The sequence below is a fragment of the Janthinobacterium sp. NKUCC06_STL genome (assembly GCF_019345455.1).
Classification (GTDB): Bacteria; Pseudomonadota; Gammaproteobacteria; order Burkholderiales; family Burkholderiaceae_D; genus Janthinobacterium; species Janthinobacterium rivuli.
Genome location: NZ_JAHKQY010000001.1, coordinates 1 through 113998, shown reverse-complemented (window position 1 = coordinate 113998; position 113998 = coordinate 1). Strand labels below are relative to the sequence as shown.

The following is a 113998-nucleotide window of genomic DNA, read 5'->3' as shown; positions in this document are numbered from 1 at the left end:
TCGACCTGGATCCGGGCAAGGGCGTGGCCTGGCCCGCCATCCGCGAGGCGGCCGTGCTGCTGCGCGCCTTTCTGACGGAGCTGGGCTTGCCCGCCTGGCTGAAAACCAGCGGCGGCAAGGGCTTGCACGTGGTCGTGCCGATCCGGCCCAAGCACGATTGGGATACGGTCAAAGCGTTTTCGCAAGCCATCGTGGCGCACATGGCGCAGCTCATTCCGCAGCGCTTCGTTTTGAAAAGCGGGCCGAGCAACCGCGTCGGCAAGATTTTCATCGATTATTTGCGCAATGGCCGGGGCGCGACCACCGTATGCGCGTGGTCGGCCCGCACGCGTTCGGGGCTGGGCATTTCTGTCCCGCTGGCCTGGGAAGAGCTCGACGAACTGACGGCGGGCGACCAGTGGAATGTGGGCAATGTCCACAGCCGTCTCGATGTTGGCAACACACCGTGGGATGGCTATGCGCGCAGCGCGAAAGGACTCGACTCTGCCATGAAAAAGCTGGCTTTTACTCCTCCGGCTTGAACGGCAGGACGGCGCGCGCCAGTTGCAGCGCTTCCTCAATGGCCGCGTTGAGCAGGGTGATCTCGACGGGTTTGGTCAGGTAGCGGAAAAAGCCCGCAGCCAGGCCATGCCGGATATCGCCCTTCATGGCATTGGCCGTCAGGGCGATGACGGGGATGTGCGCGGTGCGCGCATCGTTGCGCAGGATGCGTTGTGCCTGGTTGCCATTCATGCCGGGCAAGTTGATATCCATCAGGATGACATCGGGGCGGCGCTCCAGCGCCAGCGCGATGCCCTGGCGGGCGTCGGTGGCCGAGATCATGCGCAGGTGGGGCAGGAAGCTGACGATGTCTTCCACCAGCCGCAGGCTGGCCGGATTGTCTTCCACGTACAGCAGCAGTGCCTGCCCGCCGTCCTCGTCCCCGGCGTCGCCGGCGGGCTCGGGCAGGTATTCCGCTTCCGTCTGCCCGGCGGGCGGCGCGGTCATGGTATCGAGTTCGATCCAGAACACGCTGCCCACGCCGACGCAGCTGTGCACGCCCATGTTGCCGCCCATCAGCTCGACCAGGCGCTGGGTGACGACCAGGCCGATGCCCGTGCCTTCCTCGCTGCCCGCCTCCTGTCCCAGGCGGTTAAACGGCTGGAACAGTTCCGCCATCTGCGCCTCGTCCAGTCCCTTGCCCGTGTCGCGGATGGCGATGCGCACGCGTTGCGGCCCGGGCTGCGAAATTTCCAGTTCCACCTTGCCGGCAGGGCGGTTGTACTTGATGGCGTTTGATAGCAGGTTCAGCAGCACTTGCTTGAGGCGCGTATGGTCGGCCCTGAGCGTCAGCGGCTCGCAGGCGGGAAAGACGAGGAGGATCTGGCGCTGCTGCGCCTGCTCTTCCACCATCACGCGCACTTCCTCGATCAGCGCGGGCAGCGTCACCGCTTCCATCGACAGGCTCAGGCTGCCTGATTCGATTTTTGCCAGGTCGAGGATTTCATTGATCAGAGTAAGCAGGTGGCGGCCCGAGGTGACGATGTTTTGCACGAAGGCGCGCTTTTGCTGCACGGTCGCGGGCAGGGCTTCGTTGGCCAGCAGCTGGGCAAAGCCGAGGATGGCGTTCAGCGGCGTGCGCAGTTCATGCGACATGCTGGTGAGAAAGCGGTCCTTCGCCTGGCTGGCCCGCTCGAGTTCGATTTTCTGTTCGTTGAGCGTGCGCTCGATGCGCTTGCGCTCCGTGATGTCGCGGATGGCCGACGAGACCAGCACGCCTTCGTCCGTTTCCAGCGGCGACAGGCTGATTTCGACGGGAAACTCGGTGCCATCGCGGCGCAAACCGTACAGTTCCAAGCCCGCGCCCATGGAGCGGGCGCGCGGCGCCGCGGAAAAGGACTGGCGGTGGTGCGGATGGTCGTGTGCATAGCGGGCCGGGATCAGCACTTCCACATTGCGCCCTAGCAACTCCGCGCGCGAGTAGCCGAACAGGCGTTCCGTCTGCGAATTGACGAGCACGATCTCGCCATCGCCGTTGACGATGACGATGGCGTCCGGCGCCGATTCGAGCAGGCCGCGGAACTTCTGCTCGGCCCGGCGGCGGTCGCTGACGTCGCGGATGGCGCTGATGACGAAGGTGCCGATCTCCGTCTGGATCGGCGACAGGCTGATTTCGACGGGGAACTCGACGTTGTCCTTGCGCAAGCCCAGCAATTCCAGGTCGGCGCCCATGGTGCGCGTGCGCGGCTGGTCGAAATAGCGCGAGCGGTGCGCCACGTGCGAATGGCGCAGGCGTTGCGGCAGCAGGCTATCGATTTGCCTGCCGCTCAATTCGCCCTCCGCATAGCCGAACAGGCGCTGCGCCTGCTGGTTGGCCAGCACGATGGCGCCCGTGGCATTGACCATGATGACGCTGTCCGGCGTCGATTCGAACAGCACGCGGTAGCGCACGTCGACGAACTGGGCGTCGCGCGCCGCCTTCAGCACGGTCGTGTCCTTCATGGTGGAAATCAGGTAGCGGGGACCGTCCGCCGCCACGTGGGCGACCTGGCAAGCCACGTCGACATAGATGAGTTCACCGTCCTTGCGTCGCCGCAGCGATTCGCGGTCGTAGCTGCCGTGCAGGGTCAGCTGCTCGTCGATCAGCGGGTCTGCCTCGGCCTGTCCTGGCAGCGAGATCAGTTCCCACAGCTGGTGGCCCAGCGCTTCGTCGCTGGCATAGCCGAAAATGCGCTGCGCCCCGGCCGTCCAGCGCACGACGGCATGCTCTTCGTTCGTGATGACAACGCCGCCAGGGGCGCCGTTGAGGATCAGCTGATCTAACTCGGCATCCATTTTTTCCCGCACGCATGACAGGGCTTGCCGGGCGGCAGGCCTGTGCATAACGTAGCGAGAAGCTTGATCAAAGTCAATTCATTTATATGATGCAAGGTTCTCCTGGCTGCGAAGCGTGCTTCAGGCCGCCTTGCGTCTGGCGGGCGCCGGTTTGCGCACGGTGGATGCGGCTTTACGCTTGCGGGGCGCGGCGGCCGGCGCTTTCTTGCCCAGGCTTTGTTGCAGCAGGGCCACCAGGTCGATGACGTTGCTGCCTTGCTCTTCTGCCGGTTCGGGCGCGGGTGGCGTGATGGTCTTGGTCTGTTTGGCCTTGATTTTTTTCTTGACCAGCGCCAGCACGTCTTCGCGGTAGCTGTCGTGGTATTGCCCGGGTTCCCACGCCTCGCTCATGCCTTCCACCAGCGACAGGGCCATCTTGAGTTCCTTGTCGGAAATGCCGGCCGCTTTCAGGCTGCTGTCAGGCAAGTCCAGGTCATCCGTCGGACGGAGCTCATCGGCGTAGCGCAGGGTATTGAGCACGATGGCGTCACCCACGCACACGAGTGCGCACAAATGCTGCTTGGTGCGCATGACCACGCTGGCGATCCCCACTTTATTCGCCTTGCGCAATGTTTCGCGCAGCAAGGCATAGACCTTTTCGCCGCCCTTGGCGGGCAGCAAATAATACGGGTGCTCGTAAAAGGTCAGCGGCACCTCAAGCGCATCGACAAAGGCCAATATGTCGATGGTTTGCGTGGCCTTCACATTGGCTTGCCGTAAATCTTCCTCGGACAGCACCACGTACTCGTCCGTCTTGTATTCATAGCCCTTGATGATGTCGTCCCACTCGACTTCCTTGCCCGTCTGCTTGTTGTAGCGCTTGTAGCCGATGGGGGCGAAGTCGCGCCGATCCAGCATGGACAAGTCCAGTTCATGGTCGAGGCTGGCGGAAATCAGCTCGACGGGGATGTGCACGAGGCCGAAGCTGATGGCGCCTTTCCACAGTGCGCGCGCCATCGCTTATTCCCCCACGCTGCCGGTGACGGGCAGGACGATGCCGCTGATGTAGCTGGAACAGGCGGGCGAGGCCAGGAAGACGTAGGCAGGCGACAGTTCTTCCGGCTGGGCCGGACGGCGCATGTCCGTGTCCGCGCCGAATTTCTGGATGTCCTCGGGAGACTTGTCGGCCGGGTTGAGCGGCGTCCAGACGGGACCGGGCGCGATGGCGTTGACGCGGATGCCTTTGTCGAGCAGGTTGCCGGCCAGCGCCATGGTAAACGCATGGATGGCGCCCTTGGTGGTGGAATAGTCGAGCAAGTGCTTCGAGCCTTGCAAGCCCGTCACGGAGCCCGTATTGATGATGGAGGCGCCGCGCTGCAAATGGGGCAGCACGGCCTTGGCCATGTGAAAGTAGCCGTAGACATTGGTTTTCATGGTGAGGTCGAAGCGCTCCTCGCTCAGGTCGAGCAAGGATTCGGCATGTTCCTGGAAGGCGGCGTTGTTGACCAGTACGTCGATGTGCGTGAATTTATCGAGCACCTGGCTGACGGCGTCCTGGCAAAAGCCCTGGTCGCGCACGTCGCCGGCAATCAAGAGGCAGCTCTGGCCTTCCGCTTCCACATAACGCTTGGTTTCGTGGGCGTCCGCGTGTTCGTTCAGGTAAATGATGGCGACATCGGCCCCTTCGCGCGCGTACAGCACGGCCACGGCGCGGCCGATGCCGGAATCGCCGCCCGTGATGATGGCCACCATGCCGGCCAGCTTGCCGCTGCCGCAATAGTCGGGCGCCAGGAAGCGTGGTTGCAACTGCATCTGCCCTTCGATGCCTGGCTTGTCCAGATGCTGGGCGGGCAGGGGCGGGGCAGGCTGGCTGCGGTGGCCCGTCTGCACGGGCTGCTGGCTTTTCTGCTCGGCGGGTTTGGCGGTATCACGTTGATCCTGCTCTTGCTGGATGCTGCGCTGCAAGTTACCGGCGGACTGGTCCTTGTTCTCGTTCATGCTGGCCTCCCTGGAAACGAAGGTTCAGTATCGACGCGGCATGCGCATCAAACGGTGCGCTTGCTAACAGAGTGGCGCAAACGGATGCAAAGTTATATGATGATTGACATAAATATGGGAGGGCAGCATGAAGGTAAGTAGGGAACAGGCGGCGCTGAACCGCGAGCGCATTGTGGAGGTGGCGGCCAGATTATTCCGCGAAAAGGGCTATGACGGCATCGGCGTGGCCGACCTGATGAAGAACGCGGGCCTCACGCATGGCGGCTTCTATGGCCATTTCGCGTCCAAGGAAGACTTGATGATCGAGGCGTGCCAGCATGCCCTGGAGAAATCGCTGGAAGGCTGGCGGGCGAAGATCGCGCGCGACCCGCAGCAGGCGCTGCCCGCCATCGTCGGCAGCTATCTGACCACCCGGCACCGCGACCAGCCCGGCGGCGGCTGCCCGGCGGCGGCCATGGGCGTCGACGTGGCGCGCATGTCGCCCGGCGCGCGTCCCGCGTTTACGAAGGCGACGCGGCAGCAGTTCGCGCTGCTGGAAGGTTTGCTGCCCGAGGGGACACCGGAAGAGCGGCGCCAGCAGGCCATTTCGACGTTTGCCGCCATGGTAGGCGCCATGGTGCTGGCCCGTTCCGTCGATGACGAAGCCCTGTCGGCGGAAATCCTCGACGCTGTGAAGGCGCAATTGCTGCCAGACTGATCACTCCCCCCCTGTCAGCCGGCCGCGTCGCATGATAGGCTTCGGTTTTCAGATTTTGGGATCATCCATGCTGCTCTGGCTCAGGCAATACCGGCGTCCTCTGTTGGCCGGAGACATTACTGCCGGTATCGTCGTCGCCATGATGATGGTGCCGCAAGGCATGGCTTATGCCCTGGTGGCGGGCTTGCCGCCCGTGGTGGGCATCTACGCCAGCATCCTGCCGCCCGTGCTGTACGCCTTGTTCGGCAGCAGCATGACGCAATCGGTGGGCCCGATGGCCATCGTTTCCCTGATGACGGCCGCCGCCCTGGCGCCGCTGGCCGACCCCGGTTCCTCCCTGTATATCGTGCTGGCCGCCCAGCTGGCCTTCATCAGCGGCCTCGTCCTGCTGCTGTGCGGCGTGCTGCGCCTGGGTTTCATGGCCAGTTTTTTGTCGCGTCCCGTGATCAGCGGTTTCAGCAATGGCGCCGCGATCCTGATCATCTGGGGCCAGATCACGCCGCTCCTGGGCGCGACGCTTCCCCACTGGCATACGCCCAGCCTCGTGCTGGGACTCTCCGGCCTGCTGTTCCTGTGGCTGGCCAAGCGCTATCTGTCGCGCCTGCTGCAGCGCTGCGGTTTGAACCAGGTGGCGGCCGACGTGGGCGCGCGCCTGGCGCCGATGGCGCTGGTGCTGGCCGGCATCGCGTTGGTCGCCTATGGCGGCCTGGAAGCGATGGGCGTGCAGACGACGGGCCACGTGCCCAGCGGCTTGCCCGGCCTGAACCTGGCCACCTCGAGCGCCCATTGGCGCACCTTGCTGTCGCCGGCGCTGCTGATCGCCTTCATCATCTTCCTGATGAGCATGTCCGCCGCCCAGACCCTGGCGCAAAAACGGGGAGAAAAGCTGCATACGAACCGCGAACTGCTGGGCCTGGGCGCGGCCAATGTGGCCAGCGCGCTGTCGGGCGGCTTCCCCGTCACGGGCTCCATTTCGCGCTCGGCCGTCAATTTCCAGGCGGGCGCCAACACCCCCTTGGCCAGCATCATCACGGCTGGGTTACTGGCGCTGGCGCTGGTGGCGCCCACGGGCTGGCTGGCCCTGCTGCCGCTGCCCGTGCTGGCGGCTACCATCATCTTTGCCGTGTCCAGCCTGCTGGACTGGGATACCTTAAAACTGTCTTGGCGCTACGACCGCAGCGATGCGCTGGCGCTGCTGGCGACCACGGCCGGCGTGCTGGTGCTGGGCGTGGAAGCGGGCGTCGTGATCGGCGTGCTGTTGTCGATGGGCACCCTGATCTGGCGCGCCAGCCGCCCGCATATCGCCGTGCTGGGGCGTATCCCGAATAGCGAGCACTTCCGCAACGTGGAGCGCTATGAAGCGCAAACCCTGCCCGAGGTCTTGCTGCTGCGCATCGATGCGGGCTTGTTCTTCGGCAACGTCGAAGCCGTCACGGAAAGGGTGGAAGACGAGTTGCGGGGCCACCCGACGGCGCGCCACCTGGTGCTGGTGCTGTCGGCCGTCAACCAGATCGACAGCACGGCCTTGCTGGGCTTGATCGAACTCAACAGCACGCTGAGCAAGCGCAGCATCAGCCTGAACCTGGCCGAAGTGAAGGGCCCCGTGATGGACCGCCTGCGCCAGAGCAGCCTGCTGCACGACCTCAGCGGCAAGCTGTATCTGAGCACGGCGCTGGCCATGGATGACTTGAACGGAGAAAAAGCATGACGATGGAACTGAATCTGCATGGCGAGCCACGTGTGGTCGATAGCGTGCCCGCGCTGGAGCAGACGCTGCTGGACGCGCGTGCGCTGGCCCAGTGCGAACTGTGGCTGACCTTGGCCACGGATGCCGAGCAGGGTCCAGCCCTGTGCATGCTGCGCAATGGCGGTAATGCCTGGCTGATGTATCTGTCGGGACAGGACGAGCTGAGCTTTCACTCCTTGGGCGACGAGGAGGAAACGGGGGAATGCAGCTACCTGCTGTCCAATGGCCAGGTGGATGTGTATCCGGAAGCGTGGTGCGTGGATGTGGAACAATGCCAGCAGGCTTTCATCGCATTCTTCAAGACAGGCGGCGCGCGGCCGGCCGGCATTGCGTGGGAAGCGGATTGAGATGCTGCAAACCACGCAAACCATCATCGCCGAGATCGACAAGGATTTGCTGGCCGCGCTGGACGCCAGGGCAGGTTTGCTCACGCTGCGCGCCATCTTGCTGCGCTACAAGGCCAGCGGCGTGACGGCGGACCAGGTGGCCGCCTTGCTGCAGGAATTGCGCCCAGCCACGCAGGAGGGGCCGCTGGAAGACGTGATACTGGATGCCCTCGACATGGTGACGGGCTGGTGTACGCCGCAGCTGCGGGTATGGGACGGGGTAGGGGAAAACCGTGCATCCTGAAAAGTTCAAGCAGGTGATGGGCCTGCTGTCCGGCGAACGCCATGCGTACTTTGTGCGCAAGGTGGCCGATACGCAAGAAGTGTGGGGCTTGTATCATGCAGGCTGGGCCACGGCGCAAGCCCATGGCTACGTCGCCATCCCATTCTGGCCGGAAGCCGCATTTGCGCAAGCGTGCGCCAGCGGCGACTGGGAACATTTCCAGCCACGCGCCATCGCGCTTGGTGATTTCCTGAGCAAGTGGCTGCCTGGCATGGCAAGCAATGGCCAGCTGGCTTCCGTGTTTCCCGTGCCGCAAGGCGGTGCCAGCATCGCGGCACCGGCTGATTTACTGAGAGATATGCGACATGAGTCAGAGCAATATGAATGAGGGCAAGGAACGCCTCGACGCCTGGTACGACGGCTCGGCCATCTGCCTGATCGCCGTCGGCGCGCAGGGCGACCCGCTGGACCTGGGCGACGACGAAGTGCGCGCCCTGATCGCGAAGCTGCAGCAATGCCTGGCCGAGTCCGAAGCTGCGGCTACAAAAGATTGACGGCTCAGGCGGCCTCCAGCGCCTTTTCCATCGCCACGCTGGCCAGGCTGATGCCGCTGGGGTGCGCATACGCTTCCTCGCGCAAGGCCGTAAAGCCGGCCGCCGCGTAAAACGGCACGGCGTTCAGCGACGCGGACAGGTGCAGGCGCGCAATGCCGCGCCTGCGCGCCAGGTCTTCCAGCGCCGCCAGCAGGCGCTTGCCGATGCCGAGTCCCGCGCGCGCGGGATCCACAAAGACAGCGTCTACTTCATGTTTATCTACATCCAGCATGGCGTAGCCGGCAATGGCCTCGCCCTGCATCGCCACGATGCCGCCACCCGCAGCCAGCATGGCGGCATACGCTGGCGGTACAGGCGAGGCCGTCCACACAGTAATTTGCTCCGGCGCATAATGCGTGGCGCAACCGACGCGCACGGCCACCGTGCGCAAGGCCCACAGGGCGTCGATGTCAAGGGGCAGGGCGGGGCGCAGGATGATGGGCATGGAAGCTTTCCGGGCAAAAGGATCATGCTAGCGCAATGGCCGGCATGGCGCCAGCATGAGCTGATCCAGCTGTCACTGCGCCGGCTTGTCGGGATCGATATAGTACGAACCCGGCGGCGCACCCGGCACTTTCACCCGGAACTTCAAGCCGGACAGCAGCTTGTCCCACAAGGCGATGGCCTCTTCGTCGGTCAGTGACGCGGCTTCGGCGGCGCCGACCATGTTGTGGGCGACTTTGGTGTACATCTTGACTTCCAGCACAGACGGATTTGCGATGTCTTTCGGCTTGCCTACCAATGCCCATTCAAAATCATGGACACCATCGGTACGCCGTATCAGCGACTCTTCGCCTTTCCAGTGTTGAACAGTGCGCTTGCCTTCGCGCAGCAAGGTGCGCTTGGGATAGTTATTGCCTTGCATTTTTTTTGCGTCTTGTATGCGATTGAGTAGTGATAATTCCCCACGCAACCTTGATTCAAATTCTGCCGGCGGGTAGTCGCCGTATGCATCCTTATTTGAGCTGATGGAGAAAGTAACATCTGGCAAGCTGGGTAAATAAATACCTACGTCGTCTATTTCTTGATATTTATACTGATTTTCACTTATGAATCCATGCTCTACGCAAAGGCCTGGCGTGACAGGAATTTCTTCAGTAGCACGCAAACGCAGATTTTTTGCTTGAAGGAATTGTCTTTCCGCTGTTGCTCTTTCGGTGTCGCCATTATCTACTGCGTCGCCTATGGCAAATATGAAATCCCCTTTGTTGATTAAGGTTCGATAAATTATGAAATTGTCTTCTTTGGCTGATTTGCTATTGTAGTATCGCAGTTGCCAACTGTTTTCTATTGGGCCATTTCCATTATAAATAATTTCAGGGGAAATATTCAAAGATCGTATTTTTTTTAGGTCAATCTCTGCTTGGTATTTTAAGGATTCAGGTCCTCCTTTAAATAGTTCAACTTCAGAATTTCCGATTATTAACTCTGCCTCGTTTGGTAGATTTAATAAATATCTTCCAAAGCAAAGTTTTTTTGTTTTTTGAAATAAATTTTCTATTTTTTTTATTGGTGTTGTGCTTGTATGCATTTTATTTTCCTCATGTTTTTTACTCGGCATTGTTTCATTTGCCATTGTTTTTGATGTTAGTGCAATTATTGCAATAATGAGAATTTTTTTATAATTTAGCATGATCATTTCCATTCTGCTTTTTTGGCAATCTGCACAATTGAATAGAGCATAGATGCCAGGACATGTGGATGAGAGTAGCTATTTTGATGTTCATATCCATTTTCAGATTTAGCGCCATGGGAAAATTTTTCCCCAGGTATGTGTTTTGCTGAGCGATCCGATGGGACAGTTTCATCGCCAGTAGAATTTGGTGGTTGTAATTTCAGTTTCAAAACACGTGTTCCTGCTTGTACAGTAAGGTTGCCTTTTGCATCGTCAGTCAATAGCTGCCATTTATTTGGTGATGGTATAATTTTTTCTAGGTCGGATGAGTTTTTAATTTCCAAACCCTCGGTAACTTTGAAAGTGATTTCCCCATAGCTTAAGAATTCTTTTGAGGCGCAATAGCTTGCATATGTATTCGGATGAAATATTTGTTCTATTTCTTTTAATAATTCTGATGCATCTTTCAATCGTCGCATGACATTGTTGATACCTCCCCCTTTTTTTGGCGGAATATTTGCAGGGTTCACCCAGGAAGGATTTATCATCCTCCACCAAGCATTTGCAGGTTGTAAGTAGATACTTTCCACCGCACTATCCTTACCTCGTGGCCAGCTCCAAAGTAATTTATCTGTTGCATCAACAACCTTGATCCATTCTTGACCATATGCCATGCTTGGCAACATTTCTAATGGTGCAGGTGCATTTGCGAGAATTGCGGTGGCGTGTTCACCATCAATGCCAAGAATTTTGGCTTCGAGAGTATTAATTGGGCCACTCTTTTCCTTAAAACCGAAACGCATGCGTTTGTATGCACTGGCGGCTCCTAAGGTAGGCATCACATTATGATATATTCCAAGTATTTTTACACTTGTATCATTAAGCATATTTCCATATCTAGGATGCATTAAGGCTCGGGCGAGCAGACCTCCCATGCTATGTGTGACGAGAATGACCTCACTGCATTTGAAGCCGCATTTTTGATAGCCTATTACTATGCCACGTATGCGTTTGGCAATAACAATAGCGGTAATGGCATTGCTCTGCAGAAAGTTGTATCCTAACGCATGAACCGGATACCAGCATGGGGAAATTTTTAGCATGTCCGAAGTGTTAATTGGTGCTCCGGATGAACCGCCAAATTCTTTTGGATCTTTTATAAGAAGCTTGGCCACAGACGGATAGGCTTGTTGGCCATATGAATATCTGCCAGTGGATTGATCGGACGGGTCAATTTTCCAGTGAGGTAAAACTTGCCCTTTTTTTGTTATATTATTCATGAAAAATTCTGTTTTTTGAAGCATTTCGCCATACGCGCCGGCGAAAAGAACTTCGCTCCATCCACGCCACCGTGCAATATGTGCTGGCGTTTCACGTATTTCACGGGGAATGAATTTTCCAGCTATACCAGGTTTCTGAATTGCATCTACCTGAGCATTTTTTTTAGAACTAACAGAAATCAATGGGGGAACACCAAGAAAATCGTCAGGAACGTTGTTATGACGGGCGTCAGATCCTTTGGTTACGTCTCCACCAGGGAAAAAGCGTTCATTTTCGATAGAATATTGATAGTACTCAACTTCAGTTTCATTTGGATCAAAGACCAATTGTCGATCTCTGGGGGATGCTCCCCTAAACCAACCACCTAAACCACTACCGGTTGCAACCGCCAAATTACCAGATTTGTCGATCATGTCATCTGGCCTCCATGATCTGTTATCCGGTCGCTTCAGATCGTCTTGACGTTGTTTTGTCATTCTTAAATTGCTACCCATAACGCCGGGTAAAAATATAATCGGTATGATTTTTCTGGGCGGAATCGTGACGTCATGACGAATCGTATCTTCTATTTCCGTCATATGAACGGTGTATTCAGCCCACCCGCCGACAGTTTGCCGAAACTCGCCTTGGTGATTGCCATGTTCATTCAAATCGTTATCGTCACTCATGGCAATTCTCCTTTGTAACGTATCGTATAACTGTCCATACCATCTCCCTTTTGTAATGGCGTCAGCCCGTCAGCGCCGCTTTTTTCGCTAATAATGTTGCCGTCGTCACGTATGAGTTCAAAGGCGATATCGGGTGCAGGTTTCCCGTCCACTTCCAGCAAGCGGACGGCCTGATCAAAACGGGTTACGGGCCTCTCATTGAATTCCTGCGATACGCTCTTCGGGGCCAATGTTTCCAGGTTGCCGTTGAAGAGCACAGGGGAAGAGGTGAAGAATTGCACCTTGTCGCTGATTTCCAGCATGTGGTTGGCGCCGTGCAGGCGTATGCCTTTCTTGCCCTTGATGTTGACCCAGTCCGCTTCGCTGATCAGTGACAGCACTTTCTGAGCGAGGATTTCCACTTCGTCGCTGTGCGCCTGGATGGATACCTTGCCGCTGGCGGCGATCAGTTTCATGCCGGCCTTGTGCACGAACAGGCTGAAGGTGTTGGCGATGCTGGCAAACATGCTGTCGCCGCTGGCGAGTGAAATATGCTTGCTGCTGCTGAGCGCCACATGCTCGCTGGCGGCCAGGTGCATGGACTGGGCCGTGCTCAGCTCGATGCCTGCCGGGCTCGCCAGCAGCAGATGCGCTTCGGACAGCTCGGGAAAATCGCCGCCGGCGCCCTTGATCGCGGCGTTTTGCCGCTGGATGGACTCGGCGACGGCGCCCTGTTGTGCTGCGCTGTCCTGCGCACCCGCGTCAACTGCCATGCCGGCCAAGCCTTGCTGCAGCTGGCGTGCCTGCGCCAGGCGGGCCTGTGTTTCGTCGAGCTGCTTGACTGATCCCGTTCCTGTTGATGTTTCTGTGGTGATCAGCATGCCTTTGGCTGCGCGCAAGGCGCCCCAGGCGTTGCTGGCCAATTCAAAGCCCACGCCGCGCGCTTCCTTGCGGCCGGCGTTGTCGTCGATGCGGGTGATGTTGCCCAATGACAGACGACTATCCTGGTGCTCGCTGCGCAGCTGCGCCTGGATCGCGCCCTTGGTATCGTCGAGCACGAGATGGTTGGCGCTGCGGGCGCCCAGCTCGCGGCTGCGCAAGCCGGACAGGGCGCGCTGCTGCGGCAGCTGCCAAGGCGGCGGATTGGCGCTGTTGTAGACCACGCCGATGACGATGGGATGGTCGATATTGCCGTCCTGGAATTGCACGACGACTTCCTGGCCCACGCGCGGCAAGGCGATCTGTCCCATTTGCGGACCCGCCATCGGCATCATGACTCTTATCCATGGCGAGCTGCGCTCATCGAATGCACCCAGGCGGTCCCAGTGAAATTGCAGGCGGATGCGTCCCAGTGCATCGGTATGGATTTCCTCTCCGGCAGGCCCGACCACCAGCGCCGTCTGCACCCCGGCAACCACGCACGGCGTGCTGTTATAGCCGCGTCCCGGGCGCCAGCGGATGTCCCGGCGCACACACACCAGTTTGTTCGCATAGTGCGAGGGCGCGCTGGGGCCAATCTGATAATTATTGCTGGCGCTATGCTCGGCTGACAAAATCAGGTACTCGCGTTCCGCGATGCTGTCCGGGCGCTCCTGGCCAGGCTGATAGCGTTTTTCCTCGGCGCTGAAATGGCCATCGAGCCGGAAACAAAGGCCGGGCTGCGCGCCACGGTGATTGCCTGCCGCCTCGAAATACTGGCGCAAATGGTCGCTTTCTTCCATGCGGCGCTGTGCCAGAGACTCCCCATCATCGACATTCTTATAACCATAGGCGCCCGTGTTTTCGTACAGTTCGTGGGCAAATACATCACCCTGGCGATTCAGGGAGTAGCCGCTGGCAAGGCGTGGCTGGGGATTTTTATAGTCGAAACTGGCCAAGGTGAGCTGCCCGGAGCCGATCCGGCGCACGGCTTGCCATTGTTGCAAGCCATCGTCTTCCATGGAGCTCGACTCGGAGTGGAAGCGCATGGCGCCGTCGCCGGCCGCCGTGGCGACCATGTCAGCCAGGGTGGTATTGTCCGCGAGCCACAGCGTATGGCCATCGGCGCGGTGTTCGTACCAGTAATGCCAGCCCAGCGCCTCCCAGCGCCGGTGCAGGTGGTTGTAGTCGGTTTCATTGTGCTGATTGGCGCAGGTGATTTGCGGGTCGTCGCCGTGGATGCTGGTTTTCCAGTCGCGCTGTTCGTAGTGGGCAAAGGTCGTTTCGGTCAGCTGCATCACGCTTTGGCCATGAAAGGACACATTGTCCTGGCGCAGCCGGGCGAAGGCCAGCCATGGTTGCAGCACCATGCGGTACCACGCGAAGCCGCCGTCGGCGCGCAGCAGGCAAAACTCGCCCACATAGCCGTTAAAGTGGCGCAACGTGCCATCGTCGCGCACCATGGAAATGGTCGCCATGCGGCCCAGCATGGACTTGAGCGCGATGTGCGCATCATCGGACAGCAGTTCGGCCTCGAAACGGAAGTCGCGCGACACCTCTTCCGTGCCGCTCAGCGAATTGACCAGCAGGATGGCGCCACCTGGTCCATCTGCATGGGGGAAGTCGATTTTCAGCAGGCGCCGTTCTTGCGCGGCGAGGTCGAAAGCCGACAGTGCCGCCTGGATGCTTGCATGCATGGCCTGCCTCCGTTAAAGCGATGTGATCAGATGAGCGCCACAGGCGGTGGCATCGCCGTCATAGGCGTAGGGCTTGCCCATGTGTTTTGCGCCGGCGCCATCGGGCGTGATGGCAAAGCTGCCCTTGCACTTGGGGCAGAACGTGGTGTCATCGGCCAGCGCCGCCGTCTTCCCCATCACGGTAGTGCCGGATGATGCGCTGGTGACCTTGCCGCCGTGATCGGTTGCGTCTCCAAGCCGGATGACGCCGCGTCCCGCATGTTTCATGCTTGCCTCGCTTTCCATGGATGAACTGCTCAAGCCAGCTGCAGCAGATAACGCACTTCCGCGCCGCGGACCTTGTTTTGTGCTGTCTGCAAGAACGTCGTCCAGCCCAGGCGCCGTCTTTCTGACGGGTTGGCGCTCAGGAGCAGGGGGGTAATACATGGCGGACTCAGTATCAGCCGCACTTCATATTGCAAGTCCGGTACGCCAAACAGCGCCAGCATCTTTGCCAGCGCCGCCGCGCCTGCGCTGCGCGGCAGGAAGCGTTGCAGGCCAGCGGGATCGAGCGGGCCGATATGCAGGCAGACGCGCATGTCCTGGCGCCACAGCCGCAGGCCAAGCGTTGCGCCGCGCGCCAGGGTAAAGTTGACGCTGCCGAGCAGGCTGCGGCGGTTTCTTTCCAGATAGTCCCAGCCACCGACAAATTGCTGCACGGTGACGGGGACGCCGCAGTATTCGGCCAGCACGGGCCCAATCGCCTGCGCGGAGACGGGGCGGCAGCGCAGCAGACCCGCGTACCAGGCCGCGACGTCCTGCGTCACGGCATCAGCTTCACCGCCCGGCGGCAGCGCCGCGCGCCGCACGCCGGCCAGCGCCATCAGCAAGGGCAGTTGTACATCCGTGGCCTGGGTCTGCAGCGTGGATTCCAGTCGATACTTTTCCCACGCCTGGTAATACAGCGTGAGCATGCGGTGCGAAAAGATATCGAGAAAGGCCGAGACGCCGGCGTCTTTGCTCGACAAGCGGTAGGCGGCGATGCGCTCCGAGTGGTGCAAGGGCAAGGTGCCGCCGACGCCCAGAAAACGCATGAACGTGGGTATCAGGGTCAGCTGTTCATTCTCGTTGAGCGAGAGCTGTTCGATTTCACTGGCGGGAAAACTCAGCGACAAGCTGTTCTTGAAGCGCAACACCTGGCCGAAGGCTTGCACATGGGATACGTTCTGACTACGTAGCCAGCACAGCAGGATACGCACCGCCTGCACGAACTGGTAGCGGTAGGGCTCGGTCAGCAAGTGCTGCATTACACCAGATTCTGCAGGCCGCTTCTTGGTTTGCATCGGATCAGCTCCTCTCCGCTTTGCCCTGACAGCACCACCAGTTCGATGAAACTGTTGATTTGCACATACAGCCCAAGGAAGTGATCGATCACCTGCACAAACAGGTGCATGCTGGTACCGACGAACGCCTCCTCGTCAAGCGTGATGCGCACTTCCACGCCATGCGCCAGCGAGGTGCCGCGCTTGTGCCGCAGCCATGTCGTGGTCGGCGAATGCGCCAGCGCGACGATGCCGCCGATCTGGCGTTGCGAGCTTGCCGATTGAGACTGGTCATACAGCGTCAGCATTTCGCGCAGCGCCGGCAGACCATCCTGGACCAGCGCGTGATGATTCAGCGTCAGGTGCGAAATCAGGCGCCAGTGCAGGCCCGCGCCCTGTGAAAAGCGCCGCGGCTGGCTGGGGCGTCGCAGCATGTGCAGTGCGGGTCCGCCGCCGCACGGTTGCAAGTCTCCTTGCGGCTGGCCGTATTTGAGCGATAGCGGAAGGTCACGGTTGCTGCACGTCAGCGACAGCGACAAGCTGGCTTTTTCGTTGATCAAGGGATTGAAGTCGCTGTCGACCAGCGTGATTTTCTTTTCGTGGCCAGGACTGTTGATGGCCAAAGCCATGTCGTGGCGCACGACCCAGTAGTGTCCTTGTTGCGCCGTACCTTCGCCATGGCGCAGGCTGTACAGTGGGCGAAATTCGGTCAGCGTGCTTTCGCCTCCCCGTTGGCGCAGCAAACGCACCGCATCGACAGTGACGACTTCGTAGCCATGGGCATGGGTAGCATGGGCCAGCACGGAGTAGTCGGTTTTCTGCTGGGTGACGGCGATCGGCACGCCTTCCTGGCGGAAGAGATTGACGGCAGGACTGCAGCCCAGCCTCAAGTTGTCGCTGGAAATGCTGGACAGCATGCGCGCAGCAGCGCAATCGGGACGCAAACCGGCCATGCACAGATGCAGGGTAAAGCGCTGGCAACCAGGCGGCAGGGCCGCACTCAGCGCCGCGATATCGATGTCGAAGAAATTGAATTTTTCCGGATACGCAAAATATTCGCTCAGGATGCGGTAGGCCGGCTGCGAGCGGGCACCGAACGGTATCAAGGCATCCGTGTCGGCGAAGCCGACGGGCGTCAACGGCACGGCGGGTAACGCCATCCATTGCACCGCGTCGATGGACACAAAAGCGCAGACTGCATGCAGGAACAAGGCATCGCGCAAGGCGGCGGAAAAAGAAGCCTCGCCATCGATGAAGACGCGCAGTGACGCGGGCGCCGCGTCGAGATGCCGGATGCCAATGTTCAGCGAGGAACTGGCTGATGCGGGCAGGCGCACGCCTGGCGGCGGCTTGATCATCGCATCGAAAACCGTGCTTTCCAGTACCGATGCGCCTGTCGTCATGGCGTAGACCGTCTGGAAGCGGCAGCGCACGCCGCGCACAGGCGTGGCGTCCATTTCGCTGCCGGCCGGCAGGTGCGCTACACCCGTTCCAGCCGCTGGGGCGCACTGGTGCACGATGGTGCACGATGGAAATGGACGCAGATAATGCGGGAACAGGGCTTCGAACAGGGCTTCGGTAAATTGCGGATAGTCGTCATCGAGCCGTTTCGAGATGCGTGCCGCCAGCATGGCCACCGATTCGATCAAGTGTTCGATGTGCGGATCTTCGCAAGACTCGCCGGACATGTGCAATTTGCCGGCGATTCTCGGATAGCGTTCGGCAAACTCACGGCAATGTCGCCGCAGCATCACCAGCTCGCGTTCGAAATACGGCAGCAAGTCCTCCATCTCTCTTTTCCTGTGTTTTGGCGGCGGAATGGCCAGTATCCGAGCGTTTGCTCCAAGGTAAATTGCGTTTGCGCAATAATTGAGCAGGGTTGCTGCGCAACATCAAGGACTTTCAAGCTGGCAACATCAGACTGGCAAGGCAGCATGATTCCAACGGTCAATATGGAGAACGCCATGACATTGCCATCCAAATTACTGTGGTCCGAGGGGCTGGCCATCGGCCCCCAGCAATTCCAGCAGCTGGACCGCTACCATGAAGCGCGCCTGCAACGTCTGGCCTCACTCATCAATCCACATTTATGGGGCGTGCATGGTGTCAGCTGGAATGCGGATGCACTGGCCAACAATAGCCTGCGGGCGGACGCCATGTCGCTCGTCTTTCAGGATGGCGAACTGTTTGACGCGCCGCTTGGCGATGTCTTGCCCGGTGCGGTTGACCTGTCCAAGCTGCCTTCCAGCGAACATAGTTTTACGTTTTATGCCGCGCTGCCCGCGCTGCAGGCACACGGCGGCAATGTGAGCGCTGCCGGCGCGCGCTATGTCCAGGCCGATATCGAAACCCCGGATCTGTACAGCGAGGCAGTCAGCATCGATGTGGCTTACCTGAAGAAACGCGTGTATCTGCTGTCGCAACTGGATCCCCTGAACGATTACCTTGCCATTCCGGTGATCCGTTTGTATCGCGCCGGCAATGGCGGCTTTGAAATCGATGCCTCCTTCATTGCGCCGGGCCTGAGCGTCAGCGCCGAGCCTTCGCTGCAGAAAATGCTCGAGTCGCTGATTGACCGCATGGGCGCGAAAATCGAGGCGCTGTACAGCCGCCATCGTCAGCCGGGCAAAAATACGGTGGAATTTCATGGCGGGGATGTTTCTTCGTTCTGGATGCTCAACACCTTGAGCACGGCCAGCGCCACGCTCAGTCATTGCGCCAGTTACCGGTACCACCACCCCGTATATTTGTTTGAAAAATTGATGGCATTGGCTGGTGGCTTGATGACGTTTTCGAAAAAATACACATTGAACGACTTGCCGGCGTATTGTCACGACGACGCGGCTCCCGGTTTCGGCAAGCTCGATGGCATCATTCGCGACCTGATCGATACGGTGCTGCTGTCGCGTTACTTCCCGATTGCATTGTCCAACGACACGCAACAGAACACCCACTATCACGGCTTGCTCGATGCCAAGCGGATTGACCGCCAGACCGAACTCTGTCTTGCTGTCAACGCCGATATGCCGGCGCTGGAACTGGTTGCCACGGTGCCGTTGCAGTTCAAAATATCCTCTCCGGACAATATCGAACTATTGCTTGGCCGGGCACTTCCGGGGGCCGAGTTGCGCCATATGGCCCAGGTTCCTTCAGAAGTGCCGGTGCGGCCCAATACGTATTACTTTTCGATCGACAACAAAGGCAGTATTTATGACAGCATGATCAAGGCCCAGGCGATTGCGATTTATGTGCCATCCGGGATAAAAGGGCTGAAGCTGGAACTGTTCGGTATCAGTGGCGCCGCCGCGCAATGATGGTGGGTGTTGCGAGCGGGTTTCTTGTCAAAAGATTGCCCTAAGCAATAGACTTGCCCCTGCAGTTGACGTTATCATGTTTTTGTAAGTGTCGGTGGCTGAGCAGTCGGCGCCTGGTTGAAACATGGTGACAGCGAGAGTAAGCATGGGCATGGCGAATGATGCGTGATGTGCCTGGCGGCGGGATGGGCAGGGCAGCGGTGCGCCGCTGTGGCCGCGCATTGCTGCTGGCGTTGTGTGTTGCCGCGGCCCCTGCCGCCGTGCCGGCTGCGACGCCGGCCACTGCGGCGCCGCACCAGGGGCAACGCGTGCTGTTTCTCAACGCTTACGATTACGGCCGCGCCGGCGTGGAATCGTACACGCGCACCTATGTGGCCGCCATGGCCGCCGCGGGCTTGGCCAGCGAAGACATCATGGTCGAGCACCTGAACCTGAACACCCAGGGCGACCCGGCGCTGCGCAACGAGATGCGGGATTTGTTGCTTTTAAGATACACGCAGATGATGGGGCGCAAGGCCGACCTGATCATCGCCATGCAGCAGCCGGCGCTCGATTTTTTGCTGTCCGACCTGGCGCCGCTGGCGCGCGGCGTGCCTGTGCTGGCGATTAACACCTCTGGCAAGGCTTTGCCGGCCGGCAGCCCGCTGGCCATCTGGCAGCAAAAGGCAAACGTCGATTTTCCCGGTACCCTGGCGCAAGCGATGGCGCTGTTCCCGGAAACGAAAACCATCGTCATGGCCGTCGGCGCCAGCGAGGCCGACCAGGCCTTGAAGCGCGGCATGCAGCAGGCGGCGCAGGCGTGGCAGGGCAAGGTGGCCATGCGCTATCTCGATGACCTGACCCTGGAGCAGATGCGCGTGGCCGTGGCGCACCTGCCCGCCGATACGCTGCTGGTGGCGGGTAACGTCAACCGCGACGTGGACGGCGCCATCGCCACGCCGGTGCAGTTTGCCGGTGAACTGGCGCGGCTGGCGAATGTGCCCGCCTTCGGCATGTACAACACGAACGTGGGAAAAGGCATCATCGGCGGCTCCATCCTGCACATCGAAGGCGCCGCGCAGCAGGTGGCGCAGATGTCGCTGGCCGTGTTGGCCGGCAAGGCGCCTGCCGCGCCGGGCGCCTTGCTGCCACCCGTCCGGCCGGTGCCCATGTATGACTGGGAACAGCTGCAGCGCTGGGATGCGGACTTCAGCCGGCTGCCGCCGCAGACCCTGTTCTTCAACCGCCCGCCGCAGCTGTGGCACGAACACCGCGTCGCCGTGCTGTCGGTTGGCGCCGTGTTTCTCGCCATGGCGTGCATGCTGAGCGCCCTGCTGCTGCAGCGCCGCCGCCTGCGCCGCGCCGAGAGCGACGCGCGCGAAAGCGAGCAGCGCTTCCGCATTCTCGTCGAACATGCGCCCGAAGCCATCGTCGTGTACGACCTGGACCTGGACCGCTTCATCGATGCCAACAGCAGCGCGCAGCGCATGCTGGGCATGTCGCGCGAAGCGCTGCTGGCGCGTGGACCGTTCGACCTGTACACGGGCGAGCAGCCCGATGGCCTGCCGCTGGGACTGATGATGGAAGAGCATCTGCGCCGCGCCATGCTCGGTGAACCGATCCTCGTTGAACGCAATGTGCGGCGTGCCGACGGCAGCATCTTCCCCTGCGAAGTGCGGCTGGTGCGCTTGCCGATGGAAGGGCGGCGCCTGGTGCGCAGCGGCATCGTCGACATTTCCGAGCGCAAGCACAGCGAGCAGGAGCTGCTCGGCTACCGCGACCACCTGGAAGAACTGGTGCAGCAGCGCACGGCGGCTCTGTCGGTGGCCGTCACCGAGGCCGAATCGGCGAACCGCGCAAAAAGCGTTTTCCTCGCCAACATGAGCCACGAATTGCGCACGCCCTTGAATTCCGTGATCGGCTTTTCGCAGATGATGGCCGATTCGAGCAGCATGTTCGAGGAAGAAAAGCATAACCTGGCCATCATCAACCGCGCCGGCCACCATTTGCTGACCTTGATCAACGATATCCTGGAATTGTCGAAAATCGAGGCGGGCCGCATGCAGCTGCAGGCGGGTCCCGTCGACTTGAACGGCTTGCTCGACGAGGTGCTCGAAATGGTGCGCATGCGCTCCGGCGATCAGGGCATCGCGCTGCGGATCGAACGTTCCGGCGTGCCGCCGCTGGTGCGCCTCGATGGCGCCAAGCTGCGCCAGGTGCTGCTCAATTTGCTGTCGAACGCGCTCAAGTTCATCGAGCAGGGCAGCGTGACCTTGTCGCTGGCGTGCCAGGCGGACGGCGACGGGCAAGTGGCGCTGGCGTTTGCCGTGCGCGATACGGGCAGCGGCATCGCGCAAGACGACCTGGAACGCATCTTTGAACCGTTCGTGCAGGCCGACAGCGCCGTGGCGCAGGCCGGCACGGGACTGGGGCTGACCATTTCGCGCGAATTCGTGCGCCTGATGGGCGGCGAGCTGCGCGTCGAATCGACCCTGGGGACGGGCTCCGTGTTCCACTTCGACTTGCGCGCGCCCTGCGTGCAATGCCCTGCCGCCGCGCCGCTGGCGCCGGGCCGCGTGGCGCGCCTGCCGCCGGGCCAGCGCGGGCGCACGGTGCTGCTGGTCGACGATGACGACAACTGCCGCAAGCTGCTGGCCGGCTTGCTGGCGCCGCTGGGCTTCCAGCTGCAGGAAGCGGCGGGTGGCGTGCAGGCGCAAGCCATGCTGGCGGCGCAGCGCTACGACATCGTGCTCAGCGACTGGCGCATGCCGGACATGGACGGCCTGGCGCTGACGCGCTGGCTGCGCGCGCAGCCGGCGCTGGTGCAGCCGCGCCTGGTGATCATGACCGCTTCCGCCTTCGAGGAAGAAAAGCAGGAGGCGCTGGCGGCCGGCGCCGACGGCTTCCTGCGCAAGCCGATCGAGCAGGAACACCTGTTCGCCATACTGGAGCAGCAACTGGGCGTGCGCTTCCAGCGCACCGGCGCCATGCCGCCGCGCGTGCCGTCCGTCGCCTTTGACCTGCAGCACTCGCTGGGTCAGCTGGGCGCGGACGAGCGTCAGGCGCTGCTCGAATCCGTGCAAGCCCTCGACTTGCGGCGCAGCGCCATCGTGCTGGCCGGCGTGGCGACCAGCCTGCCGCAGCTGGCCGCGCATGTCGGCGCCATGCTGGAACAGCATCAGTATCAGCCGCTGTGCGCCTTGCTGGCGCAGCTGGCCAGTGAGCCGCAGGGCGAAGACGCATGACGATGCAGGCATTCAGAGTCGCGCGCCTGGGCGGCGTGTCCATCGTGCTGGCCGTCAGCGTGGCCTTGACCTTCGTCGTCACCGCGCTGCTGCTGGTCTTTGCCGTGCTGTTTTACCAGTCAGAACGCGAGCAGCGCTGGCAGCAGCTGCATCGCAGCCTGGCCGTGAGCGCGGACCAGCTGGCCGTGGCCATCGAACTGCCCTTGTGGAATCTCGATGAAAAGCAGATGCAGGCCATCATGCGCAGCATGCTGGGCAAGCGCGACCTGGTGGCCAGTTCCCTGACGCCGGGCATCGGCAAGGAAGCGCTGGTCCTGCGCCGCACCGCGAGCGGCGCCATCGACAGCTTTTCCTCGCTGTCCGCCGAACCGGGCTGGCTGGTACAGCGGCGCCCCGTGACGATGGGCGGACAAGTCATCGGCAGCGTGGCCGTGTATGCGACGCCGGCCCTGCTGCACGCGCAGCTGCGGCAGCGCGCGCTGGGCATCGGCGCCATGATCGTGGCGCTCGACGTGATCCTGGTGGCCAGCATCTGGCTGCTCATGTGGTGTCTGATGCTCAAGCCCCTGAAGGCGATCGGCCAGTATGCGGCCGGCGTCCAGGCGGGGCAGGGCGAAGCATTCGGCACGCCGCCGAAAGCGTGGTTCCTGGGCGAACTGCGCACCTTGTACCGCTCCATCCGCGACATGGTGGCGCTGCTCGACAGCCGCTACCGCGCCTTGCAGCGCAGCGAGGAGCGCGTGCAGATGGCCACCGGCGCGGCCAGCATCGGCATCTGGGACTGGAACGTCATCAACGATGCCTTGCAGTGGGATGAACAGATGTACGCGCAGTTCAAGGCCGATGCCGACAGCACGGTGGCGCCGGCGGCGATCTGGCGCGCGGCGCTGGTGCCGGACGACGTGCCGGCCGCGAAAGAGGCCCTGCGCGCCGCGCTGGACGCCGGCCAGGCCTTCACGCACGAGTACCGCATCCTGTGGCCCGATGGCGCCATCCGCTACATCAAGGCCGACGCCGTGATCTTCCGCGACGGGCGGGGCCAGCCCATGCGCCTGGTGGGCTCGAACTACGACATCACGGCGCACCGCGAGGCCGAACTGGAACTGCTGCGTCACCGGCATCACCTGGAAGAACTGGTGGCCGAGCGCACGAGCGCCCTGTCGGTGGCCGTCAGCCAGGCGCAGGCGGCGAACCGCGCCAAGAGCACCTTCCTGGCGAACATGAGCCATGAGCTGCGCACGCCCTTGAATTCCGTGATCGGCTTTTCGCGCCTGATGGCCGCCTCGCCCAACATGCAGGACGATGAAAAGCGCAACCTGGCCATCATCCACCGCTCCGGCAATCATTTGCTCACCCTGATCAATGAAATCCTCGACCTGTCGAAGGGCGAGGCGGGGCGCCTGCACGCGCAGACGGCCGTGGTGGCGCTGGCGCCCCTGCTGCAGGAAGTGATGGACATGCTGGGCATGCGCGCCGAGCAGCAGGGGCTGGCCCTGCGCCTCGATTGCGCGGGCTTGCCGGCGGCCGTGGTGCTCGACGCGACGCGCTTGCGCCAGGTGCTGTTGAATTTGATGTCGAACGCCGTCAAGTTCGCCGGCGGCGGCGAGGTCGCCTTGCGCGTGCGCGGCGAGCGGCGCGATGGCGGGCTATGGATGCTGTCGTTCGCCGTCAGCGACACGGGCATCGGCATCGCCCCGGAAGACCAGCAGCGCATTTTCGAGCCCTTCGTGCAGGCCGACAGCGCGGGACCGAAGGATGGCACGGGTCTGGGCCTGGCCATCTCGCGCGAATTCGTGCAATTGATGAAAGGCGAACTGACGGTCGAATCGATGCCGGGGCAGGGCGCCACCTTCCGTTTCAGCATACCCGCGCAGGCGGCCGAGGCGCCCGTGCAGGTGTCCGTGCCGTTGCCAGTGGCGCCGGCGCCCGAGGCGCCGCCGGTACTGCGGGCGCAAGACTTGCTGCTGCTGGCCGGGGAAGAGCGCGCGGCCTTGCTGGTGGCGCTGCGCGAATTGAACCTGGCCAGGGTGGCGCTGCTGCTGGGCGCCTTGCCGCCGGTGGCGGCGCCCGTGCTGGCGCCGCTGCAAGCCATGCTTGACCAGCATCAGTACCGCCAGCTGTGCGACTTGCTGGAGAGTGAGGGCGCGCTGGCGCCCGCTTGAAAAGTGTGGGCTGACAACATCGGATTCGCTGAAAAGACGGACTAAGTGGCGCCGATGGATGGTGCTAAATTGCAATAAAGATTATGATGATAGTACGTAGTTCATCGCAAAGAAATGTCTTGTCCAGCGCGGCAGCCGACCGCCGCGCCTCATCCAAAGCTGAGAGAACTGCTACATGCACCGCGATTTTTCGGAAGTGAACTCTAAGGGCGAAGTACTGATCGTTGAAGATACGCCGGCTTCACTGAAACTGTTGAGCGATTTGCTGGGCGGCGCCGGTTATGCCGTGCGCCAGGCGCCAAACGGCGAACTGGCCCTGTGGACGGCCCAGGCGCGTCCGCCGGAGCTGATCCTGCTCGACGTGCGCATGCCGGGCCTCGACGGCTTTGAAGTGTGTCGCCGCCTGAAAGAGATACCGTCGCTGCGCCAGGTGCCGGTGATCTTCCTGTCGGCCCAGTACGATACGGACGACAAGGTGCGCGGCTTCGCGCTGGGCGCCGTCGATTTCATCGCCAAGCCCTTCCAGGCCGAGGAAATCCTGGCCCGCACCGACGCCCACGTGCGCCTGGCGCGCGCGCAGCTGCAGCTGGCGCAGGAACGCGCCAACCTGGAACGCAGGGTGGCCGAACGCACGGCCGAACTGGAGCAGGTGGCCAGCACCCTGGCGCGCGAAGTGCAGATCCGCCGCGCCAATGAAGAATTGCTGCGCCTGTCGGGCCAGGTCTTCGAAGCGACCCAGGACGCCATCCTGATCACCGATGCGGCCGGCGTCATCGTCACGGCCAATCCCGCTTTTACCCGCATCACCGGCTACGCGGCGCAGGAAGTGGTGGGCACGGACATCATGCGCCTGCACGCCGAATACACGGGCGAAGCGGTGCTGCTGGCCCTGCGCCAGGGCTTGCGCAGCAGCGGCTGCTGGTCGGGCGAGGTGCAGACGCGGCGCAAGAGCGGCGACACCTATCCCTGCCTGCTCAGCGTCTCCACCGTGCACGGCCCCGACGGCGCCGTCGTCAACTACATCGGCGTCTTCCTCGACATCAGCGAGCGCAAGGCCGAGCAGCATCTGATCGATTTCCTCTCCTACCACGACGCGCTGACCGGTTTGCCGAACCGCGTGCTGCTGCGCGAGCGCTTTGAACAGGCGCGCGCGAACGCGCAGCGCGACGGCCAGCAGGTGGTGCTGATGTGCCTCGACCTGGACCGCTTCAAGAACATCAACGATTCGCACGGCCAGGCCGTGGGCGACAAGGCGCTGCAAGTGGTGGCGCGTTTCCTGTCCGGCTGCGTGCGCGAGGGCGACACGGTGGTGCGCCAGGGCGGCGACGAATTCCAGATCCTGCTGCAGGACGACGCCCTGCTGGGGCGCACCCTGGGCCTGGCGCAAACCATCCTGGCCGGCTTGCGCGAAGAGCTCAGCGTCGATGGCGAGCGCCTGGCGCTGACGACCAGCATCGGCATCGCCATGTGTCCGGCCGACGGCGACAGCCTCGACGACGTGCTGCGCCACGCCGATACGGCCCTGGTGCGCGCCAAGGAAATGGGGCGCGACCATTACGCCTTCTTCACGGAGCGCATGGGCAGCGATATCCGCGCCCGGCTGGCGATGCAGCAGCAGCTGCGCGGCGCCATCGGCCGCGATGAATTCGAAGTGCACTACCAGCCGCAGATGTGCTTGCGCACGGGCGCCTTGCTGGGCGCGGAAGCCCTGCTGCGCTGGGATAATCCGGTGCTGGGCAAGGTGCCGCCGGGCCTGTTCATCGCGCTGGCCGAGGAATACGGCTTGATCACGGCCATCGGCGAATGGGTGCTCGAAAGCGTGTGCGCGCAAATCCGCGCCTGGCACGACGCGGGCCTGGGCAGCGTCAAGGTGGCCGTCAACCTGTCCGGCAAGCAGTTCGCGCAGGACCGCACGGTGCCTTTCGTCGAGGCGGCCTTGCGCAAATACGGCATCGCGCCCGCCTGCCTCGGCATCGAGATCACGGAAAGCACGGTGATGGGCGACCCGGACAAGGCCGTGGCGGCCCTCACGCGCCTGAAGGATATCGGCGTGGGCATTTCGCTCGACGACTTCGGCACCGGCTATTCCAGCCTCGGCTACCTGAAGCGTTTTCCCATCGACGTGCTGAAGATCGACAAATCCTTCGTCGACGACGTCACCACCAGCAGCAGCGATGCGGCCATCGCCCGTTCCGTCATCTCGCTGGCGCACAACCTCGACATGCGCGTCATCGCCGAAGGCGTGGAAACGCGCGCACAGGTCGACTTCCTGACGGAACACGGCTGCGATGAAATGCAGGGCTATTACTTCAGCCGCCCCCTGGCCGCCGAAGCCTTCACGGCCCTGCTGCGTGAACGGCGTACGCTGGCCGTGGCGTAAGAGACAGGCACTGCGGTGCGGCCGATGCACCATGCCGGTGCGTCCGCTGCAGCGCGGTGCATGATTCTCACTTTTCCTTCCCTTGACGCTGGCATATATCCTGCTTAGGTAATCGCTTATTTACGCGATTGCCCCGCATGCCAGATAGCACCCTTCCAGTCACGCCTTTATCAGCCAGCGCCCACGGCGCCTGGCAGGCGCATTTGCGCCTGGGCTTTGCGCTGCACGATGGCGTCAGCCGCCTCGTCGAGCGCACGCACAGCGGCCCCCTGCGCGTACAAAAGCCCCTGTATCCGGAAGGCGACGCCGTCTGCCACGCCATCATCATCCATCCACCGGGCGGCGTGGTGGGCGGCGACCAGTTGGCCGTCGACGCCACGCTGGGCGAGGGCGCGCGCGCCTTGCTCACGTCGCCGGGCGCCGCCAAATGGTACCGCGCCAACGGCCATGTCTCGGGCCAGCACATCGTGCTGCGCGCCGGTAGCGGCGCCGCCATCGAGTGGCTGCCGCAGGAAAGCATCTTCTTCGACCAGGCCTGCGTGCGCCTGCGCCACGAGGTGGAGCTGGCGCCGGACGCCAGCTACATCGGCTGCGACATCGTCTGCCTGGGCCGCAGCGCCTCGGGCGAAATTTTCAATACGGGCAGCATCAGCCAGCAGGTGCGGATCCGCCGCGGCGGCAAGCTGCTGTGGTGGGAGCAGGGCGTGCTGGCGGCCGGCGGCGCGCTGATGGCCAGCCCGCTGGGCCTGGGGGGACACACCGTGTGCGCCACCCTGATCGCCATCGGCACACCCATTTCTGCCGCCGTGCTGGCGGCCGTGCGCGAGATCGCCGTGCCGGCCGGCGCCGCGTTTGGCGCCACGCACATGAAGTCACTGGTGGTGGTGCGCCTGCTGTGCGGCGACAGCGAGGCGGCACGCCGCGTCATGCTGGCCGCCTGGCAGCTGCTGCGCCCCGCCATGCTGGGACGCGACGCCGTCGTGCCCCGCATCTGGAACACTTGAACAGGAAAGAAGCACAAGGAAAAACATGGACCTGACTCCCCGCGAAAAAGACAAGCTGCTCATTTTTACGGCTGCATTGCTGGCCGAACGGCGCCTGGCGCGCGGCTTGAAGTTGAACTATCCGGAAGCGGTGGCCCTGATCAGCGCGGCCATCATGGAAGGCGCGCGCGATGGCAAGTCGGTGGCGCAGCTGATGTCGGACGGGACAAAAATTCTGTCGCGCGCCGACGTCATGGACGGCATCGCCGAGATGATCCCCGACATTCAGGTGGAAGCGACCTTCCCCGATGGCAGCAAGCTGGTGACCGTGCACCACCCGATACCGTAGTCTTTTGAGAAGGAGCCCCTCATGACCCCAGGCGAATACCAATTGGAAGAAGGCGAAATCAGCTTGAATGCCGGGCGCGCCACGGCCACCGTGGTGGTGGCCAACCGGGGCGACCGGCCGATCCAGGTCGGCTCGCACTTCCACTTTTTTGAAGTCAATCCGGCGCTGGCCTTCGAGCGCTGGCGCGCCTACGGCATGCGCTTGAACATCACGGCCGGCACCGCCGTGCGCTTCGAGCCGGGCCAGCAGCGCACGGTGGAACTGGTGGCGCTGGCGGGCGAGCGCAAGGTTTTCGGCTTCAATGGCGCAGTGATGGGCGAACTGCAAGACACTCCACCGGGAAAGGATTGAGATGGCCAGCATTCCCCGCAGCGCGTATGCCGAAATGTTCGGCCCTACCAAGGGCGACCGCATCCGCCTGGCCGACACGGAATTGTTCATCGAGATCGAGCATGACTATGCGATCTACGGCGAAGAAGTGAAATTCGGCGGCGGCAAGGTGATCCGCGACGGCATGGGCCAGTCGCAGCGCTGTGCGGCCGAAGTGATGGACACCGTCATCACGAATGCCGTCATCCTCGACCACTGGGGCATCGTCAAAGCCGACATCGGCTTGAAAAATGGCCTGATCTTCGGCATCGGCAAGGCGGGCAATCCGGATATCCAGCCCGGCGTGACCCTGGCCATCGGCGGCGCCACGGAAATCATCGCCGGCGAAGGCTTGATCGTCACGGCGGGCGGCGTCGACACCCACATTCACTTCATTTGCCCGCAGCAGATCGAGGAAGCGCTGATGAGCGGCGTGACCACCATGCTGGGCGGTGGCACGGGACCGGCCGTGGGCACGGCCGCCACCACCTGTACGCCGGGGCCATGGCATCTGCACGCCATGCTGGCGGCGGCCGACGCCTTCCCGATGAACCTGGGCTTCATGGGCAAGGGGAATGTCAGCCTGCCGTTGCCGCTGGAAGAGCAGGTGCGCGCGGGCGCCATCGGCCTGAAACTGCACGAGGACTGGGGCAGCACGCCGGCCGCCATCGACAATTGCCTGTCGGTGGCCGACCGCATGGATATCCAGGTGGCGCTGCACAGCGATACGCTCAACGAAGGCGGTTTTCTCGAACACACGCTGGCCGCCTTCAAGGACCGCACCATCCACACCTTTCACACGGAAGGGGCGGGCGGCGGCCATGCGCCCGACATCATCGCCGCCGTGGGGCAGGCCAACGTGCTGCCTTCGTCGACCAATCCCACACGCCCGTTTACCGTCAACACGCTTGACGAACACCTGGACATGCTGATGGTATGCCACCACCTGGATCCGGCGATTGCCGAAGACGTGGCGTTTGCCGAGTCGCGCATCCGCCGCGAAACCATCGCCGCGGAAGATATTTTGCATGACATCGGCGCCATCTCGATGATGTCGTCCGACTCGCAAGCCATGGGCAGAGTCGGCGAAGTGATCATGCGCACCTGGCAGACGGCGCACAAGATGAAGGTGCAGCGGGGACCGCTGGCGCCCGACACGGCGCGCAGCGACAATTTCCGCGCCAAGCGCTACATCGCCAAGTACACGATCAACCCGGCCATTACGCATGGCATTTCGCACGTGGTCGGGTCCATCGAGGCGGGCAAGATCGCCGACATCGTGCTGTGGAAGCCGGCCTTTTTCGGCGTCAAGCCGTCGATGATTTTAAAGGGCGGCATGATCGCGGCCGCGCAGATGGGCGACCCGAACGCGTCGATTCCCACGCCGCAGCCCGTGCATTACCGCATGATGTTCGGCGCCTTCGGCGGCGGCCTGAAAAAGTCGTTTACTTTTGTGTCGCAGGCGGCCTACGACCTCGATATCGGCCATCAGCTCAAACTGAATAAATCCGTCATCGCCGTGAAGAACATGCGCGGCTTGCGCAAGCACGACATGATCCACAACAGCGCCACGCCGCACATGGAAGTGGACCCGGAAACCTACGCCGTGCGCGCCGACGGCCAGCTGCTCGTGTGCGAAGCGGCCGCCGTGCTGCCGATGGCGCAGCGCTATTTTCTATTTTAAGCGGGAGACAAGCATGCTGACTTTGCATACCAAACTGGGAGCGGACGATGACCGCGCGCCCTTCGCGCAACTCGTGCTGCCTTACGACCAGCGCGAAAAATGCCGGCTGCGCGCCGTGCTGACAAATGGCGACGACGTGGCCGTGTTCACCGTGCGCGGCACGGTGCTGCGCGACGGCGAGCGCATGACGGGGCCGGATGGCCAGGTGGTGCGGATCGTCGCCGCGCGCGAACCGACCTATCTGGTGCGCTGCGAGGATGCGCATACCCTGCTGCGCTGCGCTTTTCACTTGGGGAACCGCCACACGCAGGCGCAGGTGGGCGACGGCTTTTTGCGCATCCGCAAGGACGTGGTACTGAAGGAGATGCTGGAAGGCTTGCAGGCGAGCGTGACGGAAGAAAGCGCGCCGTTCGAGCCGGAGGCGGGCGCGTATGGCGGCGGCCATGGCCACCACGATGGCCACGGCCAGCACTTGCTGGCGCCCGTGCCGCTGCGGCAGAAAATCCACCGTCCCGGCGATGTGCCAGGCGCTGCATGATGCAGGCGTCGGCCCTGCTGCACCTGCTGCAGTTCGCCAGTCCGGCCTTGCCGATCGGCGCCTACAGTTATTCGCAGGGTCTGGAAGCGGCGCTCGAATCCGGCCTGGTGAGCGACGCGGCCACGGCGCGTAGCTGGATCGCCGAGCATCTGACGCAGGTGGTGGCGCGCTGGGAAGCACCGCTGTGCTGGCGGCTGATGCAGGCATTCGAGGAACAGGATCTGTGCGCCGTGCAGCGCTGGAGCGAGCGTTTCATCGCCTCGCGCGACACGGCGGAATTTCGTGCCGAAACCATCCAGATGGGATATTCACTGACCAAATTGCTGGCCGAGCTGGGCGTGGCCGATGGCGTGCTGATCGACATGCTGCAGGGCCAGCCCGAAGTTGCCCTGCCGACCGCGTATGCCTGCGCCGTGGCGGCGCTGGCGATTCCCCGCGAAGAGGCGCTGCTGGCCATGCTGTTCGCCTGGGCGGAAAACCAGGTGCTCGTCTGCGTGAAATCCGTGCCGCTGGGGCAGGTGGCGGGCCAGCGTTTGCTGCTGTCGCTGCGTCCGGATCTGGAGGCGGCGGCCCTGACGGCGCAAACATTACCAGACGACGAGATGGGCAACTGGGCGCCCGGCCTGTCGCTGCTGTCGATGCGCCACGAAGTGCAGTACAGCCGCCTGTACCGTTCCTGAACACAACAACGAGAGACCATACTATGACTTCGATCACTTCCAATCCTCTGCGCGTGGGCATCGGCGGGCCCGTCGGCTCGGGCAAGACGGCCCTGTGCGAAATGCTGTGCAAGGGCATGCGCGAACGCTACGACATGGCCGTCATCACGAATGACATCTATACCAAGGAAGACATGGAAATCCTGCTGCGCGCCGATGCCTTGCCGGCCGAGCGCCTGATGGGCGTGGAAACGGGCGGCTGTCCGCACACGGCGATTCGCGAAGACGCGTCGATCAACCTGGAAGCGATCGCGCGCATGCAGGCGGATTTTCCCAACCTTGATTTGATCCTCGTCGAATCGGGCGGAGACAATTTGGCCGCCACCTTCAGCCCGGAATTGTCGGATCTGACGATTTACGTGATCGACGTGGCCGGTGGCGAAAAAATCCCGCGCAAGGGCGGGCCCGGCATCACGCGCTCCGACTTGTTGATCATTAACAAGACGGACCTGGCGCCATACGTGGGCGCCAACCTGGACATCATGGCGCAGGACGCCAAACGCATGCGCGGCGAACGCCCCTTCGTATTTACCAACTTGCGCAGCGGCGACGGCGTGCAGGTCGTCATCGATTTTATCCGTGAGCAAGGTTTGCTCGATCAACTAGGCAAGGAGCTGCAATGACTGCAAGACTGATGAAGAAAACAGCCGCCGTGGCGGTGCTGTGCCTGCTGGCTTTACCGGCCATGGCCCACCCCGGCCATGGCGAGAGCGCCGGCTTCCTGGCCGGTTTCGCCCATCCGTTCACGGGTATCGACCATTTGCTGGCCATGCTGGGCGTGGGCATCTGGGGCGGCCAGCAGCGTCGCAGTCTGGGCCAGAGCGCCACGTTTCTCGGCATGATGCTGCTTGGCGCGCTGGCCGGCATGGTCGGATTGACGCTGCCCGGGCTGGAAACGGGCATCGCCGCCACGGTGGCGCTGGTGGGGCTGGCCATCGCGCTGGCGCTGGCCTTGCCGAACTGGCTCGGCATGGGACTGGTGGGCCTGTTCGCCTTGGCACATGGCAATGCGCATGGCCAGGAATTGCCGGCCGCCTCGGCCGCCTGCGGCTTCATGCTGGCTTCGGCTATTCTGCTGGTCGCGGGACGGTTCACCGGCCAGGTACTGGCCGAGCGCATGCTGCGCGTGGCCGGCGTGGCCTTGACGGCCGCCGGCGTGGTGTTGATGGGACTTGCTTAATCGTTTAAGCGCCGGGGCGCTTGTCGGACAGCACGATGGGCGCCGCCTTTTCCGGGTGCAAGCCCTGATGGCCCGCATACACGGCGGCAATGGCGGCCATGTCGGCGTCCTTGTCGCCAGTCAGATATAAATGGTCGACGACGCCCAGCACCTTGTTCGGGTAGTCGATGTAGACCAGCAACAGCGGCACCTTGGCGGCCACGGCCAGGTGATAAAAGCCGCTTTTCCAGTTCGGACGGTAGCTGCGCGTCGCTTCCGGCGTGATGGCCAGCCAGTACCAGTCGGCGGCCAGCATGCGTTCCGCCTGGCGCTGGATCGTGCCGCTGGTGGTGCTGCGGTCGACGGGTTCGCCGCCCAGATAGCGCAGCACCTTGCCCATGGGGCCGCGGAACAGGGTATCCTTGGCCAGCCAGCGGAAGGGCAGGGACAGCGCCCATTTACCGAACAGGCCCACCATGAAATCCCAGTTGGACGTGTGCGGGTAGACGACGGCGATGCCGCGCGGCCCCGGCAGGGGGCGAAAGCGCAGGCGCCAGCCGAACAGCTGCAGCACGCGCAGCGCGCAGCGCTGGCGCCAGGTCGGCAAGTCGCCCGCTTGTACAAATAAATCGTCCATTGATACCCTTCAGTGACACTGTTCTTGATCGGATGGCGCTGGTGGCCATTTTCCTTGAAGCAAAATTCTGCGCAGGCATTCTATACGGGGCTGGCGATGGCGACAAGCAGCCGAGGCCGCTATTCATGCGGTGTCGGGGCGCTTGCTACCGCTATTTTAACGATGCTTGACCTCTGTGTCGGGCACTAAATGCGCACGATGTGGTCAAAACTTGATGCAGTGTTGATCCACTCGACAGGGAGCCATGGCATGAAAAACAGTATCGACGAGGTCAATGGGGAGAAGGTGCGAACGGACAAAGTGATGGCCGAGCTCGTTGAGCGGGGCGTTGCTTTCCATCACGCCCTGGGACGGACGGTGGCGACGGCCTATTTGCGCGAGCACGCGGTGCCGGTCGAAGTGATACGCCGTGTCTTCAGCAGCGTGCAGGCGCGCCGTCCGGCCCGGCCGGCACGGCGCCGATGGCGTTGAACTGAAGATAGGGGAACGGCGGCGTACATAAGGCCGAATAAAGTGAGGCGGCGGGCGCCGCGATCATCACGCAGTTAATGCGTTGGTATCGTTGCGCCCGCCGCCAGGGAGATGGGCAGCGCGGTGCCGCCCAAGGGGCTTGCAGGATGCCGTTCAGCTTGCCGTTCAGGCTGCTTAAGCCTGTGCCGCCAGTGCCGGGTAGTCCGTGTAGCCGCTCGCATCGGGTGCGTACAGGGTGTCCGGGTTCAGCGGATTCAAGGGCGCGTCGCTGTGCAGGCGTACAGGCAGGTCCGGGTTGGCGATGAACCACAGGCCAAAGGCCACGGCATCGGCTTCGCCTTTGGCCAGCAGGGTTGCGGCCGCTGTCTTGTCCATTTTTTCATTGGCAATGTAGACGCCGCCGAATTCCTGTTTCAGGTACGGGCCCAGGCGGTCTTCGCCCAGGGCTTCACGGGCGCAGATGAAGGCGATGCCGCGCTTGCCCAGTTCGCGGGCCACGTAGCCGAAGGTGGCGTGCGGGTCGGAATCGCCCATATCGTGCGCATCGCGGCGCGGCGCCAGGTGCATGCCGACCTTGTCCGCGCCCCATACTTCGATGCACGCGTCCGTCACTTCCAGCATCAAACGGGCGCGGTTTGCTATCGAGCCGCCGTAGTTGTCGGTGCGCAAGTTGGTGCTGTCTTGCAGGAACTGGTCGAGCAGATAGCCATTCGCGCCGTGGATTTCCACGCCGTCGAAACCGGCTTTTTTCGCATTTTCCGCGCCAAGGCGGTAGGCCGCGACGATGCCGGGAATCTCTTCCGTGTCCAGCGCGCGCGGCGTGACGAATTCCTGTTTCGGGCGCAGCAGGCTCACATGACCGGCAGGCTTGACGGCGCTGGGCGCGACGGGCAAGTCGCCATCGAGGAAGACGGGCGCGGAAATGCGGCCCACATGCCACAGTTGCAGCACGATCAGGCCGCCCGCGTCATGCACGGCCTCGGTGATGTGTTTCCAGCCTTCCACCTGTTCCTCGGACCAGATGCCCGGCGTGTCGGCGTAGCCCACGCCTTGCGGCGTGACGGCCGTCGCTTCCGAGATGATCATGCCGGCCGAAGCGCGCTGCGTGTAGTACTCGGCCATCAGGGCGTTGGGTACGCGGCCCGGATTGCCGGCGCGCGAACGCGTCAGCGGCGCCATGATGATGCGGTTTTTCAGTTGCAGGCTACCGATGGTGATGGGGTCGAATAAAGTTGCCATGATGGTTGTCTTTCCTGTCTAGAGTGCCGCGCGCGGCGATGTGGATGCTGTTACAAACCTTGCTGCATGTGGTCGAGAAAGGCCTGGATAGTGTCTTCATTGCGGCTGAAGAAGCTCCATTGGCCCACCTTGGTGGCTGAAATCAGGCCCGCCTTCTGCAGGCTGGCCAGGTGTGCCGACACCGTCGATTGCGACAGGTTCAGGCGGCGGTCGATCAGGCCGGCGCACACGCCCAGGTGCAGCGGGTGGTCCTGCTCCTGGAAATACTGTTCCGGCTCCTTCAGCCATTGCAAAATCTGCCGGCGCACCGGATTGGCCAGCGCCTTGTGGATGGCGTCGATATCCATGTTGTTTCTCCTCAATACACAATTCGCTTTTCAGCGATGTATATATCGTTTTTCCAAAATTCTAATATCGTGATTCTACGATATAAATGAAAAGCGTGCCGGCGGCGCGCGTTGTTGAAGGGTTCAGGCGGGAAGGGGGTTGCGCTGGAGCACGGCCGGGCCTGTCAACACGATGCGCACCAGGTCCACCTGGCGCTGGGCGCCGGCCTTGGCGGTGGCGCTCTTGATTTGCGTGCGCGCCGTGTGGATGGAAATGCGCTGGCGTTCGGCGTATTCCTGCAGGGAGTAGCCGTTGACGAGCGCTTCCGTCAGGCGTGCCTCGGCCACCGTCATGCCATAGAAATTGCGCAGGGTGGCGGCCAGGGAGGTGATCAAGTCGCTGCTGTCGCTGAGGAAGACGGCGATGGCGCTGGCCGAGCCAAACGGGCTGTGCCAAGAGGGCAGGGGCGTGACGCGCAGGCGCAGCTGTTCGCCCGTCAAGCCGTTCAGGTTGAGTACGCCGCCGGGGCCGCCTGCCGCCGTCGTGCCCGTTTGAGCCGCCTCGTGCAGCATGCGCCGCAGCGCGCCGTTGTCCGCTTCGCGCGGGCAATACAGGGGCGCGCCTTCGCGCAGTTGCAGCAAGCGCGTCGAAGCCGTCATGGCCAGCGCCCGTTCGTTGGCGTACAGCAATTGCGACGTGGCGTCGAGCAACAGCACGCCAAACGGCAGCAATTCCAGCACCTGGGTGGAGCTCTGGGACAGCACTTCCAGCCGGCGCAGCTTGCGCTGCAGGGCAAAGGCCGTCTGCAGGTGCGGCATCAGGCTGCGGATCAGCGCCAGCTCGCCCGCCTCGTAGGCGCCCGCCTGTTCGCGGCGCACCACGGTGACGTTGGTGGAGCGCTCGGCGCGCAATTCGACGATGGCTGCCGCCGTATAAAAGATGTCTTGCGGGCGCAGCCAGTCCGCCCAGTACTCGGTTTTCTTCAGGCAATGGTCGGGAAACAGCATGGAACCGGTGACGACGGCGCCTTCGCGGTGCAGGGTGGCGTCTTCCAGCCACACATTGCGCGCGCCGTAATAGCTGGCAAAGCTGGCCATGGCGTCCGATTCGAAGCCATACGTGGCGGACAGGCCGCTGCCCGGCAGCTGGACGTCGACCGATCGGTTGCTGAAATCATTGGCCCAGATCAAACCCGCGTGCGATTTCAGTTGTTGCGCGAAGGCGGCGAGGAATTGCGACCAGGCGCCATGCTGCGTGGCCGCTTCGTAGATCAGGGTAATCAGCGCCTGGCTGGCGACGGCGAGCGATGGCGTCATGGGCAATCCTCATGCGGCAAGCGGTGGACAAGACATATCTCGGGCGGCCTTGGCCTCGGCCGCCCGACTTCCCTAGCGCGATTCCAGCCAGCTTTTGCCGCCGGAGGTGCACGTGCTGAGGCTGGCGTACTGGCTGATATAGCTATAGCCGCTGCCGCAGCCGCCTTCGCCGGATTTGACGGGGCCGTAGCAAGCGCCTTCATAGCTGAGCTTACCATTGACGCTGGTGCTTTTGACACAGAAATTGTAATTGCTGGCCGTGGTGTTGTTGGGCAAGGTGGGGCCATTGTTTTGCCCGCAACCGAGGTCCTTGCTTACGGAGCGCGCATAGTCGACCATTTTCTGGTACGTGCCGCTGTAGTAGGCATCGGCCTTGGCTTTGTCTCCCTGCTTGCAGGCGGCCACGAGGCTATCGTACCCCGAGTCTGCCTGGGCATAGTTGCCCGATACCTGGATGCCGCAGGCGCTGGCCTGTTTGCGTTCCGTATCGCTGATCAGATTGCTGTACTGGCAAGTGGACGAAGTGCCGCCGCTGGCACTGGTGGAGCCGCTGCCCGAGCTGGTGCCGTCGCTGCCGCCGCCACCGCAGGCGGACAGCATGAGGCAGCCGAGCAGAGTGGCGGCAAAGGTGGTTGGATGTGCTTGCATGATTTCCCCTGTGGACTGTGACTTGCCACCATGTGTCTGGTGGTATCTTTTTTATTGCTACAAGGAATTGTATCGGGCATGTTTTTTGGAAACATCACCCATTTGGGGTATGCGCAGGCGGCACGGAGCGGAGCGGGGCGAGGCAGGGCGGCCGGCTGGCCGCCCCGGCAGGGATCAGGCGAAGTGGAACAGCAGCAAGGCGATGACGGCAGGCACGGTTTGCAGGTAGAGGATGCGCATCATGACGGTGGCCGCGCCCCACACGCCGGCCACGGCGATGCACGCCAGGCCGAACACGGTGAACGCATAAGCGATGGCCGCGTCCGGGTGAAAAAAGCCCAGCGCCAGCGCCGCGACGAGAAAACCGTTGTAGCAACCCTGGTTCGACATGGCGGGACGCACGATCTCCGCCTTTTCCTTCGACAGGCCAAACACCTTGCGTCCGCGCGCATCGAACAAGACGGTTTCCAGTAGCACGATGTAGACGTGCAGCAGCAGGATAAGGGCGGTAAGGATTTGGGCCAGAAGTAGCATCGTTGTTCCCGAGAGTGAGTGGATGCGGCAATTATGCTGCCAAGTGCATGTTTTTTGGCAACTTTCGATTAGAGCGATGGCACTAGCGCAAAGTGTGCTTGGGGCAAGATTTTTCACCCAATGGTATACTTTTCCCTTTGCTCCTGTGGGGACGACCCCGCTCGATGTGGGGGCTGTATGGTGGGGACGACCCTGCCGCCTCGGGAGAAAAGTATGGCGTGGATCATTCTGGTATTGGCGGGCTTGCTGGAAATCGGCTGGGCCATCGGCCTCAAATACAGTGCCGGCTTTACCCGCCTCGTGCCATCTGTGCTGACGGCCGTTTCCATGCTGGGCAGCGTGGTGATGCTGGGCCTGGCCTTGCGCACCTTGCCGCTGGGCACGGCCTACGCCATCTGGACGGGCATCGGTACTGTCGGCACGGCCATCTTCGGCATCATGGTGCTGGGCGAACCGGCCAGCGCCGCGCGCATCGCCTGCATCGCGCTGATCGTGTCCGGTATCCTGGGCTTGAAATTGCTCAGCCCACAATAAAGGATGCCAGCATGAGTCTTGCCATGACGTATTTCTACCTGGCCATCGCCATCATCGCCGAAGTGATCGCCACCAGCGCCTTGAAGGCGTCCGAGGGTTTTAGCCGCTTGTGGCCCAGCGTCATCACCGTGGTTGGCTACAGCATCGCCTTCTGGTGTTTGTCCTTGACCTTGAAGGTCATTCCTACCGGCATCGTGTATGCCATCTGGTCCGGCGTGGGCATCGTGCTCATTTCCGCCGTCGGCTGGTTCTGGTTCAAGCAAAGCCTCGACACGCCGGCCTTGATCGGCCTGGGGCTGATCATTGCCGGCGTGCTCGTGATTAACCTGTTTTCAAAATCCGTTGGTCACTGATCAAAAGCTGCTGGCCACCCGCGCCAGGTAATACCACTCGGCATTGGCTTGCGCGTTGACGTCCGGGAATAGGATATAGGCGTCAAATTCGGCCGTCACGGGCGTGCCATCCGCGCGCACGCCGATCTGCTCGCCCTGTTTGACCTTGTCAAAGCTGGACCAGGTCTTGATGAAGCGGTCGCCCGCATCGAGCTTGTCGTGCACGACGACCATGTTCAGCGCTTCCATGTCGGTATCGGCGATGGGTTCCGGCTGCGGCGCGTCAATGAAACCGAGGAAGGCGAGGGTGTTCATGATGGCGCTGTAGGCCACATCCGGCGCGGTCGGATCCGCGTGCTGGCCGCATTCCAGGGTCAGGGCATAGCCGCCCGTCGAGCGCATGTATTCCGTCGTGCCCACGCCATAGCGCAACACCATGCCGACCTGGTCGCTGCTGCCCAGGCGGCGCTGCACGCCGGCGCCATACGTTTGCAGCCAGCCATCGACGAAGCGGCGTACGCCCAGGCGGCGCGCCAGCGCGCGTTCCTTGTCTTCGTGCTTGAACGGTTGCAGCGGGCCATCGTTATTGCGCGGGCCCACCATGACGAAAGGCTGGCTGTCGGCATTGAACGAGTGCAAGTCGAGCAGCACGTCGTGCTGGCCCAGCAGCGGGCACAGCCAGTTGGCGATGCGGTCTTCGAAATCCTGTGGATTGTCGTTCGGGAACAGGTTGCGGTTCAGGTTGCGGTCGCCGCTGCGCACGCCCTTGGCGTAAGCGAGCGGGTTGGTGATGGGCACGAAGGTGACGCTGCCGGCCACGATGGAGAGGGCGCCGCTGTCGAGTTCAGCCATCACGCGTTGAATACCCTTGGTGCCGCAGGTTTCATTGCCGTGCACGGCGCCGGTGACGATCAGGCGCGGGCCGCTGCCCTGGCCCGTGTAGTTGATGGACTTGAAGTGGAGTGCGCTGCTCATGCTGGACATATCCTATGCTGTTGCGGGAAGGGAAAGCGGGGTCGGCATATTTTAGCGGGATTCGCCGTGGACGCCTGTAAAAATGTGGCCATGGCAGCGTGTGGCGTGGCATGATCGGCGCCACCGTTGTTTTCCCTTGCCGAGATCCATGTCGTCCTCTTCACCTTCTTCCCGCCTGTATGGCCTCGATACCTTGCGCGCGCTGGCCATCGTGCTTGTCTTCATGAACCATTATTTGCTGTTCGTCAGCGAGGGCGGGGCATTTGGTTTCTGGGGAGAAATCGGCTGGGTAGGCGTGGACCTGTTCTTTGCCCTCAGCGGCTATCTGATCGGCAACCAGATCTTTGCGGCACTGCGCAGCGAGCATGGCTTTTCCTTGCCGCGTTTCTATGCGCGGCGCTTCCTGCGCACCTTGCCCAGTTTTTATGCCGTGCTGGCCCTGTATTACCTGTGGCCCGCGTTTCGCGGCGATAGCGCGCTATTGCCTCTGTGGAAATTCCTGACCTTTACGCAAAACATCAACCTGACGCCGGGCACGGCGTTTTCGCATGCCTGGTCGTTGTGTGTGGAAGAGCAGTTCTACGTGCTGCTGCCGGCCGTGGCGCTGCTGATCGCCGCTTGCCGTAGATCTCTGCTGTGGGCTTGGCTGGCCGTGGTCGCCAGCTTTATCGTCGGCATGCTGGTGCGCGCTTATCTGTGGGATGAATATGTGCACCTGCCGCGCGGCGGCCTCGGTTATTACAAGTACATCTACTATGCCTCGTGGTGCCGCTTCGACGAATTGGTGGCGGGCGTGGCGCTGGCGCTGCTGAAAAACTACCACCCCATCGCCTGGACGCGCCTCACGTCATACGGCAACCGCAGCTTGCTGGCGGGAATCGCTGGCACGGCGATGATGTTTTATGTGTTTCTCACCGATCACTATGGCTATGGGGTAACGGTGTTCGGCTATCCGGCCCTGGCGGCCAGTTTTACTTTATTGCTGATCGCGGCGCTCAGTCCCACCAGCATCTTGTATCAACTGCGCGTGCCGGGCGCGGCCAGCCTGGCCCTGTGGTCGTATGCGATTTATTTGCTGCACAAGCAGTTGTGCATCCTGCTGCGTCCGATCTTGCAGGATAGGGGTTACGGGCCGGACAGCGTGCCGGCGATCCTCGTGATGATTACTCTCAGCATTGCCACGGGCTGGCTTTTATATGCATTGGTGGAAACGCCATTCATGCGCCTGCGGGCGCGCTACGTTCCCGCCAATCATGTTTGATCTACATATCGATGACGTCCAGTCCACGCGGCGTGCCGACCAGTAACTCCAGGATCGCATGCACGCGCAGATTCGTGTCTTCGTGCTCCGTGTTATAGATCAGGGCGCGCAGGCCGGGCACGGCTTCCGTGATGTGGTCGCTGGCGTAGGCGTTGATCAATAACAAGACCAGGTCGGTGGCGCCCGCGCCGGGCTGGCGCCGCAGCCGGTCGTGGATCACGTTCAGCAGCGCGCGCTGCATGCGTGGCGTGGGATTGGTGATGTAGGCGAAGACGCTCGGCGTGTTGGCGATGGCCGCGCAGATGCGCCGTTCGATTTCGTCGGGCTTTACGTCGGAGGCGATATCGAAATACGCGGCTTCCCAGCGCGTGCGTGCGTAGGGATGATTGGGCGGGAAGGAGTCGGCCGTTTCAAAACCGCAGATGCGGCTCAGGGTTTTCAGCCAGGCTAATATAGTGGAGTTCATGTCGCGATTCTAGCGGCATTCAAGGCGCTGCGGGCTCCCTCTATATAAAGGGAGCTGACGCCCGGAGAACTGATTAAAGTTTCCTGTAAAACAGCCCTTGTCATTCTTGGAAAGCCTCTCTATAATGCTGGTCTTCGGGGCGGTTAGTTCAGCTGGTTAGAATACTTGGTCGACATCCAAGGGGTCGGGGATTCGAATTCCTCACCGCCCACCAGAATTTGGCAGTAAATGGTTTTAAAGGCGATTGCTGATGCAGTAATCGATAAAAAAGTTTTACGGGCGGTTAGTTCAGCTGGTTAGAATACTTGGTCGACATCCAAGGGGTCGGGGATTCGAATTCCTCACCGCCCACCAGAATGCAGTTAGAGAGAAAGGGTAAACCGGTTATGACACCGCGAACTACTACCAAGCTTTGGGAGTGACGCTAGTCGAATGGGTTTCCTTTGTCTCAAGAAAGTGAAAAACGCGGCTAGTCCGCGTTTTTTTGCGTCTGCGTTTTCCTTTCAGTTTTTCAGTCCACACCACATTGCAGTTTTACCTGGCGCCAGCGCCGATATGGAGATCAATATGCTTACAATCCGACTTCCCGATGGTTCCGCCCGTCAATTCGACGGCCCGGTCACCGTGGCCCAGGTTGCGGCCAATATTGGTACCGGCCTGGCCAAGGCTGCCCTGGCCGGCAAGGTCGACGGCAAGCTGGTCGACACCTCCTATCTGATCGAGCAAGACGCCGAACTGGCGATTGTGACGGACAAGGACGCCGATGGTCTGGAAGTGATTCGCCACTCGACGGCCCACTTGCTGGCGTATGCCGTCAAGGAATTGTTCCCGGATGCGCAAGTGACCATCGGTCCCGTGATCGACAACGGCTTCTACTATGACTTCGCCTACAAGCGTCCGTTCACGCCGGAAGATTTGACGGCGATCGAAAAGAAAATGGCGGAACTGGCCAAGAAGGACGAGCAAGTCACGCGCAAGGTGGTCGCGCGCGACGAAGCCATCGAGTACTTCAAGGGTATCGGCGAAGCGTACAAGGCTGAACTGATCGGCTCGATTCCGGCCGACCAGGAAGTGTCGCTGTATTCCGAAGGCAAGTTCACGGACTTGTGCCGCGGACCCCACGTGCCATCGACGGGCAAGCTGAAAGTGTTCAAGCTGATGAAGCTGGCTGGCGCCTACTGGCGCGGCGACTCGAAAAACGAGATGCTGCAGCGTATCTATGGTACGGCCTGGGCCAAGAAGGAAGATCAGGAACTGTACCTGCACAACCTGGAAGAGGCGGAAAAGCGCGATCACCGCAAATTGGGCAAGCAGCTCGATTTCTTCCATTTCCAGGAAGAAGCGCCGGGCTTGATTTTCTGGCACCCGAAAGGCTGGTCGATCTGGCAGCAGGTCGAGCAATACATGCGTAATGTGTACCAGGTCAACGGTTACCAGGAAGTCAAGGCGCCGCAAATTCTCGACCGTGGCCTGTGGGAAAAAACCGGTCACTGGGATAATTACCGTGAAAACATGTTCATCACGGAATCGGAAAACCGCGCCTATGCGCTCAAGCCGATGAATTGCCCTGGCCATATCCAGATTTTCAACAATGGCATGCGCAGCTACCGCGACTTGCCACTGCGCTACGGCGAGTTCGGCCAATGCCACCGCAATGAGCCGTCGGGCGCCTTGCACGGCATGATGCGCGTGCGCGGCTTTACGCAGGATGATGGCCACATTTTCTGCCTGGAAGAACAGATCGCCGGCGAAGTGACGGCCTTCCACCAGCAAGCGATGGATGTGTACACGGCTTTCGGCTTCACGAATATCGATGTGAAACTGGCTTTGCGCCCCGATAACCGCATCGGCACGGAAGAGTCGTGGGATTTCGCCGAGGAATCGTTGCGTTCGGCCCTGCGCGCTTGCGGCGTGGAATGGACGGAATTGCCGGGCGAGGGCGCGTTTTACGGTCCGAAGATCGAGTATCACCTGAAGGATAGCCTGGGTCGCGCATGGCAAGTGGGTACCGTGCAGATCGACCCGTCAATGCCGGGCCGCCTGGGTGCGGAATACGTGGCCGTGGACAACACGCGCCAGGTGCCGATCATGCTGCACCGCGCGATCGTCGGTTCGCTGGAACGTTTTATCGGCATCCTGATCGAACACTATGCGGGCGCCATGCCGTTGTGGTTGTCGCCGGTGCAAGTGTCGGTGTTGAATATTTCCGACGCTCAAGCCGACTATGTACAGGAAGTTACAACAAAACTGCGCAAAGCGGGGCTGCGTGTACAGGCTGATTTGCGTAACGAGAAGATTACCTATAAAATACGTGAACATTCCGTACAAAAATTGCCTTACATCTTAGTAATTGGCGACAAAGAGCGGGATGCGAATACAGTGGCCGTGCGGGCGCGGGGCAATGTCGATCTGGGCGTCATGTCCGTCGATGCCCTGATTGAGCGACTCAAACATGAAGTCGACACCAAGGCCTGACGAGGAAACTCGCTGCACGACCGTCTTACAAGATTTTTAAAGGAAATTACAATAGCTACTGACAAGTCACATCGCATCAATGGCGAAATCACTGCCCCTGAAATGCGTTTAAGCGGGGTCGATAACGAGCCACTCGGTATCGTAAGTTTGGCTGAAGCCTTCCGCCTGGCGGAAGAGGCAAACGTCGACCTGGTGGAAATTGCGCCTACCGCGCAGCCACCGGTGTGCCGTTTGATGGACTACGGCAAATTTAAGTATTCGGAGCAAAAGAAAGCTCACGAAGCCAAATTGAAGCAAAAGATCATCCTCGTGAAGGAAGTCAAATTCCGTCCGGGGACTGATGATGGTGACTACAATATCAAGTTGCGTAATCTCATCAAGTTCCTCGAAGATGGCGATAAAACCAAGATCACCTTGCGTTTCCGCGGTCGTGAGATGGCGCATCAGGATATTGGCTTCCGTATGCTGGAACGTCTGAAAGCCGATCTGGAGCCGTATGGCCAGGTCGAGCAGTTCCCGAAGATGGAAGGCCGCCAAATGATCATGGTTCTTTCGCCTAAGAAGAAGAAGTAAGCTACAATAGCGTTTTACTGTGGATCGACGTGGTTTGTGCCAGCATTGGTACGACACCAGATTCCAGGCAGAATTTGCGCGGCCCTGACAGCAATGTCCGGGCCGCGCGAACTGTAGCGGACTCGCATCCGCTGCACAGCATGTGAAAGCAGGCATCTAAGCGCAGCGTCGTGTTGCCACCTGCAATCCTGTTATAAATGGAGCTGTCCGTAAGAGGACAGATTGCTATGCCTAAAATGAAGACCAAAAGCTCTGCGAAAAAACGTTTTCGCGTGCGTCCGGGTGGTACTGTTAAATGTGGTCATGCGTTCAAACGCCACATCTTGACCAAGAAAACCACCAAGCTGAAACGCGCTCTGCGCGGTACCACCAATGTCGCTGCGTCTGACGTGAAATCCGTCTACCGCATGATGCCGACTGCTTAATCTCACACTCAATATAAGGAGTTACTATGCCTAGAGTAAAACGTGGGGTTACAGCTCGTGCCCGTCATAAAAAGATTCTTGTTCAAGCTAAAGGCTACCGTGGTCGCCGCAGCCGTGTATACCGTGTTGCCAAGCAAGCAGTTATGCGCGCTGGCCAATACGCTTACCGCGATCGCCGCAACAAGAAACGCGTTTTCCGCCGCCTGTGGATCGCTCGTATCAACGCCGCTTCCCGTGAGCATGGCGTAACGTACAGCGTATTCATGAACGGCTTGAAAAAAGCAAATATCGAACTGGACCGTAAAGTCCTGGCCGATATGGCTGTGATGGACAAGCCAGCATTCGCTGCGATTGTCAACGCAGTTAAAGCAAAAATCGCTGCGTAAGCATCGGTGATTGCACAACGTCATCCGTAGGGTGACGTTATAAAGAGCGGGGCAGGGGTTTTAACACCTTATGCCCCGTTTCCGTTTTTGATTGTTGGGTTCTAGATTACTAAATCCAGGATTGATTTCCAAAACAGGAAAAGCCGCATGAACTCCCTAGAAGAACTCGTCGTCTCGGCCCAGGCTGACTTTATCGCCGCCGCAGACGCTGCCGCACTTGAAAACGCCAAAGCCCGTTACCTGGGCAAGACTGGCCAGATTACTGAAATGATGAAGGGCCTGGGCAAGCTGGACCCGGACGCGCGCAAGGCGCAAGGCGCCCTGATCAACGCCGTCAAAGTGCAGATCGAAGACGCGCTGACGGCGCGCCGTGATGCGCTGGCCGATGCCCAGATGCAAGGCCGTCTGAACGCCGAAGCGATCGACGTGACCCTGCCAGGCCGTGGCCGCATGCCCGGCGGCATCCATCCCGTGATGCGCACGTGGGAACGTGTCGAGGAAATCTTCCGTTCCATCGGTTTCGACGTGGCCGACGGCCCCGAAATCGAAAACGACTGGACCAACTTCACGGCGCTCAACAGCCCGGAAAACCACCCAGCCCGTTCCATGCAAGACACCTTCTACATCGATGGCAATGACACCGATGGCAAGCCCTTGCTGCTGCGTACGCACACGAGCCCGATGCAGGTGCGCTATGCACGCACGCACACGCCGCCGATCAAGGTCATCGCGCCGGGCCGTACCTACCGCGTCGACAGCGACGCCACCCATTCGCCGATGTTCCATCAGGTCGAAGGCCTGTGGATCGCCGAAGACATCAGCTTTGCCGACCTGAAGGGCGTGTACCTGAATTTCGTCAAGGCTTTCTTCGAGACGGACGATTTGCAGGTGCGCTTCCGCCCGTCGTACTTCCCGTTCACGGAACCGTCGGCCGAGATCGACATCGCCTTTGGCTCCGGCCCCTTGAAAGGCCGCTGGCTGGAAGTGTCGGGCGCCGGCCAGGTGCATCCGACCGTGGTGAAAAACTTCGGCCTCGATCCCGAGAAATTCATCGGTTTTGCTTTCGGCTCCGGCCTGGAACGCTTGACGATGCTGCGCTACGGCATCAACGACCTGCGCCTGTTTTATGAAGGCGACTTGCGTTTCCTGAAGCAGTTCAACTAAGCATTGTTCCGTTTGATTCATGGCGCTTGAGCGCCTGTGCGCTCGCGCTGTGAGCTTTGACCCTTTGAAGGCTTGATTATGCAATTTTCCGAAAACTGGCTCCGTACCATGGTCGATCCGAAGATGACTTCGGACGAACTGGCCCATCTGCTGACCATGTCCGGTCTCGAAGTCGAGGACGTCGATCCTGTCGCCCCGCCGTTCTCGAACGTGGTGGTGGGCCTGGTCCTGGAGATGGAAAAACATCCGAATGCGGACCGCCTGAATGTATGCCAGGTCGATGTCGGCACGGGCACCATGCTCAACATCGTTTGCGGCGCGCCGAACGTGCGTCCTGGCTTGAAAGTCGTCTGCGCGATGGCGGGCGCCGTGCTGCCGCCTGGCGCCGATGGCAAGCCGTTTGAAATCAAGGTGGGCCAGCTGCGCGGCGTCGAGTCGCAAGGCATGCTGTGCTCCGCGCGCGAATTGAAATTATCGGAAGAAAACGCCGGCCTGATGGAATTGCCGGACGACGCGCCAATCGGCCAGAATTTCCGCGATTACTTTGCGCTCAACGACTTGAAATTCACCATCAAGTTGACGCCGAACAAGGCGGACTGCCTGTCCGTGCTGGGTGTCGCGCGTGAAGTGTCGGCCTTGACGGGCGTGCCCCTGAACGTGCCGCAATTCCGTACCGTGCCGGTTTCCAGCGATGAAATCCTGCCCGTGAAAGTCAGCGCGCCGGACCTGTGCGGCCGTTTCACGGGCCGCGTCATCCGCGGCTTGAACGCCAAGGCAGCCACGCCGGACTGGATGAAGCAGCGCCTCGAGCGCAGCGGCCAGCGTCCGCTGTCGGCCCTGGTCGATATCTCGAACTATGTCATGCTGGAACTGGGCCGTCCTAGCCACGTGTTTGACCTGGCCAAGATCCACGGCAGCCTCGACGTGCGTTGGGGCAAGGCGGGCGAATCCGTCAAGCTGTTGAATGGCAACACCATCGCCGTCGACGAGTGGCTCGGCGTCATTGCCGACGAGCAGGAAATCGAATCACTGGCCGGTATCATGGGCGGCGACGCCAGTTCGGTGTCGGACGATACGGATAGCATCTACCTGGAAGCGGCATTCTGGTGGCCAAACGCGATTCAAGGCCGCGCGCGCCGTCTGAATTTCTCGACCGATGCGGCGCACCGCTTCGAGCGCGGCGTCGATTTCGCCACCAACGTTGAGCACATCGAGCGCATTACCGCGCTGATCGTGGAAATCTGCGGCACGCCAGCAACCACCGTCGGCCCCGTCGACGACCACGTGGTGAACCTGCCGCAACGCCAGCCCGTATCGATGCGCACGGCGCGCGCGCAAAAAGTCATCGGCGTGCCGCTCAATGATGAGTTGATCGCCGACATCTTCACGCGCCTGGCCCTGCCATTCACTTTGCTTGATGGCGTGTTTTCCGTGACGTCGCCCAGCTACCGTTTCGACATCGAGATCGAGGAAGATCTGATCGAGGAAGTGGCGCGCGTGTACGGCTTTGAAAACATCCCGACCTTGCCGCCCGTGGCCGCGAACGTGATGCAGATTGCACCGGAGAATACCCGCTCCTTGTTTGCGGTACGTCATGAGCTGGCCGACCTGGGCTTCCAGGAAGTGGTTAACATGAGCTTTGTCGATACGGCATGGGAGCGCGATTTCTCGGGCAACGCGAACCCGATCAAATTGCAGAACCCGATCGCCAGCCAGATGAGCGTGATGCGTTCCTCGCTGATCGGCAGCCTGATCGCCAACGTGCGTTACAACCTGAACCGCAAGACGAACCGCGTGCGCATCTTCGAAGTGGGCGCCATCTACCAGCGCGACGACAGCGTGGACAACGGCCCGTTGTCGGTGGCTGGCTACGCCCAGCCGAAGCGCGTGGCCGCCATGGCCTACGGCGCGGTGGCCGACGAGCAGTGGGGCCAGCCCGCACGCACGGTCGACTTCTTCGACGTGAAGGCGGACCTGGAAGCGCTGTTCGCGCCGCTGATCTTGCGTTTCACCAAGGCGGAGCACCCGGCCCTGCATCCGGGCCGTTCGGCCAACGTGGAACTCGATGGCAAGGTCATCGGTTTCATCGGCGAATTGCACCCGCGCTGGATGCAAAAGTACGACTTGCCGTTGGCGCCCGTGCTGTTCGAAGTCGATGCCGCTGCCTTGACGCAACGTATCGTGCCCGTGTACCAGGAAATCTCGAAATTCCCTGGCGCCAGCCGCGATCTGGCCGTGGTCGTCAAGCAATCGGTAGCGGTGCAGGATCTGCTCGACAGCTTCCACGCCGCCGCCAAGGCTAGCCCGGCAGCGCGTATCGTGCAAGCCATTGTTTTATTTGATGAATATCGTGGAAAAGGTCTGGAAGCGGATGAAAAAAGCCTTGCTTTCCGGATTAGCTTGCAAGATACTCAAAACACCCTGCAAGACGATGTCGTCGATGGCCTGATGGCTGTCCTGATCGATGCCGCCAAGCAGGGCCACGACGCGAAACTGCGTTCGTAATTACCGGACTGGCCGTCGCCTTGCGTGACGGCCTTTCCGTCGTCAACCGTAGACGAGCTTGCCATATGGCGGGCTCGGGGCACAGAAAAGGCAGGGCAGGAAAATTAATAACAGCGACGTTGATTCCGCCGTACTGCAATCCGCACTGGCTGCCGATCTGCATCGGGCCATGCTGGTTGCCAAAGTGCGCCAGGAAGCGGAAAAAGATTTACCCACCTTGACCAAGGCGGAGCTGGCCGAACTGTTGTTCGAGCAAGTGGGCCTGAACAAGCGCGAAGCGAAGGATATGGTCGAGACGTTCTTTGACGAAATCCGCAACGCGCTCGAGCGTGGCGAGGCCGTCAAGCTGTCCGGTTTCGGCAACTTCCAGTTGCGCGACAAGCCGCAGCGGCCGGGCCGCAACCCGAAGACGGGCGAAGAGATTCCCATCACGGCGCGCCGTGTCGTGACTTTCCATGCGAGCCAGAAGCTGAAAAGCATGGTCGAAGAGACCAGTCCGCTGGCACGTGCTGCCTGAGTGAGTGGCGATGAACGAGCGCATCAGTAAAACCGAGTTGATCGCCTTGCCGCCCATTCCGGCGAAACGCTATTTCACGATCGGCGAAGTGAGCGAGTTGTGCGGCGTCAAACCGCACGTATTGCGCTACTGGGAGCAGGAGTTTTCCCAGCTCAAACCGGTCAAACGACGTGGTAACCGCCGTTATTATCAGCACCACGAGGTGCTGCTGATACGCCGCATCCGCGAATTGCTGTATGAGCAGGGCTTTACCATCAGCGGCGCGCGCAACAAGCTCGACAGTCGTGGCGCCTCGCATGCCATCGCCGACGAGCTGCCTGTACTGCCGGCCATGCCCGTCGTGCCGCAGGAAGCGCCGCTGGACCGCGCGTGGATACGCCATGAATTAATTGCGATTTTAAACTTGCTAAAATAAGATTTGTACCAATATAGGTGGGGTTGTCCGGTCGCAGTTGACTAAGTTGACTATACTGCATGGGTGCTCCGTCCTGGCGCTGACGCTACCGTACGGCACGCCATATTTTGAATATAATGTTAATGTTGCGTTTTTGTTAGTGACGCTGAACCGGAGCAGCGTTCAGGTTCCGGTAGTCTTTCCCAGGCCAGGAAAATTTAAGGGGAAACAATGATACGCGTTGCCATTTGTGATGATCACCAAATAGTACGAGCTGGATTCAAACAGATTTTTTCGTCGTCGAGCGACTTCAGTGTGGTGGCGGAAGCCGGTACCGGGCGCGAAGCGCTCGATATCGCCCGCCGCGAAATTTGCGATGTATTGCTGCTCGATATAGCCATGCCCGATCAGAGCGGCATCGATACCTTGCGCACGATCCGCCAGGGCCAGCCGGAGTTGCCCGTGCTGATCCTCAGCGGCTATCCCGCGCAGCAATATGCGCTGAACCTGTTCAAGATGGGCGCGAATGGCTATCTGAACAAGGAATGCGAAGCCGACGAGCTGATGACGGCCGTGCGCACCGTGTTCCAAGGGCGCCGCTACGTCAGTTCCACGGTGGGCGAGTTGCTGGCGCAATCGTTCGACCGCGACACGAATGCGGCCCTGCATACGGAATTGTCGGACCGCGAGTTCCAGGTCTTCCTGCGCCTGGCGCGCGGTGCCACGGTATCCGATATCGGCGTGGCCTTGTCGCTGAGCATCAAGACGGTGAGTACCTACCGTACGCGCATCATGGAAAAAATGGGCTTGCAATCGAACAGCGACTTGACCTATTACGCAATGAAAAACAATTTGCTTGACTAGCGTTGCGGTGCGATCATGGAAACATGATCGCTCAGCCCGCTGGCCAGCACGACTTGTGCAGTGCAGCAGTTTGTGGCGAGGACTATAATTGGCCGGCGCCGGCGCTCTCTCCCGCGCCGAACCTTGCTAAGGATGCACATCAGGATGTATTTCACCGCTGAACCGGCCCCGAATCACCGCCTGCCCCTCTACAAGACGATCCTGTGCGTGACGTGCGCCTTGCTGCTTGTACTCAATGGTTTCAGTCTCTATCATAATCTGCAGTCGCTGAAGGGCACGAACGCGTTGCTCAGCCAGAGCGCCCGCGTGGCGGACCGCCTGCAGTATTTGAACGTGCTCGTGCTCGATGCGGAAAGCAGCTTGCGCGGCTATTTCATTTCCGGCTCCGAAACCTACCTGGGGCCGTCGAAGACGGCCACCACCGAAATCGAAAACGAATTCAACGAGTTGCAAACCTTGCTCGCGGGCAGTCCCACCCAGCTGAAAAACCTGGGCCAGCTGAAAACCTTGATCCGTCGCAAGATGTCGATGCTGCAAGAGTCGATCGAGGTCTACAAGCAGGGCGGTCTGGCCGAGATCGTCAACATTTCCCGTGTCACCGATGACCGCGCCACCATGGACGAGATCCGCCTGCAGGTGGTGATCATGACGCGCGAACAGAATGAAGCGCTGTCGACCGGCAGCGCCGCCTTTTACCACGAGTACCAGAAAGCCGTGCTGCTCGGCATCGGCATCAATGCCCTGGCCATCCTTGTGTTGATCATGTTTTACCAGCTGGTGCGGCGCAGCTTCCAGAACCGCGCGGCCGTCGAGTATGCATTGCAAAATGCCAACGACAACCTGGAATCGACGGTCAGCAAGCGCACGGAGCAGTTATCCGTGCTGTCGCGCCATTTGATCAGCGTCAATGAAGTGGAAAAGGCACGCCTGGCGCGCGAGTTGCACGATGAGCTAGGCGCCAACCTGACCTCGATCAGCATGGACCTGGGCGCCGTCACCCAGCAACTGGCGCACACGCAGCCGGAACTGGCCGCGCAGTTGCGCCGCGCCAAGGCCACCTTGCTGGAAACGGTGGAGCTCAAGCGCCGCATCGTGGAAGACCTGCGCCCCAGCCTGCTGGACAACCTGGGCCTGTGCGCGGCCATCGAAAGCTATTGCGAGGATTTTGCACGCATGAGCTCGGTACGCTGCGAAACGGACGTGGCCATCAATATCGACAACCGCGAAGCCACCCTGACGATCGCCCTGTTCCGTATCGTGCAGGAATCGCTGACGAATATCATGAAATATGCGCGCGCCGGCATGGTCAGCGTGACCTTGAAACGCAACGAACACGGCCTGGTGCTGCGCGTCATCGACGACGGCATCGGCATCACGGAAGACGCGCTGCAAAAACCCATGTCGCACGGCTTGCTGGGCATGCGCGAGCGGGCTTTGTTGCTGGGCGGCACCCTCACCGTGCGCCAGGGACCGGAAGGCAAGGGGACCTGCGTGGAAGCCGTGATTCCGCTGCCGCTGACGCCGGAGCCGGAAGACATCGACGCGGATATCGAAGCGTAATTTTCTTTGAGATAAAAAAATGGCCGGGCATGCAGCCCGGCCATTTTTTTGTTTATCTTGCCTGATCAGCAGCGTATCAGCAGCGCATCAGCAGCGTGACACGTCGCGCAGCAAGCGGTCGTATTCCGTCTTGGCGACCTTGTAGCACTCGCCCGCATAGCATTCCAGGCCGGCGCGGTCCAGCACCGTGATATTGCCGCGGCGATAGTGGATCAAGCCTTCTTCCTGCAGCTTGCCGGCGGCGGCCGTGATGCTTTCCCGGCGCACGCCCAGCATGATGGAAATCAGCTCTTGCGTGACTTTCAATTCGTTCGATGGCGAACGGTCCAGGCGGTCCAGCAGCCAGCGGCACAGCTTTTGCTCGATCGAGCTGTGGCGACCGCCAACGGCGTTCTGCGCCATTTGCGCAAACAGGGCGTTGGTGTAGCGCATCAGCAGCTGGGGCAGGGCGCCGCCTTGATTGAAGGCATCGCGCAAGCTTTGCGTTTTCAGGCGGTAGCCGTAGCCGGCGCTTTGCACGACGGCCGTGCACATGGCGCGCTCGCCTGCCAGCAGCGAGGCACCGGCCACGCCTTCATGGCCGACGACGGCGATTTCCGTCGTCGCGCCATCTTCCATTACGTACAGCAGGGAAATGATGGCGGTGGTAGGAAAGTAGCTGTATTCCAGGTTGTTACCGTAGGCATACAATTCCTTGCCGAAAGGCAGTTCCACCAGTTCCAGGTCTTCGAACAGCGATTCGAGGGCGGCGCGCGGCAGGGCGGCCAGCAATTCATTCTGTTGTGCACTGCTGAGACTAACCCGCGACGCAAGCTTGATTTCCCGACCGGCCGCCGGCATGGCGCGCGGCAGCAACTGGTTCTTCTGGACCGGGGCGATAAGTTGAGTATGGCTCATAGTATTCCTCACAGGCTTTTTACATCGGAGTGCGACTGCCGCGTTGCTGGTCAAAAAAAACTCTCGTCTCCATGTGGTAACGGCGTTTTTTTCAACCGCGCGGTGCAGATCGCGATGTAGCTACTTTAAAAGCTTATGTAAGTGGCGAACATAAGATTAGCAGTCGCCACCTTGTAGTCTCTTTTGAGGCGAAATTGTAGTCCTTGTCCTACGCGCACACTTTTGACTAGCTAGCCTTGCGCCGTTCCGCGCGATTTTGTGATATGACGCGCGGTTTATTGGCGCTCCACAGGCCGGCCGGACGCACGCTGGGCAAGCCGTCGCGCATGCTTGCTGCGGGCGCCGGGCGTGGGTTTGGCATCTCGTGCTCCCCCAGGCGGAATCGGCTGACGGCTTGCGTCAGCGCCTCGCCTTCCTGGTGCAGGCGCTGCGAACCGGCGCGCGCCTCGTCGACCAGGCCCGCGTTCTGGCGCGTCATGTCGTCGATTTGCGCCAGCGCCTGGTTGATGCGGGCGATCTCGCCATTCTGCTCGGCGCCGGCGCTGCTGATGCGCCCGATGACGACGGCCACCTGCTGGACCGCGTCGACGACTTGCCGCATGGTGTTGCCAGCCGCGTTGACGAGGTCGCCGCCCGCATCGACGGTGGCGACCGAATCGCCGATCAGGCGCTTGATTTCCAGCGCCGCCTCGTTCGAGCGCTGCGCCAGGCTGCGTACCTCGGAGGCGACGACGGCGAAGCCGCGCCCCTGCTCGCCGGCTCTGGCCGCTTCGACGGCCGCGTTCAGGGCCAGGATATTCGTCTGGAAGGCGATGCCGTTGATGACGCCGATGATGTCGACGATCTTGTGCGAGCTGGCCTTGATCGAGGCCATGGTGTCGACCACGGCGCCCACGGTTTGCCCGCCGCGCAGTGCCACGTCGGCCGCCGTCGCCACCAAGGTGCGGCCCTGTCCTACGTGGGCTTCGTTGCGGCCCACGGTGGCCGTCAGTTCGCGCATCGAATCGACGGTGGCGCCCAGCGCGTCCGCCTGCGTGGCCGTGTGGCCGGACAGGGCCGCGTTGCCCTGGGCGATGTCGGCGCCGGCGGCCGCGATGACGGCCGCGCCGCCGCGGATTTCCTGCACCAGGGTGGCCAGGCCATGCGTCATGGCGCCGAAGTCGCGCACCAGGTCGCCGATTTCATCGTGCGCCTGCGAGGTGATGCGCTGCGACAGGTCGCCCGCCGCCGCCGCGCCGACGGCCACGCGCAATTGCGTCACGTCGCGCGCGAAGGCGGCATAAAAGCCAGCGCACAGGTAGGCGGCGGCCAGCAGCACCAGCAGCATGGCCGCCAGGATCAGGGCGCGGCGCGCCTCGTCGCGGGCGATGCGCTGCGCCAGCAAGCCGTCCAGCGCGGTGGCCGACGCGCCCGAGAGCGCGTGCAGGGCGTCGATCGCCTGCATGCCGGCCGCGTGGAATTGCGCGCCCGAGGTCTGGTCGTAGGAATTCGTCACTTCGTTTTTCGTGCGTTCGAGGAAGGCCAACGCGGCCGGCACGGCTTTCAGGGACGGCTGCAGGCTGGCGCGCAGTTCCGGCTTGGCGGCGATGATTTCGTCAAAGCGGGCCGGCAGGCGTTCCAGTTCGTGGCGCGCGATCAGGGCGTTGGCGTTGACGAGTTGATCTTCATTCGCCTCGAACAGGCCCGTGTCGATGTAGGCGGCGCCGCGCCCGGCGATGTCGGACAGGCTCTCGGCCAGGTCGGGCAGGGTGGCCGTGAAGACTGCGCTCAGGTGGTTGGCGCCCGCGTCCGGGTCCAGGCTCAGGTGCGAGCGGTCGGCCACCAGCTGGCCCAGTTTGGCTGCCTGGCGCAGCAGCGCCGTGTGCGCCGCGTAGCTGTCGCGCGCCGCGAGGCCCGTCTGGCGGCCCAGCAGGGCTTGCCACTGCTTCGTCAGCTCGGCCGCCTGGGGCAGGCCGGCGCCCGCCGGCAAGCGCGCCAGGGCGGCCAGCGTGGCCGTGATGCGCGCATTGACGGCCGTGTTGTCCATGCCCGTCTTGCCGCTCAGGCGCAAATGTTCGAGGCCGCGCCGCTGCTGCAGCAGGCGCGTGCCTTCCTGCAACTGGCGCACATAGGCCACGCCCCGCTGCGCATCCTGCGCCTGGGCCAGCGACTTGCCCAGCTCCGAGATCAGCAGGGTGGTCGCCAGCACCAAAGGCAGCAAAAAGACCAGGCAGACAAGCATGAATTTGGGCAGCAGGCGCAAGCGCTGCATGAGTCGGATGGCGGGGGTGAGGAGCATTTTCATCGGGTTTCCAGGGTAGGGTGACAACATTTCTGCAGTGCAATGTTGCCTGCGGATTGTGACCCCTTGATGAAGCGGGCGATTTTGCTTTTCTCCAGAGTGAAGCAGTTCACACGGAAGGCCGATCCTTCTGTAAAATAGAGGGTTTTTTGCGAGGGCCATATTATGGTCACCAATATGGCCAACGAGAACGACATCAACACCCCCGATTCCAGCGACAATGCGGACAGCGCCGCAGCGTCAGTGAGCAGCAAGGCGCCGGCCGTGATCGCGCGCGAAGTGCAGCGCCGCCGCACCTTTGGCATCATTTCCCACCCGGATGCCGGTAAAACCACCTTGACGGAAAAACTGCTGCTGTTCTCGGGCGCGATCCAGATGGCCGGTACCGTCAAGGCGCGTAAATCGGGCCGTCACGCGACGTCGGACTGGATGGAGATCGAGAAGCAGCGCGGCATTTCCGTCGCTTCCTCGGTGATGCAATTCGAATTCCGCGACCACGTCGTCAACCTGCTCGACACCCCGGGCCACCAGGACTTCTCGGAAGATACCTACCGCGTGCTGACGGCGGTCGACTCGGCGCTGATGGTGATCGATGCGGCCAAGGGCGTGGAAGCGCAGACGATCAAGCTGCTGGCCGTGTGCCGCATGCGCAACACGCCCATCGTCACTTTCATGAACAAGATGGACCGCGAGACGCGCGATCCGCTGGATCTGCTCGACGAACTCGAATCGGTGCTGAAGATTCAATGCGCGCCCGTCACTTGGCCTATCGGCATGGGCAAGAACTTCCGCGGCGTGTACCACCTGCTGAACGACGAGATCATGCTGTTCAAGGCCGGTGAAGAGAAGGCCGATGGCGCCTTCGAAATCATCAAGGGCATCGACAACCCGCGCCTGCAAGAGATGTTCCCGCTCGAGATGGACCAGCTGCGCATGGAAGTGGAACTGGTGCATGGCGCGTCGAACCCGTTCAACCTCGAAGAATTCCTGTCCGGCGTGCAGACGCCCGTGTTCTTCGGTTCGGCCATCAACAACTTCGGCGTGCGCGAGATTCTCTCCGCGCTGGTCGACTGGGCGCCGGCGCCGCGCGAGCGCGACGCCACCGTGCGTTCGGTGGCCCCGTCCGAGCAGCCATTTACCGGTTTCGTCTTCAAGATCCAGGCCAACATGGACCCGGCCCACCGCGACCGCATCGCCTTTTTGCGCGTGTGCTCGGGACGTTTCGAGCGCGGCATGAAGGTCAAGCACTTGCGCCTGGGGCGCGAGATCAAGGTGTCGAACGTGGTGACCTTCATGGCATCGTCGCGCGAACAGGTGGAAGAAGCGTACGCGGGCGACATCATCGGCTTGCCGAACCACGGCAACATGCAGATCGGCGACAGTTTTTCCGAAGGCGAGATGCTGACGTTTACGGGTATCCCGTACTTCGCGCCGGATTTCTTCCGCTCCGTGCGCATCCGTAATCCCTTGAAAATCAAGCAGTTGCACAAGGGCTTGCAGCAGCTGGGCGAAGAGGGCGCGGTGCAAGTCTTCAAGCCGGTGCAGGGCGGCGAGCTGGTACTGGGCGCCGTCGGCGTGCTGCAGTTCGAAGTGGTGGCCAGCCGCTTGCTCAACGAATATGGCGTCGACGCCGTGTTCGAAGGCACCAGCATCAGCAGCGCCCGCTGGGTCAGCTGCGACGACAAGCGCATCCTGCAGGATTTCGAGAACGCGCTGGGCCACAACGTGGCCTACGATGCGGCCGGCAACATGGCTTACCTGGCCACGTCGGGCGTCAACCTGCGCCTGACGGAAGAGCGCTGGCCGAAATTGACGTTCCACGCGACGCGCGAGCATTCGGCGAAATTGGCTTGATGTAGCGTAGTGGTGTCGGATTACGCGCTGCGCGCCTCGGCGGCCCCGCTAATCCGACCTACGCCGACCTACCTGTTCATGGCGTAGGTCGGATTAGGCCAACGGCCGTAATCCGACACCATCGTTGGCACCAACTCAAGCCGGCAAAATCGTGCGCGTACTCCAGTCGCGCCGCTCGAGCAGCAATGCCGTCAACTGCGCCGCCGTCATCGGGCGCGCGAAGAAAAAGCCCTGCACGTTGTCGCAGTCCGCTTTTCTCAAAAACTCCACCTGCTGCAAGGTTTCCACCCCTTCGGCCACCACTTTCAGGTGCAGGCTGTGCGCCATGGCGATGATGGCCGTGACGATGGCTTCACCCTCGCCGGGCAGGTCGTGCACGAAGCTGCGGTCGATCTTCAGCTGGTCGATGGGCAGGCGCTGCAGGTAGGACATCGACGAATAGCCGGTGCCGAAATCGTCGATCGACAGGTGGATGCCCGCTTCCTGCAGGCGCCGCATCAATTCCACGTTGGCGTGGACATTGTCCATCAGGACGCCTTCCGTGATTTCCAGCTCCAGCAAGCCGTGCGGCAGCTGCGTTTCGTCGAGGATGGCGCGGATATCGTCCATCAGGCCCGGGTCGCGCGCCTGGCAGGCCGACAGGTTGACGGCCACGTGTTCGAGCGAATCGAGCAGGCCCGCCTTGCACCACAGGGCCGCCTGGCGGCAGGCGCTTTGCAGCACCCAGCGTCCCAGGTCGACGATGATGCCGCTTTCCTCAGCCACGGGGATGAATTCGGCGGGACTCAGCTGGCCCATGTCGCGGCAGTTCCAGCGTATCAGCGCTTCCACGCCGACGATGCGCCCGCTGCGCAAGTCGATCTGCGGCTGGTAGTGCAAATACAGTTCCTCGTTCTGCAGAGCCTTGCGCAGGTTCGCTTCCATGCGCAGGCGGCGCTGCGCGCGCAATTCCATTTCGGCCTTGAAGACGGCGTAGCGGTTCTTGCCCTGGTGCTTGGCGTGGTACATGGCCGTATCGGCATTGCGCGTCAGGGTGGCCACGTCCTGCGCGTCGAACGGATACAGGCTCACGCCGATGCTGGCGCTGACATACAGCTGGTGGCCTTCGAGGTCGAACGGCGCGGCCAGCACGGCCAGGATCTTGCGCGCCACGCTGGCCATTTCCGAGGCGTCGTCGGCCGGTTCGACGATGACGACGAATTCATCGCCGCCGATGCGGCAGATGATGTCGGTGCCGCGCAAGATGGCCACCAGGCGGTCGGATACGAGCTTGAGCAGCTGGTCGCCGCAGTGGTGGCCCAGCGTATCGTTGACGACCTTGAAGTTATCCAGATCCAGCAGCAGCAGGCCCACGCTGCTGTCCTGGCGGTCGGCGCGCGCCAGCGCGTAGGCCAGGGCGTCGTTGAATTCATGGCGGTTCGGCAGTTGCGTGACCGGGTCGACGTGGGCCAGGTAGTGCAAATGGCTTTCCGCATGCTGGGCGGCCGTGCGCGTACGGCGCACCATCAGGTACGTCAGGCCGAACGCGCACAGGCAGACGAGCAGGGTGAAGGCGGCAAATTGCGCCAGGCTGGCGTACAGCGGCGCAAGGCTGGCGCGCAGGTACAGCGCGCCGCCGCCCGGCAAGGCCGTCAAGACGGCGGCGCTGCCGTCCAGGTAATCGAGGTGCATCCCGTTGCGCGGCACCGCCGGCACGGCATCGTTGCTGCTGCGCGCGTAGCGGGCAAATGGCGTGCCATAGGGACTGTAAAGTATTGCTTGCCGGACATGCGGCGCGGCGGCGAAGGGAGCTAGGAGTTGTTGCGCCGCAAGGCGATTGTCCTGGCGCATGGCTTGCGCGGCGGCGGGGGCCAGCATGTCGGCCTGGATTTGCAGGTTGCGCTGCAAGGATGCCTGGAGGGAAAACAATTGGAAGAGGATCAGCAGCAGGCTGGCCATGGCCAGCATGGCCGCCGCGGCCAGCAAGTTCAGCCGGGCAATCCGGTCGCCGCGCAATTGCGCCGACGGCAGCATCAATGGCGTCATCATGACGCTCCCTCCTGCCGGCCCCGCTTGCCGCCGCCCCGTGTGATCCCGCCTCGCCCTGCCATACTTTGCGTTCCAGTCTGATGAAAACCGAAGTGAGCCGGAACTCTCAACGTGTTGCCAAGTGTTGCTAAGGCCGACATATTGTCATTTTGCAGCGTGAAAGTACAGGGCGCGCAGCAATTTTGTGTGCATGCGGCGGGCCGCTGGCGGCAGGCAAGGCGACAAAGCAGGCGGAAAAGGCAGGGCGTGTTTTTCTAATAATAATGCTAACTGGATTTTAATCCTTTTTTTGCCCGCCGGTTTTTTTCGCTAAAAACATGCTGACGGTAAACAAAATAGCATCAAGAATAACTTCAATGCCTGCAGCCATTCCGGTACGGATTAACTTTTTGTCCGTATCGTCCATTGCAAGTCATTGATTTTAATAAATTTTAATGAAGAATGCGAGAACGCTATGGCCTTGCTCCGCGAGTTCGTCCATAATCCGCTGATGATGGACGTTCTGATGCTGTTTGTTTTGTCTCGCGCGGCCACGCAAGATGCCGCCAGCAAAACCGGACGTCGCCCTAATGATCAATAGTGAGGATATCTTGGAAAAAAAACCAAAAATTATTTTGTCGTCACAAGACCTGGAACGACTGGAAGCGTTGTTGTATGCCTTGGGTAATAACTTGTCGCCGGACAAGGCCGCCTTGCTCGACGAGCTGGGCCGCGCCGAGGTGCTCGAGCCGCAAGAGATTCCTCCGACCGTTGTGACGATGAATTCCACCGTGCGCTTCACGGTGGAAAACAAGGAGGAATTCTGCCTGACGCTCGTGTATCCGAAGGATGTGGAAGGCCAGGCCGACCGTATTTCCGTGCTGGCGCCCGTCGGCAGCGCGCTGCTGGGCCTGTCCGTCGGCGACAGCATCGCCTGGCCCATGCCGGGTGGCGTGGTGAAGGTCAAGATCGAGGAAATCGTCTATCAGCCTGAACGGGCTGGTGAATACCACCGCTAAGCGCAGCAAGCAGTGACGGCGGACGGCGCCTGCCGTTCGCCTGCCAGGCCGTGTTTCCAGTAGTCAACTATTGCGTTGCACGCGCACCACCAGCCATCCCGCCACCACCGTGAACGTGACGATGATGGCGACGATGATCCAGAAGCCCTGCGGGTGCTGGGCCAGCGGAATTCCCCCCACATTCATGCCCAGCATGCCGGCGATGATATTGATCGGCAAGGCCAGTACGGTGACGATGGTCAGCACGAACAGGCTGCGGCTGTTTTCCTCGTTGACGCTGGCGGCGATCTCTTCCTGCAGTAATTTGATACGTTCCTGCAAGGACGACATATCGCTGAGCACGACCGAAAACTCCTCCGTCGACTGGCGCAGCTCCAGGCTGTCGAGCTCCGACACCCACGATGGCGGGCGTTGCAGCAGGCGGAACAGGGCGGCCGGTTCCGGCGCCAGCAGGCGCTGCAGCCGCACCAGCACGCGCCGCATGCCGCCCAGGTCTGCGCGTTTCGGCACCAGGCGCCCGGCCAGCAAGTGGTCTTCGATATCGTCGACCCGCGCCACGGCGTCGCGCACGATGTTGACCAGCACGTCGGCCTGGTCGCGCAGCAGATGGATCAGCAATTCCACCGACGAGCGGATAGGCTCGTGGTTCTTGATGACGGCCTGGCGCAGGCGCTCGATCGACTGCAGCGGCGCGCGGCGCGCCGTGATGACGAGGTTTTGCGCCACGCTGGCCCACATGGTGGAAATGTCGGAAGCTTCGAACGAGAAATTGTGCACCACATCGTTGACCACGGCGATCAGGGTGTTTTCCGCCTGTTCGATGCGCGTCGAGCGGGAACCCTGGTGCAGGGTTTCATAGAATTCGTCGGCCAGCTGCGTGTGCGTCATCAGCCATTTTTCGCTGGCCGCATGCGACAGATTGAAATGCAGCCAGACGAATTCCTGCGCCGGCCGGGCCGCGCCATCGGCCAGCCAGGCCAGCGCCGCCGTGGAGTCGAGCGCCAGCGGCTGCGCCTCGCGCCCAAACAGGAAGCCCCAGACCAGGCCCGAGGTATCCGAGCCGTAGGTAAAACCGGCAGTTTCCATCGCCATCGTGAATCTTTCTCGCGCAGTGTGATTGATCGTCGCGCGATGTTAATACACGGATGTGTCGGGAAAATGACAAGGCCACCGCGAACGGTGGCCTTGGTGTTAATGCTGCTTAATCGCGGCGGGGATTATCCGGGCGGCGGTCGTCGCGGTTCGGAACCCCGTCGCCGTCGCGGTCGTGGCGGTTGCCATTGTCGCGGTCATAGCGGTTGGGGATGCCGTCGCGGTCGCGGTCACCGTTCGGGCCGCGTGGCGACCAGCGGCCTTGCTCCATCTGCCAGCGGCCATCGCGCTGGTTCCAGGCGGGCGGCGCATACACATAGCCGGGGCGTTCGGCGATCCACACGCCTGGCGTCCAGGCGTAGCGCTGGCCGCGCCATTCCCAGTGGCCGGGCGCCCAGGCGTAGCCGTGGCGCGCGCGCGGGATGGCTTCGCGGCGCGGTGGCGGCGGGGCGATGCGGATGTCGTCATAGCGCACGGGCTGCACTTGCGCGGCAACCCAGCCGCCGCGATCCAGGCGCCAGCGGTTGTTCTCCTGTATCCAGGCGGCGCGGCGGTACTGGTTGCCGCCCCGTTCGCGCAGCCATTCGCCATTGTTCCAGACATGGCGCTGGCCATCCCAGTTCCAGTAGCCGGGCGCCCAGACATAGCCGGCGCGCGGTGCTGGCGCGCTTTCAAACCGTGGCGGAGGCGGCGCGTCGCCGATGACAATGCTGACGCCGAGCTGATTCTGTGCCATGGCTTGCGCGGGCAGGAAGGCCGCGGTGCTGATGGCAAGCACGGCTGCTGCGTAGAGTGTGATGGGTTTCATGATGTGCTCCATTTCGGTGATTGCGTGAAATGGACTATAGGCGCTTGCTGGCGATTTATCGCCTTTGATTCAACTTATTACAATTGACACAATGCTGTGTGTCCGTGTATCCGTGGCGGATACAAATGGCGGCCTGGCGCGGCGGAATTCACATTGGCGCCAGGCGGCGTGGTGTCAGCATCGTTGGCTCACAGGGTGCTGGCGGTGGCGTTGCCCAGCAAGGCTTGCCGTTCTTCGATCAGCGAGATTTTCTTTTCCTGTTCCGTCAGGCGCCTGGCGCTGACGACGACGACGGGGATGGCGCTCGCTTGCGCCACATCAGTCGCTTTGGCAGCCGATGGCTGCATGACGCTGACGTAGCTGGCGCCGCAGGCGATGGCGACGGCGACGGTAAAGATGGCTTCCATGTTTTTTAATGTTTTCATGATGTTTCCTTTCGGGTGGCGGGTGGGTATGCATGCACTGTAGCCAGGCGCGGGCCGGCGCGCCATGCAGATGCGACCAGCCGTGGTTTTGGCGGGATGGCCTGCAAAAAAACGGCGCTGAAATGCCTGCGCGCGGCGCTGGCGGGCGACCGCATGAATTGAGGCCTAATTCGCCCTGTATCCGTGCATATGAATGCAATTGCCCTATGGCATTATCTGATGCTGCGCACTGCCGTGCCCATGCTGTGCGCGGCAAGTGAGGCCCGGCTATCCTGCTAGAATCGGCATGGCAGCCGTGTTGCGCGCACAATCATTCTCATCAGGAGTCACACATGTTCCAATTGTTTGGTTTTGGCGGCGCCCGCTGCCCGCGCTGCGAGCACAAGAACGGCGCTGCCGCCGGCTATTGCGCGCAATGCGGCTTGTCGCTGGGGGCACCCGACAGCGACGCGGTGCTGCATGCCAATCAATGGCATCTTGCTGATGGGCAACTTGCCCTGTTCTTTGGCGTGCGCGAACTGTCCTCGCTGTTCGGCAGCGCCGCGCGCCGCCTGCAGGTGCCCGCCGAGTCGCGCGCCTGGATCGTGCAATCGGACGCTTTCACCTTGATACCGGCCGGCGACTACGACAGCACCGCCTTCTTGGCGCGCCTGCCCGCGCTGCTGCCGGCGCGTCCGGCCGAAGTGCTGATCGCGCGCGCCGACGCCGTCAGCCTGGAATTCGACTTGCCGGCCCTGGCGAGCACGGAGTTGCTGAACGTCGCCGCGTCCCTGCGCGTCGACATCGCGCTGGGCCAGCCCGATGCGTTCGCGCGCCAGTTCATGCGCGCGCCGGGCGCCGTCACGCGCGCCCACCTGCACGCCTTGCTGTTGCCATCCGTGCGTCAGATTGCGCTGGAATTCATCGGCAGCCGCGCGCTGCGCGAGATGGACGCGAATGCGGACCTGCGCCCCGAATTGAACGAACGCCTGCAATCGGCCCTGACGCAGCGCCTGGCGCCCAGCGGCCTGGCCGTGGCGCGCGTGGAAACGCTCAGCCTGCGCCACGACAAGCGCGAGGGCGGCGGCGATGCTGCCATCGGCACCCTGTGGCTGGGCGGCTTGCCGGCGCAGGAACTGGAGCAGCACAGCCTGGAACGCATGAAGCAGCTCGACCAGCTGTACGACGAGGAAGAGTGGCAGCGCATCCGCCGCGAGGAACTGGCGGCGCGCCACGCGCACCGCCGCGCGGAATTGCGGCAGGATGCGACGGTGGAAAAGGCGGAACAGAACCACCAGGAAGCGGAGCGCCTGCAAGCGCTGCGCGGGCGCCAGATCGACCTGTATGGCCGCATCCTGGAAGCGAAATCGCGGCGCCAGGCGCTCGACCATGGCGCCGCGCTGGCGCTGGGCGAGCTGGAACAGGAACTGGCGCAAAAAGGCGCGCAGCGCGCCGACGAAGCGGCCAACTGGGAACACGTGCGGGCGCTGGCCGCCATCAAGATGCGCAGCGAGCTGGAACTGTCGCAGCTGCACGGGCGCGAACAGATCCAGCTGGCGCAGCAGCGCTTTACGCATCAGGTGCACCTGCAGTCGATCGCGCAGCAAGTGGAAAGCGCGCTGCTGATCGACGACGAGACGGGCCGCCGCACCCAGCTGGCGCGCCTGCGCCAGGCGGAGGCGGATGCGGCCCAGCGCGAGGCGCAGCTGGAGGCGGAGCAGCACCAGGCCGCCTGGCAGGGCCTGATGCTGGCGAATGCGGCGCGCAAGCGCGAGGCCGAGCGGGTGCAGGAGTGGGAAGACCAGATGCAGCTGGCGCGTCAGCGCGAATTGCTGCGCGCCGAGGCGCACAAGGATGAAGCGGCCCAGGTCCAGGCGGCGGAAATCGCGGAAAAAGTGGCGGCGCTGCGGCGCGGTGGCGCGCGCGAAGACGCCGTCGCGCAGCAGGAAAAGCTGCTGCGCACCATCGAGGCCGATGGCGTGCATGCGCGCCAGCTGCAGCAGCAAACGCAGCTGGCGCAGCTCGACGCGCTGGCCATCGAGGAACAGCGCCAGCAGCTGCGCCAGCTGGAGCAGGAAGCGCAATGGCAGCGCGACTTGCTGGCCATGGCGCAGCAGCGCGAAAGCGATTACGCGCGCTGGAAAGGTGAATACGAAGCCTTGCTGGCGCAGCAGGCGCATGCGGCCGAACTGGCGCGCATCGACATCGACCGCATCGAGAAAATCGGCTCGCTGAGCGACACGGGCAAGGTGGCCATGGCCGCCGGGCAGAATGCAAGCGCGCTGGCGCAAGTGCTGAAAACGCAGCTGCAGGCGGGCATGAGCGCCGAGCAGATCCACGCGCTGGCGGCGCTGGCGGCGGCCGAGAACAGCGTCGCGCCGCTGGACGCCATGCGCATGGCGCAGGATAGCGTGGCGCAGGAGCGCAGCTACCTGGAAGGCCAGGCGGAACGCGAACGGCGCCAGCAGCTGGACTTGATCAACCTGCAAAATGCGGCGCACGCGCATGGCCTGTCGGCCCAGGCGCAGCTGGGCGTGGCCGTGGCGCAGGCGCTGCAGCCGGGTGCCGCTGCCGCAGCGGCGCCGGCCCGCTGCAAGAACGGCCATGCGCAGCGCGCGGGCCATCCTGAAGATAAATTCTGCGCCGCCTGCGGCGTCGCCCTGCAGCCTTGATGGAAGCGTTTCACTCCAGATGATGCAAAAAGCACGAGACAAGCTGCGGGAACTGCGCGCCCTCCACGACGACGGGCTGCTCAGCGAGCAGGAATTTGAACGCCGCAAGAACGCCATCCTCGACGCCGAGTACGCGCCGCCAGGCGCCGCGCCTGTGGCCGCGCCGCTACCCGTGCGCCAGGGTACGGAACTGGGCTTCATGAAGGGCCAGGAAATCGGCCCGCAAAACCGCCGCTACCGGCTTGAACGGCTGATCGGCACGGGCGGCATGGGGCAGGTATGGCAAGCCACCGACCTGGCCACGCACGCGGAGCTGGGCAGCAGTGAAATGGTGGCGCTGAAGATTTTGCCGCCGCAGCTGACGCAAAGCGCCACGCACGCCAAGCTGCTGATCGAGGAAGCGACGCAGGCGCGCAAACTCGCACATGAAAACATCGTGCGCGTCTACGAGTGGGCGCAGGATCCGGCCACGGCCAGCTATTTCATCATCATGGAATGCCTCGATGGCGAAGACCTCGAGCACTATCTGGCGCGTACGGGCGCGCTGCCCCTGTCCACGGTGCAGGAACTGCTGCAGCCGGTGGCCGAAGCGCTGTCGTATGCGTGGGAAAAGCACAAGCTGGTGCACCGCGACCTCAAGCCGGGCAATGTCTTCCTGACGGCGAAGGGCGACGTCAAATTGCTCGACTACGGCATCGCCTCGCGGGTGCGCAATGCGGACAGCAGCCTGGCGCTGGAGATGCCGAACGCGGGCACGCACGGCTACCGGGCGCCCGAGGCCGGCGCCAACCAGCGCCAGCCCAGCCCGCGCCTGGACGTGTATGCCGTGGCCGTGATGATCTATCAGATGCTCGAAGGGCGCATGCCGTTCGACGACACGCGCAGCGCCAGCCATTTGCCGTCCGCGCCGCAAGCGCTCAACGCGCAACAGTGGCAAGTCTTGCAGAACGGTTTTTCGCTGACGCCGGAACTGCGGCCCCAATCCGTGCAAGCCTTGCTGGAAAGTCTGGAGCGCGCCGCCGGGCCGTCGCCCGAAGAACTGGCGGAACAGGCGCGCCAGCAGCAGGCGCGCGCGGCGCAGCAACAACGGCAGGCGGCGCTGGCCGCCGAACAGGCCCGCGAGGCGGCGGTCAAGGAGGCACGGGCGCGCCAGGAAGAGCTGGACCAGCGTCGCAAGGCGGAAATCCAGGCGGCCGCGCTGGAAAAGCAGCGCCAGGACAAACTGCGTCGCGAGCAGGAGGCGCAGCGCCATTTCGAAGCGGAAGAGGCGCGCAAGCTGCGCAAGGAAGCGCTTCGCGGCCAGCTGCGCGCGCGCCGCGAAGCCGATGCCGCCACGGCCTTGCAGGAACACCAGGAATTGCAGCGCAAGGCCATCGTCGCCAAGGCGGAAGCGGCCTACCGCGCGGAGCAGGAACGCGCGCGCCGCGAAGAGGCCAGCCGCGCCGCGACCGCATCCGTCCCTGCGCCGGCATCCGCGCCAGCGCCGGAAACGCAACACGCGGAACCGGTGGCCAATGCGGAAGGCATCTTGCGCGATGACTTTCTCGATGGCGCGGGACAGGGCCCGGAACTGGTGCTCATTCCCAGCGGCCGCTTCCAGATGGGCGCGCACGAGACGGAACACAAGGCCGCCATCCAGGCCGGCTCGCAGCAGTCCTGGCTCGAACGCGAAATGCCGCAGCACTGGGTCGGCATCGAGCGCCCGTTCGCGCTGGCGCGCCACCCTGTCAGCGTGGGCGAATGGCGCGCCTTCGTCAAGGCGACCGGCTGGGCGGGCGGATCGGAAACGGACTGGGACAATCCCGGTTTCGTGCAAACCGACCTGCACCCGGTGGTCGGCGTGAGCTGGAATGACGCGCAGCTGTACCTGGCGTGGATGAGCGAACGCACGGGCCGGCGGTACCGCCTGCCCAGCGAAGCGGAATGGGAATACGCATGCCGCGCCGGCACGCGCACGGCCTTCAACGTGGGCGACACGATCAGCACCGAGCAAGCCAACTACGACGGCCTGTATGTGTACAACGGCGGCCCGCGCGGCGTGTACCGGGGCGGCACCACGCCGCTGGGTACGTTTGCGCCGAATTCCTGGGGCCTGTTCGACATGCATGGCAATGTGTGGGAATGGGTGCAGGACGTGGTGCACGACAATTACGACGGCGCGCCCGTCGACGGCAGCGCGTGGGAAGAGGGCGCCGACAGCAGCCGGCGCATCCTGCGCGGCGGCTCCTGGCTGTACCACCCGCGCTATTTGCGCTCGGCCCTGCGCAACGGCTTTTCCACCGTGCTGTCGAACGACATCGTCGGCTTCAGGGTGGCACGCACGCTCGACTAATTGATTGTCAAATGTATCATCTTGACGGATACTTCATGCACCTTAACCGTGCCGGAGTGTCCGTGTTCAAACGCCGCCTGCTGTACCTCGTGTTCGCCTGCCTGCCCGTCGCCGCCCTGGCCGGCGATCTGCCTTCCTACCCCTTCATCCATGCGACGGGCACGGCCTACAGCTTCGTCACGCCGGACCTGGGCGAGATCGATTTCGACGTCAGTGTTTTCGACGCGGCGCCGGACGTGGCCACCGCGCAGGTAGCGGCGCGCATCACGGAAATCAAGGCGCTGCTGGTGGAGCAGGGCTTGCCCGAGGCGGCGGACGGCATCGAGGTGCGCGACGTGCGCAAGGAAATCCGCAAGGGCGCCGAGCAGGACCCGGCCAATCCGCAGTACCTGATCAAGGCCAGCGTGCATATCAACGTGGCGGATTTGTCGAAATGGCCCGCCGTCATGCGTCCGCTGCTGGCCATGCCCAACCTCGATGCGTTTGCCGTCACCTTTGGCGCCACGCAGCGCATCCGCCTGGAAGAAGAGCTGATGGGCGAAGCCGTCAAGGATGCGCAGCGCAAGGCCGATTCCATGGCGCGCGGCTTCGGCAAGCGCGTGGGCGCCGTGGCCGGCATCTCGTCGGACCAGCTGAAAAACCTGGGCAATGCGGTGGGCCTGGTGCCGTCCGACCGCTACAACCGCGCCAACAGCCGCCAGCGCCAGAATCCCGACGACATGCTGATGGTCACCAGCCTCAAGATGGCGCAGACGGTCGACGCCGTGTTCCGTATCAAATGACCAGGTAGCAGGAGAGCCGGCTGCGCAAAGCGGGCAAACGGTGTAAATTGTGGCTTTCCAAACGCACCCAGGAACGCCATGACCATCAAAGCCATCCGCGACCAGTCGCAAGCCATGCGCCACATCGTGCACGTACGCGATCACATCATTTCCGCCGACGCCTCGGTGGCCGAAGGGGGCGGCGACGCCGGCCCGTCGCCGCACGACCTGTACGACGCGGCCCTGTCGGCCTGCAAGGCGCTCACCGTCGTCTGGTACGCCAAGCACAAGGGCATTCCCCTGGAGCACGTGGAAGTGTCGACCGAGCGCGACGCCAGCGAAGAGCGCAAGGGCGTGTACCGCCTGGCCACCACCCTGCACCTGACGGGCGAGCTGACGGAGGCGCAGCGCCAGGAATTGCTGTCGGCCGCCGGAAAATGCCCGATCCACAAGCTGATGACGGCCGTCACCACGGAAATCACGACGGTGCTGGCATGAGCGCGGCCATCCTGAAAAGCCACGAAAAGGACCTGGGCGGCGGCTTCGTCGTGCGGCGTTTGCTGCCTTCCGCCGTCAAACAGGCCGTCGGCCCTTTCATTTTCTTTGACCATTTCGGCCCCATCGACGTGGCGCCCGACGCCAACCACGACGTGCGCCCGCATCCGCATATCGGCCTGGCCACCGTCACCTATCTGTTCGAGGGCGCGATCGACCACCGCGACAGCATCGGCTCATACCAGCGCATCGAACCGGGCGCCATCAACTGGATGACGGCCGGGCGCGGCATCGTGCATTCGGAACGCACGCCGCAGGACCTGGCGGGCCAGCCGCACCGCACGCACGGCTTGCAGCTGTGGGCCGCGCTGCCGAAGGCGCACGAAGAGGATGAACCGAGTTTCACGCATACGCCGCAGGCCGACATTCCCGTCGTGCCGCTCGATGGCGCCGTCGTGAAGGTGTTGATCGGCACGGCCTTTGGCCAGACCTCGCCCGTGCGCACCTACATGCAGACGGTGTACCTGGACGTGGCGCTGCAGGCGGGGCGCGAGTTGCGCCTGGAAGGCTTGCCGGCGGAAGCGGCGATTTATCCGATCAGCGGGGATGTGCTGGTCGATGGCGTGGCGCTGGTGCCGCACACCATGGCCTTGCTGGAAGCTGGTGCCGCGCCCGTGGTGACGACAGGCGGTGGCCCGGTGCAGTTCGTGGTGATCGGCGGCGAGCCGCTGGACGGCCACCGCTTCCTGTTCTGGAATTTCGTCTCGTCGAGCAAGGAGCGATTGTCGCAGGCGGCCGACGACTGGACCGCCCAGCGCATGGGGAGTGTGCCGGGCGAGACGGAATTCATCCCGCTGCCGAAGGCGCCATTGCGTCCTCCGGCATAAGCGTTTCGTTTAGAAACGCGCGCGCAAGGTCAGTTGCGCCTTGCGCGGCTCGCCATAGAAATTGCCCCACGCCGGCGCGCTCACCGTCTGGTAGTAGCGCTTGTCGAGCAAGTTCGTCACGGACAGCGACGCCGTCCAGTTGCGGTCGATCTGGTAGGCGGCGCGCGCGCTCCACAAGGCATACGCGCCTTGCGCCACCTTCACCTCGCGCGTCGTGCGCGAGCTCTCCGTCTGGAAGTTCACGCCGCCGCCCACGCTCCACTTCTGCAAGGCGCCGGGCAGGCGGTAGTCGCTCCACGCGCGCAGCATGTGGCGCGGCGAGTAGGTACTGGCGAACATCACGCCTGCGTCCGACGTCTGTTCCAGGTATTTGAAGTTGTTCAGGGTGTAGCCGGCGAACAGCTGCCAGCCCGGCGTCACTTCGCCGCTGATTTCCGCATCGACGCCTTCGCTGCGCACCTTGCCGGTCGAGAAATAGCACTCCGTGCCGCTGGTGCAGATATTGACCAGATCCGCCTCGGCGCGGTTGCGCTGTTCGATGCGGAACAGCGCCAGCGAGGTATTGACCTTGCCATCGAACAGTTCACCTTTCACGCCCACCTCCAGGTTGCGCCCTTTCAGCGGCTCAAGCAGGGCGCCTTCGGCCGTGCGCTGGTTTTGCGGCTGGAAGATGTAGGAGACGCTGGCGTAGCCGGACCAGCGCTTGTCGAACGCGTAAATGACGCCGCCATACGGCGTGACGACGCCGTTTTCGCGGGACGGATCGAGATATACCTCGCCCGTGTCGCGGTACACGCTGGTCGATTTGAAATTCGATACGCGCGCGCCCGCCACCACGGTGAGCGGGTCGCTGACGCTGAATCGGGCCACGCCATAGGCACCCGTCTGCGTCATGGTCGTCAGACTGTGGCCACCGCCATATTGTTCCTTGCGTATCCAGGCATCGCTCGGTTCCGCCACGCCGTGATTCGGTTGCAGCGCGCTATTGGGCAGCAGCATCTTGGCCAGGCTGTAATCGCTGTCGCTTTCCAGCCGGTTCGTGCTGACACCGGCGCTGAAGCCGTGGCGGCGGCCGAAGGCGTTGAATTTGCCATCGAGCGACAGGTCGAGTCCCTTGTTGGTGGTGCCGTAGTCGAACACGCCCGTGTACATCATCATGCCGGCCATGGTGGCGGGATTGAGCGCGCCCAGGTTGAACATGTATTTCACGTCATGCTGTTCGCGCGTGTAGTTGGCGCTGGCTTTGAGCGACCAGTCGGCATCGAAGCGGTGTTCGAATTCGGCGAAGGCGGCCGTCTGGCGGCTGTCCCAGCGGTTCCAGTCCGCGCCCAGGTAGGTCGACCGGGGCAGTTTCGGGTCGCTGCCATCGAGGTAGCGGGGCATGCCGGAGAAAAACGGCGTCGACTTCAGTTTCTCGTAGCTGGCGCCCGTTGTCAGCTTGCTGCCCGGCGCCAGGTCGAATTCCAGCACGCCGTACAGCACGTCGGTGCGGCTGTCGGCCACGTCATAAAAATAATCGCGCTGGTCGTGCGCGGCTACGACGCGGCCGCGGATGCTGCCCGACTCGTTCAAGGGACCGGTGACGTCAACTTCGCCGCGCACGTCGTTCCAGCGGCCCGCGCTGAGCGCCAGCTGCACCTGCTTTTCCGCCAGCGGGCGCTTGCGCACCATGTTGATGGCGGCGCCCGGCGAACCGGTGCCCTGCAACAGGCCTGTGGCGCCGCGCACGATTTCGACGCGATCGAGCATGGCCGTATTGCTGGTAAAGCTGTTCGCCTGCGGGTAGAACATGGCCCGGTTGACGCCATCGAACTGGTACGTGTCGACCATGAAGCCGCGCGAATACACATAGCGCCCGCCCATGGGGCTGTCGTACATGGTGATGCCGGTGGTGTTGGCCAGCACGGCGTCGATGGTGTTGAGGTTCTGGTCGTCCATCTTCTGGCGCGTGACGACGCTGACGGATAACGGAATTTCGCGCAGGGTTTGCACGCCCTTGCCGACGGTGACGGCGCGCGCCGCATACGAGTTGCTATGCTCACTGACGGGGTCGCGCTCCATGCTGGCGCTGACGGTCACGGGCGCCATGGTCTTTTCCGTGCCGGCCGCCGCTGCGGACGCTGGCGCCGCCTGGCGCAGCACATAGGCGCCGTTCGGCAGTTGCACGGCTTCCAGGCCGCTGCCGGCCAGCACCTGGGCAAAACCCTGGCCGACATTGAAGCTGCCGCGCACGCCCGGCGAGCGCAGGCCGCGCGTCTGCGCGGGATCGGTCGACAGGCTGACGCCGGCGGCGACGGCAAAGTCGTTCAGGGCCGTGGCCAGCGGACCGGCCGCAATGGCGTAGGCTTGCGGTGCCGCCGCGGCAGCCTGGCCTTGGGCCAGGGCCGGGGCGGCGACAAAGGCTGCGGGGGCGGCGCACGCCATGGCGAGGACGGCCAGGCGGATGGCGCGCGCGGCGGGATGGAGGACGGGGGTGGTCAGCTGCATGCTCGGTCTTTCTGTTCAGGGTATGGTCAATGGAGGATGAATCGGCTACTTATCTATGAAGCCGAAGCAGCGCAGCGAAACACCAACCCCTGGTGCAAAAAAACTGAAAATAATTATGTGGCGCGGGCCGCCACCGTGGCCCAGTAGCGCGTGAAGTACGTCACTTGCAAGCCGTGCGAGGCGCACAGGCTTTCCAGCACGGCGTCGATATCGTCGAGGCGGTAGGTGCCCGTGACGGGGCGCCGTGCCACGCCAGCATCGCAGACGAGACGCCCGCGCCGGTAGCGCGCCAGTTCCCGCACCAGCCGTTGCAGGGGCCAGTCGGCGGCTACCAGCATGCCGCGCAGCCAGCTGTCCTGGTGTGCGGGCATGGCTACTACGTCATCCGCGCCGGTTGCGCTGAAACGCAGCTGCTGTCCCGCTTCCAGGCGGTGCAAGGCGTCCGTGCGCGCCGCGCAGCGCACTTCCACGGCGTGTTCGTAGACGCTGACCGTGCTGCCATCGTCGTCACAGCGCACGCCGAAGCGCGTGCCGAGCGCGCGGATCACGCCGTGCGGCGTGTCGACGAGGAAGGGGCGCGGGTCGGGCGCCGTCGTGATCATGATTTCGCCGTGATGCAGGCGGATGCGGCGGTGCGTGGCGCTGTAAGCGACATCCAGGGCGCTATCCGTATTCACTTCCAGGCGCCCGCCATCGGCCAGGGTGACGTGGCGGCGCTGGCCCGGCGCCGTGCGCAAGGATGCCGTCAGTGCTTGCCATGGGCCCGATTGCAGGCCCGCCTGGCCCAGCGCGATGCCGCCGCCGGCCGCCACCAGCAGGGCGAGTATTTTGGCGGCCGCGCGCCGGCGCTGCTGCGCCGCCTGCAGCGCGGGAATCGCCAGCGCTGCCGGTATCGCGCCCAGCTGGCCGTCCATGCGCTGCAGCAGTTCCCAGGCCCGTTCATGCTCGGCGCTGGCGTCGCGCCATGCCTGCAGGGCAGCCGGGTCGGCGCTGCCGCACTGGCGTTCCACGTGCCAGTGGGCGGCGGCGGCCAGCACCTTGCGCGCGATGGGAATGGAAGGGGATGGGCCGAACATCAGGCGGCCGCCAGCATCAGGCATTCCGTGTAGGCGCGCACCAGGTGCTTTTTCACGGTGGGCAGGGAGACGCCGAGGCGCCGGCTGATGTCGACATAACTGAGCTCCTCGATCTGCGCCAGCAGGAAGATGGCCCGCGTGCGTGCGCCCAGGCCGTCGAGCAGGCGGTCGATGGCGAGCAGGGTTTCGATGATGATGGCATGCGTTTCGGCGCAGATCGATACAGGCTCGGCTTGCTGCGCCAGCGCTTCCAGGTAAGCTTGCTCCAGCGCCTGGCGCCGGTAGCGGTCGATCAGCAAGCCGCGCGCAATCGTCGCCAGGTAGCCGCGCGGCTCGCGCAGCGGCGCCAGCGGTGTCAAATCGCGCTTGCCCAGCAGGCGTAAAAACGTGTCCTGTGCCAGGTCGGCCGCCTCGGCGCGGTTGCCCAGCTTGCCGCGCAGCCAGCCATACAGCCAGCCGTGGTGTTCGCTGTACAGTGTTTTCAGGTGGACGGCATGGACGGGACTGACGGTGCTCACTGCGTTCTCCAGGCAAGGGAAGGGCTGGGCTGACGGAACGCGGGGTGCCGGCTGGCTGGGCTGTTTGAGAATGATACTCATTATCACATTGCCATGCGGCCGGCGTCAATTGGCGTCGCCGCCCAGGCGCCAGCGCAGCTGCCATTGTTGCAGATTTGCCCAAGCTTGCTGCAGGGCAGCGGCGGACCAGTGCAGCAGGCTATCGAACGCCAGGACGGTGCGCTGCCAGTGGATGCCGTCGAAAAATACGTGGTCGGCCACGATGGTGGCGGCCAGCCAGGCGGCGATGATGACGATGATGTCGTGGCGGCCGCTCTTCCACCAGCGCAGCGAGTGGCGGCGGAAGATCCACGGCACGCCCAGCGGATTGGGCCAGTCGGCCAGCAAATGCATGATGCCGCCGGCGGCAAAGCCGAACAGAGGCGGCGCCCACAAGTGGTGCGGCAATTGCAGGTAGGTGTAGACGAGCAGGGCGATCCAGGCCAGGCCCCAGTGCGTCCACGTGCGGTGCGTGATCCACAGCCGGTGCGTGCGCGCCCACCAGGCCACTTCCAGCCAGTCCGGCGCCGTGCCGCCCAGCGCGCCCATGACAAAGGCGAGCATGCTCAGCACTTGGTAGGGGCCACCGGCGCCAGCGTGCGCGACCAGGGCCGCGGCGATCACGCCGGCAGCCCAACCGGTCGCATGATGCGCTTTGTTGGAAGCCATAGAAAATGTAAAACGCCATGCGTGGCGTTGTGTGAAATGCAGGGGATATTAACTGGATGAATATACAGTATGCAAGGGCGTGGAGGGGTGCTATTTGCAGAATATCTGCCGATAATTTGTTAAATTGTGTGTCGGGAGAGCTTGGCCAGCGGGCTCGGCAACGCATGCCGTCCGGTTAATTGTGTTGTGCGGCTGATAATGTAATCGGCGCAGGGCGCGCTATGCTGAAAGCAGTCCTGTGTTTTAAAGAGGTGTTGCCATGAAAATCCCGCGCGAATTGCAGATTCCCGCCCTCGTGTTTTCACTGGAAGCGGTATTTATTTTTGGGCTGTCGATGATTTTTCTCGTACTGGTGCCGCGCTAGCGTCCGAAAAAAGGCCATAGCTGCGTTGCACTGCCTTGCCGTACATTCGTACTGTCTTCGGCAGCGCGCCTTGCTCTGACCATTTTTCAGACGCTAGCGGTCAGGTGGCGGGAGGCGTTGTATCAGGCAGTTTGCATGGCGCTATCGCACAGCGCCGCGCCTTCGGTGCGGATGATCCAGCATTCGGGATACGGTTCGCTGGCGAAGCGGTTATGGCGCGCAAAGCCGCTGAGCTTGTCGAGCGCGGTGGCGGGGGCCAGTGCCGTTTCCTTGCCGCTGGCCGTATCGAGGTGCCAGAAGCCGCCGTTGCGGTGGAAGAGCACGGGCAAGCAGCTGGCCTGCGGCGTGGCAAGGTGGCTTGCCGGTGTGGGCTGGGTGTCGGGCAGCAACAGGTAAAAACACTCGGCGCGGGCGCCGTGGTCGATGCGGTGCAAGATCACGCCATGCGCGAGCAGGGCCGTGACGCTGAGCACGACGATGCCCTTGATGCTGGCAGACAATTCAATGCGCATGCCCAGGCGCAGGGCGACGGGCTTGTGTTTGCCGGGCCACACGCCGTCGAGCAGCAGGCCGTAGCGCGACACGTCCTCGATTTCAAAGCCTTGCTGGCCGCGCCGGATGATGGCGTGGCGGCCCGACAGGCGGCGCGTCAAGCCATTGTTGTCCTGGCCGTCGGGACTGAAATGGCTGAGCAGTACATCGGCTTCCGGGTCGACCAGCTCAAAACGCCCCAGCATGCATTCTTCCAGCGCGAACAGGCGGATCTGCCGCTGTTCGCCCGCTTCCGGCGCCGCATTGACGAGGCAGGCGGCCTGGCTCGGGTGCGGATGGCAGTGGCTGGCGGCGGGCAGGTCGACTTCGATCAACTCCTCGTCCCAGGCAATCGTGGTAAAACCCATGTCGATCTTGCCTTGCGGCGCCGATAAATCCACGTGGGCGATGCCGGCATTGCGCGCCGTGACGTCGAGGTTGCAGCCGTCGCCGCCCGTCACGCGGGCAATCGACGCGTCGTCGGCCATCACGCGCACGTTCTTGTGGGTGCTGAGGAAGATCTGGTGGATTTCCGTCAGGGTGGCGTCGCGTCGCGGCACGAGGATGACAAACGTGCACACCCATTTCTGCGCCACGGCGCCATCGATGTGGCTGTGTACTTCCACTTCGATCTGGTATTGCCCGTGTTCCTTGTTGCGCGAGGAAAACTCGACAAACACGGGACGCCAGTCGCCGCGCGTGGTGCGCACGAAATCATGCTGCACGTGGCCGCGCGGGATCAGGTCCGAGCGCAGGCGCAAGGTCAGCTGCGGCGCGCAGGCGGCGCTCATGCCGCGCAATTCCATTTTCAGGGTTTGCCGTCCGCCCGCCGCACGGGGATCGAAGCCGCTGATGTGCAGGTGGGCTTGCACGGGCTGGTAAGCTGATGGCACCGTTGGCGGCGCAACGGGCGCTGGCGTGAACGCTGGGGTGGCGGCGGAGGCCGGCATGGAGCGGGTTGCCGTTTGAATGGCAGCATCGCGAATAACAGCATCACGAATATCAGAGTCATGCGCAGGGACGTGCGAAAGCGCCGTTGCCGATGGCTCGGAACGGGCGCTGCGCTGTGCGGTCAACAGGTCGTAGCTGCTGGGGGCAGTCGTCGCTTGCGGGTGGTTGCCCGCGCAGACTGTTTCCCCAGGCAAGACCCAGAACGTACAGTGCGGGTGCTCCGGGTTGCTGCATTTTTTCATGACATTCTGACTCGAATCGAGCGGGGACATTCTGCCCTCTGTTATACATGAGAGCTTACGCGCTTTTGCGCCCGCTTGGCAACATTCGTGGCGCGGGAATGCGCTCTTTTTGCCCAAATTCATGTCCTTGGTCACACCTTGCCATGTATGCCATGGAAACTATTGCTCAAAAACACATTTTATGTCTTTCTGGATATGTTATTTTGCCATGATACTCATTCGTGCCGTTTGCTGACGATGACTTCCAGATACTCGCCTGGTACCACCAGCGAATGGGCGCCAGCCGTATTCAGGCGCTCCAGCATGGCGAGCAGTTCCTGTTCCAGCGCCCCGGCGCCAGGCGCGTCCAGCGCGGCAAAGGCTTTGTGGACGGGGCCGTAAAAATCGCGGAACACTTGCAGCCAGTGTTGGGCGGAAGCGTAGCGGAAATTGAAGACCTTGCCTTGGCCGTGCACCTGCTCGGCCCCACGGCCGAACAGGTCGCGCACATAGGCTTCTTCGCCCCAGCGGGCCGGCGACACCACGCCTGCCGGGGGCGGCACATATTTCCCTATGGTCTTGAAGAGTTGCCCGACAAAGCCGTCCGGTGTCCAGTTGGCCATGCCGATGCGCCCGCCGGGCCGCAGCACGCGCAGCATTTCGCTGGCCGCGCGCCGGTGGTCGGGTGCGAACATGACGCCAAAGGTCGACAGGGCCGCGTCGAAACTGGCGTCGGCGAAGGGCAGGGCTTCGGCGTCGGCCACGCGGAAGGTCACGGCCAGCCCTTCCGCCTCGGCGCGCGCGCGGCCCTTGTCGAGCAGCGCCGGCACGTAATCGGTGGAGACGACACGGGCAAAGCGGCGCGCCGCCGCCAGGGTGGCGTTGCCATTGCCGGCGGCGATGTCGATGACGTCTTCCCCGGCGCGGATGTCGGCGGCCTCGGCCAGCGATTCCCCGACCGGCTGCAGGGTCACGCCGATGACGGCGAAGTCGCCGCTGGCCCAGCCTGCCTGCTGGCGCTGCTTGATGGCGGCGTAGTCGGGCGCGCCGCCCTGCGGTGATGGGATGGTATTGCTCATGGCGTGCTCCTGACGTTGGAGAGGTCTATCCTTCAGACCGCGCGCCATGGGCATGGTTCAATTTAACCAGGCCGCCGTGAGCGTGGCGGCGTTTTGCATTATGCTGGCGCAACCGTTGCCCCCAACACCGCTTGATGCCGAAAGATGACCATGCCCGTCCAACGTCCGCTCCAGCTTGCCATAGCCTATGGCGCCACCTTGTGCGTGTTCCTGGCCATCGACGCCCTGTGGCTGGCGGTGCTGATGAAGCCCGTGTACGCCGCGGCGCTGGGGCCGCTGCTGGCGGAGTCCCCCCGCTGGGCGCCGGCCGTGCTGTTTTACCTGCTGTACGTGGCGGGGCTGCTGGTCTTTGCCATTTTGCCTGGCTTGCGTGCGCGCCGCGGGCGCACGGCGGCGGCGCTGGGCGCGCTGCTCGGACTGCTTGCCTACGGCACCTATGATTTGAGCAACTATGCGACCTTGCGCGACTGGCCGCTGGCCTTGACGGCGATCGACATGGTCTGGGGCAGCGTCTTGTCGGCCGTGTCGGCAACGGCCGGCTACCTGGCCGCTAGCCGCCTGGGACGGTGAACGCCGCCTCGAAGCGCAGCGCCACCATGGTAATGTTGTCGCTATGCAAACCTGTTGGCGGATCGGAGAGGAAATCGTCGAACAGGGCGCTGACGGCCTGTGCCGCAGTCTTGCCGGCACACAAGGCGGGCCAGCGGGCCGTCAGGGCCAGCGGCTCCTCGCACGCCCAAAAGCCGTCGCTGGCCAGCAGATAGTGGGCGCCGGGGCGCACGCGCAGCACGCGGCGGTCGCCCAGGTGCGCGAGGAAAGGCGGCAGGGTGGCCGCGTCGAGGCCGATCAAGGGCTTGTCGAGTTGCAAGCTGTCGCTGATGGCGTTGCCCAAAATAAATGCCTGCGAGATCTGCGGATGGTGCTCGCCATGCACGGCGGCACGCCAGCGCGACTCGTCGAGCGCCCCGCGCATGGCGTACACGGTGGCCGGCACGTGGTCGACGGTGAGGATACTGGCAACCCCGTCGGCAATTTCATACAGGCGCGAATCGCCCACGTGATACAGCAGCGGCGCCTCGCCGGGCGGCACTTCGAGCAAGGTCAGGGTGGTGCCGGGCGGACGCGCCTGGGCTGGCGCGGTCCTGGCGAAGGTGTCCTGCAAGCGCGTGTGCAATCCGTCGAGCCTGGCTGCCAGGCTGGCCGTGTCGAGACAGGCGGGCATGGCCAGCAAGCCTTGCACGGCCGCTTCCGCCGCTTCGCGCCCAAGGCCGTGGCCACCCATGCCGTCGAGCACGGCGGCGCGCACATGGCCGCGCGGCCAGCCCGGCACCTGGCAGTGGAATGGCGCCTGCCGCGACAGGCAGACGGCGTGGCCGCTGGCATCGATCAGCAGGAAGTTGTCCTGGTTTTCGCGGCGCGGCAGGGGACCGGCGCCCACGCTGCTGCCGGCGGCGGCGTCGAGCCAGGGGCCGAAGTCGAGCTCGTCTTTAATTAAATGCATCGGTTGGTGCGGTCCAGGCGGCCAGCAATGTTGATCATAGGACACAGCTTAGCCGATATTGTGCGGGGGTGATACCTTGCATATTCATAAAAAAAACCTGCGGCAGCAGGCTGGCGCAGGTTTTGCATGGTGCGGGTGCAGGGCGGTGCTTAACGGCGATGGCCCCAGCCGTGACCGTGGCCACGGTCGTAGTAGTCGCGGCGGCCATGGTCGCGGTAATAGCCGCGGCCCGGTTGCACGTAGACGACGGCCGGCGGGCCGTAGTAGCGCGGTGGCGGCGCGTAATACACTGGCTGCGGGGCAGGGGAGTAGTACACGGGCTGCGGCGCCGGCGCGTAATAGGTTTCGCGGTAGCCGCCGCGATAGCCGCCACGGTCGTAATAGCGGTCATTCGTGCTGATGCTGTTGCCGACGGCTGCGCCCAGCACGCCACCGACGATCGCGCCATTGCGCCCGCCGGTGCTGTTGCCAATGGCCGCTCCGACAACGGCGCCTGCAACGGTATTGAAGTCGCGGTCACCGGCGACTGCGGCCGAAGACACAGCCACTGCCGCTACCATTACCGCACCCAGGAGTTTCTTGTTCAACATGGCATTTCCTTCCATTCCGGCGAGATCACAATGATCTGCATGAAGTGGACTATATCTGCTGCCGCACGCTTGTTCCACGTCTAATACAACTTATTACAATCGCGCCCCGGCCGTAACAACTCAGCGCTGGCGCGCCTGCCATTCGGGGCGCAGCAGGCTGTACATTTTGACATCGCGCATCACGCCATTGATAAAGAAGGCCTGGCGCAGCAAGCCTTCCTGGGTAAAGCCGTTCTTTTGCGCGATGCGCTCGGAACCGATGTTCAGCGGGTCCATCAGCAGCTCCAGGCGGTGATACGGATAGGCGTTGAACAGGTAGTCGACCACCAGGCGCGTCGCTTCGCTGATGTAGCCGCGCCCGTCCCGCTGCCGGTCGAACAGGCGGTAGCCGATCTCGCGCGAGGCTGGCGTGCGGCTCTTGAAGTGCGTGATCGTGCCGATGATGTGCTGTGATTGGTCTTCGATGAGGAACAGTTCGCTGTCCTCCGTCACAAATCCCGTTTGCAGGAAGTCGCGCCGCATGGCCTCGGGCGACTTGAACTGCATCGAGAAAAACTCGCCGCGCGACGGCAGGTCGTTGACGAGGGCGATATAGGTATTCAGGTCGGCGGCCTGCAAATGCCGGACGGTACAGAGTGTTCCCTTGAGCATGGCGGTTTCCGGTAGCGATCACGATCTCGATGGTAATCGACTCCGGGGGGACAGGCAATCGATCCCGTAAAAGTTGCTGCAATGACAGAATAAATACGCTATCGTAGAAAAAGTCGCGCCTTGCCCCTGGCCACGGCGTACCCGCTTCGACCTCGTTGACTGGATTTGAACACATGCACAGCATCCTGACTGGCGCGCCACTGCGCCGTTCCGTTTTATCCATCGCCCTTGGCTGCATCGTCAGCGCCGGGGCCATTGCCGCAGCGCCAGGCAATACGCCGCAAGCGCTGGCGCAGGTGCGCGACACGGCGCTGCAAAGCGACTGGGCCTACGCCCGCCTGGCCGACATGACGGATCTGATCGGCCCGCGCCTGTCCGGTTCCGCCGGCGCCGCCGCCGCCGTGCAGCAGGTGGCCGAGACCATGCGCCAGCTGGGCGCCACCGTCACCTTGCAGCCCGTGAAAGTGCCGCACTGGGTGCGCGGCGTGGAAACGGCGGAAATCGTCGATTACGCGGGCCGTCCGCAGGGTGTCAGCCAGCGCGTGGTGCTCACGGCCCTCGGCGGCTCCGGTGCCACTGCCGCTGCCGGCCTGACGGCGCCCGTGATCATCGTCAAGAGCCTGGAAGAACTCAAGGCCCGCGCGGCGCAAGTGAAGGGCGCCATCGTGCTGATCGACACGCCGTTCGACCAGGAGATGGCCGAACGTGGCCTGGCCGGCGTCACCTATGGCCAGGGTTCGCGCTCGCGCTTCCTGGGACCGAAGGCGGCGGCCGACCTGGGCGCGGCCGCCGCGCTGGTGCGCTCGGTCGGCGGTGCCGATTTCCGCATCCCGCATGCGGGTGCCACGGGCCTGGACGAGAATAAACGCATCCCGGCCGCCGCCGTCACGGTGGAAGACGCCTTGCTGATGGGCCGCCTGGCCGCACGCGGTCCGATAAAAATGCACCTGACCCTGACGCCGCAAAACCTGCCGGAAGCGGACAGCTACAACGTCATCGCCGACTGGCCGGGCACGGACAAGGCCGACGAAGTGGTGGTGGTGTCGGGCCACCTCGATTCCTGGGACCTGGCGACGGGCGCGCACGACGACGGCGCCGGCGTGGTGGCGGCCATGGGCGTGGTGGAAACCCTGAAAAAGCTCGACTACCGCCCACGCCGCACCATCCGCGTGATCGCCTGGATGAACGAGGAAAATGGCGGGCGGGGCGGCCAGGCCTATTTCGAGGCCCACAAGCAGGCGCTCGGCAAACAATACGCGGCCATCGAGATGGACAGCGGCGCCGGCCGCCCGTTCGGCATCCTCGCCAGCGTGGGGCCGAAGTCGGAAAAACTCTTCGCGCCCCTGCGCGCGGCCCTGCTGCCGATGGGCGCGCATGCCTTCACGCGCCGCGACGCGCTGGGCACGGGCGACTTGCATCGCCTGGAAACGGGCGGCGTGCCCAGTTTCGAGCCGCTGGTCGACAGCCACAGTTACTTCCACTACCACCACACGCCGGCCGACACCCTGGACAAGGTCGACCCGGATAACCTCAAGCGCAACGTGGCGCTGATGTCGTCGCTGGCCTGGTTCCTGGCCAATATCGACGGCGAGATCGGGCGCGCGCCGGAGCAGGGCGAGTAAGCGCCTATGTCGCTACCCGACCTGAACCTGTTGATCACCCTCGATGCGCTGCTGGCCGAAGGCAGCGTCACGCGCGCGGCGCGGCGCTTGCGTTTGAGTCCATCGGCCATGAGCCGCGCTCTGGCGCGCCTGCGCGAGACGACCGGCGATCCGCTGCTGGTGCGTGCCGGCCGTGAACTGGTGCCCACGCCGCGCGCGCTGGAGCTGCGTGCAACAGTTGGGTCCCTGTTAGGCGAGGTGCTGGGCGTGCTGGGGCCGGCGCAGCAGCTCGATCCGCGCCAGCTGGAGCAGACTTTCACGCTGCGTGCGAGCGACGGCTTCGTGGAAAATTTCGGTCCGGCGCTGCTCGCGCATATCGGCGCGCAAGCGCCTGGCGTGCGCCTGCGCTTCGTGCAAAAGGTCGACCGTGAAAGCGTGCAGCTGCGCGAGGGCAGCATCGACCTGGAAACGGGCGTGATCGGCAGTCTCACCAGCCCGGAAGTGCGCACGCGCAGGCTGTTCGGCGACCGTTTCGTGGGCGTGGTGCGCAGCGGCCATCCGCTGGCGCAAGGCGAGATCAGCGCCGAGCGCTATGCGGCCGGCCGGCATGTGCTGGTGGCGCGGCGCGACCAGGATACGGGGCCGATGGACGACGCGCTGGCCGCGCTGGGACTGCAGCGCACGATCGCCAGCATCGTCGGCGGCTTTACGGCGGCGCTGGCGCTGGCCGCCGGCTCCGACCTGATCGCCACCGTGCCGGAAAGGCATACGGGCAATCTGCGCGCCGGCATGTTCAGCTTTGCGCTGCCCCTGCGCATGCCGGACCTGACGGTGTCGCTGATGTGGCATCCGCGCATGGATGCCGACCCCGCCCACCGCTGGCTGCGCGGCTGCGTGGTCGACGCCTGCGCCGGCCAGATCAACGCCGGCTGATGCCGCCGATACCGGCTTCCCGGCGCGGCAGGTCAGGGCCAGCAGCAGCCGGATAGGATGGCGCCGCAGGCCAGCAGCAACAGCGGTAGTCGTAGCGAAACCGGCAAGAACGCGATTGCGCGGGCGCGCATCATGCGGGGTCTCCAACTTTGCTGAGGGCGCGGCCGAGCGCGAAAATGGCCAGCGCGGCGAGCGCCAGCGCGCTGGCGACGGCAAAGGTGGCGTGCATGCCGCCGATCATGGCCACTGGCCGGGCGCTGGCGATATCGCTGGCGCCGGCAGCGAAGACGGCGCCCATCACGGAGGCGCCCGTAACGAGGCCCAGATTGCGCGACAGATTGAGCATGCCGGAGATGACGCCGCGCTGCTCGGCAGCGATATCGACCATCACGGCCGTATTGTTGGCTGCCTGGAACAGCGCATAGCTGGCCGTCAGCAGCATGATCGGGACGACGTAGCCGACAATGCCCAGGCTGGCGGGCAGCAGGGCCAGCGCCAGGCAGGCGAAGGCCGCGCCGCACAGGCCCGCGCCGCCCATGCGCTGCGCGCCGTAGCGGTCCACCAGCCAGCCGGACGGCACGCCGCAGAACGCCGCCACCAGCGGCCCGGCCGCCAGCACCATGCCGGTGACGGCCGTGCCGAGGCTCAGGCCGCGCGCCAGGTAGAAGGGGCCGACCACCAGGGTGGACATCATCACCGTCGAGACCAGCATGCTGGTCGCCAGGCCGGCGCTGAGCACGGGCGCGCGCAGCATGGCCAGGCGTATCAGCGGCGCCGGCGCCTTCAGTTCGACGCGGACGAACAGGATGGCGCCGACGCAGGCGGCCAGCAGCAGCGCCACGTTGCGCACGCTGAAATGGCCGCGGCCCACGGTCATCGCCAGCGCATAGGCGGCCAGGGTCAGGGCCAGCAGCACGGTGCCGCGGTGGTCGAAGACGGGGCGTCTGGCGTTGGCGCCGCGCTGGTCCGCCGGCAGGAAGCGCCAGGCCAGCAGCAACGCCACGCCGGCCAGCGGCACGTTGACGAGGAAAATGGCTTGCCAGCCGAAGTGCGCGATCAGCAGGCCGCCCAGCGCGGGACCAAGCGTGGTGCCGACGGCGGACATGGTGCCGAGCAGGCCCATGGCGCTGCCCGTCTGCGCCTTGGGCACGATGCTGCCGACAAAGGCCATGGTCAGCGCCATCATGACGGACGCACCCAGGCCCTGCAGGGCGCGCGCGGCGACCAGCAGCCACAAGGTGGGCGCCAGGGCGCACAGGATGGAAGCGACGGCAAACAAGGCGATGCCGGCCAGCAGCAGGCGGCGCCGGCCGACCATGTCGCCAAGGCGGCCCACGCTGACGATCAGCGCGGTGATGGCCAGCAGATAGGCCAGCACGATCCATTGCACATCCTGGAACGGCGCGTGCAGGGCCCTGGCCATGTCGGGCAAGCCCACGTTGGCGATACTGGTGCCCAGCGCGGGCAGCAGCATCGCCAGGGACAGGCTGGCAAGCGCGCCGCGCACGGGGCGCATGGCGCTACCGGCTTCGGTGGCTTGCTGGTCGGGTGGAGCGGGTTTTGAAGGTGCTTGCATGGCGTGGTGGATCCTCGAATAGGGTCACCACATGGTACTGAGGTATTTGATATGGCGGAAGACGCATCATTTGCATTGTGTTATTGCGTTTGACGCCATGTGAGGAGCGTTGCGGACTTCAATCTGAGTAACCCTGCATATCGTCCGCCGCGTCGTGGCGGATGCCCCCCACGGCAAATACGCATGGTTTTCGCCGCGGGCGCGGAACCACGGCTTGCCGTGGGCTATGGGGCGGACCTTGTCCGGCGGCGACACCAGCACGCCCGTGACGCTGGCGGGATCGCTGGTGCCGGCCACCAGCACGGGCTTGCCGACGTGGTTCGCATGGGCGATGGCCAGGGCGACATTGGTCAGCGCCGTGCCGGCGCCCATTTCACCCAGCAGTGCCGGTGTATTGAAAGTCTGCGGCAAGAAGTCGAAGCCTGGCACTTCCAGGGTCAGCGCCTGCGCCAGCTGGCCCAGACGGTCGGACGAGGTGGGCAGGGTACTGTTGGCGTCGTGGATGACGTAGCCGATATCGGTCTCCGTCTTGCCGGCATGGCGCGCCGCGTCGGCAAATAGCGCCTGCCAGGCCTGCACGGCGCGCGGCGGCTGGTCCTTGCCCAGTTCAAAATCGGCCACATTTTTCGTGGCCGGATAACCTATCCACGCCAGCGCCGCCCGCTCCGTTTTGTAGTCGGGGCCGGCCAGCACCAGCAGCACCAGGTTTTCATTGATCTGCATGGTTTTCGGCCGGCTCGGCGCATCCCAGTTCATGACCCATACGGTTTGCTGCGGATGCGCTTCCAGGTAGGCCAGCGCCGCTTGCAGGGAGATGAAGCCTGCATTGTTGCCGCCCAGCGTGATGCGCACGTCGGGTGGGGTGGCGCGGGTCCAGAGGGTGGGGAAGTGGGTGTTGCCGATGTCGAAGTTGCTGATAATTTCATCTTTTATTGTCTGATGAACTTCTGGCGGATCGAATTTCCCTTCAGGCAGGGCATACTCCACGCGGATGCCGGCCAGTTCGCGCCAGTTCTGTTTTTGATCCTTGGGGTAGACGTGGTAGAAGTAGGTGGGGCTGGAAAAATAGATATCGTGGAAATTGCTCATCAGTTCTTGTAAATACTTATGGTGGTAACCCTTGAACGTTTCCCTGCCATTGATATCGTGGGCAATGGGGGCGACGGCCTGCAAGGTGCTGAAGCCCCTGGGATCCGTCCTGACCATATCGTCATTTTCGTTGGGCTTGGCCAATCCCAACGTCCATAGCAGTTGCCACTCGGTCGGATAGTCGAGCCGCTGCAGCGGATTGAGCCACTGCAGGCCCACCACTTGTGCCCGGAAGGGAAGGTGGGCCGTGCTTGCTGGGGGATCGTCTTCTTTCTGCGCAGGCTGCACGGCGCAGGCCGTCAATAGCGCAAATAGGGAGAAAGCGGCGAGCATGGGCAGTGCAAGGAACTGTTTCATGAGTTCTCCAGGTGAATGGATAGTCTGGTGACCGGCATAGCTTGGCCAGTTGAGCCAGAGCGCAAGGCAAATGACAATGAGAGATGCGGCGAGCGCCCAAGCCAGTCGCTGGCGCGGCGTGGCAATGAACTTACGCACCGTCAGTCCTCAGCGCAAAGTTGGTGGAAATGTCGGCAGGCCTGGCATTTTGGCGCTCGTCAACGATGCTTTCTGGCTTTTTGGCGGGGCTATCTTTATCATTTACCCATTCAAATAGAGGTACTCCTTTAAATTTCCCCTTGTTGTAGTACTCGAAAAATTCTTTGTTTTTGTCGGTATTCTCCAGTCCTCTTAGTATTTGCCAATCCGCCGCGACCCTTAATTCGCGCAACGCCTCCTGCCTGATCGTGCACACGCCCACCGCCACGTCATACGCCAGTGCCTTCTGCGCATGCTCGGGATTGGTCATGATGGTCGAGTGATCGGTGGCGTGGGTGTCGATGTTGGCAGCCAGGTAGTTCTGAATTTCCTGCTTGCGCCAGGCATTGAATTCCTTGCTAGCCTCCTCCGGCTTGTCCACCGCCGTCACAGGCTTGCCTTTTTCGACCCAGCCGTCGCGCCTGGCCTGCATGCGCAGCATGCCATTCTGTTCGTAGCGCAGCGCCGCCTCGGCTTGCGCATCGCCCTTGCCCTGGGAACGGTACGGCGCGTATGCGTCATCGGCTTCGGCGGCGCGGTCCTTGTGCAGGGAGTTGGCCGGGGCATCGCACTCTTCGTCAAATTGTTCGCTGGTGTCGGCAAAGCGTGTCGAGCGTGGCAGGAATGCCTCGGGCAGCCTGGGTGCCTTCATCGGCAGCCGCCAGGATTTGGGCGGCAGGGCGTTGATGCGCGTGCCGGTAGTCTTGGCGAGAATGATGACGATGGGCGCGAACAAAAAGGTCAGTATCTTGCGCCCGATGCCTTTGCTGGCCCGCATGCCCTTTTTGATCGAGTACTCGGCGACCAGTGAACGCGGGTGCCAGATATCGTAATCCGTTTCATTTTCCTGGCCGACAAGGTGGTTTTGCGCAAACACGCGCTGCGTGAAGACGCCGTCGCCGCCCGTATCGGCAATTTCCTGCGCCGACATGACGCGCCAGCCTGTGCCTTGCACGGGGGTGGCGGAAATCACCTGGTCGTGCGGATTGAAATACAAGGTGACCCTGCCATAGGTAGAGTCCTGCAAGCGCCCGGCGGCCGGGCCGGGGATTGCCAGGTCCTCATCGCGGCGTTTCAGGCGGGCATTCAGCCCGGCGCACACGCCTTGCTCGGCCTGCTCATACCATTCACCGTCGGAATTGACGCCGTGCACGAAGATGATGATGCCGGGACGCGGCAAGCGCGTGACGGCCTTGAGCAGCGCATGGCTGAACAAGGTCGTGCCTTCGGCTTCGGCGAGCAGGATGCAATTGCTATCGAGCGTAGGGTCGGGCGACATGCGGGCGCTCCGTCAGCGTCAAGCAGGCAAAGGCGGCGCCAAAGTGAACTCAGGCAATCTGCACTGTATGTGGATTGCCTGAGTTGGAACTTGCGTGGTGTCAAGAAAGGAGGTGCGAGGGGCGGGGATTGCCGGAGGAGTCAGATCGCGTTCAGCGGTATTTTGAGGTAGCGCACGCCGTTGTCTTCCGGCTCGGGCAGCTTGCCTGCATTGATGTTGACCTGGATGGCGGGCAGGATCAGGGTCGGCATGTCGAGAGTGGCGTCGCGGCTGGTGCGCATGGCCACGAATTGTTCTTCCGTGATGCCGTCGCGCAAGTGGATGTTGCTGGCCCGTTGTTCGGCCACCGTCACTTCCCAGCGCGCCTCGCGGCCATTGGGCGGGTAGTCGTGGCACATGAACAGCCGTGTTTGCGGCGGCAGCGACAGCAATCGTTGCGCGGAGCGGTACAACAGGGAGGCCGAGCCGCCGGGGAAATCGCAGCGGGCCGAGCCCACGTCCGGCATGAACAGGGTGTCGCCGACGAAGACGGCGTCGCCGATCTGGTACGCCAGGTCGGCCGGCGTGTGGCCGGGCACGTGCAGGGCGCGTACTTCCAGCTTGCCGATATGGAAAACCTGGTCGGGCGCGAACAGCTGGTCGAACTGCGAGCCGTCGGCCCTGGCGCCGTCCTGGTGGTAGACGGCCGCGAACGCCTGCTGCACCGTCTGGATGGCGGCGCCGATGGCCACGTCGCCGCCCAGCTGCTGCTGCAGGTAGGGCGCGGCGGACAAGTGGTCGGCATGCGCATGGGTTTCCAGCAGCCAGCGGCACTGCAAGCCGTGCTCGCGCACGAAAGCGATCACCTTGTCGGCCGAGGCGGTCGAGGTGCGGCCCGCCTTGGGGTCGTAGTCGAGCACGGAATCGATGATGGCGCAGTCGCGGCCATCGGCCTCGTAGACAACATAGGTGACGGTGGCGGTGGCGGGGTCGAAGAAAGCTTGGATTTGTGGAGTCATCACGGCGGCAAGGGACGGGCAAGGAAAAGGCATTATATCGTCAGAGTTCGCTAAAAAAATGCTGCAAATTGACATTTAACATGCGAAAAACAGATAAGCATCCGTCACAGTCGTGCGCACCCTGACGCTTGCAGCATGGTAACCTCATTCTTCCAAGGAGGAATTCATGAACGATATCACTGCACGCAGCGAACAGTACCGCGGTTTTACGATTTCCGTGACCCCGCAAAAGGACAACGACGATTTATGGGATTTTACCTACCGCCTGCAGCGCGAAGGTGAACCCGAGGCGCAGGCGATCACGCGCAGCCGCACCCTGGGCGGCTATGCGGCGCCCGAGACGGCTTGCACGGCTGGCCTGGAAGTGGCCAGGACGGAAGTGGATAATCTGTTGCGCCCTTGAGCGAGCGTAAATCGTTTAGCCCGAAAGTGCGCCTGACTACCACTGGCGCGTGAAACACGTCGCTGCCAGTCGCGCTTCATGCTACGATTTCCACTATTGAGTCAGTCACGAAGGAGGCACCCCATGGATAGCAGTTCTAAAATTCACTATAAAGGCTGGGAAATCGTTCCCCTGGCCGTGCCCACCACCGACGGCAAATGGTCGGCCAGTTGCGATATCGAACGCGCCACCGTGGAAGGCCTGGAAGTATTCGAAGGCTCGACCATGCAATTCGTGCGCGACGACGAGGAGGGCGCCATTGCCGCCGCCTGCGAAGAAGCCGTGCGCCAGATCGACAACATCATCGCCAATCCGCTGGTTAGGCTGGCCTAGTTTTAGCTCGTAATATCACTCTCAGCCGGCGTCCGCCGGCTTTTTTTTCATCCGCGCTGTTTTCCTGCTTGTTGCATGTTTCATTCAATGTTTCAAAATGAATTGATTGAAACAAATGTGAAACGTTGTTGATGCCAAACGTGACATCGCTGTTGCGCGGCGTGACAACCACGCTGCGCGGCCCCCACAGCCGTTTGCCCGCTTTTTCACTCTGCGACAGATGCTGTTCCCCTCGCTAGAAACGCCCTGGCACGGCATTTGCAATACCCATGCTCATAGCCACTCCGTGAAACATTCGGGACCATCCGAAACCCATAAGGTGAACACATGACTCAATACTCCGCAGGTGCCGCATTCCGCAAGGCCGTCCAGGAAGAATCCCCGTTGCAAGTCGTCGGCGCCATCAACGCCAACCACGCCTTGCTGGCCAAGCGCGCCGGTTACAAGGCCATCTACCTGTCCGGCGGCGGCGTCGCGGCCGGCTCACTGGGCTTGCCCGACCTGGGCATTTCCAGCCTGGACGACGTGCTGACCGACATCCGCCGCATCACCGACGTGTGCGACCTGCCGCTGCTGGTCGACGCCGACACGGGTTTCGGTTCATCCGCCTTCAACGTGGCGCGCACCGTGAAATCGATGATCAAGTTCGGCGCGGCTGGCCTGCATATCGAAGACCAGGTGGGCGCCAAGCGCTGCGGCCACCGTCCTGGCAAGGAAATCGTGAGCAAGGAAGAAATGGTCGACCGCATCAAGGCGGCCGTCGATGCGCGCACGGACCCGAACTTCGTCATCATGGCGCGCACCGATGCGCTGGCCGTCGATGGCCTGGAAGCGGCACTGGAACGCGCCGTCGCCTGCGTGGAAGCGGGCGCCGACATGATCTTCCCGGAAGCCATCACGGACCTGGACATGTACGCCACCTTCGCCAAGGCCGTCAACGTGCCGATTTTGGCCAACATCACGGAATTCGGTTCCACGCCGCTGTTCACCTTGGACGAATTGCGCAGCGCGCACGTGGGCCTGGCGCTGTATCCGCTGTCCGCTTTCCGCGCCATGAACAAGGCGGCGGAAAACGTGTATCAGGCGCTGCGCCGCGACGGCACGCAAAAGAATGTCGTCGACACCATGCAGACGCGCATGGAGCTGTATGAATCGATCAATTATCATGACTTCGAACAAAAGCTCGACGCGCTGTTCGCCGCGCAAAAGAAATAAGCAGAAATAAGCAAGAAGCAGGGGGCGCATGCCGGCCCCGCAGTGATGCAACCGAGACTAGTCAATTTTTGGAGAAATCAATGAACGCACCGCAAGCCGCCACTTTCAAGCCTAAAAAATCCGTCGCCCTGTCCGGCGTCACCGCCGGCAACACGGCGCTGTGCTCGGTCGGCAAGACCGGCAACGATTTGCATTACCGCGGCTATGACATCCTGGACGTGGCCGACAGCTGCGAGTTCGAGGAAATCGCCTACCTGCTGGTGCACGGCAAGCTGCCGACGTCCGCGGAACTGAAAGGCTACAAGGCCAAACTGAAATCCTTGCGCGGCTTGCCGTCGGCCGTGAAACTGGCGCTGGAAGCGCTGCCGGCCGCCGCCCACCCGATGGACGTGATGCGCACGGGCGTGTCCGTGCTGGGCTGCACCCTGCCGGAAAAAGACGACCATAACGCGCCGGGCGCGCGCGACATCGCCGACCGCCTGATGGCGTCGTTCGGCTCCATGCTGCTGTACTGGTACCACTACAGTCATAACGGCAAGCGCATTGAAGTGGAAACGGACGACGACTCGATCGGCGGCCACTTCCTGCACCTGCTGCATGGCGAAAAACCGTCGGCATCGTGGGAAAAAGCCATGCACACGTCCTTGATCCTGTACGCGGAACACGAATTCAATGCCTCGACCTTCACCAGCCGCGTGATCGCGGGCACGGGGTCGGACATCCACTCGGCCATCACGGGCGCCATCGGCGCGCTGCGCGGTCCGAAACACGGCGGCGCGAATGAAGTGGCGCTGGAGATTCAGAAACGCTACGACAACCCGGACGAAGCGGAAGCCGATATCCGCGAGCGCGTCGCCAACAAGGAAGTGGTGATCGGCTTCGGCCACCCCGTCTACACGATTTCCGATCCGCGCAACGTCGTCATCAAGGAAGTGGCCCGTTCGCTGTCGCAAGAAGCCGGCTCCACGAAAATGTTCGACATCGCCGAGCGCCTGGAATCGGTCATGTGGGAAATCAAGAACATGTTCCCGAACCTGGACTGGTTCTCGGCCGTGTCGTACCACATGATGGGCGTGCCGACGGCGATGTTCACACCGCTGTTTGTCATCTCGCGCACCTCGGGCTGGGCTGCCCACATCATCGAGCAGCGCATCGACAACAAGATCATCCGCCCGAGCGCCAACTACGTGGGCCCGGAAGATCTGGAATTCGTGCCGATCAAGGACCGCAAATAATGAGTACTGCATTGACTACCCCGATGAATACCCTGCACCGCAAGCCCTTGCCGGGCACCCAGCTAGACTACTTCGACACGCGCGCCGCCGTCGATGCGATCCAGCCAGGCGCCTACGCCACCTTGCCCTACACCTCGCGCGTGCTGGCCGAAAACCTCGTGCGCCGCTGCGACCCGGCGACCCTTAACGCTTCGCTGAGCCAGTTCATTGAACGCCGGCGCGACCTCGACTTTCCATGGTTCCCCGCGCGCGTCGTCTGCCATGACATCCTGGGCCAGACGGCCTTGGTCGACCTGGCCGGCTTGCGCGACGCCATCGCGGCCCAGGGCGGCGACCCGGCCCTGGTCAATCCCGTGGTGCCCACGCAGCTGGTAGTGGACCATTCGCTGGCCGTCGAATGCGGCGGTTTCGATCCCGACGCCTTCGCCAAGAACCGCGCCATCGAAGACCGCCGCAACGAAGACCGTTTCGACTTCATCGACTGGACCAAGAAAGCGTTTAAAAACGTCGACGTGATCCCGCCGGGCAATGGCATCCTGCACCAGATTAACCTCGAGCGCATGTCACCCGTGATCCAGGTGCAGGATGGCGTGGCCTATCCCGACACCCTGGTGGGCACGGATTCGCATACGCCGATGGTCGACGCGCTGGGCGTGATCGCCATCGGCGTGGGCGGCCTGGAAGCGGAAAGCGTGATGCTGGGCCGCGCCTCGTGGATGCGTTTGCCCGACATCATCGGCGTCAAGCTGACGGGCAAACCGCAGCCGGGCATCACGGCCACCGATACCGTGCTGGCGCTGACGGAGTTTTTGCGCAAGCAGAAGGTCGTCTCGTCCTACCTGGAATTTTTTGGCGAAGGCGCGTCGCACCTGACCCTGGGCGACCGCGCCACGATTTCCAACATGGCGCCGGAATTCGGCGCCACGGCCGCCATGTTCTACATCGACGCGCAAACCATCAAATATCTGAAACTGACGGGCCGCGACGACGAACTGGTGAAACTGGTGGAGCTGTACGCCAAAGAGACGGGTCTGTGGGCCGACAGCCTGGTCGACGCGCAGTATGAGCGCGTATTGACGTTTGACCTGTCGTCCGTCGTGCGCAATATCGCCGGACCATCGAATCCGCACAACCGCGTGCCGACCTCGGAACTGGCCGCGCGCGGGATTTCCGGCGTGGTGGAAAACGAGCCGGGCAAGATGCCGGACGGCGCCGTCATCATCGCGGCCATTACCAGCTGCACCAATACGAACAACCCGCGCAACATGATCGCCGCCGGCCTGATCGCGCGCAATGCGAACCGCCTCGGTTTGACCCGCAAACCATGGGTGAAATCGTCGCTGGCGCCCGGCTCGAAAACCGTGGAACTGTACCTGCAGGAAGCGGGCCTGATGCCGGAACTTGAAACACTGGGCTTCGGCGTCGTGGCTTTCGCCTGCACCTCGTGCAACGGCATGTCGGGCGCGCTCGACCCCGTGATCCAGGATGAAGTGGTGTCGCGCGACCTGTACGCCACGGCCGTTTTGTCGGGCAACCGCAACTTCGACGGCCGCATCCACCCGTACGCGAAACAGGCTTTCCTCGCCTCGCCGCCGCTGGTGGTGGCCTACGCGATCGCCGGCACCATCCGCTTCGATATTGAAAAGGATGTGCTGGGCATAGCCCCGGACGGCAAGGCTATCCAGTTGAAGGATATCTGGCCGTCGGACGAGGAAATCGACGCCATCGTCGCCTCCAGCGTCAAGCCGGAGCAGTTCCGCAAGGTGTACATTCCGATGTTTGCCGCGCAGGCGGACGATGGCATCAAGGTCAGCCCCCTGTACGACTGGCGTTCGCAGACGACGTATATCCGCCGTCCGCCGTACTGGGAAGGCGCGCTGGCTGGCGCGCGGCCATTGAAGGGCATGCGTCCGCTGGCCGTTTTGGGCGACAACATCACCACCGACCATCTGTCGCCATCGAACGCCATCATGCTCGATAGCGCGGCCGGCGAATACCTGGCGAAAATGGGTTTACCGGAAGAAGACTTCAATTCCTACGCCACGCACCGGGGCGACCATCTGACGGCGCAGCGCGCCACGTTCGCCAATCCGACCCTGAAAAACGAGATGGTCATCGAGGACGGCAAAGTCAAGGCGGGTTCGCTCACGCGCATCGAGCCGGAAGGCACGATCTCGCGCATGTGGGAAGCCATCGAGGTGTACATGGAGCGCAAGCAGCCATTGATCATCATCGCCGGCGCCGACTATGGCCAGGGTTCCTCGCGCGACTGGGCCGCCAAGGGCGTGCGCCTGGCCGGCGTGGAAGCCATCGTGGCCGAAGGCTTCGAACGCATCCACCGCACCAACCTGGTGGGCATGGGCGTCTTGCCGCTGGAGTTCCTGCCTGGCGTGAACCGCAAGACCCTGGGCCTGGATGGCAGCGAAACCTATGACGTCGTCGGCGAGCGCACGCCGCGCTCCACTTTGACCCTCGTCATCCACCGCAAGAACGGTGAAACGGTGCAAGTGCCCGTCACCTGCCGCCTCGATACGGCGGAAGAGGTGTCGATCTATGAGGCCGGCGGTGTCTTGCAGCGGTTCGCGCAGGATTTCCTGGAGTCGTCGAAGGCAGCCTGACGGGTACGTAAACCAAGGGTCAGACCCGCCGGGTCTGACCCCAGCTTTGTGTTGCGGGGAGGCTGTCGTCCTCGCAGCGCAGCCAAAGAACTTCTGCGGAAATATACAATGACCCACACCCCCCAAATCAAAATCCCCGCCACCTACATGCGCGGCGGCACCAGCAAGGGCGTGTTCTTCCGCCTGCAGGATTTGCCCGCCAGCGCGCAGGTGCCGGGCGCCGCGCGCGATGCGCTGCTGCTGCGCGTGATCGGCAGCCCTGACCCGTACGGCAAGCAGATCGATGGGATGGGCGGCGCCACGTCGAGCACCAGCAAGACGGTGATCCTGGCGAAAAGCAGCAAGCTTGACCACGACGTCGACTACCTGTTCGGCCAGGTCTCCATCGACAAGCCGTTTGTCGACTGGAGCGGCAATTGCGGCAACCTGTCGGCCGCCGTTGGCTCGTTCGCCATCGCCAGTGGGCTGGTAGAGCCAGTGCGCGTGCCGGCAAACGGTATCGCCACGGTGCGCATCTGGCAAGCCAATATCGGCAAAACCATCATCGCCCACGTCCCCATGACCAACGGCGAAGTACAGGAAACGGGCGACTTCGAACTCGATGGCGTGACCTTCCCGGCCGCCGAAGTAAAGCTGGAATTTCTCGATCCGGCCGCGGACGAAGAGGGCGGCGACGGTAGCACCTCTGCCATGTTCCCTACCGGCAATCTGGTGGATGACCTCGACGTGCCCGGCATCGGCGTGTTGAAAGTCACCATGATCAACGCCGGCATCCCGACGATTTTTGTCGACGCGGACGCCATCGGCTACACGGGCACGGAATTGCAGGACGCCATCAATGGCGATCCGGCCGCACTGGCCCGCTTCGAGACCATCCGCGCGCATGGCGCCCTGCGCATGGGTTTGATTTCCCACCTCGATGAAGCGGCGAAGCGCCAGCACACGCCGAAAGTGGCGTTTGTCGCCCGGCCGGCCGGCTATGTGTCATCCAGCGGGAAAAACGTGGCAGCGGGCGATATCGACCTGCTGGTGCGCGCGCTGTCCATGGGCAAGCTGCATCACGCCATGATGGGCACGGCCGCTGTCGCCATCGGTACGGCGGCGGCCATCCCCGGCACCCTGGTCAATCTGGCAGCGGGCGGCGGTCCCCGCAACTCGGTGCGCTTCGGCCACCCGTCCGGCACCCTGATGGTGGGCGCGGAAGCGGCGCTGGCCGATGGCGTCTGGAGCGTCACCAAGGCCATCATGAGCCGCAGCGCGCGCGTGCTGATGGAAGGCGTGGTGCGCATACCCGGCGACGCGTTTTAAAGCCAAACAGGCGAATGCGCATGCAGATCAGTTGATATTTCTGCTAGCAAAGAAACTGAGCGACAAGGAAAATGGGGGAGCGTCAGCCGCGATGCACGTGAGCGTAGTGCAGGCGCTGGCGCACTCCCATGCTTTCTGACTGGTGAACAGATGCTATTTAACTCCTACGTCTTCCTGTTTGCATATCTGCCCGTCACGCTGGCCGGTTTTTTCATCCTGGGACGACGCAGCCGCTTATGGGCCGCCGCCTGGCTGGCCGGCGCCTCGCTGTTTTTCTATGGCTGGTGGGACTACCGCTACCTGCCGCTGCTGCTCGGCTCCATCGTCTTCAATTACGGCTGCGCCACCGTGCTTGGGCCGGGACGCATCCGCCACCGCAAGGGCCTGTTGATCGCGGCCATCGCCGCCAACCTGGGCCTGCTCGCCTATTACAAATATGCGGGTTTCTTCGTTGCCAGCCTGGCGCAATTGCTGGCGCAACCCATGCCCATCCTGCACGTGGTGCTGCCGATCGGGATTTCGTTTTTTACGTTTACCCAGATCGCCTTCCTGGTCGATACCTACCAGGGCAAGGCGCAGGAAAGCCGTTTTGTCCACTATCTGCTGTTCGTCACGTATTTCCCGCACCTGATCGCCGGTCCTGTGCTGCACCACAAGGAGATGATGCCGCAGTTTGCGGACCGGCGCATCTTCCGCCTTTCGGGCAGGAATGTGGCCATCGGCTCGACGATTTTCATCATCGGGCTGGCCAAGAAAGTACTGGTGGCCGATAACATCGGCCCGTACGCGGCGCCCTTATTCAGCGATCCGGCCGCGCCATCGCTGCTGGCCGCCTGGGGCGGGGTATTGGCGTACGCGTTTCAGCTGTACTTCGATTTCTCCGGCTATTCCGACATGGCCATCGGCTTGTCGCGATTATTTGGCGTGCGCCTGCCCTTGAACTTCGACTCGCCCTACAAAGCGCGCAATATCGCGCAATTCTGGCGCCGCTGGCACATGACCCTGTCGCGCTTCCTGCGCGATTACCTGTACATCCCGCTTGGCGGCAAGCGCTGCGGGCCCGTGCGCCGCTACCTGAACCTGATGATCACCATGGTGCTGGGCGGCCTGTGGCATGGCGCCGGGTGGAATTTCATCGTCTGGGGCGCGCTGCATGGCGCTTACCTGGGTGTCCACAAGGCCTGGAGCGAGGTGGCGCGGCGCCTGCATCTGCCGCTCGATAGCCGGGCGTGGAAGATCGTCGCCACCTTCATCACCTTTGCCGCCGTCTGCGTTGCCTGGGTCTTTTTCCGCGCACCGGACATGGCGACGTCATGGGCTATCCTGCAGGGCATGGCGGGTGGCAACGGCATTGCCATACCCGACGCGCTGGCCAGCCGCGTGCCTGCGCTGCAGCGCTTGCTGGAAACGGCGGGCGTGACGTTTTACCTGGGCGAAGGCTTCCAGTTCGTCAAAACCTGGACGTGGATAGGCATTGCGGCGCTGCTCGCCTTCGCCTTTCCGAACACGCAGCAGATCATGCGCCGCTGTACCCCGGCGCTGAATTTTCAGCGTGCCAGCACGGCAGGAACGGCAGGTCCCGACATGGCGCGCCTGCTGACGTGGCGTGCTTCGCCGGCGTGGGCGGCGGCCATCGCGCTGCTGGCGCTGGCGAGCATCCTGGCGCTGAACCAGCCCGCCGATTTTCTGTATTTCCAGTTTTGACGGGGAGCGCTGAAAATGAGCAGACCTTCTTATGCCCGTTATCTGTCCATCCTCACGCTGGTGTTGCTGTCCTGCGCCTGCCTGGTATGCGCCTTTGTGTACATCGTCGACCCCTACAATTTATATGGCGTGGCAAGGCGCGAAAACTTCAACGCCGTCAAACCTGGGCTGGAACGCTACCAGAGCCAGATCAAGCACGAACACGCGCTGCGCTTGCGGCCGCGCTTCATCATCCTGGGCAACTCGCGCGCCGAGATCGGCTTCGATCCGCGTGCCGCTGCATTTGGCGCAATGCAGGGCGCTGGCTACAACATGGGAATTCCCGGCACGGGGATGGCGACGGCCATCAGCCAGTTCGGGCAGCTGACCCAGGCTGGAATCAAGCCGGGGACGGTGATCGTGGGCCTTGAATTCATCGATTTTCTGACGCCGGCCATCGCGCCGCCGGCGCGCACAGAGGCGCCGTCCGGCCATCTTCCTGGATTTTGGCGTTTCGATACCTTGTTTTCTCTGGCCTCGGTCAAGGACGCCGTGAAGACCCCGCTTATCCAGCATGACAAGGCGGCGTTCACCATCGAGCCAAGCGGCCTCAATCCTGCGCTGGACTATGGCGCGCAAGCGGTCCGCGATGGCTATGACAAGGTATTCAGGCATCGGGCGCAGAAAAGCGCCGCCCGATTTGTCACCATGTCGAAAACCGATTTTGCTGACGGCGATTTTCAATCGCTGCACGAGTTCTTGCTGGCGATGTCGGCCACGCAGGCCGATATCAAGCTGGTGATCTATCCCTACCACGCGCAGATGCTCACCCTGTTTGAAGGAGCAGGCCTGTGGCCCCTGTTCGAGGAGTGGAAACAGCAGGTGGTGCAGGAAGTGGCGGCAGTAAAGGAAAAGAACCCTTCCGCCAGCATCAGCGTGACCGATTTCAGCGGCTTTGGCCCTTACAACTGCGAGCCGATTCCCACGCAACAACAGCGCCACGCCAGCACGCGCTGGTACTGGGAAGCAGGGCACTTCAAGAAGGCACTGGGCGACATCGTCATGCAGCGCGTCATGACGCACAAGGGCGGTGCGCCGGACGATGGCCAGTTCGGCATGCCGCTGACCAGCGCCACCTTGGCGGCGAATCGCGACAGGATTGCCGCCGAGCGCCGCGCCTGCGAGGCGGCGCAGCCAGCGATGTTCGCTTTCTCGAAAAAACTGTTTGAAAAATCGTTGGAGAGGGCATCCATACGCAGATAAAGGAAGAAAGACCGAGGTAGATACTACACAAATAGTAAACATAAGGAGGCCAGGCCAGTTCGCCCAAGCCCCGATACCAGATTGCACGCATACCGGAGGAGACATGAATTTCGCAGCATTTTATCAACGCTCGATCGACACGCCAGAGGCTTTCTGGCGCGAGGAAGCGGACAAGATCGACTGGAACGCCCCGTTTTCGCAAGTGCTCGATTTTTCCCGGCCGCCGTTCGCCAAGTGGTTTGTCGACGGCACCACGAATTTGTGCCACAACGCCGTAGACCGCTGGGTGGATAGCCAGGGCGATGCCGCCGCGCTGATCGCCATTTCCACCGAGACGAACACGGAGCGCAGCTACAGCTTTCGCGAACTGCAGCGCGAGGTGGAGCGCTGCGCCGCCATGTTGCTGTCGCTGGGCGTGGTCAAGGGCGACCGCGTCCTGATCTACATGCCGATGATCGCCGAGGCGGCGTTCGCCATGCTCGCTTGCGCCCGCATCGGCGCCGTGCATTCTGTGGTGTTCGGCGGCTTTGCCGCCAACAGCCTGGCCAGCCGCATCGACGATGCGCAGCCCAAGCTGGTGTTTTCCGCCGATGCCGGTTCGCGCAATGGCAAGGCGATTGCCTACAAGCCGCTGCTCGACGAAGCCATCCGCATCGCCGCGCACAAGCCGCGGCAGGTGCTGCTGGTCGACCGCCATCTGGTGCCGATGCAACTGACGCCGGGCCGCGACGTCGATTACGCGGCCCTGCGCGAGCGGCACCTGGATGCGCAGGTTCCCGTCACCTGGCTCGAATCGAACGAGCCGTCGTACGTGCTGTACACCTCGGGTACGACGGGCAAACCGAAGGGCGTGCAGCGCGACGTGGGCGGCTACGCGGTGGCGCTGGCGTCGTCGATGCAGTACAACTTCTGCGGCAAGCCCGGCGAAACCTTCTTCGCCACCTCGGATATCGGCTGGGTGGTGGGCCATTCCTACATCGTGTACGGTCCGCTGATCGCCGGCATGGCCACCATCCTGTACGAGGGTTTGCCCACCTGTCCTGATGCGGGCATCTGGTGGAGCATCGTCGATAAATACAAGGTCACGCGCATGTTCTCGGCGCCGACGGCCATCCGCGTGCTGCGCAAGCACCCGGTGGAACTGATGCGCAAATACGACCTGTCGTCATTGAAGGCGCTGTACCTGGCGGGCGAGCCGCTCGACGAAACCACGTCGCAATGGATCGCCGATGAACTGAAAGTGGACATCATCGACAACTACTGGCAGACGGAGACGGGCTGGCCGATTCTCTCGGTGGCGAAAGGCGTGGCCGACACGCCGACGCGCCTGGGCAGCCCCGGCCTGGCCATGTACGGCTACCAGGTCAGGCTGCTCAACGAAGCGACGGGCGAGGAGTGCGGCGCGAACGAGAAGGGCGTGCTGGTGCTGGAAGGCCCGCTGCCGCCCGGCTGCATGCAGACGGTGTACGGCGACGATGCGCGTTTCGTCGACACCTACTGGTCCACCTTCAGCGGCCGGCAAGTGTATTCCACCTTCGACTGGGGCCTGCGCGATGCGGATGGCTATTATTTTATTCTGGGCCGCACGGACGACGTGATCAACGTGGCCGGCCACCGCCTGGGCACGCGCGAAATCGAGGAAAGCATCACCAGCCATCCGAACGTGTCGGAAGTGGCGGTGGTGGGCGTGGAGGACAAGCTCAAAGGCCAGGTGGCGATGGCGTTCGTGATCCTGAAGGATCCGCAGGGTTTCGACAGCGTTGACGCGAAAGCGGTGCTGGAGCGCGAAGTGATGGCGGTGGTCGACCGCCAGCTGGGCGCCGTGGCGCGGCCCGCGCGCGTGCTGTTCGTGGCGCAGCTGCCGAAGACGCGTTCGGGCAAGCTGCTGCGCCGTTCGATCCAGGCCATCTGCGAAGGGCGCAGCCCGGGCGACCTGACGTCGATGGATGATCCGGCCGCGCTGCAGCAGATCCAGGCAGCGCTGGCATAAGCGCCATGACGAGTGCGAAGTTTATCAATCGATAAACTTCGCGTTCAAATGCGGTCGCTTTCCTTGCGCACGACCCTGCCCACGATCAGGCATTCATTGCCGCGGCACAGCTTGCGGTGGTATTTACGCTGGTCCGGGTTGTCCGACGTCAGCCACCATTCGCCGATATCGCGCGCCATGCGTTTGACCACCGGTTCGCCTTCATAGTTGATGGCGAATACCACGCCATCGGCCGGCCGGCTGTCGGCCGTATTGATGATCACCACGTCGTCCTCGTACAGGGCCGGCTCCATGCTCTCGCCCTTGACCTTGATCGCCACCAGTTTTTCAGGGTGGTAGCCATTGCGCTCGACCCAGCTGCGCGGCACGCTGATGGTGCTGCCGTCGTGCGTTTCCGGTTCGATGGCAAAGCCCGTGATGCCCGCCGACAGGCGCAGTTTCACCTTGCGGATCGGGTAAAAGCGCTCGTCCTCGCCATCTTCCACGATCACGGGCTGCGCGCCGGCCAGCGCGCGCGCGGCCATGGCTGCCTGGTCGGGCGCCGCGCCCTGGTCGAAGTACATGCTGTCCAGTTGCAGGTCCGCTTCCAGCTTGCGCGCGATCTTTTCGCTGAAGGCACGGCCCTCGCGGTAGCTGGGCGAGAGGATTTGCGAGATGCGCGCCTCGCTCCAGCCGCTGACGTCGGAAATTTTCTTGCGCGTGTTGTCGTAATGCTCGCGGATCAGGGCCAGCAGGCGGTCGCGTCTGTATTGATACATATTCATCTCCACATTAAACCTGAAATTTACCGTTTGATAAATTACCAAATGCTTGACTTTAACATTAGCGATTGATAAAGTCCACTCGTTGCCTGTCGCAAACGCACTACAGCGTCTGCCGGTTGGCGGCACCACGGGAGGTCAGGCAGATGTTGAACAGCAGTCAGTTGGTTGAAAGCAGGGCGGCGCCACGGCAGGGGCGCCAGTTACAGGGACGCAGCAAGAAGTCGCAGCTGCACATCGCCCGCATCGCGCAGTACATCCGCGAGCAGGGCCAGGCCAGCGCGGCGCAATTATCCGCCTTGCTGGGACTCGATGCGGGCACCATGAGCCGCTATTTGCGCCACATGTGCGGCATGGGACAGATCCACCTGGCGCAGCGCCATTGCACGGAACCGGGGCGCCAGCGGCCCGCCCTGTACGCACTGGGCGAACAGGATGACGAGGTCGATGGCTGGGCCGAGCTGCCGCCGCAAGTGCGCCGCACGGCCAGCTGGACACGCGGCACGGCCAGCCGCGATCCGCTGGTGGCGGCCCTGTTTGGCCCGGCACAGAATAACAACGATTAGTATCAACGAGGAGAAATCATGGGGTTTGCAGAAAAATTCATCGCATCGCTGTCGTCGCAGAATCTGCGCGACGATGCCGTCCACCACGACCTGGATGTCATCGCGGCCGCCGCGCTGGCCGGCGACATGGGCGCCTTGCTGTGCCGCGTCAAGTATGCGGACGGCACGGTCAGCCGCCTGTTTGAAGGCAATGCGGGCAATCTCGCGCAGCTGCTGCGCGCCTGGACGGCGGCCGTGACGCAGAAGGGCCGCGCGCGGCGCTGGGTCAAGGCGAACACGGCCTGGGATGCGCAGGCCGCCAACACCTTGTACCGCCGCGTGGCCGAAGCGTCGCTCGCGCATTGGCTCGACAGCAAATGCAAGGTCTGCCACGGCACGGGCGTCGCCGCCGCCATGCAGGCCGGCGCGCCTGTCGTTTGCAAGGCGTGCCACGGTGGTGGCGAAGCGGCCATCAGCTGTTCCGGCGGCTTCGAGCTCGAACGCATCAAGGACATGGTCAGCGAACTGGAAGGCATCTTCCAGTCGCACAGCGCCCGCGCCATGCGCCGCCTCGGTCACTGACAAAAATTTTGCAATATGCCCGGCACTGAAAAAAACGCCCCTACAATAGAGTCTCGATCACGCAGCAACAGCAACACAGCCAATACCGCAGTACACCACATGCTTCTCCACTCGTAATAGACGCGCTTTCGGCGCGACACCGATAGGGGAAATCAGCGCAGCGAACGGCCTTCATGGCCCCTTCGCCCACTATCCATCCGGCATGGCCTCGCGCCATCCGGACGCCAGCCCGCCGCCTCGCCGCGTGTGGGTTTGTTCATTTCCCCACCTGCATAAATACTGTCTCACTCTTTCCTGGAAATGCGACGGCGATGCTCGTGCTGTCGGCCTTTGATATTCCTCCCTAGCTGCGCATCCTCACTCCCACCACCTGAAAGGCAACCATGGCCCTCGAAACCACCGCCGCCGGCGGCGCATTGATCAAACTGTTTGGCGTGCCCGTGCTGGCTGGCGCCGCCGCCACGTCGCTGGGCTTCATGTTCATGTGGCCCCGATCCACCAAGGAGGCATTTATTCGTTTTTGTTCCAGCATCATCATTTCCACCTTTCTCGGCCCCGTGCTGGTGGCCGCCGTGCTGTCGTGGTGGCCCAGCCTGTTCGACAGCGCGAAGACCGTGGCGAGCCTGTATGGCGGCGATCCGGCCACGGGTTTCTTGTTCATCGCCGCGCCCGTGATGGTGGCGGCCGGCTTGCCCGCCTGGTGGGTGCTGGGCGCCTGCGTGCGCTGGTTCGACAAGCGGCGTGGCAAGGATATCGGCGAACTGGCTGCCGATGCGGCCGCTGCCGTCAAGGATGTGCGGGGCATGCTGTGACAGGCGCCCAATTGATGCAGATCATGCCCTTGGCTGGCCGCCGCGCTACGCTGTTCCTGGCGCCCTTGAATGCGGCGATGTCCGAGTTCGATATTGATACGCCGCTGCGCCGGGCGTCGTTCCTGGCGCAGGTGGGCCACGAATCGGGACAGTTGCGCTATGTGCGCGAATTGGCCAGCGGCGCGGCTTATGAGGGGAGGGCGGATCTGGGTAATGTGATCGCTGGCGATGGCGTGCGCTTCAAGGGACGCGGCTTGCTGCAGGTGACGGGGCGCGCCAACTATGCGGCGTGCGGTGTGGCGCTGGGCCAGGACTTGCTGGCGGCGCCGCAGTTGCTGGAGGCGACGACTTTCGCGTGCCGCTCGGCGGGCTGGTTCTGGCAAACGCGCGGCTTGAACGGTCTGGCCGACGCGGGTGATCAGGAACGGGTGACGCGCCACATCAACGGTGGCGTGAACGGCCTGGCCGAGCGCCTGGCCTTGTATGCGGCAGCGCGCAAGGTGCTGGCATGAAGCCGTCGTTGTTGGTGCTGGCCATGCTGGTGCTGCTGGGCGCAGCCGTGTTTTGCGCGCAACGCTGGGGACATGAGGCGGGCCTTGCCGCGTGCGCGGCGCAAGTACAGGAGGTGCAGGGGCTGTTGCGGCGCCAGAAGCAGGCGCTTAATGTGATGCGAGAGGAGGGCGCGCGCCGGTCGGCGCGGGTAGGGCAGGCATTGGCCAGTGCGCAGGCAGGGCAGGCAGAGGCGCAAGCGGCAGCGGCGCGCATCCTGGCGCTGCAGCCCGAAGGCGACGCCTGCCGTGCTGCCGAGGCGCTGATCGCCAGTGAAATGCCATGAGGCCGCTGAGTGAAAGTGAGAGTGAAAGTGGGAGGAGTGTGCGGTGGCGGGCAAGGAGGCGCAGTATCAAGTGCGCCGCCGAGCTATTGCTGGTGAGTTTATTGACCGGCTGTGCGGCGTGGGCGCCGGCATCGAAGGTGGAAGCTTGGCCGGTGAGCGCGCCTTGCCTGGTCACGCGCCCAGTCGCGCCCGCCTTGCCGGCGGTGCCATCGCACGGCATCTTCGAGCAAGTGCAAGCCTTGCTGGCGCGCGAGCAATTGCGTGCCGCCCATGTGCGGCAACTGGAAGCGCTGATCGATGCCTGCTCCGGGGCTAATAACTCCTGACAACGCTTGATTGCGCCTGACAACACCGTGGCGGGTGGAAGGAGGGCACGGCTCCGGTTTGCTCAGGAAGCGCCACTGCACGAAGTATGTGGAAGTATGTGGCTTTGAAGCGGTGAGCGTCGCGGGCCGCGCATGACGACGCGCGGCAGGTTTTGACAGGCGTTCCTGGATTCAATCACCAGTCACCAGTCACCAATGGCCTGCCAGCGCTGCCGCCTTTTGCCGCCTTCTGGTGCAGGCGCGGGGCGGCATGCGAGAAAACGGTGCATCCACCGCCCAATTGCTTGATCTCTGGTGAATTTCGGCACAATTTCTGTATACAATCCACCTGGCACGATGCGTGCATGGCATATCTTGGTCGTCCCATCCAAGGAGCTTCGCATGCCTCATCCGCCGCCACTGTGTTCCTGTCGTCCCGTTTCTCTCTTGCTTTTCCCTTTCACCTGCGCCCATCCGGGCCGCGGCAACCCAGGAAATGGAGCGTAAATGGCCACTCCCCGATTGAAATCGATCCACCGCAGCGTGCCGGGCGCCACGCCTGCCGCGCCATCGCCTGTCGATGAAATCCTGCCTGCCGGAAAACTGTTTACCTTGGGCTTGCAGCACGTGCTCGTCATGTATGCGGGCGCCATCGCCGTGCCGCTGATCGTCGGCCGCGCCCTCAAGTTGCCGCCCGAGCAGGTGGCGGCATTGATCAGTGCCGACCTGTTCTGCTGCGGCCTCGTGACCCTGATCCAGTCCCTCGGGATAGGCAAGTACTTCGGCATCCGCCTGCCCGTCATGATGGGCGTCACCTTTGCCGCCGTCAGTCCCATGCTGGCCATGGCGAACAATCCGGCCCTGGGCATCACGGGCATCTTTGGCGCCGTGATCGGCGCCGGCGTCGTTTCCATGCTGATCGCTCCCTTCATCAGCCGCCTGCTGGCCCTGTTTCCGCCCGTGGTCACGGGCAGCATCATCGCCGTGATCGGCGTATCGCTGATGCGCGTGGGCGTGAACTGGGCCATGGGCGGGCCGCCTGCCATGGCGCAGATCGCCGATCCCGCCTTCCTCAAGATGGCCGCTGCCGCCACGGCGGCGGGCTTGCCAGCGCCGCCCGGCCCCGTGCCCCTGATTGCCAATCCCGGCTATGGTGCGCTGGACAACATGGGCATCGCCTTCTTCGTGCTGGCCGTCATCTTGCTGGTGGCCAAGTATGGCCGTGGTTTCCTGTCGAATATTGCGGTACTGATCGGCATCATCGCCGGCACGGCGCTGTCGTTTGCACTGGGCAAGGCTGATTTCGCCAAGGTGGCCAGCGCCAAGGCCTTTGCCATCGTCACGCCGTTCCAGTTCGGCATGCCGACCTTCGACGTGGTTGCCATCGTCACCATGAGCCTGGTGATGATCGTCGTCATGATCGAGTCGCTGGGCATGTTTCTGGCGCTGGGAGAGATGACGGACAAGCGCATCACGCAGGCCGACATCAGCCGCGGCCTGCGCGTCGATGGGCTCGGTACCCTGATCGGCGGCATCTTCAACACTTTTCCGTACACCTCGTTCTCGCAAAACGTGGGCCTGGTGGGCGTGACGGGCGTGCGCAGCCGCTGGGTCTGCGTGGCGGCCGGCCTTATATTGCTCGTCATGGGCGTGATCCCGAAGATCGCGCAGACAGCCGAAGCCGTGCCGGCGTTCGTGCTGGGCGGGGCAGGGCTGGTGATGTTCGGCATGGTCGCCGCCACCGGCATCCGCATCTTGGCCGGCGTCGACTACAAGAGCAACCGCAACAACCTGTTCATCGTGGCCCTGTCGATCGGCTTCGGCATGCTGCCGCTGGTGGCGGAACAATACGCGCAGCACATGCCCAAGGCCCTGTCGCCGTTGTTGCACAGCGGCATCCTGCTGGCCGCCATCGTCGCCGTGCTGCTTAACCTGTTCTTCAATGGCCTGGCGTCGCAGGAAAGGGCACGGGAGCAGGCGCGTGAGAACAGCCATGGCAGCGAGTAAGGCGCCGCCCGGTGCCATGAATGCGGGTTAGCCGGGCGGCAGAATCCTCAGCACCACGCAATTGCGTCCCGCATCCTTGGCCTGGTACAGGGCGGCATCGGCCAGGCGCAGCAGCGCGTCCGGATCGGCGGCGCCTGGCGCCGACTGCACCGCGATGCCGACGCTGATCGTCACCTGCTGCGCGTCCGTGCTCGCGTGGACGATGTCCAGATCTTCGATGGCGCGCCGCAGCGCTTCGCCGATCTGGCGCGCTTCGTCCGCGCCCGTGTTTGGCAGCACGATCGAAAACTCTTCGCCGCCGTAGCGCGCCGTCAGGTCGCCCGCGCGCCGCATGCCGCCCGCCAGCGCTTGCGCGACCCGGATCAGGCATGCGTCGCCGGCCTGATGGCCATGCCGGTCGTTGAATAGCTTGAAGTAATCGACGTCGAGCATGATGACGGCAAGCGGCTGGCCAAGGCGCGTGGTGCGCGCGCATTCGGTGCGCAGCACGTCGTCAAAATGGCGCCGGTTCGACAGGCCCGTCAGGCCGTCGGTGATGGACAGCGTCGCCAGCTTGCGGTTGGCGTCTTCCAGCTGTTCCGTGCGCTCGGCAACGCGCCGTTCGAGGCTGTCATGCAGCCTGGCGCTGGAGATCGAGATCATCGCCTGCGCGCCGAGCATGCGCAGGAACGCGATGCGTTCTTCCGTAAACGAGGCGTCGGCCAGCCGGTTTTCAAAGTACAGGATGCCGTCGATCTGCCCGCCGTGCCGGATCGGCAGGCACATGACGGCGCGCGGCAGGTGCGACTGCACGTACGGGTCGGCGGCAAAACGCGAGGCGCCCGTGATGCAGTCTTCGATCACCTCCGCGCCAGTGCGGATGACGTAGCGCAGCAGCGACAGCGGAAATTGCGGGTCGCTGGCGGCGTTCAGGTCGAGCTGGCGCGCTTGCAGCACGGTGACGCCATCGCCATCGATATTGGCTTCCAGCCGATAGCTGCCTTCGGACAGCAGCAGCAGGCGCGCCACCTGCCCGCCGGCGTTTTCGCACACGATGGCAATGAGGCGTGTCAGCACGTTGCGCAGGCCGACTTCGTTCGACAGGATTTGGGCCGCCTTCAGCAGCGACACCAGGTCGAGCGCCGAACTGCCGTGCGTGTGGGAGACGGAATACCGCTGCGTGCCGCGCCCCTCCATCCTTGACAGCAGCGCGGTATGGGCCTCGCGCAGCTGCGCCACCTTGCCCTCCGCACCCCATTGGCCATAATGGGCGATGGCATCGCGGATGAAGACGGCGGCCACGCGCGGCTGTCCCTGCTCGCACCAGCATTCGCCGCATAGTTCATTGCCCAGCGCTTGCATGTTGACGTAGCCCGCGAGCGCCGCGGCGTCGATCGCCTGCTGGTAGAGGCGCGTGGCCAGTTGCAGGTCGTCCTGGTAGCGCGCCATTTCTGCCATCACCAGCAGGTGTTTGGCGGCGCTATTGTCCGAGCCTTGCCTTGCCCACGCGGCAAGGTTCTCCTGCAGCGTGCCGATCATGGCCAGCATGGCGCCTGCGTCGGGACGTGCGGGAGCGCGCCGCAACGCGCGCATCAGGATCAGCGCGGCGTAGAAGCTGCATTCGGCAACCTTGGCCTGGCCGCGCATGATCTGCGTGACCATGCCGAGCTGGCCGGCCAGCAGTTCGGCGTCGGCGCTGTCGAACAGGTAGGCGTTGCGGATCTTCCCTTGCAGGAAGTAGGCGCGGTACAGCTGCGAGTCGCCATATTGTGCGAGGAAGCGCGCCTCGCTGAAGGTGGCATCGTCGTAGCTGTCGTGACGGGGCAGGAGTCCCATCAGGCATTTGATTGGCTGGACCGCGGCGGCGACGCAGCAATCGGCCATCGCCTGCTGGCCGTTGGCGCGCATCAGCGCCAGGTCGTGCCCGATGTCGTGCATCAGGTGCGGCAGGTAGTCGCCAAGGATGATGCGGTCGGTGGCGCGCACGGCCGTCACCACGCCGACCTGCACGAAATCGGCGATTTCCAGCGCCCAGCCAAACGCCTCTTCGTACAGGGCGTCGGAGCTGCGCAGCGGCTGCGTCCAGTGGTTGCTGAGCGCGCCGAACATCAGCCCCGTGAGCGTGCGCGTCTGCAGATTGGCACGGCGCCTGGCCAGCGCCATCGCCATCGCGCCAAAGTCGTAGCCGCGTGCGATGTCGCCGCTGTACAGCGCCAGCATCATCGCGTAGCCGACATAGGCGACGGCGCTGAAATCGCTGTTCCCCCGCTGCATGGACAGGCGCGTCATCGACACCACCATCAGCGCGCTGAGATCCTGCTGGCCGGCGTAATAGCTGGCCATCCACAGGCCCTGCATCATCTGCATCGCGGCCACCGCCTCCGGTTCGCACATGTCGGCCGCCGCCAGCAAGGTCTCGGGCGCCTGCGCGCCAGGCTGGCGCCCGATGTCGGCGAGGATATCGGCGAAGCGCGCCTTCATGTGCGCCACATCGTGCGGAATGTCGATGTCCAGCTGCGCCAGGCCGTCGCGCTGCACGGCGATGGCGTCGAGCAGGCGGCCCTGTAATTGATACTGGTGCGCCTGGATGGCAATGCAGCGCGCTTGCAGCAAGGGGTTCAGGGCGCGGGCGCGCACCACTGGATAAATCGCCTCGGCGGCATCGAACTGGCCACACAGGTAGGCCGCTTCGGCCGCGCCCAGCTGCAGATCGAGCCAGAACTCGGCGTGGATGCTCCATGCGTCCGCCGGCAGCAGGTCGAGACCGATCCGCATGTGCTCGAGGGTGGACTGGAACGCGGCGGAGCGCCTTGCCTTGACGCCGGCCTGGAGATTGAGCATCGCCAGCTGCGCGCGTTCGTCCGCATCGCCAATCAACGCGCGACCGGCGTTGAGCTGCTCGACGATGTCAAACAGCGTCTCGTCCTGGCGCTCCGGCGGCGTATGCCGCAGCAGCAAGCGGCCGATGAGAAGATGGTTGGCCACGCGCGTACCGGCATCGGCGACCAGGTAGGCTGCCTGCTGCACCCGGTCGTGCAGGAAGCGGTAGCTGACGCCGCTGTTGCCAGCAGTGGTGTCGCCATTGACGTATTTATAGCGTTCGTCGAGCGGCTGGATCAATCCCGCCCTGAGCGCCGGCCAAAGGTCTTGCTGCGTTTGTCGCGCTGTGCGGCCCACCGCCAGGGTGAGCGTGTCGAGCGTGAAGCGGTTGCCGCTGGAGGCGGCCAGTTGCAGCAGGTGCTGTGTGATTGCGGGCAGGCGGCGGATTTTTTCCAGCAGCACCTCGACCACGTTGTCGGTGTATCTGGCCTGTTCGATCGCGGGCAAGTCCCAGTCCCAGCAATCGTCGGCGGGCCGGTAGCGCAGGTGGCCCGATTCGTTGAGCGCAGCGAGGAACTGGTTGAGGAAAAACGGATTGCCGGCCGTCTTGCGGTAGCAAATGCTGGTCAGCGGCGCGCAGGCGTGGGCCGGCACGCGCACGCTGGCCGAGACCATTTGCGCCACCTGCGGCTCGGTCAGTGCGCTCAGTAACAGCGTCGACAGGCGTACCTCACGGGCGAGCAGCTTGTCGCGCAGCGCGATGAGCGGATGCGCGGCGCCCACCTCGTTGTCGCGGTACGCGCCGATGAACAGCAGGCAGCTCTTGTCGCAGGAGACCATCAGCAGCTCGACCATCCGCAAGGTGGCCGCATCGGCCCATTGCAGGTCGTCGAGGAACAGTACCAGAGGATGCCCGGCGCAGGCGAAGACTTCGACGAAGCGGGGGAAGAGGCGGTCCAGGCGCCACTGGACCTGTGCCGGCGCCGATGCGGGCATCGCGTCGGTGGCGCCGACGATCAGGGCCAGCTGGGGAATCAGCTCGACGATCACGCCCACGCCGCTGCCCAAGGCCTGGTGCAGTTTTGCGGACCACTGCCGCAGCGTTTCCTCGGGCTGGCCGAGCAACTGGCGCACCAATCCTTGGAAGGCCTGGATCAGCGAGGCATACGGCACGTCGCGCTGGAGCTGGTCGAATTTCCCGGACAGGAAGCAGCCGCGCCGGGCGATGATGGGCTTTTGCACTTCGTTGATGACCGCCGACTTGCCGATGCCCGAATGGCCGGCCACCAGCAGCATCTCGCACCTGCCTGCGCTACTGCGCTCAAACGCCGTCAGCAGCGCGACGATGGCATCTTCGCGCCCGTGCAGCGTTTGCGGCACCAGGAAGCGGCCGTTGTGGTCGGACAGCTTGAGCGCCTGCGTGGGCTTTTTCGCGCGGCACGCTGCGAGGTCGCTGCGCAGGCCTTGCAGGCTCTGATAACGCTGATCGGCATTTTTTTCCAGCAGGCGCTGGATGATCGGCAGCAGCTGGCCGGGCAAGCTTGCCAGCGCCGGGTGCGACCAGTCGGGACTGCGCGCAATGTGGCAATGCACGAGTTCCATCTCGTCGTCCGCCTCGAACGGCGCCTGGCCGGTCAGCAATTCGTACAAGGTGGCGCCCAGCGCATAGAAATCGGCGCGCCAGTCGACCCTGCGGTTCATCCGCCCGGTCTGTTCCGGCGCCATGTAGCGCAGCGTGCCTTCGAGGGTCTGGAGGCTGACGATACCATGGCTTTCGTAGGGCAGTTCACAGGCGATGCCGAAATCGATCAGCTGCAGCAGGCGCCGCTCGCCATTCCACACCAGATTGGAGGGATTGATGTCCTTGTGGATCACGCCCTGGCGATGGACCTCGTCCAGCGCGGCGCACAGTTGCAGCGCGATGTCGAAAAAAACGTCCAGCGCCAACGCGGGCTGCGACGGCGTCCTGCGCGCCGCCACCTGTGCGCGCAATAGCTGGTCGAGCGCCAGGCCGCCGGTATCTTCCTGCAGCATGGTCCAGTGCCCGCCATGCAGCTGCAGCGCCAGCGGATGCGCCACGCCAGGGTGGCGGCAGCGGCGCGCGATCGCGTACTCGCGCTTGAATTGCGCCAGTTGCTGGAAGGAGGGGAACTGCTGATTCGGCATCTTGACGATCAGCGCCGTGCCATCGGCCGCCCTGGCGCGGTAAACACGCGAACGGACGCCGCTGTGCAGCTGCTTGATGATTTCGTGGTCGAAAACGGAGCGCATGGGCTGGGCTTGGCGGTACACAGACGGTTGCGGGAGCCCTGGAGGCGCACATTTCGGAATCTTACTTGGTTGTAAGTATTATATCAGCAGGGGGCCGTGGGGGAGGGGGAAGGGTGATGGGGTTTGTTGTAAAAATGCCAGTGGAAGCAGGCGAGTGCGGGTGCGGGAATGGAACACGACGACTGTAACAACTGTAGCGATAGCGGGGAAACATGGGCAGCGTGATGCCCTGGTCATGCTCCGCGCCTAATTGCAGCCCGCCCGACTGGACGCCGCCGTGCAGGTGCTTGGCCAGGCCGATGGTGCCAGCCAGCACGTCCTCGCTCGCGTTCACTGTCCCTTTCGGTCAGGTCTAGCTTGATCGAAATATCGACCGTTTCATGGTTGTTGAAATCGACTTCGAAGGCAATGCCGTGCTTGCGCCGCTCGTCGTTGGCCAGCAGGTCGAGCTGGCGGACTTTCAGCCAGGCGATCAGGACCACCATGATGGCGTCGGCACCGTCCGCGTAGTCGGTGACGATCATCGGGTTTGCGACCTCAGAACATGGCCCGACCTTGTGTCGCTAGTGCATGCTCTTCATCAACACCAGCACGAGGAACACGCCAAGCACGAGGTTGGCCGCCAGCAGCAACATGCAAGTGCGCCACAGCGCGCCCCATTTGCCCAGGTTGTAGGTGCCGCGTAGCTGCAGAAACATGTGCAGGGGCGGCGCCAGGCACACCAGCAATGCGATCAGCCAGCCCTGGTTGAGCATCGCTAGCGGTATCAGCACGGTAAACAGCAAGGACATGAAGCACAGCGAATACAGCACGAAGACCGCATGGTCGTACATGGCCACGCCTGGCTTCCAGAAAAACATCAGCCACACGAAGGGCAGCGAGATCGGGATCAGCAGGAACGAGAACTTGTAGGCCGTGTTCTTGAACTTGTAAAACGCCAGCTCGGGATTCTCTGCGGCGTGATGAAAGCTTTTTTCCAGCTCCGGAAACATGGCGTTGGGATTGGGCGGGCTGGACGCGATCCTGGCGGCAGTCTTGTCGAACCAACCTGGCTCTGTCAGCTCAAGTGCTTCTTCACCGGTCGCTTTTTCGGGCGACACGACGTGCAGCAGGCGTTGCTCGGCTTCGTGGTGCAGCTTGCGCGAAACGGCCAGCGCCTTCTCGACACCAGCGACGCCGACATCGGCCTTGCGGGCCTCCTCCAGCGCCAGCTCATTGCGCTCGACCTTGAGCTTGGCAGACGCGACGTGTTTGGTCAGCGAGGCGATATTGGCGTCGCGGGTGAGGAGCTGGCCGCCGCCGAACGAGGTGGCGAAGAAGGTCAGGAACACCATGAACAGGAACAGCGCGAGCGGCGAAACATAGTTCTTGCGCTGCCCGTCGATGTAGCGGCGCGTCAGACGGCCAGGAAAGGCCACCAGCAGCGGGATCGTCTTCCAGCCCTTGGCGTCGAAGTGCAGGATGCCGTGCACGACTTCTTCGGCCAGGTGCAGCAACGAATGGTGGACGTGGGCTGACTGGCCGCAGGCCTGGCAAAACGCGCCGCCCAGCGGCGCCTGGCAGTTGGCGCAGTTCGCAACGTGCGCGGCACCGGCCGGCTGCGGCGCTTTATCGTCCTCAACCTCGCTGGCCGCCACACCTGCCATCGCCAGGGCGCCGACCGCTTTCAGCTCACTCATCGTGCAACTCCCACCAGGAAAATGGCTGATTGTGCAACAAGGCGCCTGTATGTTCAAGTAATACTGGCAAAAACGGCAGTCGGTATGCTGCCGGACAGTGCCGCAGCGGCACCGCCAATGCCATCGAGCAGAGGGCGAGAGGAGGCGAGAGTCAGGTCCAGAGGGGGCGAGGGGCAGGTCCGGCAATCGAACAAAAACCTAACAGCTTTGCGCTTCAAAGCAGGGGGAATTCTTCGACGCCAGTTCTATAAAAGCTGAGGCCGTGTCCAAATGTCAGACCTCGTATATTGAATATGCCGCATCTCCGTCAGATAATGAGGACGTGGTAGCGGCCAGGCAGAGTGATGCTGATCAGACCGAGTGTCCTTGAACACGTGGGTCAGATAGGTACCTTTGCCTGTTTCATTTTACTAGTCCGAACGGTATCTTGGGCCATCGCGATGTTGCGTAAGCCTGTATACGAGGAAGGTCAAAAATGGATACGGCATGCGCGTTGGTTGGTATTGATGTGAGCAAGAAGAAGCTCGATGTTGCCATGCTTGTGAGCGGCAAGATAAAGGTGAAAGTGGTTGAGAACACCGCCGAGGGGCACAAATCATTGCTTGCATGGCTTAGCAAGTCGTCCGTACCGATGTCGTCAATACACGTCTGTATGGAAGCCACTGGAGTCTATTCTGAGCCAGTGGCGCTGGCCTTGCATCAAGAAGGACTCATTGTTAGCGTAGTCAATCCTGCCTGC

The 113998-nt window shown here is 62.9% G+C and carries 102 protein-coding genes and 2 tRNA genes (1 of these 104 cut by a window edge); 62 read left to right on the top strand and 42 right to left on the bottom strand.

What is annotated here, in order from left to right; all coding sequences use genetic code 11:
- Nucleotides 1-521, top strand: the end of a protein-coding gene (gene ligD / locus KO539_RS00515; protein ID WP_219306885.1) for a DNA ligase D. It extends 1969 nt beyond the left edge of the window; only the last 521 of its 2490 coding nucleotides appear in the window; its start codon lies beyond the left edge, outside the window; its stop codon occupies nt 519-521.
- Here ligD and KO539_RS00510 read toward each other — a convergent pair.
- The 3 genes from KO539_RS00510 to KO539_RS00500 all read right to left on the bottom strand — a co-directional run bounded on the left by KO539_RS00510 (nt 505) and on the right by KO539_RS00500 (nt 4791).
- A complete protein-coding gene (locus tag KO539_RS00510) occupies nt 505-2814 on the bottom strand; it encodes a PAS domain S-box protein (protein ID WP_219306884.1) in 2310 nt (769 codons plus the stop codon). The two genes, ligD and KO539_RS00510, sit on opposite strands and share 17 nt — an antisense overlap.
- Nucleotides 2815-2934: 120 nt before the next feature.
- Nucleotides 2935-3810 (bottom strand): Ku protein, encoded by an 876-nt coding sequence (locus tag KO539_RS00505; RefSeq protein WP_176388511.1) that lies wholly within the window; start codon nt 3808-3810, stop codon nt 2935-2937.
- A gap of 3 nt (nt 3811-3813) precedes the next feature.
- Nucleotides 3814-4791, bottom strand: coding sequence for an SDR family oxidoreductase (locus tag KO539_RS00500; protein ID WP_219306883.1), 978 nt, complete (start codon nt 4789-4791; stop codon nt 3814-3816).
- Between the two features lie 127 nt (nt 4792-4918).
- Between KO539_RS00500 and KO539_RS00495 the strand changes: the two genes are divergently transcribed.
- From KO539_RS00495 to KO539_RS00470, 6 genes are all read left to right on the top strand, one after another.
- Nucleotides 4919-5488 carry a TetR/AcrR family transcriptional regulator gene (locus tag KO539_RS00495; protein WP_219306882.1) on the top strand — a complete coding sequence of 190 codons (570 nt, stop codon included), beginning with the start codon at nt 4919-4921 and terminating at the stop codon, nt 5486-5488.
- A 67-nt stretch (nt 5489-5555) separates the two neighbouring features.
- Nucleotides 5556-7196 carry a SulP family inorganic anion transporter gene (locus KO539_RS00490; protein WP_219306881.1) on the top strand — a complete coding sequence of 547 codons (1641 nt, stop codon included), beginning with the start codon at nt 5556-5558 and terminating at the stop codon, nt 7194-7196.
- Nucleotides 7193-7582 (top strand): Imm1 family immunity protein, encoded by a 390-nt coding sequence (locus tag KO539_RS00485; protein ID WP_219306880.1) that lies wholly within the window; start codon nt 7193-7195, stop codon nt 7580-7582. The genes KO539_RS00490 and KO539_RS00485 overlap by 4 nt, the downstream gene beginning before the upstream one ends.
- Nucleotide 7583: 1 nt before the next feature.
- A complete protein-coding gene (locus KO539_RS00480; protein ID WP_099400594.1) occupies nt 7584-7865 on the top strand; it encodes a hypothetical protein in 282 nt (93 codons plus the stop codon).
- Nucleotides 7855-8232 carry a DUF2750 domain-containing protein gene (locus KO539_RS00475; protein ID WP_219306879.1) on the top strand — a complete coding sequence of 126 codons (378 nt, stop codon included), beginning with the start codon at nt 7855-7857 and terminating at the stop codon, nt 8230-8232. The genes KO539_RS00480 and KO539_RS00475 overlap by 11 nt, the downstream gene beginning before the upstream one ends.
- A complete protein-coding gene (locus KO539_RS00470) occupies nt 8210-8398 on the top strand; it encodes a hypothetical protein (protein ID WP_176388517.1) in 189 nt (62 codons plus the stop codon). The genes KO539_RS00475 and KO539_RS00470 overlap by 23 nt, the downstream gene beginning before the upstream one ends.
- A gap of 4 nt (nt 8399-8402) precedes the next feature.
- On the opposite strand, the gene KO539_RS00465 is transcribed toward KO539_RS00470, so the two are convergent.
- The 7 genes from KO539_RS00465 to tssF all read right to left on the bottom strand — a co-directional run bounded on the left by KO539_RS00465 (nt 8403) and on the right by tssF (nt 17686).
- Entirely contained in the window at nt 8403-8882 is a 480-nt protein-coding gene (locus tag KO539_RS00465; RefSeq protein WP_219306878.1) for a GNAT family N-acetyltransferase, read from the bottom strand.
- 72 nt (nt 8883-8954) lie between these two features.
- The gene (locus KO539_RS30055) at nt 8955-10070 is read right to left on the bottom strand and encodes a T6SS immunity protein Tli4 family protein (protein WP_257626059.1); all 1116 of its coding nucleotides are present in this window, start codon (nt 10068-10070) and stop codon (nt 8955-8957) included.
- 2 nt (nt 10071-10072) lie between these two features.
- Entirely contained in the window at nt 10073-12001 is a 1929-nt protein-coding gene (locus tag KO539_RS00455; protein WP_219306877.1) for a triacylglycerol lipase, read from the bottom strand.
- On the bottom strand, nt 11998-14595 hold the full coding sequence (locus KO539_RS00450) for a type VI secretion system Vgr family protein (RefSeq protein WP_219306876.1): 2598 nt from the start codon (nt 14593-14595) through the stop codon (nt 11998-12000). Before KO539_RS00450 ends, KO539_RS00455 begins: the two co-directional genes overlap by 4 nt.
- 12 nt (nt 14596-14607) lie before the next feature.
- Nucleotides 14608-14895, bottom strand: coding sequence for a PAAR domain-containing protein (locus tag KO539_RS00445; protein ID WP_374106303.1), 288 nt, complete (start codon nt 14893-14895; stop codon nt 14608-14610).
- Nucleotides 14892-15881, bottom strand: coding sequence for a type VI secretion system baseplate subunit TssG (tssG, locus tag KO539_RS00440; RefSeq protein WP_219306875.1), 990 nt, complete (start codon nt 15879-15881; stop codon nt 14892-14894). Before tssG ends, KO539_RS00445 begins: the two co-directional genes overlap by 4 nt.
- Nucleotides 15881-17686 carry a type VI secretion system baseplate subunit TssF gene (gene tssF, locus KO539_RS00435; RefSeq protein WP_219306874.1) on the bottom strand — a complete coding sequence of 602 codons (1806 nt, stop codon included), beginning with the start codon at nt 17684-17686 and terminating at the stop codon, nt 15881-15883. The genes tssG and tssF overlap by 1 nt, the downstream gene beginning before the upstream one ends.
- A gap of 144 nt (nt 17687-17830) precedes the next feature.
- On the opposite strand from tssF, the gene tssK reads away from it, so the two are divergent.
- From tssK to KO539_RS00375, 12 genes are all read left to right on the top strand, one after another.
- On the top strand, nt 17831-19210 hold the full coding sequence (tssK, locus tag KO539_RS00430) for a type VI secretion system baseplate subunit TssK (RefSeq protein WP_307788985.1): 1380 nt from the start codon (nt 17831-17833) through the stop codon (nt 19208-19210).
- Nucleotides 19211-19368: 158 nt separating this feature from the next.
- The gene (locus KO539_RS00425) at nt 19369-22434 is read left to right on the top strand and encodes a PAS domain-containing hybrid sensor histidine kinase/response regulator (protein ID WP_219306873.1); all 3066 of its coding nucleotides are present in this window, start codon (nt 19369-19371) and stop codon (nt 22432-22434) included.
- The gene (locus KO539_RS00420; protein ID WP_219306872.1) at nt 22431-24596 is read left to right on the top strand and encodes a HAMP domain-containing sensor histidine kinase; all 2166 of its coding nucleotides are present in this window, start codon (nt 22431-22433) and stop codon (nt 24594-24596) included. The genes KO539_RS00425 and KO539_RS00420 overlap by 4 nt, the downstream gene beginning before the upstream one ends.
- Before the next feature lie 175 nt (nt 24597-24771).
- Entirely contained in the window at nt 24772-26976 is a 2205-nt protein-coding gene (locus KO539_RS00415) for a GGDEF domain-containing response regulator (RefSeq protein ID WP_176388525.1), read from the top strand.
- A 137-nt stretch (nt 26977-27113) separates the two neighbouring features.
- Nucleotides 27114-27980: an urease accessory protein UreD gene (locus tag KO539_RS00410; protein ID WP_219306871.1), complete on the top strand. Its 867-nt coding sequence runs from the start codon at nt 27114-27116 to the stop codon at nt 27978-27980.
- A 25-nt stretch (nt 27981-28005) separates the two neighbouring features.
- On the top strand, nt 28006-28308 hold the full coding sequence (locus KO539_RS00405) for an urease subunit gamma (RefSeq protein WP_034751936.1): 303 nt from the start codon (nt 28006-28008) through the stop codon (nt 28306-28308).
- Nucleotides 28309-28329: 21 nt separating this feature from the next.
- Nucleotides 28330-28659, top strand: a complete 330-nt coding sequence (locus tag KO539_RS00400; RefSeq protein WP_219306870.1) for an urease subunit beta — start codon at nt 28330-28332, stop codon at nt 28657-28659.
- A 1-nt stretch (nt 28660) separates the two neighbouring features.
- Nucleotides 28661-30361: an urease subunit alpha gene (ureC, locus tag KO539_RS00395; protein WP_219306869.1), complete on the top strand. Its 1701-nt coding sequence runs from the start codon at nt 28661-28663 to the stop codon at nt 30359-30361.
- A 13-nt stretch (nt 30362-30374) separates the two neighbouring features.
- Complete coding sequence (gene ureE, locus KO539_RS00390; protein ID WP_219306868.1) at nt 30375-30899, top strand: urease accessory protein UreE; 525 nt, start codon at nt 30375-30377, stop codon at nt 30897-30899.
- Nucleotides 30899-31579: an urease accessory protein UreF gene (locus KO539_RS00385; protein WP_219308515.1), complete on the top strand. Its 681-nt coding sequence runs from the start codon at nt 30899-30901 to the stop codon at nt 31577-31579. Before ureE ends, KO539_RS00385 begins: the two co-directional genes overlap by 1 nt.
- 23 nt (nt 31580-31602) lie before the next feature.
- Nucleotides 31603-32241, top strand: coding sequence for an urease accessory protein UreG (gene ureG / locus KO539_RS00380; RefSeq protein ID WP_219306867.1), 639 nt, complete (start codon nt 31603-31605; stop codon nt 32239-32241).
- Complete coding sequence (locus KO539_RS00375; protein WP_257626058.1) at nt 32238-32798, top strand: HupE/UreJ family protein; 561 nt, start codon at nt 32238-32240, stop codon at nt 32796-32798. Before ureG ends, KO539_RS00375 begins: the two co-directional genes overlap by 4 nt.
- Nucleotides 32799-32802: 4 nt before the next feature.
- On the opposite strand, the gene KO539_RS00370 is transcribed toward KO539_RS00375, so the two are convergent.
- On the bottom strand, nt 32803-33414 hold the full coding sequence (locus KO539_RS00370; protein ID WP_035819971.1) for a 1-acyl-sn-glycerol-3-phosphate acyltransferase: 612 nt from the start codon (nt 33412-33414) through the stop codon (nt 32803-32805).
- 249 nt (nt 33415-33663) lie between these two features.
- On the opposite strand from KO539_RS00370, the gene KO539_RS00365 reads away from it, so the two are divergent.
- Nucleotides 33664-33885 carry a hypothetical protein gene (locus KO539_RS00365; protein ID WP_099378736.1) on the top strand — a complete coding sequence of 74 codons (222 nt, stop codon included), beginning with the start codon at nt 33664-33666 and terminating at the stop codon, nt 33883-33885.
- Nucleotides 33886-34059: 174 nt separating this feature from the next.
- Here KO539_RS00365 and KO539_RS00360 read toward each other — a convergent pair whose 3' ends face one another.
- The 5 genes from KO539_RS00360 to KO539_RS00340 all read right to left on the bottom strand — a co-directional run bounded on the left by KO539_RS00360 (nt 34060) and on the right by KO539_RS00340 (nt 37949).
- Nucleotides 34060-35124: an alkene reductase gene (locus KO539_RS00360; protein ID WP_035819967.1), complete on the bottom strand. Its 1065-nt coding sequence runs from the start codon at nt 35122-35124 to the stop codon at nt 34060-34062.
- A 50-nt stretch (nt 35125-35174) separates the two neighbouring features.
- Nucleotides 35175-35471, bottom strand: coding sequence for a helix-turn-helix transcriptional regulator (locus tag KO539_RS00355; protein ID WP_035819965.1), 297 nt, complete (start codon nt 35469-35471; stop codon nt 35175-35177).
- Nucleotides 35472-35594: 123 nt separating this feature from the next.
- Nucleotides 35595-36767: a helix-turn-helix transcriptional regulator gene (locus KO539_RS00350; protein ID WP_219306866.1), complete on the bottom strand. Its 1173-nt coding sequence runs from the start codon at nt 36765-36767 to the stop codon at nt 35595-35597.
- A 72-nt stretch (nt 36768-36839) separates the two neighbouring features.
- Entirely contained in the window at nt 36840-37415 is a 576-nt protein-coding gene (locus tag KO539_RS00345; RefSeq protein ID WP_219306865.1) for a hypothetical protein, read from the bottom strand.
- Between the two features lie 174 nt (nt 37416-37589).
- Nucleotides 37590-37949, bottom strand: a complete 360-nt coding sequence (locus tag KO539_RS00340) for a DUF1304 domain-containing protein (RefSeq protein WP_219306864.1) — start codon at nt 37947-37949, stop codon at nt 37590-37592.
- A 213-nt stretch (nt 37950-38162) separates the two neighbouring features.
- On the opposite strand from KO539_RS00340, the gene sugE reads away from it, so the two are divergent.
- Nucleotides 38163-38483, top strand: coding sequence for a quaternary ammonium compound efflux SMR transporter SugE (sugE, locus tag KO539_RS00335; RefSeq protein ID WP_070217981.1), 321 nt, complete (start codon nt 38163-38165; stop codon nt 38481-38483).
- 23 nt (nt 38484-38506) lie between these two features.
- Nucleotides 38507-38836, top strand: coding sequence for an SMR family transporter (locus KO539_RS00330; protein ID WP_070217979.1), 330 nt, complete (start codon nt 38507-38509; stop codon nt 38834-38836).
- On the opposite strand, the gene KO539_RS00325 is transcribed toward KO539_RS00330, so the two are convergent.
- The gene (locus KO539_RS00325; protein WP_219306863.1) at nt 38837-39799 is read right to left on the bottom strand and encodes a succinylglutamate desuccinylase/aspartoacylase family protein; all 963 of its coding nucleotides are present in this window, start codon (nt 39797-39799) and stop codon (nt 38837-38839) included. It abuts the gene before it with no gap.
- A 139-nt stretch (nt 39800-39938) separates the two neighbouring features.
- On the opposite strand from KO539_RS00325, the gene KO539_RS00320 reads away from it, so the two are divergent.
- Nucleotides 39939-41051, top strand: coding sequence for an acyltransferase (locus KO539_RS00320; protein WP_219306862.1), 1113 nt, complete (start codon nt 39939-39941; stop codon nt 41049-41051).
- A gap of 1 nt (nt 41052) precedes the next feature.
- Here the strand turns inward: KO539_RS00320 and KO539_RS00315 are convergent, their stop codons facing one another.
- Nucleotides 41053-41517 (bottom strand): hypothetical protein, encoded by a 465-nt coding sequence (locus KO539_RS00315; protein WP_099400618.1) that lies wholly within the window; start codon nt 41515-41517, stop codon nt 41053-41055.
- Nucleotides 41518-41654: 137 nt separating this feature from the next.
- On the opposite strand from KO539_RS00315, the gene KO539_RS00310 reads away from it, so the two are divergent.
- From KO539_RS00310 to KO539_RS00255, 12 genes are all read left to right on the top strand, one after another.
- Nucleotides 41655-41731 (top strand) — tRNA-Val (locus KO539_RS00310).
- Between the two features lie 63 nt (nt 41732-41794).
- Nucleotides 41795-41871, top strand: a tRNA-Val gene (locus tag KO539_RS00305).
- 213 nt (nt 41872-42084) lie between these two features.
- Nucleotides 42085-43992, top strand: a complete 1908-nt coding sequence (gene thrS, locus KO539_RS00300; protein WP_070280420.1) for a threonine--tRNA ligase — start codon at nt 42085-42087, stop codon at nt 43990-43992.
- A gap of 12 nt (nt 43993-44004) precedes the next feature.
- Entirely contained in the window at nt 44005-44565 is a 561-nt protein-coding gene (gene infC, locus KO539_RS00295; protein ID WP_205711303.1) for a translation initiation factor IF-3, read from the top strand.
- A 227-nt stretch (nt 44566-44792) separates the two neighbouring features.
- Complete coding sequence (rpmI, locus tag KO539_RS00290; protein WP_010399216.1) at nt 44793-44990, top strand: 50S ribosomal protein L35; 198 nt, start codon at nt 44793-44795, stop codon at nt 44988-44990.
- Between the two features lie 26 nt (nt 44991-45016).
- On the top strand, nt 45017-45376 hold the full coding sequence (rplT, locus tag KO539_RS00285) for a 50S ribosomal protein L20 (RefSeq protein WP_010399214.1): 360 nt from the start codon (nt 45017-45019) through the stop codon (nt 45374-45376).
- A gap of 147 nt (nt 45377-45523) precedes the next feature.
- Nucleotides 45524-46540 carry a phenylalanine--tRNA ligase subunit alpha gene (gene pheS / locus KO539_RS00280; protein WP_034751917.1) on the top strand — a complete coding sequence of 339 codons (1017 nt, stop codon included), beginning with the start codon at nt 45524-45526 and terminating at the stop codon, nt 46538-46540.
- 78 nt (nt 46541-46618) lie between these two features.
- Nucleotides 46619-49045 carry a phenylalanine--tRNA ligase subunit beta gene (gene pheT, locus KO539_RS00275; protein ID WP_219306861.1) on the top strand — a complete coding sequence of 809 codons (2427 nt, stop codon included), beginning with the start codon at nt 46619-46621 and terminating at the stop codon, nt 49043-49045.
- A 169-nt stretch (nt 49046-49214) separates the two neighbouring features.
- A complete protein-coding gene (locus KO539_RS00270) occupies nt 49215-49562 on the top strand; it encodes an integration host factor subunit alpha (RefSeq protein ID WP_010399205.1) in 348 nt (115 codons plus the stop codon).
- Between the two features lie 10 nt (nt 49563-49572).
- Entirely contained in the window at nt 49573-49977 is a 405-nt protein-coding gene (locus KO539_RS00265) for a MerR family transcriptional regulator (protein WP_035819952.1), read from the top strand.
- Nucleotides 49978-50187: 210 nt separating this feature from the next.
- Nucleotides 50188-50820: a response regulator transcription factor gene (locus tag KO539_RS00260; RefSeq protein ID WP_034783185.1), complete on the top strand. Its 633-nt coding sequence runs from the start codon at nt 50188-50190 to the stop codon at nt 50818-50820.
- 144 nt (nt 50821-50964) lie between these two features.
- Nucleotides 50965-52380, top strand: coding sequence for a CHASE3 domain-containing protein (locus KO539_RS00255; RefSeq protein ID WP_219306860.1), 1416 nt, complete (start codon nt 50965-50967; stop codon nt 52378-52380).
- Nucleotides 52381-52467: 87 nt separating this feature from the next.
- Here KO539_RS00255 and KO539_RS00250 read toward each other — a convergent pair whose 3' ends face one another.
- Together KO539_RS00250 and KO539_RS00245 are read right to left on the bottom strand one after the other, a co-directional pair.
- A complete protein-coding gene (locus KO539_RS00250) occupies nt 52468-53277 on the bottom strand; it encodes a Crp/Fnr family transcriptional regulator (protein ID WP_034783188.1) in 810 nt (269 codons plus the stop codon).
- A gap of 226 nt (nt 53278-53503) precedes the next feature.
- Nucleotides 53504-55561 carry a methyl-accepting chemotaxis protein gene (locus KO539_RS00245; RefSeq protein WP_219306859.1) on the bottom strand — a complete coding sequence of 686 codons (2058 nt, stop codon included), beginning with the start codon at nt 55559-55561 and terminating at the stop codon, nt 53504-53506.
- 174 nt (nt 55562-55735) lie between these two features.
- Between KO539_RS00245 and KO539_RS00240 the strand changes: the two genes are divergently transcribed.
- Nucleotides 55736-57412: a peptide chain release factor 3 gene (locus KO539_RS00240; protein ID WP_035827636.1), complete on the top strand. Its 1677-nt coding sequence runs from the start codon at nt 55736-55738 to the stop codon at nt 57410-57412.
- A gap of 135 nt (nt 57413-57547) precedes the next feature.
- On the opposite strand, the gene KO539_RS00235 is transcribed toward KO539_RS00240, so the two are convergent.
- A complete protein-coding gene (locus KO539_RS00235; protein WP_219306858.1) occupies nt 57548-59440 on the bottom strand; it encodes a bifunctional diguanylate cyclase/phosphodiesterase in 1893 nt (630 codons plus the stop codon).
- A gap of 277 nt (nt 59441-59717) precedes the next feature.
- Nucleotides 59718-59846 (bottom strand): hypothetical protein, encoded by a 129-nt coding sequence (locus KO539_RS30050; protein WP_257626056.1) that lies wholly within the window; start codon nt 59844-59846, stop codon nt 59718-59720.
- 184 nt (nt 59847-60030) lie between these two features.
- Between KO539_RS30050 and rnk the strand changes: the two genes are divergently transcribed.
- Entirely contained in the window at nt 60031-60438 is a 408-nt protein-coding gene (gene rnk, locus KO539_RS00230; protein ID WP_162835757.1) for a nucleoside diphosphate kinase regulator, read from the top strand.
- Nucleotides 60439-60501: 63 nt separating this feature from the next.
- On the opposite strand, the gene KO539_RS00225 is transcribed toward rnk, so the two are convergent.
- The 3 genes from KO539_RS00225 to KO539_RS00215 form a co-directional block, all read right to left on the bottom strand.
- Nucleotides 60502-61530: a transporter gene (locus KO539_RS00225; protein WP_219306857.1), complete on the bottom strand. Its 1029-nt coding sequence runs from the start codon at nt 61528-61530 to the stop codon at nt 60502-60504.
- A gap of 109 nt (nt 61531-61639) precedes the next feature.
- Nucleotides 61640-62338 carry a YXWGXW repeat-containing protein gene (locus tag KO539_RS30545; protein WP_219306856.1) on the bottom strand — a complete coding sequence of 233 codons (699 nt, stop codon included), beginning with the start codon at nt 62336-62338 and terminating at the stop codon, nt 61640-61642.
- 188 nt (nt 62339-62526) lie between these two features.
- Nucleotides 62527-62763, bottom strand: a complete 237-nt coding sequence (locus KO539_RS00215) for a hypothetical protein (RefSeq protein ID WP_219306855.1) — start codon at nt 62761-62763, stop codon at nt 62527-62529.
- A gap of 332 nt (nt 62764-63095) precedes the next feature.
- Here KO539_RS00215 and KO539_RS00210 point away from each other — a divergent pair, with 332 nt between their 5' ends.
- The 5 genes from KO539_RS00210 to KO539_RS00190 all read left to right on the top strand — a co-directional run bounded on the left by KO539_RS00210 (nt 63096) and on the right by KO539_RS00190 (nt 69889).
- A complete protein-coding gene (locus KO539_RS00210) occupies nt 63096-65414 on the top strand; it encodes a hypothetical protein (protein WP_219306854.1) in 2319 nt (772 codons plus the stop codon).
- Between the two features lie 19 nt (nt 65415-65433).
- Nucleotides 65434-67746: an SUMF1/EgtB/PvdO family nonheme iron enzyme gene (locus tag KO539_RS00205; protein ID WP_219306853.1), complete on the top strand. Its 2313-nt coding sequence runs from the start codon at nt 65434-65436 to the stop codon at nt 67744-67746.
- Nucleotides 67747-67808: 62 nt separating this feature from the next.
- Complete coding sequence (locus KO539_RS00200) at nt 67809-68528, top strand: SIMPL domain-containing protein (protein WP_374106302.1); 720 nt, start codon at nt 67809-67811, stop codon at nt 68526-68528.
- A gap of 78 nt (nt 68529-68606) precedes the next feature.
- Nucleotides 68607-69005 carry an OsmC family protein gene (locus KO539_RS00195; protein ID WP_035819934.1) on the top strand — a complete coding sequence of 133 codons (399 nt, stop codon included), beginning with the start codon at nt 68607-68609 and terminating at the stop codon, nt 69003-69005.
- Nucleotides 69002-69889 (top strand): pirin family protein, encoded by an 888-nt coding sequence (locus KO539_RS00190; protein ID WP_219306851.1) that lies wholly within the window; start codon nt 69002-69004, stop codon nt 69887-69889. Before KO539_RS00195 ends, KO539_RS00190 begins: the two co-directional genes overlap by 4 nt.
- A 9-nt stretch (nt 69890-69898) precedes the next feature.
- Here the strand turns inward: KO539_RS00190 and KO539_RS00185 are convergent, their stop codons facing one another.
- From KO539_RS00185 to KO539_RS00160, 6 genes are all read right to left on the bottom strand, one after another.
- A complete protein-coding gene (locus tag KO539_RS00185) occupies nt 69899-72376 on the bottom strand; it encodes a TonB-dependent receptor (protein ID WP_219306850.1) in 2478 nt (825 codons plus the stop codon).
- Between the two features lie 113 nt (nt 72377-72489).
- The gene (locus tag KO539_RS00180) at nt 72490-73452 is read right to left on the bottom strand and encodes a FecR domain-containing protein (protein ID WP_219306849.1); all 963 of its coding nucleotides are present in this window, start codon (nt 73450-73452) and stop codon (nt 72490-72492) included.
- On the bottom strand, nt 73452-73970 hold the full coding sequence (locus KO539_RS00175) for a sigma-70 family RNA polymerase sigma factor (protein WP_374106301.1): 519 nt from the start codon (nt 73968-73970) through the stop codon (nt 73452-73454). The genes KO539_RS00180 and KO539_RS00175 overlap by 1 nt, the downstream gene beginning before the upstream one ends.
- Before the next feature lie 105 nt (nt 73971-74075).
- The gene (locus KO539_RS00170) at nt 74076-74678 is read right to left on the bottom strand and encodes a metal-dependent hydrolase (protein WP_035819929.1); all 603 of its coding nucleotides are present in this window, start codon (nt 74676-74678) and stop codon (nt 74076-74078) included.
- Nucleotides 74679-75164: 486 nt separating this feature from the next.
- Nucleotides 75165-76523, bottom strand: coding sequence for an FHA domain-containing protein (locus KO539_RS00165; protein WP_257626055.1), 1359 nt, complete (start codon nt 76521-76523; stop codon nt 75165-75167).
- 458 nt (nt 76524-76981) lie between these two features.
- Complete coding sequence (locus KO539_RS00160; protein WP_219306847.1) at nt 76982-77824, bottom strand: class I SAM-dependent methyltransferase; 843 nt, start codon at nt 77822-77824, stop codon at nt 76982-76984.
- A 144-nt stretch (nt 77825-77968) separates the two neighbouring features.
- On the opposite strand from KO539_RS00160, the gene KO539_RS00155 reads away from it, so the two are divergent.
- The gene (locus KO539_RS00155) at nt 77969-78394 is read left to right on the top strand and encodes a DUF2177 family protein (protein WP_225241721.1); all 426 of its coding nucleotides are present in this window, start codon (nt 77969-77971) and stop codon (nt 78392-78394) included.
- Here KO539_RS00155 and KO539_RS00150 read toward each other — a convergent pair.
- The 3 genes from KO539_RS00150 to KO539_RS00140 all read right to left on the bottom strand — a co-directional run bounded on the left by KO539_RS00150 (nt 78375) and on the right by KO539_RS00140 (nt 80566).
- Nucleotides 78375-79325 carry a PP2C family serine/threonine-protein phosphatase gene (locus KO539_RS00150; RefSeq protein ID WP_219306846.1) on the bottom strand — a complete coding sequence of 317 codons (951 nt, stop codon included), beginning with the start codon at nt 79323-79325 and terminating at the stop codon, nt 78375-78377. The two genes, KO539_RS00155 and KO539_RS00150, sit on opposite strands and share 20 nt — an antisense overlap.
- A 149-nt stretch (nt 79326-79474) precedes the next feature.
- The gene (locus KO539_RS00145; protein WP_219306845.1) at nt 79475-79915 is read right to left on the bottom strand and encodes a glycine zipper 2TM domain-containing protein; all 441 of its coding nucleotides are present in this window, start codon (nt 79913-79915) and stop codon (nt 79475-79477) included.
- 120 nt (nt 79916-80035) lie between these two features.
- The gene (locus KO539_RS00140; protein ID WP_099400634.1) at nt 80036-80566 is read right to left on the bottom strand and encodes a GNAT family N-acetyltransferase; all 531 of its coding nucleotides are present in this window, start codon (nt 80564-80566) and stop codon (nt 80036-80038) included.
- Between the two features lie 173 nt (nt 80567-80739).
- Here KO539_RS00140 and KO539_RS00135 point away from each other — a divergent pair, with 173 nt between their 5' ends.
- Both KO539_RS00135 and KO539_RS00130 read left to right on the top strand, forming a co-directional pair.
- Complete coding sequence (locus KO539_RS00135; RefSeq protein WP_219306844.1) at nt 80740-82188, top strand: M20/M25/M40 family metallo-hydrolase; 1449 nt, start codon at nt 80740-80742, stop codon at nt 82186-82188.
- 6 nt (nt 82189-82194) lie between these two features.
- Nucleotides 82195-83100 carry a LysR family transcriptional regulator gene (locus KO539_RS00130; protein WP_219306843.1) on the top strand — a complete coding sequence of 302 codons (906 nt, stop codon included), beginning with the start codon at nt 82195-82197 and terminating at the stop codon, nt 83098-83100.
- 130 nt (nt 83101-83230) lie between these two features.
- Here the strand turns inward: KO539_RS00130 and KO539_RS00125 are convergent, their stop codons facing one another.
- The 4 genes from KO539_RS00125 to KO539_RS00110 all read right to left on the bottom strand — a co-directional run bounded on the left by KO539_RS00125 (nt 83231) and on the right by KO539_RS00110 (nt 88576).
- Nucleotides 83231-84676 (bottom strand): MFS transporter, encoded by a 1446-nt coding sequence (locus KO539_RS00125; RefSeq protein ID WP_219306842.1) that lies wholly within the window; start codon nt 84674-84676, stop codon nt 83231-83233.
- Between the two features lie 66 nt (nt 84677-84742).
- Nucleotides 84743-86122 (bottom strand): virulence factor, encoded by a 1380-nt coding sequence (locus KO539_RS00120; RefSeq protein WP_307788982.1) that lies wholly within the window; start codon nt 86120-86122, stop codon nt 84743-84745.
- Between the two features lie 130 nt (nt 86123-86252).
- The gene (locus KO539_RS00115) at nt 86253-87578 is read right to left on the bottom strand and encodes a DUF3274 domain-containing protein (RefSeq protein WP_219306841.1); all 1326 of its coding nucleotides are present in this window, start codon (nt 87576-87578) and stop codon (nt 86253-86255) included.
- Nucleotides 87579-87718: 140 nt separating this feature from the next.
- A complete protein-coding gene (locus KO539_RS00110) occupies nt 87719-88576 on the bottom strand; it encodes an MBL fold metallo-hydrolase (protein WP_035819909.1) in 858 nt (285 codons plus the stop codon).
- Between the two features lie 166 nt (nt 88577-88742).
- Here KO539_RS00110 and KO539_RS00105 point away from each other — a divergent pair, with 166 nt between their 5' ends.
- The 9 genes from KO539_RS00105 to KO539_RS00065 all read left to right on the top strand — a co-directional run bounded on the left by KO539_RS00105 (nt 88743) and on the right by KO539_RS00065 (nt 100663).
- Complete coding sequence (locus KO539_RS00105; RefSeq protein ID WP_070257673.1) at nt 88743-88979, top strand: hypothetical protein; 237 nt, start codon at nt 88743-88745, stop codon at nt 88977-88979.
- Between the two features lie 123 nt (nt 88980-89102).
- Nucleotides 89103-89351 (top strand): hypothetical protein, encoded by a 249-nt coding sequence (locus KO539_RS00100; RefSeq protein WP_035819905.1) that lies wholly within the window; start codon nt 89103-89105, stop codon nt 89349-89351.
- Nucleotides 89352-89678: 327 nt separating this feature from the next.
- Nucleotides 89679-90566: a methylisocitrate lyase gene (gene prpB / locus KO539_RS00095; RefSeq protein WP_034783951.1), complete on the top strand. Its 888-nt coding sequence runs from the start codon at nt 89679-89681 to the stop codon at nt 90564-90566.
- Nucleotides 90567-90646: 80 nt separating this feature from the next.
- Nucleotides 90647-91801, top strand: a complete 1155-nt coding sequence (prpC, locus tag KO539_RS00090; protein WP_035819899.1) for a 2-methylcitrate synthase — start codon at nt 90647-90649, stop codon at nt 91799-91801.
- A gap of 23 nt (nt 91802-91824) precedes the next feature.
- Nucleotides 91825-94419, top strand: coding sequence for a Fe/S-dependent 2-methylisocitrate dehydratase AcnD (acnD, locus tag KO539_RS00085; protein WP_219308509.1), 2595 nt, complete (start codon nt 91825-91827; stop codon nt 94417-94419).
- A 108-nt stretch (nt 94420-94527) separates the two neighbouring features.
- Nucleotides 94528-95727: a 2-methylaconitate cis-trans isomerase PrpF gene (prpF, locus tag KO539_RS00080; protein ID WP_219306840.1), complete on the top strand. Its 1200-nt coding sequence runs from the start codon at nt 94528-94530 to the stop codon at nt 95725-95727.
- A gap of 150 nt (nt 95728-95877) precedes the next feature.
- The gene (locus tag KO539_RS00075) at nt 95878-97431 is read left to right on the top strand and encodes an MBOAT family protein (protein ID WP_219306839.1); all 1554 of its coding nucleotides are present in this window, start codon (nt 95878-95880) and stop codon (nt 97429-97431) included.
- Nucleotides 97432-97446: 15 nt separating this feature from the next.
- A complete protein-coding gene (locus KO539_RS00070) occupies nt 97447-98673 on the top strand; it encodes a hypothetical protein (RefSeq protein WP_219306838.1) in 1227 nt (408 codons plus the stop codon).
- Between the two features lie 103 nt (nt 98674-98776).
- On the top strand, nt 98777-100663 hold the full coding sequence (locus tag KO539_RS00065; protein WP_219306837.1) for a propionate--CoA ligase: 1887 nt from the start codon (nt 98777-98779) through the stop codon (nt 100661-100663).
- A gap of 44 nt (nt 100664-100707) precedes the next feature.
- On the opposite strand, the gene KO539_RS00060 is transcribed toward KO539_RS00065, so the two are convergent.
- Complete coding sequence (locus tag KO539_RS00060) at nt 100708-101421, bottom strand: S24 family peptidase (RefSeq protein ID WP_219306836.1); 714 nt, start codon at nt 101419-101421, stop codon at nt 100708-100710.
- A 149-nt stretch (nt 101422-101570) separates the two neighbouring features.
- Here KO539_RS00060 and KO539_RS00055 point away from each other — a divergent pair, with 149 nt between their 5' ends.
- The 7 genes from KO539_RS00055 (at nt 101571) to KO539_RS00025 (ending at nt 106510) form a co-directional block, all read left to right on the top strand.
- A complete protein-coding gene (locus tag KO539_RS00055; protein ID WP_219306835.1) occupies nt 101571-101990 on the top strand; it encodes a FeoC-like transcriptional regulator in 420 nt (139 codons plus the stop codon).
- Nucleotides 101991-102008: 18 nt separating this feature from the next.
- Nucleotides 102009-102551, top strand: a complete 543-nt coding sequence (locus KO539_RS00050) for a hypothetical protein (protein WP_219306834.1) — start codon at nt 102009-102011, stop codon at nt 102549-102551.
- A gap of 383 nt (nt 102552-102934) precedes the next feature.
- A complete protein-coding gene (locus KO539_RS00045) occupies nt 102935-103363 on the top strand; it encodes a hypothetical protein (protein WP_219306833.1) in 429 nt (142 codons plus the stop codon).
- A 14-nt stretch (nt 103364-103377) separates the two neighbouring features.
- Complete coding sequence (locus KO539_RS00040) at nt 103378-103875, top strand: glycoside hydrolase family 19 protein (protein WP_176390043.1); 498 nt, start codon at nt 103378-103380, stop codon at nt 103873-103875.
- Entirely contained in the window at nt 103872-104198 is a 327-nt protein-coding gene (locus tag KO539_RS00035) for a hypothetical protein (RefSeq protein WP_176390042.1), read from the top strand. Before KO539_RS00040 ends, KO539_RS00035 begins: the two co-directional genes overlap by 4 nt.
- 92 nt (nt 104199-104290) lie before the next feature.
- The gene (locus KO539_RS00030; RefSeq protein ID WP_219306832.1) at nt 104291-104524 is read left to right on the top strand and encodes a hypothetical protein; all 234 of its coding nucleotides are present in this window, start codon (nt 104291-104293) and stop codon (nt 104522-104524) included.
- A gap of 486 nt (nt 104525-105010) precedes the next feature.
- Entirely contained in the window at nt 105011-106510 is a 1500-nt protein-coding gene (locus KO539_RS00025; RefSeq protein ID WP_257626054.1) for a nucleobase:cation symporter-2 family protein, read from the top strand.
- A gap of 27 nt (nt 106511-106537) precedes the next feature.
- On the opposite strand, the gene KO539_RS00020 is transcribed toward KO539_RS00025, so the two are convergent.
- From KO539_RS00020 to KO539_RS00010, 3 genes are all read right to left on the bottom strand, one after another.
- Nucleotides 106538-111580 carry a diguanylate cyclase domain-containing protein gene (locus KO539_RS00020; RefSeq protein WP_219306831.1) on the bottom strand — a complete coding sequence of 1681 codons (5043 nt, stop codon included), beginning with the start codon at nt 111578-111580 and terminating at the stop codon, nt 106538-106540.
- A 233-nt stretch (nt 111581-111813) separates the two neighbouring features.
- A complete protein-coding gene (locus KO539_RS00015) occupies nt 111814-112104 on the bottom strand; it encodes a phage tail protein (protein WP_219306830.1) in 291 nt (96 codons plus the stop codon).
- Between the two features lie 39 nt (nt 112105-112143).
- Nucleotides 112144-113259 carry a DUF3667 domain-containing protein gene (locus KO539_RS00010; protein WP_219306829.1) on the bottom strand — a complete coding sequence of 372 codons (1116 nt, stop codon included), beginning with the start codon at nt 113257-113259 and terminating at the stop codon, nt 112144-112146.
- A 475-nt stretch (nt 113260-113734) separates the two neighbouring features.
- On the opposite strand from KO539_RS00010, the gene KO539_RS00005 reads away from it, so the two are divergent.
- The coding region (locus tag KO539_RS00005) for a transposase (RefSeq protein ID WP_219306828.1) at nt 113735-113998 on the top strand (264 nt) is incomplete at its 3' end.

What these genes read in the sequence shown, in the direction of transcription:
- KO539_RS00490 (WP_219306881.1), top strand. Translation starts at nt 5,556, where the DNA reads ATGCTGCTCTGGCTCAGGCAATACCGGCGTCCTCTGTTGGCCGGAGAC.
- sugE (WP_070217981.1), top strand. Translation starts at nt 38,163, where the DNA reads ATGGCGTGGATCATTCTGGTATTGGCGGGCTTGCTGGAAATCGGCTGG.
- KO539_RS00255 (WP_219306860.1), top strand. Translation starts at nt 50,965, where the DNA reads ATGTATTTCACCGCTGAACCGGCCCCGAATCACCGCCTGCCCCTCTAC.
- prpB (WP_034783951.1), top strand. Translation starts at nt 89,679, where the DNA reads ATGACTCAATACTCCGCAGGTGCCGCATTCCGCAAGGCCGTCCAGGAA.
- KO539_RS30055 (WP_257626059.1), bottom strand. Translation starts at nt 10,070, where the DNA reads ATGCTAAATTATAAAAAAATTCTCATTATTGCAATAATTGCACTAACA.
- KO539_RS00350 (WP_219306866.1), bottom strand. Translation starts at nt 36,767, where the DNA reads ATGACGCCATCGCTCGCCGTCGCCAGCCAGGCGCTGATTACCCTGATC.
- KO539_RS00100 (WP_035819905.1), top strand. Translation starts at nt 89,103, where the DNA reads ATGGATAGCAGTTCTAAAATTCACTATAAAGGCTGGGAAATCGTTCCC.
- KO539_RS00150 (WP_219306846.1), bottom strand. Translation starts at nt 79,325, where the DNA reads ATGCATTTAATTAAAGACGAGCTCGACTTCGGCCCCTGGCTCGACGCC.
- ureC (WP_219306869.1), top strand. Translation starts at nt 28,661, where the DNA reads ATGGCCAGCATTCCCCGCAGCGCGTATGCCGAAATGTTCGGCCCTACC.
- KO539_RS00420 (WP_219306872.1), top strand. Translation starts at nt 22,431, where the DNA reads ATGACGATGCAGGCATTCAGAGTCGCGCGCCTGGGCGGCGTGTCCATC.
- KO539_RS00035 (WP_176390042.1), top strand. Translation starts at nt 103,872, where the DNA reads ATGAAGCCGTCGTTGTTGGTGCTGGCCATGCTGGTGCTGCTGGGCGCA.
- KO539_RS00485 (WP_219306880.1), top strand. Translation starts at nt 7,193, where the DNA reads ATGACGATGGAACTGAATCTGCATGGCGAGCCACGTGTGGTCGATAGC.
- KO539_RS00240 (WP_035827636.1), top strand. Translation starts at nt 55,736, where the DNA reads ATGGCCAACGAGAACGACATCAACACCCCCGATTCCAGCGACAATGCG.
- KO539_RS00130 (WP_219306843.1), top strand. Translation starts at nt 82,195, where the DNA reads ATGTCGCTACCCGACCTGAACCTGTTGATCACCCTCGATGCGCTGCTG.
- KO539_RS00050 (WP_219306834.1), top strand. Translation starts at nt 102,009, where the DNA reads ATGGGGTTTGCAGAAAAATTCATCGCATCGCTGTCGTCGCAGAATCTG.
- KO539_RS00180 (WP_219306849.1), bottom strand. Translation starts at nt 73,452, where the DNA reads ATGTTCGGCCCATCCCCTTCCATTCCCATCGCGCGCAAGGTGCTGGCC.
- KO539_RS00265 (WP_035819952.1), top strand. Translation starts at nt 49,573, where the DNA reads ATGAACGAGCGCATCAGTAAAACCGAGTTGATCGCCTTGCCGCCCATT.
- KO539_RS00480 (WP_099400594.1), top strand. Translation starts at nt 7,584, where the DNA reads ATGCTGCAAACCACGCAAACCATCATCGCCGAGATCGACAAGGATTTG.
- KO539_RS00025 (WP_257626054.1), top strand. Translation starts at nt 105,011, where the DNA reads ATGGCCACTCCCCGATTGAAATCGATCCACCGCAGCGTGCCGGGCGCC.
- acnD (WP_219308509.1), top strand. Translation starts at nt 91,825, where the DNA reads ATGAATACCCTGCACCGCAAGCCCTTGCCGGGCACCCAGCTAGACTAC.
- KO539_RS00040 (WP_176390043.1), top strand. Translation starts at nt 103,378, where the DNA reads ATGCAGATCATGCCCTTGGCTGGCCGCCGCGCTACGCTGTTCCTGGCG.
- KO539_RS00225 (WP_219306857.1), bottom strand. Translation starts at nt 61,530, where the DNA reads ATGGCGATGGAAACTGCCGGTTTTACCTACGGCTCGGATACCTCGGGC.
- pheT (WP_219306861.1), top strand. Translation starts at nt 46,619, where the DNA reads ATGCAATTTTCCGAAAACTGGCTCCGTACCATGGTCGATCCGAAGATG.
- KO539_RS00365 (WP_099378736.1), top strand. Translation starts at nt 33,664, where the DNA reads ATGAAAAACAGTATCGACGAGGTCAATGGGGAGAAGGTGCGAACGGAC.
- KO539_RS00500 (WP_219306883.1), bottom strand. Translation starts at nt 4,791, where the DNA reads ATGAACGAGAACAAGGACCAGTCCGCCGGTAACTTGCAGCGCAGCATC.
- KO539_RS00370 (WP_035819971.1), bottom strand. Translation starts at nt 33,414, where the DNA reads ATGGACGATTTATTTGTACAAGCGGGCGACTTGCCGACCTGGCGCCAG.
- KO539_RS00195 (WP_035819934.1), top strand. Translation starts at nt 68,607, where the DNA reads ATGACCATCAAAGCCATCCGCGACCAGTCGCAAGCCATGCGCCACATC.
- KO539_RS00235 (WP_219306858.1), bottom strand. Translation starts at nt 59,440, where the DNA reads ATGATGACGCCATTGATGCTGCCGTCGGCGCAATTGCGCGGCGACCGG.
- KO539_RS00165 (WP_257626055.1), bottom strand. Translation starts at nt 76,523, where the DNA reads ATGCCGGCCTCCGCCGCCACCCCAGCGTTCACGCCAGCGCCCGTTGCG.
- KO539_RS00410 (WP_219306871.1), top strand. Translation starts at nt 27,114, where the DNA reads ATGCCAGATAGCACCCTTCCAGTCACGCCTTTATCAGCCAGCGCCCAC.
- KO539_RS00135 (WP_219306844.1), top strand. Translation starts at nt 80,740, where the DNA reads ATGCACAGCATCCTGACTGGCGCGCCACTGCGCCGTTCCGTTTTATCC.
- ureE (WP_219306868.1), top strand. Translation starts at nt 30,375, where the DNA reads ATGCTGACTTTGCATACCAAACTGGGAGCGGACGATGACCGCGCGCCC.
- KO539_RS00105 (WP_070257673.1), top strand. Translation starts at nt 88,743, where the DNA reads ATGAACGATATCACTGCACGCAGCGAACAGTACCGCGGTTTTACGATT.
- KO539_RS00320 (WP_219306862.1), top strand. Translation starts at nt 39,939, where the DNA reads ATGTCGTCCTCTTCACCTTCTTCCCGCCTGTATGGCCTCGATACCTTG.
- tssK (WP_307788985.1), top strand. Translation starts at nt 17,831, where the DNA reads ATGATTCCAACGGTCAATATGGAGAACGCCATGACATTGCCATCCAAA.
- tssG (WP_219306875.1), bottom strand. Translation starts at nt 15,881, where the DNA reads ATGCAGCACTTGCTGACCGAGCCCTACCGCTACCAGTTCGTGCAGGCG.
- KO539_RS00270 (WP_010399205.1), top strand. Translation starts at nt 49,215, where the DNA reads ATGCTGGTTGCCAAAGTGCGCCAGGAAGCGGAAAAAGATTTACCCACC.
- KO539_RS00360 (WP_035819967.1), bottom strand. Translation starts at nt 35,124, where the DNA reads ATGGCAACTTTATTCGACCCCATCACCATCGGTAGCCTGCAACTGAAA.
- KO539_RS00140 (WP_099400634.1), bottom strand. Translation starts at nt 80,566, where the DNA reads ATGCTCAAGGGAACACTCTGTACCGTCCGGCATTTGCAGGCCGCCGAC.
- KO539_RS00510 (WP_219306884.1), bottom strand. Translation starts at nt 2,814, where the DNA reads ATGGATGCCGAGTTAGATCAGCTGATCCTCAACGGCGCCCCTGGCGGC.
- rpmI (WP_010399216.1), top strand. Translation starts at nt 44,793, where the DNA reads ATGCCTAAAATGAAGACCAAAAGCTCTGCGAAAAAACGTTTTCGCGTG.
- KO539_RS00465 (WP_219306878.1), bottom strand. Translation starts at nt 8,882, where the DNA reads ATGCCCATCATCCTGCGCCCCGCCCTGCCCCTTGACATCGACGCCCTG.
- KO539_RS00325 (WP_219306863.1), bottom strand. Translation starts at nt 39,799, where the DNA reads ATGTCCAGCATGAGCAGCGCACTCCACTTCAAGTCCATCAACTACACG.
- KO539_RS00245 (WP_219306859.1), bottom strand. Translation starts at nt 55,561, where the DNA reads ATGAAAATGCTCCTCACCCCCGCCATCCGACTCATGCAGCGCTTGCGC.
- KO539_RS00065 (WP_219306837.1), top strand. Translation starts at nt 98,777, where the DNA reads ATGAATTTCGCAGCATTTTATCAACGCTCGATCGACACGCCAGAGGCT.
- KO539_RS00450 (WP_219306876.1), bottom strand. Translation starts at nt 14,595, where the DNA reads ATGCATGCAAGCATCCAGGCGGCACTGTCGGCTTTCGACCTCGCCGCG.
- KO539_RS00115 (WP_219306841.1), bottom strand. Translation starts at nt 87,578, where the DNA reads ATGTCGCCCGACCCTACGCTCGATAGCAATTGCATCCTGCTCGCCGAA.
- KO539_RS00455 (WP_219306877.1), bottom strand. Translation starts at nt 12,001, where the DNA reads ATGAGTGACGATAACGATTTGAATGAACATGGCAATCACCAAGGCGAG.
- KO539_RS00405 (WP_034751936.1), top strand. Translation starts at nt 28,006, where the DNA reads ATGGACCTGACTCCCCGCGAAAAAGACAAGCTGCTCATTTTTACGGCT.
- KO539_RS00505 (WP_176388511.1), bottom strand. Translation starts at nt 3,810, where the DNA reads ATGGCGCGCGCACTGTGGAAAGGCGCCATCAGCTTCGGCCTCGTGCAC.
- KO539_RS00015 (WP_219306830.1), bottom strand. Translation starts at nt 112,104, where the DNA reads ATGATCGTCACCGACTACGCGGACGGTGCCGACGCCATCATGGTGGTC.
- KO539_RS00210 (WP_219306854.1), top strand. Translation starts at nt 63,096, where the DNA reads ATGTTCCAATTGTTTGGTTTTGGCGGCGCCCGCTGCCCGCGCTGCGAG.
- KO539_RS00260 (WP_034783185.1), top strand. Translation starts at nt 50,188, where the DNA reads ATGATACGCGTTGCCATTTGTGATGATCACCAAATAGTACGAGCTGGA.
- prpC (WP_035819899.1), top strand. Translation starts at nt 90,647, where the DNA reads ATGAACGCACCGCAAGCCGCCACTTTCAAGCCTAAAAAATCCGTCGCC.
- ureG (WP_219306867.1), top strand. Translation starts at nt 31,603, where the DNA reads ATGACTTCGATCACTTCCAATCCTCTGCGCGTGGGCATCGGCGGGCCC.
- KO539_RS00110 (WP_035819909.1), bottom strand. Translation starts at nt 88,576, where the DNA reads ATGACTCCACAAATCCAAGCTTTCTTCGACCCCGCCACCGCCACCGTC.
- KO539_RS00495 (WP_219306882.1), top strand. Translation starts at nt 4,919, where the DNA reads ATGAAGGTAAGTAGGGAACAGGCGGCGCTGAACCGCGAGCGCATTGTG.
- KO539_RS00070 (WP_219306838.1), top strand. Translation starts at nt 97,447, where the DNA reads ATGAGCAGACCTTCTTATGCCCGTTATCTGTCCATCCTCACGCTGGTG.
- KO539_RS00190 (WP_219306851.1), top strand. Translation starts at nt 69,002, where the DNA reads ATGAGCGCGGCCATCCTGAAAAGCCACGAAAAGGACCTGGGCGGCGGC.
- KO539_RS00155 (WP_225241721.1), top strand. Translation starts at nt 77,969, where the DNA reads ATGACCATGCCCGTCCAACGTCCGCTCCAGCTTGCCATAGCCTATGGC.
- KO539_RS00330 (WP_070217979.1), top strand. Translation starts at nt 38,507, where the DNA reads ATGACGTATTTCTACCTGGCCATCGCCATCATCGCCGAAGTGATCGCC.
- KO539_RS00425 (WP_219306873.1), top strand. Translation starts at nt 19,369, where the DNA reads ATGATGCGTGATGTGCCTGGCGGCGGGATGGGCAGGGCAGCGGTGCGC.
- KO539_RS00250 (WP_034783188.1), bottom strand. Translation starts at nt 53,277, where the DNA reads ATGAGCCATACTCAACTTATCGCCCCGGTCCAGAAGAACCAGTTGCTG.
- KO539_RS00415 (WP_176388525.1), top strand. Translation starts at nt 24,772, where the DNA reads ATGCACCGCGATTTTTCGGAAGTGAACTCTAAGGGCGAAGTACTGATC.
- KO539_RS00375 (WP_257626058.1), top strand. Translation starts at nt 32,238, where the DNA reads ATGACTGCAAGACTGATGAAGAAAACAGCCGCCGTGGCGGTGCTGTGC.
- tssF (WP_219306874.1), bottom strand. Translation starts at nt 17,686, where the DNA reads ATGGAGGACTTGCTGCCGTATTTCGAACGCGAGCTGGTGATGCTGCGG.
- KO539_RS00060 (WP_219306836.1), bottom strand. Translation starts at nt 101,421, where the DNA reads ATGTATCAATACAGACGCGACCGCCTGCTGGCCCTGATCCGCGAGCAT.
- KO539_RS00185 (WP_219306850.1), bottom strand. Translation starts at nt 72,376, where the DNA reads ATGCAGCTGACCACCCCCGTCCTCCATCCCGCCGCGCGCGCCATCCGC.
- KO539_RS30050 (WP_257626056.1), bottom strand. Translation starts at nt 59,846, where the DNA reads ATGGACGATACGGACAAAAAGTTAATCCGTACCGGAATGGCTGCAGGC.
- KO539_RS00205 (WP_219306853.1), top strand. Translation starts at nt 65,434, where the DNA reads ATGATGCAAAAAGCACGAGACAAGCTGCGGGAACTGCGCGCCCTCCAC.
- KO539_RS00055 (WP_219306835.1), top strand. Translation starts at nt 101,571, where the DNA reads ATGTTGAACAGCAGTCAGTTGGTTGAAAGCAGGGCGGCGCCACGGCAG.
- KO539_RS30545 (WP_219306856.1), bottom strand. Translation starts at nt 62,338, where the DNA reads ATGAAACCCATCACACTCTACGCAGCAGCCGTGCTTGCCATCAGCACC.
- rplT (WP_010399214.1), top strand. Translation starts at nt 45,017, where the DNA reads ATGCCTAGAGTAAAACGTGGGGTTACAGCTCGTGCCCGTCATAAAAAG.
- KO539_RS00145 (WP_219306845.1), bottom strand. Translation starts at nt 79,915, where the DNA reads ATGTTGAACAAGAAACTCCTGGGTGCGGTAATGGTAGCGGCAGTGGCT.
- KO539_RS00385 (WP_219308515.1), top strand. Translation starts at nt 30,899, where the DNA reads ATGCAGGCGTCGGCCCTGCTGCACCTGCTGCAGTTCGCCAGTCCGGCC.
- prpF (WP_219306840.1), top strand. Translation starts at nt 94,528, where the DNA reads ATGACCCACACCCCCCAAATCAAAATCCCCGCCACCTACATGCGCGGC.
- KO539_RS00355 (WP_035819965.1), bottom strand. Translation starts at nt 35,471, where the DNA reads ATGGATATCGACGCCATCCACAAGGCGCTGGCCAATCCGGTGCGCCGG.
- KO539_RS00125 (WP_219306842.1), bottom strand. Translation starts at nt 84,676, where the DNA reads ATGCAAGCACCTTCAAAACCCGCTCCACCCGACCAGCAAGCCACCGAA.
- KO539_RS00020 (WP_219306831.1), bottom strand. Translation starts at nt 111,580, where the DNA reads ATGCGCTCCGTTTTCGACCACGAAATCATCAAGCAGCTGCACAGCGGC.
- KO539_RS00010 (WP_219306829.1), bottom strand. Translation starts at nt 113,259, where the DNA reads ATGAGTGAGCTGAAAGCGGTCGGCGCCCTGGCGATGGCAGGTGTGGCG.
- KO539_RS00075 (WP_219306839.1), top strand. Translation starts at nt 95,878, where the DNA reads ATGCTATTTAACTCCTACGTCTTCCTGTTTGCATATCTGCCCGTCACG.
- thrS (WP_070280420.1), top strand. Translation starts at nt 42,085, where the DNA reads ATGCTTACAATCCGACTTCCCGATGGTTCCGCCCGTCAATTCGACGGC.
- KO539_RS00160 (WP_219306847.1), bottom strand. Translation starts at nt 77,824, where the DNA reads ATGAGCAATACCATCCCATCACCGCAGGGCGGCGCGCCCGACTACGCC.
- KO539_RS00340 (WP_219306864.1), bottom strand. Translation starts at nt 37,949, where the DNA reads ATGCTACTTCTGGCCCAAATCCTTACCGCCCTTATCCTGCTGCTGCAC.
- KO539_RS00345 (WP_219306865.1), bottom strand. Translation starts at nt 37,415, where the DNA reads ATGCAAGCACATCCAACCACCTTTGCCGCCACTCTGCTCGGCTGCCTC.
- KO539_RS00400 (WP_219306870.1), top strand. Translation starts at nt 28,330, where the DNA reads ATGACCCCAGGCGAATACCAATTGGAAGAAGGCGAAATCAGCTTGAAT.
- KO539_RS00315 (WP_099400618.1), bottom strand. Translation starts at nt 41,517, where the DNA reads ATGAACTCCACTATATTAGCCTGGCTGAAAACCCTGAGCCGCATCTGC.
- KO539_RS00170 (WP_035819929.1), bottom strand. Translation starts at nt 74,678, where the DNA reads ATGGCTTCCAACAAAGCGCATCATGCGACCGGTTGGGCTGCCGGCGTG.
- KO539_RS00215 (WP_219306855.1), bottom strand. Translation starts at nt 62,763, where the DNA reads ATGAAAACATTAAAAAACATGGAAGCCATCTTTACCGTCGCCGTCGCC.
- KO539_RS00045 (WP_219306833.1), top strand. Translation starts at nt 102,935, where the DNA reads ATGGCCCTCGAAACCACCGCCGCCGGCGGCGCATTGATCAAACTGTTT.
- pheS (WP_034751917.1), top strand. Translation starts at nt 45,524, where the DNA reads ATGAACTCCCTAGAAGAACTCGTCGTCTCGGCCCAGGCTGACTTTATC.
- KO539_RS00120 (WP_307788982.1), bottom strand. Translation starts at nt 86,122, where the DNA reads ATGAAACAGTTCCTTGCACTGCCCATGCTCGCCGCTTTCTCCCTATTT.
- KO539_RS00470 (WP_176388517.1), top strand. Translation starts at nt 8,210, where the DNA reads ATGAGTCAGAGCAATATGAATGAGGGCAAGGAACGCCTCGACGCCTGG.